The sequence below is a fragment of the Paenibacillus solanacearum genome (assembly GCF_910593845.1).
In the GTDB taxonomy this organism is placed as follows: Bacteria; Bacillota; Bacilli; order Paenibacillales; family NBRC-103111; genus Paenibacillus_G; species Paenibacillus_G solanacearum.
This window is the reverse complement of sequence record NZ_CAJVAS010000007.1, coordinates 1-115,343: the sequence shown is the minus strand read 5'-3', so window position 1 is coordinate 115,343 and position 115,343 is coordinate 1. Positions and strand designations below refer to the sequence as shown.

The 115,343-nt window shown below is 55.9% G+C and carries 101 protein-coding genes and 1 riboswitch (1 of these 102 running past the window's edge); of the genes, 81 read left to right on the top strand and 20 right to left on the bottom strand.

All coding sequences use genetic code 11. The features are described 5' to 3' along the window. The 6 genes from KXG62_RS10635 to KXG62_RS10610 form a co-directional block, all read left to right on the top strand. Positions 1–428, top strand: partial view of a C40 family peptidase gene (locus KXG62_RS10635; protein WP_218091931.1) — the 3' end only. 502 nt of this gene lie to the left of the window's left edge; only the last 428 of its 930 coding nucleotides appear in the window; its start codon lies off the left edge, out of view; it ends in the stop codon at positions 426–428. 36 nt (positions 429–464) lie between these two features. Further along, a complete protein-coding gene (locus KXG62_RS10630; RefSeq protein WP_218091930.1) occupies positions 465–1,514 on the top strand; it encodes a serine hydrolase domain-containing protein in 1,050 nt (349 codons plus the stop codon). A gap of 41 nt (positions 1,515–1,555) precedes the next feature. Next, on the top strand, positions 1,556–2,515 hold the full coding sequence (locus tag KXG62_RS10625; RefSeq protein WP_218091929.1) for a carbohydrate ABC transporter permease: 960 nt from the start codon (positions 1,556–1,558) through the stop codon (positions 2,513–2,515). Between the two features lie 19 nt (positions 2,516–2,534). Next, positions 2,535–3,356: a carbohydrate ABC transporter permease gene (locus tag KXG62_RS10620; protein ID WP_218091928.1), complete on the top strand. Its 822-nt coding sequence runs from the start codon at positions 2,535–2,537 to the stop codon at positions 3,354–3,356. Next, positions 3,356–4,123, top strand: coding sequence for an HAD family hydrolase (locus KXG62_RS10615; protein WP_218091927.1), 768 nt, complete (start codon positions 3,356–3,358; stop codon positions 4,121–4,123). Before KXG62_RS10620 ends, KXG62_RS10615 begins: the two co-directional genes overlap by 1 nt. Before the next feature lie 90 nt (positions 4,124–4,213). Further along, positions 4,214–4,813, top strand: a complete 600-nt coding sequence (locus KXG62_RS10610) for a L,D-transpeptidase family protein (RefSeq protein ID WP_218091926.1) — start codon at positions 4,214–4,216, stop codon at positions 4,811–4,813. Here KXG62_RS10610 and KXG62_RS10605 read toward each other — a convergent pair. Further along, entirely contained in the window at positions 4,802–6,643 is a 1,842-nt protein-coding gene (locus KXG62_RS10605) for a right-handed parallel beta-helix repeat-containing protein (protein ID WP_218091925.1), read from the bottom strand. The genes KXG62_RS10610 and KXG62_RS10605 overlap by 12 nt on opposite strands. 304 nt (positions 6,644–6,947) lie before the next feature. Here KXG62_RS10605 and pepF point away from each other — a divergent pair, with 304 nt between their 5' ends. Continuing rightward, positions 6,948–8,735, top strand: coding sequence for an oligoendopeptidase F (gene pepF / locus KXG62_RS10600; protein WP_218091924.1), 1,788 nt, complete (start codon positions 6,948–6,950; stop codon positions 8,733–8,735). A gap of 133 nt (positions 8,736–8,868) precedes the next feature. Here pepF and KXG62_RS10595 read toward each other — a convergent pair whose 3' ends face one another. Beyond that, on the bottom strand, positions 8,869–9,123 hold the full coding sequence (locus tag KXG62_RS10595; RefSeq protein ID WP_218091923.1) for a hypothetical protein: 255 nt from the start codon (positions 9,121–9,123) through the stop codon (positions 8,869–8,871). Between the two features lie 214 nt (positions 9,124–9,337). Between KXG62_RS10595 and KXG62_RS10590 the strand changes: the two genes are divergently transcribed. From KXG62_RS10590 to rpmG, 6 genes are all read left to right on the top strand, one after another. Beyond that, the gene (locus tag KXG62_RS10590) at positions 9,338–10,075 is read left to right on the top strand and encodes a Cof-type HAD-IIB family hydrolase (RefSeq protein ID WP_246627386.1); all 738 of its coding nucleotides are present in this window, start codon (positions 9,338–9,340) and stop codon (positions 10,073–10,075) included. A 129-nt stretch (positions 10,076–10,204) separates the two neighbouring features. After that, positions 10,205–10,594, top strand: a complete 390-nt coding sequence (locus KXG62_RS10585; protein ID WP_218091922.1) for a MerR family transcriptional regulator — start codon at positions 10,205–10,207, stop codon at positions 10,592–10,594. Continuing rightward, positions 10,581–10,901, top strand: a complete 321-nt coding sequence (locus KXG62_RS10580) for a thioredoxin family protein (protein WP_218091921.1) — start codon at positions 10,581–10,583, stop codon at positions 10,899–10,901. The genes KXG62_RS10585 and KXG62_RS10580 overlap by 14 nt, the downstream gene beginning before the upstream one ends. Positions 10,902–11,158: 257 nt before the next feature. Beyond that, positions 11,159–11,338: a hypothetical protein gene (locus tag KXG62_RS10575; protein WP_218091920.1), complete on the top strand. Its 180-nt coding sequence runs from the start codon at positions 11,159–11,161 to the stop codon at positions 11,336–11,338. Positions 11,339–11,707: 369 nt separating this feature from the next. Further along, entirely contained in the window at positions 11,708–12,919 is a 1,212-nt protein-coding gene (locus KXG62_RS10570; protein WP_218091919.1) for a GTP-binding protein, read from the top strand. A gap of 42 nt (positions 12,920–12,961) precedes the next feature. Further along, positions 12,962–13,111, top strand: a complete 150-nt coding sequence (rpmG, locus tag KXG62_RS10565) for a 50S ribosomal protein L33 (protein WP_218091918.1) — start codon at positions 12,962–12,964, stop codon at positions 13,109–13,111. 537 nt (positions 13,112–13,648) lie between these two features. On the opposite strand, the gene KXG62_RS10560 is transcribed toward rpmG, so the two are convergent. Together KXG62_RS10560 and KXG62_RS10555 are read right to left on the bottom strand one after the other, a co-directional pair. Then, entirely contained in the window at positions 13,649–14,584 is a 936-nt protein-coding gene (locus tag KXG62_RS10560; protein WP_218091917.1) for an alpha-amylase family protein, read from the bottom strand. A 234-nt stretch (positions 14,585–14,818) separates the two neighbouring features. Further along, positions 14,819–15,691 (bottom strand): AraC family transcriptional regulator, encoded by an 873-nt coding sequence (locus KXG62_RS10555; RefSeq protein ID WP_218091916.1) that lies wholly within the window; start codon positions 15,689–15,691, stop codon positions 14,819–14,821. A 124-nt stretch (positions 15,692–15,815) separates the two neighbouring features. Between KXG62_RS10555 and KXG62_RS10550 the strand changes: the two genes are divergently transcribed. The 4 genes from KXG62_RS10550 (at position 15,816) to KXG62_RS10535 (ending at position 23,245) form a co-directional block, all read left to right on the top strand. Next, positions 15,816–18,506, top strand: coding sequence for an alpha-L-rhamnosidase (locus KXG62_RS10550; RefSeq protein ID WP_218091915.1), 2,691 nt, complete (start codon positions 15,816–15,818; stop codon positions 18,504–18,506). Positions 18,507–18,822: 316 nt separating this feature from the next. Next, on the top strand, positions 18,823–19,677 hold the full coding sequence (locus KXG62_RS10545; RefSeq protein WP_218091914.1) for a helix-turn-helix domain-containing protein: 855 nt from the start codon (positions 18,823–18,825) through the stop codon (positions 19,675–19,677). 18 nt (positions 19,678–19,695) lie between these two features. Further along, entirely contained in the window at positions 19,696–21,900 is a 2,205-nt protein-coding gene (locus KXG62_RS10540) for a glycosyl hydrolase family 95 catalytic domain-containing protein (protein ID WP_218091913.1), read from the top strand. A 73-nt stretch (positions 21,901–21,973) separates the two neighbouring features. Then, complete coding sequence (locus KXG62_RS10535; protein WP_218091912.1) at positions 21,974–23,245, top strand: endo-alpha-N-acetylgalactosaminidase family protein; 1,272 nt, start codon at positions 21,974–21,976, stop codon at positions 23,243–23,245. A gap of 9 nt (positions 23,246–23,254) precedes the next feature. Here the strand turns inward: KXG62_RS10535 and KXG62_RS10530 are convergent, their stop codons facing one another. Then, positions 23,255–24,583 (bottom strand): alginate lyase family protein, encoded by a 1,329-nt coding sequence (locus tag KXG62_RS10530; protein ID WP_218091911.1) that lies wholly within the window; start codon positions 24,581–24,583, stop codon positions 23,255–23,257. A 156-nt stretch (positions 24,584–24,739) separates the two neighbouring features. Here KXG62_RS10530 and KXG62_RS10525 point away from each other — a divergent pair, with 156 nt between their 5' ends. From KXG62_RS10525 to KXG62_RS10510, 4 genes are all read left to right on the top strand, one after another. Beyond that, the gene (locus tag KXG62_RS10525) at positions 24,740–25,759 is read left to right on the top strand and encodes a glycoside hydrolase family protein (RefSeq protein WP_218091910.1); all 1,020 of its coding nucleotides are present in this window, start codon (positions 24,740–24,742) and stop codon (positions 25,757–25,759) included. A gap of 381 nt (positions 25,760–26,140) precedes the next feature. Beyond that, on the top strand, positions 26,141–28,441 hold the full coding sequence (locus KXG62_RS10520) for an ABC transporter ATP-binding protein (RefSeq protein WP_218091909.1): 2,301 nt from the start codon (positions 26,141–26,143) through the stop codon (positions 28,439–28,441). Further along, entirely contained in the window at positions 28,438–29,040 is a 603-nt protein-coding gene (locus KXG62_RS10515) for a DUF1854 domain-containing protein (RefSeq protein ID WP_218091908.1), read from the top strand. The genes KXG62_RS10520 and KXG62_RS10515 overlap by 4 nt, the downstream gene beginning before the upstream one ends. Positions 29,041–29,077: 37 nt before the next feature. Further along, a complete protein-coding gene (locus KXG62_RS10510) occupies positions 29,078–31,297 on the top strand; it encodes an ABC transporter ATP-binding protein (protein WP_218091907.1) in 2,220 nt (739 codons plus the stop codon). Positions 31,298–31,439: 142 nt separating this feature from the next. On the opposite strand, the gene KXG62_RS10505 is transcribed toward KXG62_RS10510, so the two are convergent. Then, positions 31,440–32,420, bottom strand: a complete 981-nt coding sequence (locus tag KXG62_RS10505; RefSeq protein ID WP_218091906.1) for a Gfo/Idh/MocA family protein — start codon at positions 32,418–32,420, stop codon at positions 31,440–31,442. A 135-nt stretch (positions 32,421–32,555) separates the two neighbouring features. After that, positions 32,556–32,638, top strand: a riboswitch (cyclic di-GMP riboswitch). An 86-nt stretch (positions 32,639–32,724) separates the two neighbouring features. Here KXG62_RS10505 and KXG62_RS10500 point away from each other — a divergent pair. The 6 genes from KXG62_RS10500 to KXG62_RS10475 all read left to right on the top strand — a co-directional run bounded on the left by KXG62_RS10500 (position 32,725) and on the right by KXG62_RS10475 (position 40,873). Beyond that, on the top strand, positions 32,725–33,087 hold the full coding sequence (locus KXG62_RS10500) for a response regulator (RefSeq protein WP_218091905.1): 363 nt from the start codon (positions 32,725–32,727) through the stop codon (positions 33,085–33,087). Between the two features lie 145 nt (positions 33,088–33,232). Continuing rightward, the gene (locus KXG62_RS10495; protein ID WP_218091904.1) at positions 33,233–33,922 is read left to right on the top strand and encodes a metal-dependent hydrolase; all 690 of its coding nucleotides are present in this window, start codon (positions 33,233–33,235) and stop codon (positions 33,920–33,922) included. A gap of 27 nt (positions 33,923–33,949) precedes the next feature. Next, positions 33,950–34,396 (top strand): GNAT family N-acetyltransferase, encoded by a 447-nt coding sequence (locus tag KXG62_RS10490; RefSeq protein WP_218091903.1) that lies wholly within the window; start codon positions 33,950–33,952, stop codon positions 34,394–34,396. Positions 34,397–34,733: 337 nt separating this feature from the next. Continuing rightward, positions 34,734–37,097, top strand: coding sequence for an RNA polymerase recycling motor HelD (gene helD, locus KXG62_RS10485; RefSeq protein WP_218091902.1), 2,364 nt, complete (start codon positions 34,734–34,736; stop codon positions 37,095–37,097). A 255-nt stretch (positions 37,098–37,352) separates the two neighbouring features. Beyond that, positions 37,353–39,119, top strand: coding sequence for an ABC transporter ATP-binding protein (locus KXG62_RS10480; RefSeq protein ID WP_246627385.1), 1,767 nt, complete (start codon positions 37,353–37,355; stop codon positions 39,117–39,119). Continuing rightward, positions 39,116–40,873, top strand: coding sequence for an ABC transporter ATP-binding protein (locus tag KXG62_RS10475; RefSeq protein WP_218091900.1), 1,758 nt, complete (start codon positions 39,116–39,118; stop codon positions 40,871–40,873). The genes KXG62_RS10480 and KXG62_RS10475 overlap by 4 nt, the downstream gene beginning before the upstream one ends. Before the next feature lie 114 nt (positions 40,874–40,987). Here KXG62_RS10475 and KXG62_RS10470 read toward each other — a convergent pair whose 3' ends face one another. Then, complete coding sequence (locus KXG62_RS10470) at positions 40,988–42,535, bottom strand: sulfatase-like hydrolase/transferase (protein ID WP_218091899.1); 1,548 nt, start codon at positions 42,533–42,535, stop codon at positions 40,988–40,990. A gap of 218 nt (positions 42,536–42,753) precedes the next feature. On the opposite strand from KXG62_RS10470, the gene KXG62_RS10465 reads away from it, so the two are divergent. The 5 genes from KXG62_RS10465 to KXG62_RS10445 all read left to right on the top strand — a co-directional run bounded on the left by KXG62_RS10465 (position 42,754) and on the right by KXG62_RS10445 (position 49,958). Continuing rightward, on the top strand, positions 42,754–43,968 hold the full coding sequence (locus KXG62_RS10465) for a DUF2087 domain-containing protein (protein ID WP_218092028.1): 1,215 nt from the start codon (positions 42,754–42,756) through the stop codon (positions 43,966–43,968). Between the two features lie 168 nt (positions 43,969–44,136). Further along, a complete protein-coding gene (locus KXG62_RS10460; protein ID WP_218092027.1) occupies positions 44,137–44,829 on the top strand; it encodes an FHA domain-containing protein in 693 nt (230 codons plus the stop codon). Between the two features lie 27 nt (positions 44,830–44,856). Continuing rightward, on the top strand, positions 44,857–46,158 hold the full coding sequence (gene murA, locus KXG62_RS10455) for a UDP-N-acetylglucosamine 1-carboxyvinyltransferase (RefSeq protein WP_218091898.1): 1,302 nt from the start codon (positions 44,857–44,859) through the stop codon (positions 46,156–46,158). A gap of 213 nt (positions 46,159–46,371) precedes the next feature. Further along, a complete protein-coding gene (locus KXG62_RS10450; protein WP_218091897.1) occupies positions 46,372–48,777 on the top strand; it encodes an alpha-L-rhamnosidase-related protein in 2,406 nt (801 codons plus the stop codon). Then, positions 48,774–49,958: a glycosyl hydrolase gene (locus tag KXG62_RS10445; protein WP_218091896.1), complete on the top strand. Its 1,185-nt coding sequence runs from the start codon at positions 48,774–48,776 to the stop codon at positions 49,956–49,958. The genes KXG62_RS10450 and KXG62_RS10445 overlap by 4 nt, the downstream gene beginning before the upstream one ends. A gap of 121 nt (positions 49,959–50,079) precedes the next feature. On the opposite strand, the gene KXG62_RS10440 is transcribed toward KXG62_RS10445, so the two are convergent. Further along, positions 50,080–50,976 (bottom strand): AraC family transcriptional regulator, encoded by an 897-nt coding sequence (locus KXG62_RS10440; RefSeq protein ID WP_246627394.1) that lies wholly within the window; start codon positions 50,974–50,976, stop codon positions 50,080–50,082. 235 nt (positions 50,977–51,211) lie between these two features. Between KXG62_RS10440 and KXG62_RS10435 the strand changes: the two genes are divergently transcribed. The 8 genes from KXG62_RS10435 (at position 51,212) to KXG62_RS10400 (ending at position 59,523) form a co-directional block, all read left to right on the top strand. Next, positions 51,212–52,537 (top strand): ABC transporter substrate-binding protein, encoded by a 1,326-nt coding sequence (locus tag KXG62_RS10435; protein ID WP_218091894.1) that lies wholly within the window; start codon positions 51,212–51,214, stop codon positions 52,535–52,537. A 37-nt stretch (positions 52,538–52,574) separates the two neighbouring features. After that, positions 52,575–53,654: an amidohydrolase family protein gene (locus KXG62_RS10430; protein WP_218091893.1), complete on the top strand. Its 1,080-nt coding sequence runs from the start codon at positions 52,575–52,577 to the stop codon at positions 53,652–53,654. Continuing rightward, positions 53,651–54,007, top strand: a complete 357-nt coding sequence (locus KXG62_RS10425) for a Rieske (2Fe-2S) protein (RefSeq protein WP_218091892.1) — start codon at positions 53,651–53,653, stop codon at positions 54,005–54,007. Before KXG62_RS10430 ends, KXG62_RS10425 begins: the two co-directional genes overlap by 4 nt. Before the next feature lie 200 nt (positions 54,008–54,207). Then, positions 54,208–56,904 (top strand): discoidin domain-containing protein, encoded by a 2,697-nt coding sequence (locus KXG62_RS10420; RefSeq protein ID WP_218091891.1) that lies wholly within the window; start codon positions 54,208–54,210, stop codon positions 56,902–56,904. 210 nt (positions 56,905–57,114) lie between these two features. Next, positions 57,115–57,591 (top strand): nucleoside-diphosphate kinase, encoded by a 477-nt coding sequence (gene ndk / locus KXG62_RS10415; RefSeq protein ID WP_218091890.1) that lies wholly within the window; start codon positions 57,115–57,117, stop codon positions 57,589–57,591. A gap of 221 nt (positions 57,592–57,812) precedes the next feature. Next, positions 57,813–58,010 carry a helix-turn-helix transcriptional regulator gene (locus tag KXG62_RS10410; RefSeq protein WP_218091889.1) on the top strand — a complete coding sequence of 66 codons (198 nt, stop codon included), beginning with the start codon at positions 57,813–57,815 and terminating at the stop codon, positions 58,008–58,010. Positions 58,011–58,014: 4 nt separating this feature from the next. Further along, entirely contained in the window at positions 58,015–58,314 is a 300-nt protein-coding gene (locus KXG62_RS10405; protein WP_218091888.1) for a hypothetical protein, read from the top strand. A 93-nt stretch (positions 58,315–58,407) separates the two neighbouring features. Next, on the top strand, positions 58,408–59,523 hold the full coding sequence (locus tag KXG62_RS10400) for an aminopeptidase (protein ID WP_218091887.1): 1,116 nt from the start codon (positions 58,408–58,410) through the stop codon (positions 59,521–59,523). A gap of 17 nt (positions 59,524–59,540) precedes the next feature. Here KXG62_RS10400 and KXG62_RS10395 read toward each other — a convergent pair whose 3' ends face one another. Continuing rightward, the gene (locus KXG62_RS10395) at positions 59,541–60,398 is read right to left on the bottom strand and encodes an AraC family transcriptional regulator (RefSeq protein ID WP_218091886.1); all 858 of its coding nucleotides are present in this window, start codon (positions 60,396–60,398) and stop codon (positions 59,541–59,543) included. Positions 60,399–60,542: 144 nt separating this feature from the next. On the opposite strand from KXG62_RS10395, the gene KXG62_RS10390 reads away from it, so the two are divergent. The 4 genes from KXG62_RS10390 (at position 60,543) to KXG62_RS10375 (ending at position 63,879) form a co-directional block, all read left to right on the top strand. Further along, on the top strand, positions 60,543–61,829 hold the full coding sequence (locus KXG62_RS10390) for a Gfo/Idh/MocA family protein (RefSeq protein WP_218091885.1): 1,287 nt from the start codon (positions 60,543–60,545) through the stop codon (positions 61,827–61,829). 193 nt (positions 61,830–62,022) lie between these two features. Continuing rightward, a complete protein-coding gene (locus KXG62_RS10385; protein WP_218091884.1) occupies positions 62,023–63,093 on the top strand; it encodes an AbrB family transcriptional regulator in 1,071 nt (356 codons plus the stop codon). A 216-nt stretch (positions 63,094–63,309) separates the two neighbouring features. Further along, complete coding sequence (locus tag KXG62_RS10380; protein WP_218091883.1) at positions 63,310–63,510, top strand: cold-shock protein; 201 nt, start codon at positions 63,310–63,312, stop codon at positions 63,508–63,510. Positions 63,511–63,648: 138 nt separating this feature from the next. Beyond that, positions 63,649–63,879 (top strand): cold-shock protein, encoded by a 231-nt coding sequence (locus tag KXG62_RS10375; protein WP_218091882.1) that lies wholly within the window; start codon positions 63,649–63,651, stop codon positions 63,877–63,879. Between the two features lie 47 nt (positions 63,880–63,926). On the opposite strand, the gene KXG62_RS10370 is transcribed toward KXG62_RS10375, so the two are convergent. Both KXG62_RS10370 and KXG62_RS10365 read right to left on the bottom strand, forming a co-directional pair. After that, positions 63,927–64,862 (bottom strand): MraY family glycosyltransferase, encoded by a 936-nt coding sequence (locus KXG62_RS10370; RefSeq protein ID WP_218091881.1) that lies wholly within the window; start codon positions 64,860–64,862, stop codon positions 63,927–63,929. 151 nt (positions 64,863–65,013) lie between these two features. Beyond that, entirely contained in the window at positions 65,014–65,862 is an 849-nt protein-coding gene (locus KXG62_RS10365; RefSeq protein ID WP_218091880.1) for a helix-turn-helix domain-containing protein, read from the bottom strand. 182 nt (positions 65,863–66,044) lie between these two features. On the opposite strand from KXG62_RS10365, the gene KXG62_RS10360 reads away from it, so the two are divergent. Continuing rightward, positions 66,045–67,547 carry a tagaturonate epimerase family protein gene (locus KXG62_RS10360; protein WP_218091879.1) on the top strand — a complete coding sequence of 501 codons (1,503 nt, stop codon included), beginning with the start codon at positions 66,045–66,047 and terminating at the stop codon, positions 67,545–67,547. Between the two features lie 81 nt (positions 67,548–67,628). Continuing rightward, entirely contained in the window at positions 67,629–69,041 is a 1,413-nt protein-coding gene (uxaC, locus tag KXG62_RS10355; RefSeq protein ID WP_218091878.1) for a glucuronate isomerase, read from the top strand. 59 nt (positions 69,042–69,100) lie between these two features. On the opposite strand, the gene KXG62_RS10350 is transcribed toward uxaC, so the two are convergent. Beyond that, positions 69,101–69,436 carry a hypothetical protein gene (locus tag KXG62_RS10350; RefSeq protein ID WP_218091877.1) on the bottom strand — a complete coding sequence of 112 codons (336 nt, stop codon included), beginning with the start codon at positions 69,434–69,436 and terminating at the stop codon, positions 69,101–69,103. Positions 69,437–69,545: 109 nt separating this feature from the next. After that, positions 69,546–70,115, bottom strand: coding sequence for a class I SAM-dependent methyltransferase (locus KXG62_RS10345; protein ID WP_218091876.1), 570 nt, complete (start codon positions 70,113–70,115; stop codon positions 69,546–69,548). Positions 70,116–70,473: 358 nt separating this feature from the next. Here KXG62_RS10345 and KXG62_RS10340 point away from each other — a divergent pair, with 358 nt between their 5' ends. The 10 genes from KXG62_RS10340 (at position 70,474) to chrA (ending at position 82,188) form a co-directional block, all read left to right on the top strand. Next, entirely contained in the window at positions 70,474–71,514 is a 1,041-nt protein-coding gene (locus tag KXG62_RS10340; protein WP_246627384.1) for a metallophosphoesterase family protein, read from the top strand. Continuing rightward, positions 71,511–72,095, top strand: a complete 585-nt coding sequence (locus KXG62_RS10335) for a hypothetical protein (RefSeq protein WP_218091875.1) — start codon at positions 71,511–71,513, stop codon at positions 72,093–72,095. Before KXG62_RS10340 ends, KXG62_RS10335 begins: the two co-directional genes overlap by 4 nt. A gap of 49 nt (positions 72,096–72,144) precedes the next feature. Next, complete coding sequence (locus KXG62_RS10330) at positions 72,145–72,600, top strand: hypothetical protein (protein WP_246627383.1); 456 nt, start codon at positions 72,145–72,147, stop codon at positions 72,598–72,600. Between the two features lie 10 nt (positions 72,601–72,610). Continuing rightward, positions 72,611–74,020, top strand: coding sequence for a hypothetical protein (locus KXG62_RS10325; RefSeq protein ID WP_218091874.1), 1,410 nt, complete (start codon positions 72,611–72,613; stop codon positions 74,018–74,020). Beyond that, entirely contained in the window at positions 74,017–74,451 is a 435-nt protein-coding gene (locus KXG62_RS10320; RefSeq protein ID WP_218091873.1) for a hypothetical protein, read from the top strand. Before KXG62_RS10325 ends, KXG62_RS10320 begins: the two co-directional genes overlap by 4 nt. Before the next feature lie 535 nt (positions 74,452–74,986). Continuing rightward, positions 74,987–76,660 (top strand): efflux RND transporter periplasmic adaptor subunit, encoded by a 1,674-nt coding sequence (locus KXG62_RS10315; protein ID WP_246627382.1) that lies wholly within the window; start codon positions 74,987–74,989, stop codon positions 76,658–76,660. Positions 76,661–76,684: 24 nt separating this feature from the next. Continuing rightward, positions 76,685–77,404: an ABC transporter ATP-binding protein gene (locus KXG62_RS10310; protein WP_281426721.1), complete on the top strand. Its 720-nt coding sequence runs from the start codon at positions 76,685–76,687 to the stop codon at positions 77,402–77,404. Next, complete coding sequence (locus tag KXG62_RS10305; RefSeq protein ID WP_218091871.1) at positions 77,401–78,579, top strand: ABC transporter permease; 1,179 nt, start codon at positions 77,401–77,403, stop codon at positions 78,577–78,579. The genes KXG62_RS10310 and KXG62_RS10305 overlap by 4 nt, the downstream gene beginning before the upstream one ends. A 45-nt stretch (positions 78,580–78,624) precedes the next feature. Beyond that, positions 78,625–80,865: a hypothetical protein gene (locus KXG62_RS10300; protein ID WP_218091870.1), complete on the top strand. Its 2,241-nt coding sequence runs from the start codon at positions 78,625–78,627 to the stop codon at positions 80,863–80,865. Between the two features lie 135 nt (positions 80,866–81,000). Then, on the top strand, positions 81,001–82,188 hold the full coding sequence (gene chrA / locus KXG62_RS10295; RefSeq protein ID WP_218091869.1) for a chromate efflux transporter: 1,188 nt from the start codon (positions 81,001–81,003) through the stop codon (positions 82,186–82,188). On the opposite strand, the gene KXG62_RS10290 is transcribed toward chrA, so the two are convergent. Continuing rightward, positions 82,185–82,376, bottom strand: a complete 192-nt coding sequence (locus tag KXG62_RS10290) for a hypothetical protein (RefSeq protein ID WP_218091868.1) — start codon at positions 82,374–82,376, stop codon at positions 82,185–82,187. The genes chrA and KXG62_RS10290 overlap by 4 nt on opposite strands. A gap of 241 nt (positions 82,377–82,617) precedes the next feature. Here KXG62_RS10290 and KXG62_RS10285 point away from each other — a divergent pair, with 241 nt between their 5' ends. The 11 genes from KXG62_RS10285 (at position 82,618) to KXG62_RS10235 (ending at position 96,199) form a co-directional block, all read left to right on the top strand. Further along, positions 82,618–84,180, top strand: a complete 1,563-nt coding sequence (locus KXG62_RS10285; RefSeq protein ID WP_218091867.1) for a DUF3889 domain-containing protein — start codon at positions 82,618–82,620, stop codon at positions 84,178–84,180. 180 nt (positions 84,181–84,360) lie between these two features. Next, positions 84,361–84,546, top strand: a complete 186-nt coding sequence (locus tag KXG62_RS10280; RefSeq protein WP_218091866.1) for a hypothetical protein — start codon at positions 84,361–84,363, stop codon at positions 84,544–84,546. Between the two features lie 315 nt (positions 84,547–84,861). Then, positions 84,862–86,319, top strand: coding sequence for a discoidin domain-containing protein (locus tag KXG62_RS10275; RefSeq protein ID WP_218091865.1), 1,458 nt, complete (start codon positions 84,862–84,864; stop codon positions 86,317–86,319). Positions 86,320–86,460: 141 nt separating this feature from the next. Continuing rightward, a complete protein-coding gene (locus KXG62_RS10270) occupies positions 86,461–87,867 on the top strand; it encodes an extracellular solute-binding protein (RefSeq protein WP_218091864.1) in 1,407 nt (468 codons plus the stop codon). Between the two features lie 181 nt (positions 87,868–88,048). Beyond that, positions 88,049–89,383, top strand: coding sequence for an ABC transporter substrate-binding protein (locus KXG62_RS10265; protein WP_218091863.1), 1,335 nt, complete (start codon positions 88,049–88,051; stop codon positions 89,381–89,383). 27 nt (positions 89,384–89,410) lie between these two features. Then, a complete protein-coding gene (locus tag KXG62_RS10260) occupies positions 89,411–90,463 on the top strand; it encodes an SGNH/GDSL hydrolase family protein (protein WP_218091862.1) in 1,053 nt (350 codons plus the stop codon). A gap of 1 nt (position 90,464) precedes the next feature. Continuing rightward, positions 90,465–92,501, top strand: coding sequence for a heparinase II/III domain-containing protein (locus KXG62_RS10255; RefSeq protein ID WP_218091861.1), 2,037 nt, complete (start codon positions 90,465–90,467; stop codon positions 92,499–92,501). A 5-nt stretch (positions 92,502–92,506) separates the two neighbouring features. After that, the gene (locus KXG62_RS10250; RefSeq protein ID WP_218091860.1) at positions 92,507–94,063 is read left to right on the top strand and encodes a right-handed parallel beta-helix repeat-containing protein; all 1,557 of its coding nucleotides are present in this window, start codon (positions 92,507–92,509) and stop codon (positions 94,061–94,063) included. A 185-nt stretch (positions 94,064–94,248) separates the two neighbouring features. After that, positions 94,249–94,848: a DUF2087 domain-containing protein gene (locus KXG62_RS10245; RefSeq protein ID WP_218092023.1), complete on the top strand. Its 600-nt coding sequence runs from the start codon at positions 94,249–94,251 to the stop codon at positions 94,846–94,848. Continuing rightward, positions 94,849–95,652 carry an inositol monophosphatase family protein gene (locus KXG62_RS10240; RefSeq protein WP_218091859.1) on the top strand — a complete coding sequence of 268 codons (804 nt, stop codon included), beginning with the start codon at positions 94,849–94,851 and terminating at the stop codon, positions 95,650–95,652. Between the two features lie 70 nt (positions 95,653–95,722). Beyond that, positions 95,723–96,199, top strand: coding sequence for an NUDIX domain-containing protein (locus tag KXG62_RS10235; RefSeq protein ID WP_218091858.1), 477 nt, complete (start codon positions 95,723–95,725; stop codon positions 96,197–96,199). A gap of 121 nt (positions 96,200–96,320) precedes the next feature. Here KXG62_RS10235 and KXG62_RS10230 read toward each other — a convergent pair whose 3' ends face one another. The 3 genes from KXG62_RS10230 to KXG62_RS10220 all read right to left on the bottom strand — a co-directional run bounded on the left by KXG62_RS10230 (position 96,321) and on the right by KXG62_RS10220 (position 97,700). Beyond that, complete coding sequence (locus tag KXG62_RS10230) at positions 96,321–96,785, bottom strand: type II toxin-antitoxin system VapC family toxin (RefSeq protein ID WP_218091857.1); 465 nt, start codon at positions 96,783–96,785, stop codon at positions 96,321–96,323. After that, positions 96,782–97,111, bottom strand: a complete 330-nt coding sequence (locus KXG62_RS10225; RefSeq protein WP_218091856.1) for a hypothetical protein — start codon at positions 97,109–97,111, stop codon at positions 96,782–96,784. The genes KXG62_RS10230 and KXG62_RS10225 overlap by 4 nt, the downstream gene beginning before the upstream one ends. Before the next feature lie 328 nt (positions 97,112–97,439). After that, positions 97,440–97,700, bottom strand: a complete 261-nt coding sequence (locus KXG62_RS10220) for a hypothetical protein (protein WP_218091855.1) — start codon at positions 97,698–97,700, stop codon at positions 97,440–97,442. A gap of 211 nt (positions 97,701–97,911) precedes the next feature. Here KXG62_RS10220 and KXG62_RS10215 point away from each other — a divergent pair, with 211 nt between their 5' ends. From KXG62_RS10215 to KXG62_RS10185, 7 genes are all read left to right on the top strand, one after another. Then, positions 97,912–98,610: a response regulator transcription factor gene (locus KXG62_RS10215; RefSeq protein WP_218091854.1), complete on the top strand. Its 699-nt coding sequence runs from the start codon at positions 97,912–97,914 to the stop codon at positions 98,608–98,610. Then, positions 98,607–100,085: a sensor histidine kinase gene (locus KXG62_RS10210; protein ID WP_343223456.1), complete on the top strand. Its 1,479-nt coding sequence runs from the start codon at positions 98,607–98,609 to the stop codon at positions 100,083–100,085. Before KXG62_RS10215 ends, KXG62_RS10210 begins: the two co-directional genes overlap by 4 nt. Beyond that, positions 100,082–101,149 carry a rod shape-determining protein gene (gene mreB, locus KXG62_RS10205; protein WP_218091853.1) on the top strand — a complete coding sequence of 356 codons (1,068 nt, stop codon included), beginning with the start codon at positions 100,082–100,084 and terminating at the stop codon, positions 101,147–101,149. The genes KXG62_RS10210 and mreB overlap by 4 nt, the downstream gene beginning before the upstream one ends. A 118-nt stretch (positions 101,150–101,267) precedes the next feature. After that, entirely contained in the window at positions 101,268–101,957 is a 690-nt protein-coding gene (locus tag KXG62_RS10200) for an aspartate/glutamate racemase family protein (protein WP_218091852.1), read from the top strand. 155 nt (positions 101,958–102,112) lie between these two features. Beyond that, the gene (gene yidD, locus KXG62_RS10195) at positions 102,113–102,325 is read left to right on the top strand and encodes a membrane protein insertion efficiency factor YidD (protein ID WP_425517341.1); all 213 of its coding nucleotides are present in this window, start codon (positions 102,113–102,115) and stop codon (positions 102,323–102,325) included. A gap of 467 nt (positions 102,326–102,792) precedes the next feature. After that, positions 102,793–104,796 carry a methionine--tRNA ligase gene (gene metG / locus KXG62_RS10190; protein ID WP_218091851.1) on the top strand — a complete coding sequence of 668 codons (2,004 nt, stop codon included), beginning with the start codon at positions 102,793–102,795 and terminating at the stop codon, positions 104,794–104,796. Positions 104,797–104,850: 54 nt separating this feature from the next. Further along, positions 104,851–105,924: a Gfo/Idh/MocA family protein gene (locus KXG62_RS10185; protein ID WP_218091850.1), complete on the top strand. Its 1,074-nt coding sequence runs from the start codon at positions 104,851–104,853 to the stop codon at positions 105,922–105,924. Positions 105,925–106,066: 142 nt separating this feature from the next. On the opposite strand, the gene KXG62_RS10180 is transcribed toward KXG62_RS10185, so the two are convergent. Beyond that, complete coding sequence (locus KXG62_RS10180) at positions 106,067–106,936, bottom strand: alpha/beta fold hydrolase (protein ID WP_218091849.1); 870 nt, start codon at positions 106,934–106,936, stop codon at positions 106,067–106,069. 152 nt (positions 106,937–107,088) lie between these two features. On the opposite strand from KXG62_RS10180, the gene KXG62_RS10175 reads away from it, so the two are divergent. Continuing rightward, positions 107,089–107,808: a MerR family DNA-binding transcriptional regulator gene (locus tag KXG62_RS10175; protein ID WP_218091848.1), complete on the top strand. Its 720-nt coding sequence runs from the start codon at positions 107,089–107,091 to the stop codon at positions 107,806–107,808. Between the two features lie 90 nt (positions 107,809–107,898). Here the strand turns inward: KXG62_RS10175 and cysK are convergent, their stop codons facing one another. Then, a complete protein-coding gene (cysK, locus tag KXG62_RS10170; protein WP_218091847.1) occupies positions 107,899–108,828 on the bottom strand; it encodes a cysteine synthase A in 930 nt (309 codons plus the stop codon). A 191-nt stretch (positions 108,829–109,019) separates the two neighbouring features. Between cysK and KXG62_RS10165 the strand changes: the two genes are divergently transcribed. From KXG62_RS10165 to KXG62_RS10150, 4 genes are read left to right on the top strand one after another with little or no spacing between them, the layout of a single operon-like run. After that, entirely contained in the window at positions 109,020–109,991 is a 972-nt protein-coding gene (locus KXG62_RS10165; protein ID WP_218091846.1) for a metal ABC transporter substrate-binding protein, read from the top strand. Positions 109,992–110,023: 32 nt separating this feature from the next. After that, on the top strand, positions 110,024–110,806 hold the full coding sequence (locus KXG62_RS10160; RefSeq protein WP_218091845.1) for a metal ABC transporter ATP-binding protein: 783 nt from the start codon (positions 110,024–110,026) through the stop codon (positions 110,804–110,806). Between the two features lie 53 nt (positions 110,807–110,859). Beyond that, a complete protein-coding gene (locus KXG62_RS10155) occupies positions 110,860–111,663 on the top strand; it encodes a metal ABC transporter permease (RefSeq protein WP_218091844.1) in 804 nt (267 codons plus the stop codon). Between the two features lie 29 nt (positions 111,664–111,692). Continuing rightward, positions 111,693–112,403, top strand: coding sequence for a cytochrome c biogenesis CcdA family protein (locus tag KXG62_RS10150; RefSeq protein WP_246627381.1), 711 nt, complete (start codon positions 111,693–111,695; stop codon positions 112,401–112,403). A gap of 12 nt (positions 112,404–112,415) precedes the next feature. On the opposite strand, the gene splB is transcribed toward KXG62_RS10150, so the two are convergent. Continuing rightward, positions 112,416–113,462, bottom strand: coding sequence for a spore photoproduct lyase (gene splB / locus KXG62_RS10145; RefSeq protein ID WP_218092020.1), 1,047 nt, complete (start codon positions 113,460–113,462; stop codon positions 112,416–112,418). A 187-nt stretch (positions 113,463–113,649) separates the two neighbouring features. Between splB and mntR the strand changes: the two genes are divergently transcribed. Together mntR and KXG62_RS10135 are read left to right on the top strand one after the other, a co-directional pair. Further along, positions 113,650–114,072, top strand: coding sequence for a transcriptional regulator MntR (gene mntR, locus KXG62_RS10140; RefSeq protein ID WP_218091842.1), 423 nt, complete (start codon positions 113,650–113,652; stop codon positions 114,070–114,072). Between the two features lie 148 nt (positions 114,073–114,220). Further along, complete coding sequence (locus tag KXG62_RS10135; RefSeq protein WP_218091841.1) at positions 114,221–115,192, top strand: patatin-like phospholipase family protein; 972 nt, start codon at positions 114,221–114,223, stop codon at positions 115,190–115,192. The last annotated feature ends 151 nt before the right edge of the window (positions 115,193–115,343 follow it).

The following is a 115,343-nucleotide window of genomic DNA, read 5'->3' as shown; positions in this document are numbered from 1 at the left end:
TGCGGATCGCGGGTGGCGCCGGCAGCGAGCCAGCGGCTGCAGATCACCTTCATCCCGGATTTCGCATCGTCGATCAGGCGATGACGTTCCTGGGGCTGCCCTACTTATGGGGAGGCCTGTCGGCCTTCGGCTACGACTGCTCGGGATTTGCCTACAGCATGTACAAGTCGCAAGGGATTCAGATTTCGCGGGACGCATCCGATCAAGCCCGCGAAGGTCGGGAGATCGGCAACGATTCGCTGGAACCTGGAGATTTGCTCTTTTTCGCGCATGACCAAGGTAAGGGAAAAGTTCACCATGTCGGCATCTACGCCGGCGGAAACCGGATGCTGCATTCGCCAGATTCGAAAGGCGCGGTGGAGCTCGTCGAACTCAGCGGGTTCCGGCTTGCTGAAGAGCTCTGCTCGAGCAGACGATACTGGGGATAACGAGGCATCAATGCAATCGATAAGGGGATAACACGCATGTACCGCTTTGACGTTATGGTTGACGAATGGGTTCATGAGCATAAAATACCCGGTGGCGTGCTCAGCGTCACCGTGGCCAACCGCTTGCAATTTCAAAAAGCGTACGGTTCGTATTCCGACGGACTGGTGAACGTTCCTATCGGTCTGGATACCATATTCGACCTTGCGTCTTTGACCAAAGTCGTATCCACGCTTCCTGCCATGCTGGTGTTAGTCGCCCAGGGGAAGCTGAAGCTGGATGATCCGGTGAGCACTTATATTGCCGAATTCGCGCACCCGGACATTACGGTAAAACACTTGCTAATGCATACGTCAGGCCTGCGCGCCGATCTACCATACAAAAACCGCGCCGCCCAAGGGCGCAACGTTTTATCCGAAGTGCTGCAGCAGGAATCGGTTGCGCCGCCGGGAACGGAGGTCACGTACAGCGACCTTGGCATGATATTGGCCGGCGAGATCATCGCGCGGGTATCCGGCGAGCCGCTTGACCGCTTCGTGCGGCGCACCGTCTTCGAGCCGCTTGGCATGACGGGGGTCGGCTTCAACCCCGACGCAAGCCTCAAGCCGCGAATCGCCGCAACGGAGCTTGTGGACGGCGTCTACGTGCACGGGAAAGTGCATGACGAGAAATGCCTGCATCTCGGCGGCGTTTCCGGCAGCGCCGGCCTGTTCGGCACAGCGGAGGACTTGGCCCGGTACGCGCAGTTTTGGCTGCACCCGGAGAAGGCGGCGATCCTTCCGCCCGAGCTGCTTCGCACGTGCGTGCAGCAGCCGTTCCGGAGCCGGGGTATCGGCTGGGAAGTGCTGCACGATGAGAACAGCGTTCCCGCCAGCTGCGGCGCCACCTGGTCCAAGGGCAGCTTCGGGCATACCGGATTTACCGGCACAAGCCTGTGGATCGACCCGGTCCGCGAGCTCTCGGTCGTATTTTTAACGAATGCCGTACATTTCGGCCGCAACAATCCGGTTCGACATCTGCGCCGCACGCTGCATGATGAAATTGCCGCCGCGCTCTTCCCGATCAAGGATGAAGCGCAAAGTCCTTAATTACTTCTTTACGTGAATACAGCAAAACAAAGGAGCAGCATATGACGGCTATCGATCGCGCCAAGGAACACGCACCGAAACCGAAACCAGCGAAAAAGAAACGATCTGCGAGGCATCTGGTCCACCTGTTTTTGCTTCCGTCGCTTCTGTTTTATGTCGGTTTCATGGTTTACCCGATCTTTCAAGCGCTGCTGAACAGCTTCTTCTCCTGGAAGGGGCTCGTGCGCGGGGACTTCATCGGGCTGCAAAACTTTATTCGACTGTTTACCGAATCGCCCTTCAAAGAAACGTTCACCAGAGCACTGGGGCACAATGTAGTATACTTCATCGGCACAATGGTGTTCAAGCTCGTGATCGCATTCGCTTTGGCGATGATCATCCACAGCAAGATCAAGGGGAAAGAACTGTTCAAGGCGCTCTTTTTCCTGCCGAAGCTGCTGTCCGTCATCGTGGTCGGTTACTTGTTCAGCTTGATTTTGAACCCGTCTTACGGGGCGCTTAACCAAATTTTGACCGTGATCGGCCTGGAGAGCTGGGCCAGACCTTGGCTCGGGGATCCGAAGACCGCGCTGAATACGATCATTCTCGTTAACAGCTGGTATGGCTTCGGCTTCGCGATGCTGATCTTTCTTGTCGGCTTGCAGGCGATTTCGAACGAAATTTACGAGGCGGCCCGAATTGACGGAGCGTCGGGCTTGAGGATGGTATTCAAGATCACGATCCCGCTGGCGATGCCGTCCATCATGATCATGACCATTCTGACCTTTATCGGGGCGTTCGAAACGTTTGAGCTTATTTTTGCGATGCAGGGCTCGTCCGGTTCGCCGTATTTTTCAACCGACGTACTGGGACTTTACTTTTACCGTTTAGCCTTCGGTTCCGTAAGCGGAGGAGATTCGATCGGTCTGGGTTCGGCGCTGGCCGTCGTCTTGCTTATCTTGATCTCAGGAGCTACGGCGATCTCGATGTTCTTCTTTAAACGCAAGGAAGTCGAGCACTAACAAAATTTGGAGGTTAGACATGGCTCTGCGACTGCAGCAATCATTAAAATACATCATCCTGTCCTTTTTCGCATTGGTGTCGATCTATCCTATCTTTCTGATGATCGCCTCCTCGTTCAAGTCGAAGCAAGAAATTACGACGAAGCCGCTCGCGCTGCCAACCCGGTTTTCACTTGAAAACTACGTGACGGTCTGGAAAGAAATCCACTTTGCGGACAATTTCATGAACAGCGTATTCGTCAGCGTCGTCTCGGTGCTGCTCATCCTGCTCGTATCGTCGATGGCTGCGTTTTACTTGTCTCGCTATTCGTTCCGCTGGAACGGTGCGCTGCTGTTCTTCTTCATGCTCGGTCTCATGCTGCCGATGAAGCTGGCCATCTCGCCGCTCTACATGATGATGCTGAAGCTGCACTTGCTCGACACGTACGCCTCGCTCATTATCGTGTACGTTGCCGGACATATCTCGTTCGCGGTGTTCGTCTTCTACGGGTTTTTCAGCACGCTGCCGAAAGACCTCGATCAAAGCGCGCGGATCGACGGCTGTAACGACTTTCAAGTGTATTACAAAATCGTGCTGCCGCTGATGCGTCCGGCGCTGGCCACCGTCAGTATCGTCGATTTGATCGGGATATGGAACGACTTTTTCTACCCGCTTATCTTTATCAAGAGCGCCGAATTAAACACGATTCCGCTCGGCATGCTGACGCTGTTCGGCGAGCACGATACGGATTGGAACTTGCTGTTCTGCGGCTTGACGCTGTCATCGCTTCCGATGATTATCGCATTCTTGCTCGCATCCAAACAACTTATTGAAGGTATGACGTCAGGAGCGGTGAAGTAATGAAACGATGGATAACGTTTGATCTGGACGGCACGCTGATGCAAAATCCTTTCGGCAAGTGGATCTTCCCCGAAGTGGAGGCGCTCGTCTGCGCCGGGCTGAGCGAGCCTTACGAGGTGCGGAAGGCGCTCGTCCGCGAGCATGAAGCCCGCATGGACCGCAATGAAACCGTCGCCGCGTACGATTGGGACGAGATGCTTCGGCAGCTGCTCGGACAGCTGAACCTGAAGCTCGAGATCGATATCGAGCAGCTCGTGCTCAAGCATTCGATCCAGCCGAAAATTTATTTGCTCGAAGACTCGATTTTGGCGACGCTTGAGAAGCTGAAGAGCAAAGGATATTCGCTGGCGGTGGCGACCAACGGCTTCTACAAATACCAGTACCCGGTCATGAAAGAGCTGGGACTGGCCGAATGGTTCGACGAGATCATTACGCCGGAGAAGGTCGGCTGCGGCAAGCCGAATATCGGGATGGTACGCGAGCTGCTGCAAACGGGCGAATTGGTGGCGCATGTCGGCGACCGGCTCGACCACGACGTTTATTTGGCCAACCGGCTCGGCGTTCCGTCCATGTTCATTTACCGTGATCTGCCGGAAGCGCTGCGGAAGCTTCCGATCGAGCAGCGCTCGGCCGATCCGGAATTTATCGCGATCTGCGAGAATAAATTAAAAGTGGAGAACCCATCGCTTACGGCGGTTCCGCTTCCCCCGGACTACGTAGCCACGCACGTGCTGTATCGTCTGGAAGAGCTGCTTGAATGCGTATGACAAGCCACCTCCATCGCATCGTCCCGTGACGGTGCTGTGGGGGTGGTTTCTGCGTGTGCTGCACCAATAACGAAGTACAGGAGGAGCATCATGAAGAACACAAGCGACACGTCGCCGCTTTGTCGGCAGTTAATTACTGTGGAGACCGAGAGCCCGACATCGATCCATGCGGTGCTGACGGTATACCACAACGACGGCGCAGGATGGGTGCAGACGATGGAGAGCATTCCGGCCGTGATTGGAAAGCATGGCATCGATGCCCGCAAAGCGGAAGGCGACCGCAAGACGCCCCAGGGGCTGTACGATGTAGGTGAAGCGTTCGGAACGGCGCCCGCGCCGGATGGCACCAAGCTTCCATACCGGATCGCGACAGAGCATGATTACTGGGTCGACGATCCCGAGTCCGACGACTACAACCGCTGGGTGCATTACGAAGGAAACCCGTCCGAACGGTGGAAGTCGTTCGAGCGGCTGACCGATCCGCTCTACACCCACGCGGTCGTCATCAAGTATAACGAGGATCCTGTCGTCAAAGGCAAAGGAAGCGCGATCTTCCTGCACCGCTGGAAAAGCGGAGATACGCCGACCTTAGGCTGCGTCGCCGTCGCTTATGAGGATCTCGTCCGCCTGCTCGGCGTCCTCGATCCTGCGAAGCATCCGAAAATCAATATGACCGTATCAGGACAATAAGTCTTCCGAGCTTGTCACAGGCGAGGGTGACAGATCGTTCAGAGCGCCCGATACCGCGTCGCATCTCAAGTCGTTCCCATAGCGGACGACTTTTTCGTTTGTCGCATGAATGTTCAGGCCGTAACGAGGCCTTGCTTTTCCCGTATCGGTGCGGACCACGTTATGGAGGATGCGCAGGTCCGAGCCGTTGCCTGTCAGCATGATGCCGCCGTATACGTTGTTTCCGGTTTGGCCGGCATTCGTAATTTTATTGTGTTCGATGGTCAGCATCTTGCAAGCGCCGCTTACATTGAACCCGTAGAACGTAACGTCCCGAACGATATTGCCGCTGAATACCGTGCTGCTGCAGTCGGCGACAATGAATCCGTTCTTGCTGCTTGTGTCGATGATATTATCGGAAATAATGGCGTTGCGGCATGCCTTGACATTGACGGCGTGTCCGCCCGTCTTGTGGATAATATTGCCGCTAATCAACATTTTATGAATGTTCTCTGACGCTTGCCCTTCGATGTAAATGCCGGTGTTGCTGGCCGTATGGATCACATTGTCGGCGATCATGATGCTGCTGGCCGGCTGCGTCGGCTGGACGGCCCCGTTCGCGTCCTTCGTTGATTCGGAGCCCGGGGCAGGCATCGTGACAAAGATGCCGCCGCTGACGTTGTTCATGACATTGCCCGAGATGACGGAATTCGTCCATTTGAACGGACGGATCGCCCAGTAGGAAGAATAGTCGAACGTGTTGCCTGTGACGATGATCCGGTCGTAGAAGCCGTTGTACGACGATCCGTGCGCGCCGATGCCGCAAGGCCACGGCACCATGCCTGGGGTGGCGCTGTTGCCGAAATAACAATGCTGAACCGTAATGTCGCGCGTTGTCGTATGATCTTTGGAATAGCCGACGAACCCGGCCTGCGTCGCCGTTTCGATCTGAATCGCCTCGGAGTAATATTTGGAGCCGTCGTGGGCGAAGCCGAGGAACGAGCAGCGGTCGAACATGACGTTCTTCATCGCGGTCAGCTCGACGGCGTGCCCTGACGGAACGTCCTTGATTGTCACGTTGCGCAGCGTAACGCCTTCGGCATGCGCGAACGCCATACCGCTTGCGATATGGGGAAATTGCAGCGCGTTGCCGTTCAGAATGCCGCCTTCGATCGTAATATTGCCGTTGCCCTCGTAACCATTGAACACATCGGACGTGCGGTAATTGCGAAATACATTGTTGCCATGGCTGCGCAGCAGCTCAGTCTTCGGCTCCATGACGACGCTCGTGTTTTTGACCAGAAACAGCTCCTGCGTCAGCTTGTACATCCCGGAAGGAATCGTGACAATCGTATAAGGGCGGTTGACACCCTCGTTCAGCGCGGCCTGAATGGCAGCCGTATCGTCATGTATGCCGTCACCGGCGGCGCCGAACCAGGCAGCGGAGACGATGTTACCTTCGACGACACGCTTCAGCCTTGCCCCGGAGGCGGTTGCAATGATGGTGCCTGTATTGTCCGCAGACGTCAGGTCGTTCGGGTCAAAGAGGAAGAAGCCTTCGCGCTTGGCATCGGTGATATAGTACAAATCGGAATGCAAGGGACGAGATTCCGCCCGCAGCGCCGCAATCGTGGTGCTGACGGCATGAGGCCTCGGATTCGGGAGACCGGGCTCATCCGGCGGCCCGTAAACGCTGCTGCTCACCGATTGGCCGTACACGGCCGCGGAGACAGCCATGCTGGCCAGCCCTACGGTTCCGAGCGATGCGATCAGCTTGCGGCGGCTCATTCGCCTATCATTCGCGAGCGGCTCCTGGTGATTCGGATCATGATCATGAAACGGCTTGCCCATAGGAATCACTCCTTCACATTGGTTAAGCTTGTGATCCTGCCGTACTGCGTTTTGGCGTCTCGGCAGGTGTTGGACTGCGTGCTCATGTTTGTATGTATCACATTTGTGCTTGAAAACGCTTGTAATTGCACAAATAAGTTTATTATCTGCTGTGTGCGATGTCAATCCTCGTTACGGTAAACTTAGGAATACTTCGGTAAACGAGAATTCGTGGAAAATAAAGGGTTTCCGGAGCGATCCGCGAATATCATAAGAATGGGATTTGCGAAGCTATATCAATTTAAGAGAAGGAAGTGTTCCTCCAATGAGCGATCAACTGCAGCGATCGGATGTCTCGGCGCACGAGAAATGGGATTTAACGCATATTTATGCGGATATGTCACAATGGGAGGAAGACTATGAGCGCGCGCAAGCGTTAAGCCGGGAGGCTGCGGCTTTTCAGGATAACATTCACGATGCCGAGGGATTGCTTGCTTATTTGAAGCTGGATGAGCAATTATCGTTCGTTTACGAGAAGCTGTTCGTCTACGCCTCGCTCAAGCAGGACGAAGACACGCGGGTCACCGAAGCGCAGGCGTACCTCGACAAAGCGCGGAGCCTGGGCGTGACGATCAAGTCCGCCACGTCGTTTTTTCGCCCGTTTCTGCTGAATATGGAGAAGGAGACGCTCGACCGGTACATCGCGGAAGAGCAGGGGCTCGATTACTTCAAGAAAGATTTGTACGAAGAATTTAAATATAAACCGCATGTGCTGAGCAAGGAAAAGGAAGAGGTGCTCTCGCAGCTCGGCGAGGTGATCTCCGTCCCCAAAACGGTATTCGGCATGATCAACAACGCGGACATTCAATTCGGCGAAGTAACCGACGAGAACGGCAATAAAACGACGCTGACCCGCGGCATGTATTCCCGCATCCTGGAGAGCCATAATCGGGAGCGCCGCGCGGAAGCGTTCAAAGCGTATTACAAGCCTTATGTCGGATTGAAAAATACGATTGCCTCCACGCTCGGCGCCTCTGCGAAAAACAATGTGCTGTTCTCGAAAATGCGCAATTACGAATCGCCTTTGCAGCGCTCGTTGTTTGCGGACAACGTGCCGGTGTCAGTCTACGAGAACTTGATCCAGACGACGCGCGATCATCTGGGTCCGATGTACCGTTATGTCGATTACCGCCAAAAAAGGCTGGGGCTGGACGAACTGCGCGTCTATGATTTGAGCGTGCCGCTTGTCGAGGATTTCGAGCTGGAGAAGCCGTACGACGAGGCTTACGAGACGATGCTCGCCGGGCTTGCGCCGCTCGGCGACGAGTACATCAACGGCTTGAAGCAGGCGCGAACCTCAGGCTGGATCGATGTCCGGGAGACGCAGGGAAAGCGGTCCGGAGCATACTGCTGGGGGCCGTACGGTACGCATCCGTACGTGCTGCTTAACCATAACAACACGCTCGACAGCATGTTCACGCTTGCTCACGAAATGGGCCATGCGATGCACTCGTATTTATCCGACGCCCATCAGCCGCGCATTTCGGCGCAGTATACGATTTTCGTCGCCGAGGTGGCGAGCACGGTCAACGAAGTGCTGCTCATCCACTATTTATTGAACCATTCGACGGATGCGAAGCTGAAGCGGTATTTGGTCAACCATTTTATCGATACGATCAAAGGCACCTTTTTCACCCAGGTCATGTTCGCGGAATTCGAGAAGATCGTCCACGAGAAAGCGATGCGAGGCGAAGCGCTTACCGCGGATTCGTTCAGCGAGACGTATGAGTCGCTGTTCCGCACTTACAACGGCGAGCAGGTCGTCCTCGATCCCGAATTGAAATACGGCTGGTCGCGCATCCCGCATTTTTACAACGCCTTTTACGTATACAAATACGCAACCGGCATCGCGTCCGCCATCAGCATTGCCACGCGGATATTGGACGGAGATCAGGAAACGGTCCAATCGTACTTAACGTTCCTGAAGAGCGGCGGGTCGGAGTATCCGCTGGAGCTGCTTCGCCGCACGGGCGTCGATCTATTGACGCCGGAGCCCATTACGGGTCTCCTGTCCTTGTTCGACCGCCTCGTTGGCGAGCTGGAATCGACGTAAGTCCCCGATTCCGCGCAAGCGGCATGCGGATACGGTTATCCATACAAAGCCCCGGTCGCACTTCACGCGATCGGGGCTCATTTGGATTGTATTCTCGGGAAGAAGGAAGGGTCCCATTCGATTCGGCATGCGTTTATTCCGCCTGCAGCTTTTCGGGGACCGGAACCGGGAACGAAGCGGCGCACGCCGGGCAGAATGCCAGATGAACGCACTGGCGCTGCATTACGTCGCCAGAGAGGTTGTCCATCCCATCGTCGATCGCCCGGTAAGGGGCGTAAGGCCCGTAATAATCGCTCAGCTTGCCTTGGTCGTCGGCCGGTTGAAGGCACGTGGGGCAGCTGTACGAGAGCGATTCCATTCCGTTACATACTTCGCACATCAAAGTCATCGGCGAACACCTCGCTGGTCAACGTTCCAAAAACCGCCGAAACGGCGTCGCTGTGATTATTCCCCGAATCGCCGATCCGTATGACGAAGAAAACGATTGACTGAACTGCCTTGTTTTGTCAATATGTAAGAGCAGGAAGCGGGAGGAGTCCCCTTCTTCGAGAAATAGATACATATAAAAACAAGCCGATGCGGATCGGAACGGAGGATGAAACGTGACTTATAAACTGATTGCTCTGGACATGGACGGAACGCTGCTTAACCCGAACAAGGAAATCTCGGAACAAAACCGGCTGTGGATTGCGCGCGCCATCGAATCGGGCGTTCGCGTGACGCTGGCGACCGGCAGGCCGATTTCGGATGCGTCCGCCTTCGCCCAGGATTTGCAGCTGGACACCCCGCTGGTCATCAATAACGGCAGCGAGGTATGGAGCTTGCCGGACAAGCTTCTGGCCCGGCATATTCTCGACTCGCATCTCGTTTCGCGGATATTGACCGAAGTTCTCCCCGCTTATGCCGATCAAGTCAATTTTTGGTCCCATACTGTGGAAGGGCGCGTCAACAAAACGAATTTGCCGGAAGACGTGCATTCGCTCCGCTGGCTGCAGCTCGGCCTCAGCAGCAAAAATATCGGCCTGCTGCAAGAAATCCGCAGCGAGCTGGAAACGTGGAATGCGTTTGAGATCAGCAATTCCGCAGTCACGAACATCGAATTGAACGCGCCGGGCATCAATAAAGCGAGCGGCCTGCGGGAAGTATGCGGCATCCTCGGCATCCAGATGTCCGAAGTCATTGCGGTCGGAGACAGCCTGAACGATGTGCCGATGATCCGGGAGGCAGGCCTTGGCGTGGCGATGGGGAACGCTCAGGAGTCGGTGAAGGCGATCGCCGATGTCGTGGCGCTGACGAACGCCGAAGACGGCGTGGCGCGTATTATTGAGGCGCATATTTAACGCATACGATGCAGTAAATTACCGTTTCGCCCCTTGATCGGCGTGAGACGGTCTTTTTTTGTATTGACCCTCACATTAATGTCATGGTTTATAATGAGGCTACGCTGCCGACGGAAGGAGACGCAATGTATGAAAATCGGGGAGCTTTCGAAACGGACCGGCGTAAGCATTCGTTCGCTGCGCTATTACGAGGAGCAGCATCTGCTTGTGCCTTCCCGCGAAGATAACGGATACCGCGAATATTCCCCGCTTGCGGTTGAGCAGGTGCGCACCATTCAGTTTTATTTGAGCCTTGGTTTGTCCACCGCGCAAATTGCTTCGTTCCTGCACTGTGTCATCAAAAACGAAGAAGCGTTTTGCGAAGAGGTGCTGCCGGTGTACCGGGAGAAGCTTGAGGAAATCAATGAACAAATCCGGCTGCTGCAGCGCATTCAGTCGAATCTGGAAGAACGGATTCAGTACATTGTGCGCGAACGGCAAGCGAATCAGGAAGGGGAGAAAACGCATGATCGTACTTGATGACCGTACGTTTGGCGACGGCATTCGCAAACAGGGGGTAACGCTCGTCGACTTCGGGTCCGTCCATTGCCCGCCTTGCCGCGTGCTGCTGCCTATGCTGGAAGAGCTGGAGCGAACCATGGGAGATCAGGTGGCCTTTGCCAAGGTCGACTGCGACGATTCGCCCGGAAGCGCCGCCAGCTACGGCGTGATGTCCATGCCGACCGTCATCTTGTTCCACGACGGGGAGCCGATGGAGAAGCTGGTCGGCCTGCGTCCGAAAAACGTTTATGAGAACGTCATTGCGAAATATGTGAAGGCGACATAATTTTGGTCTTCAATCGATACTCCCTCAGGGGAGTATTTTTGTTTGCGGTCTGAAACATTTGTCCGCGCCGCTGCGTTTAAGAGGTGTCAGGAAATAGTTGTATTTACGGAAAAGAGGGAGCTCTTGTGAATTTTCTGAACAAAATGAACGTCTCCCTCCCCAAAATGAACATTACCTGCGAATAGTGTAGCAGACGAAAGAAACATTCGAAGCGGCACCGATACGTTACAATGAAGTTAGCGATTAGGAGGGATTTAATGAAAGCGGCATCTATAACCAAGTCGGATATTGACCGGCTGCTGCGGGAGATGAGTCGCGCAGGCCGGGAAATTACGGCAATGGGACAATCATTCAAGGAAATCGATTCGTCATTGCGGCGGCTGACATCCCAAATCAATCAACTAGATAACCGGTATCAGCAAATATCAGCCAATTAAGCAAGAAGCGCAGCTTCCCCTACCGGAGCTGCGTTTTTTCGTGCGGCTTGCCCAGATTGCGTTTTTTTCCAGCAGGCGCAGTACGTCCGAAAGAAGATGAGGCTGTGCACGCCTGCCTAAAAAAAGGCGCAGAATATAGAACCTTATGCGCGTTCCTTGACCGGCCCGCTGCACAAACGGGGCCAACGGCGAAGAGACATCGCTATGGTTTCAACGGCGTGCATGATTCAATGGCTTGACAACGGCAAAGGGAGCCGGTATATTGTTAATAGTAATAATTACGTATAAAGGATTGGGATGGGGCCGAACCGAGAGTTCGGTTTTTAAATGAATTATAATCGTAAGAATTACGTATTGGGGGAAATGGTAATGAACACGAGTAAACTTCCCGTTACCGTCTTGAGCGGTTATTTGGGAGCCGGCAAAACGACGCTGCTTCATCATGTACTGCATAACCGTCAGGGGCTCAAAGTCGCCGTCATCGTCAACGATTTGAGCGAAATCAACATCGACGCCGAACTCGTAAGGTCGGGCGGTGGTCTCTCCCGAACGGAAGAGAAGCTGGTGGAAATGTCGAACGGCTGCATTTGCTGCACGCTTCGCGAGGATTTGCTCAAAGAAGTGGAGCGGCTAGCGAGCGAAAATCGTTTCGATTACATATTGATCGAATCGACCGGCGTTGGAGAGCCGCTGCCGGTTGCACAGACGTTCAGCTACAAGGACGAGGAGCAGGGGATCGACCTGTCCGCGTTTTGCCGTCTCGATTGCATGGTCACCGTCGTGGATGCATACCGGTTCTGGCATGACTACGCTTCGGGCGAAAGCCTGCTTGACCGTCAGGAAGCGGCGCATGAGGAGGACACGCGAGACGTTGTCGATTTGCTGATCAGCCAGATCGAGTTTTGCGACGTTCTCGTCTTGAACAAGTGCGATAAGGTCGAAGAAGAGGAGCTTCGCGAGCTGGAGCAGGTGCTTCGCACGCTGCAGCCGAGAGCCAAACTGGTTCGCGCCGAATTCGGGAAAATCGATCCGCACCTGATTTTGAATACGGGCGCTTTCAATTTTGAAGAAGCGAGCGCTTCGGCCGGATGGATTCAGGAGTTGAATCAAGAGCATCATACGCCGGAAACCGACGAGTATGGGATCTCTTCCTTCGTCTACGAGCGGCAGAGACCGTTTCATACGGAACGGCTGACCTTGTGGATGGAGGCATGGCCGGAGGAAATCGTGCGGGCGAAAGGGCTGGTATGGCTCGCATCGAGAAATGAGATGGCGCAAAGCTTAAGTCAAGCGGGACCGTCGATCCGCTTCGGACCGGCCGGTCTATGGACGGCGGCGTTACCCGAGGCCGAGAGGACGCAGCTCATACAGGACGATCCCGAGCTGGCCGCCCGTTGGCATCCGGTATTCGGGGACCGAACCAATCAGATCGTATTCATCGGCATCGACCTGAAGCCGCAGCTTATCGCCGAATCGCTCGACCGGTGTCTGCTGACCGAAGAAGAGATGAGCGGGGATTGGAGCGGACTGCAGGATGAGCTGCCGAATGCGAATCTTGAGCAGCAGGAACTGTTTGCCTGAATCGTTTCGAATGGAAACCGCGAATGGGAAGGAGGGACAGCGATGCGTGTGATCGCAACTTTGGCGTGCACGGAATGCGGGGACCGCAATTATACGACGACCAAGAACAAGAAGACGAACCCCGGCCGGCTGGAGCTGCGCAAATTTTGCCCGCGGCTGAACAAATATACGCTGCACCGGGAGACGAGATAAGCATAGGTGGTGCAGTCTGCGGCTTGACGCAGAAGAGGTCGTTTAAGCGTCAATAGTGATGAGAAATATTGGCGGATAAAGTGAAAGCTAAATTGTATGAATAAAACAGTCATGATATGATTTAGGATAGAAAAAAGAGCCGGATGGCCGTCCGACTCCCTGCACAATACCTTGGGCGGGAAACCTCCTAAGCAATCAGAGAAAGTAATCCGCACCGTGGCGCTAACCTGGGCGGATTATTTTCGTTTGTGCAAGTAAGTGAGCAAGGCCGGCAAGAACATGCCGAGCATAATCATTTCCGTTAACGAAAATTGCATTCGCATCCCCACCGCTCTGGAGGTGATACTTTCCAACCCAAGTCTGTTATACCAAAACGTGCTAGAGTTGAATAGACTTGGTTGATTTCTTATGAACTTAAGGTGCTCAAGAAGTGCCAGAGATTGGAGGAGCGTCTGCTTACAGGCGCTCTGCCAATCTCTTTTTTTTGGAGGCTTACCGCGACTAATGGCGCTTGCAAGATGATGACGGGACCTGAAGCTATCTCCCGATCTGCAGCCAGCTGTCCCATTCGTGAACGGCCGTGCCCTTGTAGGAAGCATGGCCGGCGAACGCTTCATGTACTTTGCCGAGCTCCGCGCTCATGGACGCAGTTCCTTTCGCATGGAAGCTGCCGCCCGGCTCCCCGCTGTCTACGGTATCCACCGCGATCAATACGGGAACGCCGGCCCGATCCGCTTCGGCGAGCTCGTTCTGAACCGAATCGATAATGTCTTTGGCGTTGTCGATGTATGCCATCAGCGTCACCTGCTCGACCATGCGCATGAGCCGGTCCGAGAGCGTCGTCATGCCGCCATAGCCGTCGCGTACGCGGTAGGTTTCAAGCCAGACCGGCATGTCGATGCCGACGGTCAGGTCGGTGTCACTCTTCACTTCCTGCACAAATCCGCTCACCGTGTCGGTCCACAAGCCGATCATCGCATCCGACTGCTGCTTCCACTGCGGCATCACGTACGGCTCCACATCCAGATGGATGCCGTCGAACTGTTCTTCCGCCCGGGCGCCCACATTGTACTGCTTCACCCAATAGATGAAATCGTACATTTTGTCGTTGTGTTCGGGGAGCACCCAGCCGGGCGCGCCATTCAGCGCGTGCACCTTTATCCCACGGGCATGCGCTTCACTGATGAATTCCTTGTAATACGTTGCCGAGAAATCCGGGTCGATGAACAAATACAGACGATTGACGCCTTTCTCCGTCAACTGACGCAGCGTATTTCCTTTGTCCGCGATGACGTACGGATTCCACATCCATGTGCTGACGACCGACTGCTGCTCCTCCGCTGCCGCAATGGCAGGCGATCCGCCTATGCCGGGAAGCGGGGAGCATGCCAGCGCTTGTCCCGCGACGACGAGCGCCAGCACCATCGCCCCGAGCCGCCGCCAGGCTCTTTTTTCCGTTTGATTCTTGTTCACTGATCTTCTCCTTCTGTCCAAGTTGTCGTTCGGACAACATGCGTCCACCTACATGCTTCGAGGTAAAATCAGGAAATGAGTGGGGCGGCCGGTAATGTTCAAAATGATGGATAACGTTTCCAGCGCCGTCGGCGGGATTAGGCGGTGAGGACTGCAAGCCGCCGCGCCTTTCTTTTTCCTGCAATGGGCGACCATGCCCTTAGCGCGACCATTCATCCGCGAAACCGGCGGAGTTCAGCTATGCCGGAATTCCCGGGGCGTCATTCCCGTTTTTCTTTTGAACAGCGCATAGAAATGCTTCATATCCTTGAAGCCCGCACGTTCGGCTACGGCATGCACCTTCCAGTCGGTCGACCGGAGCAGCTCGCAGCAGCGCTGCACCCGGAGGGTCTGCATGTAGTCGGAATAGGTTTGTCCGGTCGCTCTCAGGAACAGCCGCTGAAACTGCCTCGCGCCTACGTTCAGTTGTGCGGCCGCTTCCTCCAGTAGAGGCGGCGTTTCCGCGTGATGCTCAAGCCAGGACAGCACTTCGTCGATAGGTGTCTCCCCGGCCGCCGCTTCCTCCAGTTCCTCCGCATAGACGGCTCTGGCGAACGCGACGAGCAGCTGGGTAATGCAGGTCACAATCATGGTGCGGCGCGCTTCCTTACGGAGGGAATATTCCATAAGCAGACGGCTCATCAGCGCGTGGATTTCGCCGCTTTGCTCTCTGGCGTGAAGCCAGCGCCGCTCCTGCCGGAGACGCCGGAACACGGACAGTCCTTCATCGGGGACAAAGCCCGCCTGGCTCTCGGCGATCCGATCCAGCATCTCCGGCGCGAAGATACAGTTGTAGACGATCAGCCGGCTCCGGGCATCGGCATGCGCAGGGCGAAAGACATGGGATACGCCGACCGGGATAAAAAACCAGTCGCCCTGCCTGACCGGCAGCGTCTGCTCGCCGATGTACTGATAACCGCCGCCTTCGGCCACGTAACAGAGCTCCATGAAATCGTGGCCGTGCTCGAGCAGCGAGAACGATTCGACGGCGCGATTGACAAATACCGGAAAATCCGGCTCGAAATACGACTTGCCCTTTAATGTTCGCGTGCTTTTTCGTATCGTCATGTCATATGCGCTCCTTGTCGTTGTAATGTCATTATAGGCCTATATAAATGTCGGGAACAACCTGTAAATTTCGCGGACATTCATAATACAATGAAGGAAATTGTAGCCTGAGGTGATACGAAGTATGGAACTGCAAGTCGTTCGATTGAAATGCGAGTACAAGAGCAATCCGCTCGGTCTGGATGTGCGCGCGCCGAGGTTCGGCTGGCATATCGAAGCGAGACGGAGAAACACGAATCAAAGCGCATACCGGATCCAGGTGTCCAAAGAAGATCCGGACTTCAGCACGCTTGCGTGGGACACGGGAGCAGTACAGTCCGATCGGTCCGTTCATGTCGCATACGAAGGAGCGGAGCTGGAGCCGCGTACCCGTTACTATTACCGGGTGCGCGTGTGGGACGATCAGGGGATCGGCTCAGAATGGAGCGCGCCGGCCTATTGGGAAACCGGGCTGATGGATCCGTCCGCATGGACGGCGGAATGGATTTCTGCTTCCCGCCAAACGGCGGAGAATGAGGAGGACAAGTCACCGGAGCAGCCGGCCGACTATGTCAGAACGACCTTCACCCCCGCAAGGAAAGTTCGTTCCGCCCGCCTGTATGCGACCGCTCTCGGATTGTACACGGCGTATGTGAACGGCCGCCGCGTCAGCGACGATCTGTTCACGCCGGGATGGACAAGCTACAATAAGCGGCTGCAGTATCAGACGTACGACGTTACCGGTCTGCTCGCGGAAGGGGACAATGTTGTCGGAGCCGCACTGGCCGACGGCTGGTACAAAGGCAACTTGGCCTGGAAGGGCGCGCGGAATCTGTACGGCGACCGGCGCGCTTTGCTGATGCAGCTGCATGTGAAGTATGAGGACGGAACCGAGCAGGTGTGGTCTACGGACCGGTCGTGGCGCGTATCGTCGGCCGGACCGATTCGGATGGCGGAGCTGTATCACGGAGAACAGTATGACGCGACGATGGAAATGACCGGCTGGAATGCGCCGGGTTACGACGTCACCCGCTGGGAGCCGGCGGAAGCGCTGGATCTGCCGAAAGAGCACTTGATTGCCCAGGAGAACGATCCGACACGGGTGGTGGAGGATATTCAGCCGATCGCGCTCATTCGCACGCCGAAGGGCGAGACGGTGATCGATATGGGGCAAAATTTGGTCGGCTGGGTCCGGTTCACGATCCATGCGGACGCGGGCCGCCGGATCGTGCTGGAGCACGCGGAAGTGCTCGACAAGGAAGGCAACTTCTACACCGCCAATTTACGTTCCGCCAAGCAGCGGATCGAATATATTTGCAAGGGCGGCGGAGCGGAGACGTACGAGCCGCACTTCACGTTCCAGGGCTTCCGTTACGTGAAGGTGGAAGGCTGGAACGGCGAGCCGGACCTGAGCTGCTTCACGGCCAGAGTGATTCATACCGATATGGAGCGCACCGGATCATTCGAATGCTCGGACCCGCTGATCAATCAGCTGCAGCATAACATTCTGTGGGGGCAAAAAGGCAACTTCCTCGACATCCCGACCGATTGCCCGCAGCGGGACGAACGGCTGGGCTGGACCGGCGATGCGCAGGTGTTCATCCGGACGGCGGCATTCAATATGAATGTTGCGTCGTTTTTCACAAAATGGCTTCGGGACTTGAAGGCCGACCAGCAAGCGGACGGAGCGGTGCCGCACGTCATACCGGATGCGCTTCCTCCCGAGCATACACACAGCTCGGCGGCATGGGGCGACGCCGCCGTCATCTGCCCGTGGACCGTATATTTATGCTATGGCGATACGCGCATACTGGAGGAACAGTACGACAGCATGAAAGCCTGGGTTGAATATATGCGTCGTCAGGGCGATAACGAGTATTTACGCAATACGGGCTTTCACTACGGGGATTGGCTCGGTCTGGATGCCAAAGAGGGCAGCTACCGTGGAGCCACGCCGAACGACTACATCGCCACCGCGTTTTACGCCTACTCGACCGAGCTGCTTGCGAAGACGGCTGAAATTATTGGCCATACCGACGATGCGGAGCAGTACCGGCTGCTGTACCGCCGCATTGTCGAGGCGTTCAACCGTGAATTCGTTACGCCTGCGGGACGGTTGGCCGCTCCGACCCAGACGGCGTATGTGCTCGCACTTATGTTCGGCCTTGTGGAAGGCGATGTGAAGCGCCGCGTCGCCGGTACGCTTGCCGCCATGGTCCGGCAAAACAAAGACCGGTTGACGACCGGCTTCGTAGGCACCCCGTACTTGTGTCACGCGCTTTCGCAGAACGGCTATCATGAGACGGCGGTCAAGCTCGTGCTGCAGAAGGAATATCCTTCGTGGCTCTATTCGGTGCTCAAAGGCGCGACGACGATGTGGGAGCATTGGGACGGCATCAAGCCGGACGGCTCCTTCTGGAGTACGGCGATGAATTCGTACAACCATTACGCTTACGGTTCGATCGGCGACTGGATGTACCAGGTGCTGGCCGGCCTCGACACGGATCGCGAAACGCCCGGTTACAAGCATCTTCAGATTCGCCCGCAGACCGGCGAAGGATTCGAATGGGTACGCGCCACGCTGAACACGATGTACGGGACGGCTGCATCGGGCTGGAGTAAACAGCCGGACGGACGGCTGTCGGTGGAGATCACGGTGCCGCCGAATACGACCGCTTCGGTGGAACTGCCCCAAGCGCTCCTTGCGGACGTGCAGGAGAGCGGCCGCGAGCTGGCAGCCGCAGAAGGCATCCTTTCCCGAGAGCAGGCAGAAGGCCATGTGCGTCTGTCGCTCGGATCGGGGACGTATACATTCGCATATCCTATCGTCGGATAACGACGGCAAGCTCCCGGACCTTTTGGTCCGGGGGCATTTTTTAATTCACATAGCAAAGCATGCTGCGTCGTTAGCCGAGGCTCGTCTCGTGGCGGCGATCCCGGCAGCCTATAGCAAAAAAACGACATGTGATCATAAAAAAACGCAATTACGTTCGCGACGAAACCGGATAAGATGGATAGAGGACTATGTGTGCCATCAGGCGCCGAACCGGAACGAAATCAAGCGGCTGCACGTCATCGGGTGAGCAGATGTCGGGCGGAACACGTTTTCAATCACCGGTATGGAGACTATTCGATAACAGGGGGTCGCACGGATGAGAGGCATTCGTTTTCACGAAACCAATGTGTTCAGAGATGCGCAGCTGCGAGCCGGTTGGATCGGCAAGCTGGAAGGCCCCGGAGCGTGTGAAGTCGCTCCCTGCGACGGGGAAATGTTGTTGATCGTCGCCCACAAAGGGAAGGGCACCGTGGCATACGGCGGCAAGCTGCAGCCGCTTCTTGCGGGCTGCTACTTCCTGGCGCTGCCCGGCAACCCGTTACCCTACCATATCGCGCTGCCGGTTGACGGCTCGGTCATGGCTTGCAGTTTCACATTGCAGGACAGGGAGCTGGAGTCGATCATCCGCGGCATTCCGGTTACAGGAACATGCGGCTCCGCCGATTTGAACGCCCTGGAGCATTGGATGCGCGTCGCCCAGCAGGAACAGGACGGCCCGCACCCGCTCACGTGCTACCGGATCGACTCGGGGATGAAGGCGACGCTATTGTCGCTCGCCCATACCGCCTGGGGCGGCGAAGCGGCGGAACGGGACGTGACGACTGAGCAGAAGGAGAAGAAGCAGCGCGTTTCGTTTCCGATGGCGGACTATATTCGCAAGCATTACTCGGATAAAGTGACGCTTGGCGCTATGGCCAAGCAGTTCGGGTTTCACCCGCATTATATTATCAAGATGTTCAACCAGCGCATCGGTATGAGTCCGATTCAATATTTGCAGGAAATTCGCCTGCTGAAGGCGAAGGAATTTTTGGAGCAGACGAATATGACGGTGACCGAAATCAGCGAAAGCGTCGGACTGACAACGTCATATTTTTCAAGGCTGTTTCACGAACGCCAGGGGGAATCTCCGTCGCAGTACCGCAAGCGGAAATACGGCGTCAAAACGTCATAATCAGATCAAGGAGTCGCTATGATAACGGATAACATCGACTGGAGCTCGTTTTTGGGACGGCACGACATGACTTGGGTCGTCAAGCCGGTCACATGGGATGAAGGCGCTTTTCTCGGCAACGGGCAGTTGGGCGCCATGGTGTATGCCGAGGAGCATCGCGCCAAGCGCAATGTGCTCCGCTTCGTTCTCGGGCATACGGACGTGACGGCGAGCAGAACGTCGGGCAGCGGATTTCCTCCGCGTGTGCCGATCGGGGAGCTCGACCTGGAGCTTGCCGGCCAGCTGTACCAGCCGACAACGATGCGGCTGGACCTGTGGAACGCGGAGCTTCGCGCGGACATGACGACGACGGTCGGCCAAGCGTCGCTCCGCGCTTTTGTACACAGCACGAGGCCGGTGCTTTGCGTGGAGCTTATGGTGACGGAGGAGGAAACCGATGCCGCGCTGCGCTGGTATGCAAACCCCGAAGTCGATCCGGTGCTGAAAAATGCGGATGGATTCAACTTGAACCAGTACATTCCCGAGACGGCCGTCGAGAAGTGGGAGGCGGAAGGCGTATGCTTCGGCGTGCAGCGGTATCCGAACGGTGAAGGCTGCGTCACGGCATGGAAGGACGTATCCGAGTCGCCGCTGCGCCGCAGGCTGCTGCTTACCGTAAGAAACGGGACGGGCGAGGCGGAGCTGCAGCAGGCGCGAGAAGATTTGACGGCGGCTGCGTCGCTGTCCTGGCCGGAGCTTGTCCAAGCCCACCGCGCCTGGTGGCATGCCTACTACCCGCAAAGCTTCGTTTCCTTGCCGGATACGAGGCTTGAAGGATTTTACTGGATCCAGATGTATAAGCTGGCTTCGGCCACCCGCGCGAATGGGAACATCATCGACAATCAAGGGCCATGGCTCGCGCCGACGCCTTGGGCGGGCGTCTGGTTCAATATGAACGTGCAGATGAGCTATTCGCCGGTATATACTTCCGGGCGGCTGTCGATCGGCGAATCGCTGGTGCGGGGGTTCCGGGAGCAGATGCCGAATCTGATCGGCAACGTGCCTGAAGCGTACCGTCATAATTCCGCTGGGCTTGGGCGAAGCAGCAGCTACGATCTGCGGGCCAAAGTAAGCGACGAAACCGGCAACCTGACGTGGGTGTGCCACAACTTGTGGCGGCATTACCGTCATACGATGGATGAGGAAATGCTTCGCGAGCTGCTGTATCCGCTGCTGCGCCGGAGCGTGAACTTTTATCTGCATATCTTGGAGGAGGGCGAAGACGGCAAGCTCCACCTGCCGCCGTCCGTATCGCCGGAGTACGGCTCCTTCAAGCAGCTGACCGTGCCCGACTGCCATTACGATTTGGCGCTCTTGGCCTGGGGCTGCCGCACACTTCTTCTCCTGTGCGATCGACTGGAAGCGGAGGACGAGCTCCGTCCGAAATGGCAGGATGTGCTGGATCGCTTGACCCCGCTGCCGACTGATCCGGAAGAAGGCTTTCTTCTGGGACGAGGGCAGCGGCTCGAATTCGGTCATCGCCACTTCAGCCATCTGCAGGCCGTGTTCCCGCTCCATCTCGTCAGCGGGGAGACGGACGAAGAGCGGGCGCTCATTCTTCGTACGCTGCGGCATTGGATCGGGCGAGAAGGCGATCTTCGCGGCTTCAGCTTTACGAGTGCCGCTTCCGTAGCCGCTGCGATCGGCCTCGGGGACGAAGCGCTGCAATACATTCGCACGATGCTGCATTTGTTCAAGCCCAATACGATGTACAAGGAAGCGGGACCGGTCATCGAATCGCCGCTGGCCGGCGCGGAGTCGATACACGACCTGCTGCTGCAAAGCTGGGGCGAGGGCATTCGCGTGTTCCCTGCTGTGCCTTCGGAGTGGAAGGATGCCGTCTTCCACGATTTGCGGGCCGAGGGCGGCTTTGCCGTCAGCGCGAGACGGGAGCGGGGCCGGACGGTGTGGATTCGGGTCCGCAGCTTGGCCGGAGAGCCTTGCCATCTTCGAACGGACTGGGCGCCGGACGCGCCGGTTGCGTGCAGCAAGCCGGACGCTTGCCGGAAGGACGGCAGCGGCTGGATTACGATCGAGCTGCAGAGGGGCGAAGAGGCTGTATTGTACCCGGAGGACGCTTCGCCGCCGGAATGTGTCGTGCAGCCGCTGCCGGCCGAGCCGCATCTGTGCGGTTATTTCGGAGGGCATAAGCCGTGGAAGCTGTACGGGCTGCCGAACCGCTGACACGGGAATGAGTCGATGAGTTTAGCCGATGAATATATCCGTTCAATAATATAGGAAAGAAGGCGTACCGCCGATGCTGTCTTTTCAACACCGCTACCATCAGACGCTGACGATGAAAATGACGATGTGCGAAAAAGGCGGCCAGCTGCGGCTGACCTGCGAGCAGGCGCTGGAGGTCATACGCAGGCTGGACCGGCTGACGCGCGGAATACCGAAAATCATCTACTTGGTCGGCTGGCAGTATGACGGCCACGATACAGGGTATCCGGCGATGGATGTCGTCAACCCGCGTATTCGGCGCGAGGAGGATGCCACCGCCCTGGACAGCCTGAAGTGGCTGATGTCTGAAGCGTTCCAATACCGCACCGCGGTCAGCCTGCATATCAACATGCTCGATGCGCAGGAAGACAGCCCCATGTGGGATGAATACGTGAATCGGGATTTGCTCGCCAGAAACCCCGACGGCAGCCTGCGTAAATACAAGTGGGGCTATCCGATCAGCTATACAAGGGAGTGGAGCGCAGGCTTCGCGCAGCGGCGGATTGACCGTCTGACCGATATGCTGCCGCTCGCCCGCGCCGGTACGATTCATATCGACGCGTTCCATCAATATATACCCGGCTTCGGGGAAGAGGCGATCAGCCCATATCACGGCATTACGACGGACGAGGAGATCGAGACGCAGCGCAGCATCATCCGCTATTGGATGGACAAGGGCGTGGATGTCACATCCGAATTCGACGGCCGGTACCGGAAAGACCCGCTGATCGGCCTGCAGCCGTTCGCTTGGCATTTCGGCCAGCTTGATCCGATGCAGGTACCGGCATCGGTCTATGTCGGCGGAGAAGGCGGGGATGCACGTTTTGGGGTCAGCATGCTCGGACAAGGCTTGATCAAGAAAGACCCGGAGAAGCTGAAGGGTTTTTTACAGCAATTTTGCACGACGGCGCTGCCGTGGTATTTCCTTAACCGGCTGGAGCGATTGCAGGATAAAGACGGTGAGGTCACCTTCTCGAATGGGGTGACAAGCGGAAAGGAGGGCGATCGGCTCTGGATTCGCCAGGCGGGAAGATGGCTGCGGCGGGGCGGCGATGTATTCGTACCGGCGCTGTGGCTGGAGCGCAGCCATCCGGAAATGATCGCATTCAGCGAAGAGGGATACAGCGGGCTGGAATGGGAGCTGCCGCCGGACTGGCCGGAAGAGGGGGCGGTCGAAGCGTATCGGATCGGCATCGACGGATTGACTCCGTTCGGGCCGCCCATACCGGTGCGGCAGCGCACCGTAACCTTGACGCTCGGCAAAGGCGAAGCCTTCTCGATCGTGCCGCAAGGCGTAAAGCCCTAACCATGGCGGTTAGGGCGCGGCCTTCGGCGGCTGGGGCGCAATCAGGTTGACGCGGGAGCTCGCTTTGGCCGAGCCGAGCGTTTTGTCCGCCGCCTCGGCCATGCTGCGGTCGCCGTAGATGATGGCGGCTTCGCGCAGATAGGCGGCGAAATCAGCCTCGTTCTCCGCTTTGATTTGCGCATGGGGCCAAGGCTTGCCGTTGAAATAAGGAACAAGATAATCGAAAGCCTTCTTAATGCTTTTGCCGTCGGCCGTCTCGTACTTCCACAGATCGAAGCCGGTCTTCTGACCATAAAGCGCGAGCATCGAGAATGCCTCCAGATTGAACACCGGGTAGTGAAACGAACGCGTCCGCTTCATCTCTTCCGGCTGCCCGCCGTCCTTGTCGATTTGCGAGGCAATGCGTTTCGGGACCGATTCCTTCAAGTAGGCGGCGGCGCCTTCGCGGTCGCCGCTGTGCAGCATGAGCCCTGTCAAGATGGCGTCATACCATGTGCTGTGGTTGTTGGCCGTTTTTTTCTCCTGCAGGGCGAGCGGGTTTTCCTTAAGCCACTTGACGTATTGGGATAACCAGCCGCGGTAGCCTTCGGCGTCCTGCTTCGACCAGCCGGTCGAGCCTTCCAGCAAGGCGGCGGCATCGGATGTTGTCAGGAAATGCCGCGAATCGAGCACGCCCTCCTTGCGTCCGTCGGCCCGGCCTGGTACGCTCTGCCCGAAGTTCATATTCGGATTCATCTTCGTGGCGGCGTCGAGGAACCAGGCGCGCAGCAGCTTGCCAGCCTGGACGGCGTACGGCTCCTGTCCGGTCAAATAATAAGCGAGCGCGAGCGTTTCGACCGTTCCGGCCATTTTGCCGAAGCGGACGGCATCGTACTTGTCGCTGTCGCGCTCCGGGTTCGTTTGCCCGTCCTTCTGGATATACGGCCTGCCGTCCGCTTTGGAAGGGTCCGGCCACCAATACGGAGCCATACTCATATAATCGTGCTTGTCGCCGCTTGGCGGCACGGATGTTTTGGCGGTCACGGTAAAAGGCCCCGCTTTCAGCGCTGCATCCGCCTCTCGTTTGAGCTGGTCCAGCGCGGCTTTGTACTCGGCTGACTGGCCGGCAGCGACCTTGGCGCGAATGACGCTCAGCACGGCGCCGTTCATCACATACGTGGCCGGCGGGGCTGCCGATATGGCAGCCGGCTGCGGGGGAGACTCCGGCTTGGCCGTTTCCGACGCAGGAGGCGACGCTGCCGGCGTTCCGGCTTGCTTCGTGCCGCCGCTGCAGCCGGACAGAGCGGCTGCGAGCAGCGCCGATTGAATAATGAAGTATGCTTTGGCATGCAGATTCAAAGGCGGTTCCTCCGTTTGCAATTCTTTGATATAGTTTGATTATAGACTTGCCGGATGGAAGAGAACATAGCTTAAATCGTTGTTTCCTTGTCGTATCCTCATATGTTGATTGCTGCGAGAATCCAAGAAACGATGGAACAGGAGAGTTGTTATCAGATGAAATGGAACATACAACCCGCCCCGAAGAATGGCGGATTCCGCATGGAAGGCTACTGGGTATGGTGCGGCTCGGTCGTTCGCGGAGAAGACGGAAAGTACCATATGTTCGCCTCCCGTTGGCCCAAGCATTACCCGATGCACCCGGGGTGGCTGTTCGCTTCGGAAATCGTAAGGGCCGTTTCGGATACGCCGGAGGGGCCGTACGCTTTTCAGGAAGTGGTGCTGCCGGCCCGGGGCGCCGAATACTGGGACGGGCGCAGTACGCATAATCCGCATATTACGAAACATAACGGGACGTATGTCCTGTTCTATATGGGTTCCACACACCCGCTGCCCGACCCGGACCCGAAGAGTTTCCAAGGATTGCACGACCCGGTGACCATCGTCGCCCGGGCGAACAAGCGGATCGGCGTCGCCACCGCTCCGAGCGTATTCGGGCCTTGGACGCGCCTTGATGCGCCGGTCCTGTCGACCCGCCCCGGTTGTTTCGACAGCTTCCTTACGTCGAATCCGGCGCCTAGCGTGGCCGAGGACGGTTCGGTGCTGCTCATCTACAAGGCGCGCAAATACGAAGACAATGTGCATGGGCAAATGACGATCGGCGCTGCGGCGGCCGACCATTATTTGGGACCGTACCGGGTGCTCCAGGAGGAGCCCGTATTCCCGCCGGAGCGGTTCCATCTGGAAGACCCATTCATCTGGCGGACGAAGAACGGCTATGAGATGATCGCCAAAGACATGGACGGCAACATTTGCGGAGAGAAATACGGCGGAATTCACGCCCGTTCCGCGGACGGGCTGAAGTGGGACGTATCGGAGGAGCCGCACGCTTATTCCCGCAGCATTGCGTGGGACGACGGCACGACGACCACGCTCGGCAATATGGAAAGACCGTTCCTGCTGTTCGGTGAAGACGGCGAGCCGACGCATTTATTCGCTGCCGTGTCGGACGGAACGAAAGGATTTTCCGACGCCAAAAACACATGGAACATGGTGTTTCCGCTGAAGGAAACTTAACGTACATTCGCGTTATTCGTATAATTAAAGAGAGAAAGAAGACGAAACACGTCATCTTTCTCTCTTTCCATTTTTTGGAATGTGAGACTTGCGCCGCATATGGAATCGGTTCATTTTCCGTCTTGTGCGAGAACGAATGTTCCTATATACTGTGAGTGGGATATTAAAGATGGGACGGGATTCCAATTTGCTCGCCGGCTGAGGTCCGTTACGACGATTGGCAAAACGGTTGCAATTACGGGGCATTCGAAGGGGAATCAGAGCAATTTGCGGTTTTCTTCCGTTTTTTCAATCATTCTTTACCTTTTCAGATATCGAGTTAATCATTATTATTGGTAATGGGCAAGGAAAAATCCCAATTTCTTACTAAATGGAGCGAAAATGAAAACGTTGCCAACGGAAGTGGAAGCGGTAGTGCGGCAAAACGGACTTGATCCGGAAAGGCTGCTCTACTGGATGGTTTGCGATCGGAGCATGGACGGCGGCTTCATGGACACGTATGTGCTGCTCGAGCCGGAAGCGCTCGTCATTGTGTCCAGCGGACAGCTGCCGTCGCAGGAGAAAAATTACAGAGGCTTCTTCGTGCCGAAAAAGGAGCAAAAGCCTGTCTCCCCGGCTCCGGAGGGGCCGTGGTCGAAGGAGACGATCCTGCTTAGTGATCTGGAAGCGGTCTCGGTTGTTAATCTAGTCGCTTCCGGGATGATCGTGATCAAGGAGAAGAAGGGCGAGCGGACCGTTGCGGCTTTTACGAACGGCCATATGGCACGGGCGGCGAAGCTGGCATCCGCGTTCAAGAAGCTGAAGAACCGCGAAGCGCTGGATCCGCAAGAGCTGGACGAATCGCAGGAAACTGCATCCTGTCCCAAGTGCGGCATGATCTACCCGGAGAAAGGGCGGCAAATATGCCCGAAGTGTCTCAAGAAGCATGCCATTTTCCTCCGGCTGCTTTCGTTCTCGGGCACTTACAAAACGTCGATCTTTTTCATCGTATTGTTCATGCTGCTCAACTCGGCGACCGGGCTGGTCATCCCGTACTTGCAAGGAACTGTGCTGTTCGATCAGGCGCTCGGCGGAAAAGGATCGTTTGCCGGTCAGATCGGGCTCGTCATCTTGCTCATCATTGCATTCCGTACGCTGTCGTTGTTGTTCGGCGTGCTGTTCGGGGTTATGATCGCGAAGCTGGCGGCCAACGTATCCTTCGACTTGAAGACAAGCGTATTTTCCGCGATGCAGCGGCTGTCGCTTCACTTTTTTCAACGAAAGCAGACGGGACAGCTGATGACGCGGGTGAACAACGATGCGACGGAACTGCAATATTTTTTCGTCGACGGCATGTCCTATTTTATTGTGAACGCGATGAACATTATCGGCATCACGGCCATCCTGCTCGTCATGGATTGGAAGCTGACGCTGCTCTGTTTCCTGCCGATGCCGCTCGTCTTCTTTATCGTCCGGAACGTATTCCCGCGCTTGTGGCGGCTTTCCTGGCGAAGGCACAGGAAGGTCGTGGCGCTCAATTCCATCATCAGCGACACGATGCGCGGGACGCGGGTCGTCAAGTCGTTCGGCAAGGAGCAGGACGAAATCGCGCGGTTTCACAAAGCGAACGTCTCGTTCTCCGAATCGGAGCAGACGGTGAACAAACTGGGCGGCACCGTATTCCCGGTGCTGAACCTGCTGACCCAAACGGGCGGGCTGCTGATCTGGGCTTTCGGTGGGTGGATGGTCATGAAGGGTCAATTTTCGTTCGGACAGGTGATGACGTTTGTCGGCTACATGCACATGCTGTACGGCCCGATCCAGTTCATGAACAATATCGTCAACTGGTGGTCGCGCTGCATGTCGGCCGCGCAGCGTATATTCGAAATACAGGATGCAGTGCCGGATGTGGCGGAGAAAGCCGACGCGGTGCACCTGGAGACGCTCCGAGGCGAAATTTGCGTATCGAACGTCGTCTTCGGCTACGAGCCGAACAAGGCGATACTGAAGGGCGTATCCATGGAGGCGATGCCGGGTCAAATGATCGGCGTTGTGGGTCATTCGGGTGCGGGGAAATCGACGCTCGTCAATCTGATCTCCCGCTTGTATGACGTGACCGAAGGCGAGATCCGCATCGACGGCATCAACGTCAAAGATTTGACGACGGCGACGCTGCGGAAAAATATCGGCATCGTATCTCAGGATGTGTACGTTTTTTCCGGCAGTATAGCCGAAAATATCGCCTACGCCAATCCCGACTGCACGATCGACGACATTATTTACGCGGCCAAGATCGCCAACGCCCACGATTACATCGAGAAGCTCCCGGACGGCTACGACACGATCGTCGGGACGGGCGGCCATAATTTATCCGGCGGTGAGAAGCAGCGGCTGTCGATCGCAAGGGCGATTCTGCATAATCCGAAAATATTGATTCTCGACGAGGCGACCGCTTCGCTGGATACGGAGACGGAGTTGCAAATTCAAGACGCGCTCGATTCGCTCATCAAGGGACGAACGACGATCGCCATCGCGCACCGGCTGTCTACGCTTCGCAATGCCGACTATCTCGTGGTCATGGACCAGGGGAAAGTGATCGAGGCGGGGACGCATGACGAGCTGATGAGCAGGGAAGGCGAATACTGCAAGCTCGTGAAAAAACACGACGAAGCGCTCAAAATGAAGGAGGGAATCATCGCATGACGACGGTGGTCTCGGAAACGGAAAATGCCCCAGAGAAGCAATCGCTGCCGGAAGGAGCTGCGAAGCGCGGAGATGGTGGAGGGGATAACGAAGCGTCGGACCTTGCGGGCGCGGCCCAAATCCGCTATTTGACGCCGGAGAACGCAAGCTTCGCCGTTACGAAGGGGCGTATGCTGAATGTGACGGTCGACGGCGTGCAGACTGATTCGGTCTATGTGCACTGTTCGTTTCCCCATACGAACAAACGTATATATTTGTCCATCCGGACGTTCGAGAATAAGGAGATTGGCATGATCCGGTCGCTGGACGAATTTCCGCCGGACGCAGCCGAGCTGCTGGAGGAGCAGGTGCGGATCCGGTATTTCGCACCGGAAATTACGAAGGTGATCAAGATCAAGGACGAATTCGGTTACTCCTATTGGGAAACGGAAACAACCTCGGGCCTATGCCGGTTTACGGTAAGAAGCGGGGGGAGCAACGCGAAGCTGGTCACGGAGAGCCGGCTGCTGATTACGGATGTGGACGGCAACCGGTTTGTCATTCCCGACCTGGAAAAGCTGAGCGACAAGGAATACCGTATGGTCGAGATGTGCATGTAGAGGGCAGGCCAGTACACGGAAGAAAGCGGAGGTTTCGATGAACTTACAATATACGCTTGCCGAGCGCGATTTGCTAGCGGCCCGGCAGGCCGTCGGAGAGCCTGTCGAATACTGCGTGCCAGCCGATCTGACGCTGGGCGGCTGGAGAACGCAGGGCTATTTGGTCGTCGGACGCGACAAATGGGCTTGTATCGAGCAGGGCGAGACGGTGGACAGCGGTATGATCGGGGAGGCGCGCGAGTACAAGGTCATCCCGCTCATCGGCAATGCCGTGCTGGAAGCGACGGAGAACGGATCGAAGCGGATCGTCGCCAGAGCGACGATGCAGCATGCCGCCCGCTACGGCTACATCGCCAAAATATTGAACGATAAAGCCGAGAACAGCCCGGTGAAAATTTACAACAACGAAGAGGAGGCGATCTGTCCCAAGTGCGGCGGCCCGTATATTTCGGGTACGCGCGTGTGTCCGAAATGCATGAACAAGGCGGCGGCTTTGAAGCGGCTGGTGGCTGTCTCCAAGGCGCATTGGCCTAAGCTGGGGCTCGGCGTGGCCGTGCTGCTCGTCTCTGCCGGCCTTGCGCTGATCGGTCCGTATTTCCAGAAGGTGATGGTCAACTCGGCGCTGCAGCCGCCGGAAGGGCAAAGTCCCAGCGTGGATATGTTCTTCTTCGCGCTCGGCGGCATGCTGTCCGTTCTGCTGTTCGGCGAGCTGCTCGGCATCGCCAGAGGCCGGATTATGGCTGGCGTCAGCTCGTCCATCGCGGCCGATTTGCGCCAAATGGTGTACGACAAGCTGCAGCAGCTGTCGCTCGGATTTTTGACGTCGCAGCGCGCCGGTGACATGATGAACCGTATCTCGTCGGATACGGAGCGCATTCGCCAGCTTATTCAGGAGCTGTGCACGACCGCGATTTTTCAAATGATCGTGCTTGTGTCTGCGGCGAGCCTGCTGTTTCATGCGGATTGGCGCCTTGCCTGCGTCGTCCTGCTACCGGCCCCGATCGTTGCCTATTTGCACGTGTACATATGGAAGCATGTGCTGTGGAAGCTGTTCCACCTGCAATGGCGCGTGTATGACAAAGCAAGCTCGTTTTTGCACGATGTGCTGAGCGGGATTCGCGTCGTGAAGGCATTCGGCAAGGAGGAGCGGGAAATCAGACGGTTTATTCAATACAACCGTAGTTTTGCCGACGCTTCGATCAAGAGCGAGAAGCTGTTCAGCATTTTATCGCCGGTTACGAACTATTTGATCCAAATGGGGCAATATTTCGTGCTTCTGATCGGATGCAACCTGATCATCGGCAAACAAATGACGCTGGGGGAGCTCGTCCAGTTTACGATGTACGCTTCAATGATATTCGGGCCGATCGCGTGGCTCATGTTCATGCCGAGATGGGTGGCTAACGCCGTCATTTCCATCGACCGCGTCTTTTCCGTCATCGATGAGCAGCCGGAGGTGTACGATAAGCAGCAATCCAGGAATCATGCGATTCAAGGCGCAATATCGTTCCGCGATGTCACGTTCGGCTACAAGTCGTATGAACCGGTGCTCAAAAAAATCGATTTCGATGTGAAGCAGGGTGAGATGATCGGGCTCGTCGGCCATTCCGGTTCGGGGAAATCGACGCTGACCAATCTCGTATCGCGCTTGTACGACGTAACGGAAGGGAGCATCCAGATCGACGGCATCGATATCCGGGATATTAAGCAGGATGAACTGCGGTCGCAAATCGGCGTCGTGCTGCAGGAGACGTTTCTGTTCAACGGGACGATCGCCGACAATATCCGTTACTCCAAGCCGGACGCGACGCTGGAGGAGATCATCGAGGCTGCGAAGATCGCGAACGCCCACGACTTCATTATCCGATGCGCGGACGGCTACGATACGAAGCTGGAAGAGAACGGGAACAACATTTCCGGCGGCGAGCGGCAGCGGCTGGCCATCGCCAGAGCGGTGCTGAACAATCCGCGCATTCTCATTCTGGACGAAGCGACGGCTTCGCTCGATATCGAGACGGAGACGGCGATTCAGGAGGCACTGAAGCGGGTAACCCGCAACCGGACGACGCTCGCCATCGCCCACCGTCTTACGACGCTGCGCAACGCCGACAGGCTGGTCGTGCTGGATAAAGGGCGGCTGGCGGAAATCGGAAGCCATCAGGAGCTTATGGAGCGGAAAGGGATTTATTACAAGCTTGTAACGGCGCAGCGCGGCATGGCCAAACCGAAAGCCGGGCAAGCGGAAGTCGTTGGTTAAGCTGTAGACAGTAAAAAAAGCTGCCGGGATTCGAACTGCTCCGCCCATCGTAGGTTATGTCAAGCGATGGGGGCACTTCATCCCGGCAGCTTTTTTCATTGGGAGCGGACGAAGCTCGAGCCTGGCCGCTCCGTCTGGCTATTTACAAGGTGCTGCCGCCTGCCAAGGCGTCCATGACGCGGCTGGTGCGCATGGCCGTATCGCCGGTGCTCGGGCAGCGGCCTTGGCCGAGCAGCTCGTTAACAATCGACTGAATGAGCGGCTGCTGAATATGGGCCGGATTCTCGATCGCGCATTCCTCCTCGCCCTGATCGCGGATGAGGCGCAGCGGCGTCTCCCCGAAGGTCGAGAAGACGATCCGGCCCTGGCTGCCGACGATTTCGTTGCGGTCCATGCGGGAGCCCGCCGAGAAGCACCAGGTTCCCATTCCGTGCGCGCCGGAAGCGAACGCATAGCTGCCGGTCACGATATCTTCCGCCTCATACAGTCCGGCTTGATTCGAGGCCGTGCCCTGTGCTTGAACGATCGGGCCGAGCAAGTAATCGAGCACATCCAGCGTATGGCTGGCCAGATCGTAGAAATAGCCGCCGCCGGACAGCTCCGGCTTAATCCGCCACGCGGTGGAGGCTCCGGTCAAGTCCTGGGCGCTCGGCTTTGCCAGATGCGTCGTAATGACCGAGCGGACCTCTCCGATCGCGCCGTCGTCGAGCCACTGCTTCACCTTGAGGAATCTCGGCAGCGCGCGCCGGTAATACGCGATGAAGAGCGGAACGCCCGCCTCGCGGCACGCTGCGATCATGTCCTCGCATTCGGCGGCGTTCATCGCCATCGGCTTCTCTACGTATACCGGTTTGCCGGCTTTGGCTGCATCGATCGCATATTGCTTGTGGAACGCCGGCGGCGTAGCCACATACACGGCGTCGACCTCGGGATCGGCGATCAGCGCCTCCGCCCGGTCATACCACTTCGGTACGCCGTGCCGCTTGGCGTAATCTTCCGCCAGACGTCCGTCCCGGCGCATGACGGCGACAAGCTGCGAGCCCTCGGCCTTCTGGAAAGCGGGGCCGCTTTTCACCTCCGTTACGTTTCCGCATCCGATAATCCCCCATCTGATTTCCTTCATCTCGATCATCCTCCCGCCATGATTAACGCATAACCACATTATACCAGTAATAGGCAGCGGTGAACGGGTAAATCTATCATTTTGCTTGTATTTTCTTGAAGGGATGCTATAATACAACTGGAAAATACTTTTGTCGGTACATAAGAGCAAACTTGGTGAAAGCCAAGGACGCAAAGCTAAAGGGACTAATGTGTAAACAATGTCAGCCAGCTGCCGAAGGACATGAGGATATATTAGATATCAGTGGCCTCCCTTTTGCATCTGGGGGGCTTTTCTACGTTTGATTGGGGGGAGCCCGGAACACGTGAAAAAAATATTAATCGTCGACGATTCGTTGTTTATGAGAATGATGCTGAAAAACGTGATCCAAGAGCTCGGATACGAAACCGTTGCCGAGGGAAGTAACGGCCTGGAAGCGCTGACATTATACGAACGGCATAAGCCGGATTTGGTAACGCTGGACATCACGATGCCGGAGATGGACGGTATAACCGCCCTGGGCAAGCTTCGTACGATGGACCCCTCCGCAAAAATCATTATGGTGTCGGCCATGGGGCAGCAGGCGCTGCTCATTCAGGCTGTGAACATGGGCGCCAGCGATTTTATCGTGAAGCCCTTCAATAAAGAGCGGGTGATGGAGGCATTCCGCAAAGCGTTCGCCGGATGACCACCCGGTTCGCGTGCGGTGAAGAACGGCCTGCTTCGACGGAGGCGGCGACTTTTTGAGTTTGATGCGCCGGGATAGTACAATGGGAAGAGACAGGCTTGCACAAACACGTATCGCGCTAATCTTGGAAAGCGAGGGATTGGGATTGGAAATTGGGTATCACGGACATTCCTGTGTGCAATTGACTCACGGCGGGCATTCGCTGATTATCGACCCGTTCATATCCGGGAACGGGCTGGCGGTGACGAGACCGGAAGAGATTAAGGTCGACTACGTGTTGCTGACGCACGGGCATACGGATCATACGCTCGACGCCGTTCCGATTGCGAAGAACAATGACGCGACCATCGTTGCGATTCATGAGCTGGCTACGTATATGAGCTGGCAGGGGGCCAAGGCACTCGGCATGAATCTCGGGGGCAAAGTATCGCTCGGATTTGCCGAAGTGCAAATGATTCAGGCGTTCCATTCCTCCAGCGTCATTGTTGACAACGAAGGACAGATCATTTATGCCGGTATGCCGGCGGGCTTTATTATCAAGTGGGACGGTATGACGCTTCTGCACAGCGGCGATACGGCTTTGTTCTCGGACATGAAGATGATCGGCGAGCGAAACCGGATTGACCTTGCCTTCCTGCCGATCGGCGATTTGTTTACGATGGGGCCGGAAGACGCGGTAACCGCCGCCGAATGGTTCGGCGCGAAAAAAGTCGTGCCGCTGCACTTCAATACATTCCCTCCGATCGCGCAGGACGGCGAGCAGTTCATTAGCAAGCTGGCGGAAAAAGGTATCGGCGGCCGGTCGCTGTCCCCTGGCGAAAAGATGACGCTATAATCGACGATAAAGGAGCTGCTTCATGGAATGGAAATCATCAAGGTGAAGACGGACGAGCAGCTGAAGGAAGCATTATCTGTCCGCATCGAGGTGTTCGTCGAGGAACAGAACGTTCCCCGGGATCTCGAGATGGACGAGTTCGACATTTCGCCGCAGGCGTGCCGGCATTTTATCGTACGCAACGAGCACGGAGAGACGATCGCCGCCGCGCGCTGGCGCATGTATGACGAACAGACCGCGAAGCTGCAGCGGATTGCGGTGCGGCAGCCGTATCGCGGCCATGGGATCGGGCGTATAATCATCGATGCGATGGAGGCGGATATCCGGGAAGCGAAGGTGCCGGCCGTCATATTGGACGGGCAGACGCAGGCGGAAGCCTTTTACCGGAAGCTCGGCTATGAAACAATCTCGAGCGAGCCGTTCCTCGATGCCGGTATATGGCATGTGCGAATGCGGAAGCGGTTGGAATCATAAGGAAACGGGGGAGGACTTCCTCCGTTTTTTGTGGTTTCACGCTTTCAGAAGAAATAAAAAAAGCTTCCGATCGAAGCCTGATGGGGAAGACATACATATGTGGAAGGGGACAGCTGTTCTTTAAAGATCGGGAAATGAATGAAACCTCCGGTTCAAACATAAAAAAAAGCCCCGTTGATTTCGGCAGCTTCCGGTGGTACAATAGGTTTTGGTGTCTGCATCGACATGAAGTGAATCGTGCAGTTTCATCCTAAAATAATTATAGCACCAATTACCCTCATTGTCAAACGTGAAATTCGGTCTGGAATTTTCACACCATTTGGAGAGGAGCGATAGGATGAGCATTACGGAACAAGATTGGAAAGCAGAACAGGAACGGGTGCATTCGGTTACCGGGAAAATCCAAGCGCGCATCGAGCGGCTGGAAAGCGAGATCGGCGCTTCGAAGGCGGAAGTCGTCGATATCCGCAAACATTTTTGGGATGAAGTGACGGTGAACTTAAGCACGGCGGAAGACATCACCGAAACGTACTTCAGCATGAAACAGCAGGTCGAAGTGCTGTCCGAACGGGAGCGAAGCTACCGCCATGCTGCCGAAACGCTGCGCAAGCTGAGACGGCTGGCCGTATCGCCGTATTTCGGCCGAATCGATTTTGCCGAAGCCGGCAGCAGGCAGGCGGAACAAATCTATTTGGGCATCGCTTCGTTTGCCGATGAAGACGGCGAAACGTATCTGATCTACGACTGGCGCGCGCCGATCTCCAGTCTTTATTACGATTATCCGCCGGGACCGGCCGCCTATGCGACGCCGCATGGCGAAATCGCGGGCGAGTTGATGCTGAAGCGGCAGTACGCAGTCCAATCGGGCGAGCTGAAGCTCATGTTCGACACCGGCGTGACGATTGGCGACGAGCTGCTCAAGCAGGTGCTCAGCCGCAGCTCCGATTCGCAAATGCGGACGATTGTGGCAACGATCCAGAAGGAGCAGAACCGGATCATCCGCAACGACCGCAGCCGCATGCTGATCGTGCAGGGCGCCGCGGGGAGCGGGAAGACGTCGGCTGCTTTGCAGCGGGTCGCTTATTTGCTCTATAAGCATAGAGAGCACCTGAAGGCCGATCAGATGGTGCTGTTCTCGCCGAACCCGCTGTTCAACAGCTATGTGGCTACCGTGCTTCCGGAGCTGGGCGAAGAAAATATGCAGCAGACGACGTTCCAGGAATATTTGGAGCATCGTCTCGGCAAACAGTTTCAGGTCGAAGATCCGTTCTCACAGCTGGAATCGCTGCTTACCGGAGCGGACGATCCGCAGCATGCAGTGCGCGTGAGCGGGATCCGGTACAAATCGTCTGCCAGCTATCTGCAGGCGATCCGCGCGTACAAGGAGCGGCTGGAGCGCGAAGGAATGCGGTTCAAGTCGATCCGCTTCCGCGGGGAAGACATCGTGTCTGCGGAACAACTGCGGGAACGGTTCTACGCTTACGACCCGTCGATTCGGCTGACGAACCGCATCGTGCTCATGCAGGAATGGCTGCTGGAGCAAATCGCGGAATTCGAGGAAGCGGAATGGCAGAAGCATTGGGTGGAAGACGAGATCGAGCTGCTGAGCAACGAAGATTATCAACGGGCTTACAGCAAGCTGCGCCGAAGCAAACGGGGGAAAAGCTTTACGTTCGACGATTTCGACAAGGAACGGGAGCTGCTTGCCCGCATGGTGGTAAGCGAGAAGCTCAAGCCGGTTCGCCAGCGCATCAAAAGACTCCGGTATGTCGACGTAACGGGCTTGTACCGGAATTTGTTCGAAGAGCCGGAGCGCATCGCGAAGCTGCTTGCGGATGCCCCGCTTCCGGAGGCATGGCCGCTTGTGTGCAAGCAGACGCTGGAGCGTCTGGACCGCTCCGAGCTTCCTTATGAGGATGCGACGCCGTATTTGTATTTGCGGGAGCTGCTGCTCGGCTTCGAGACGAATACAGCCGTTCGTCACGTGCTGGTCGACGAAGCGCAGGATTATTCCCCGTTCCAGCTCGAATTTTTGAAGCGGCTGTTCCCGCAGGCGAGAATGACCGCACTCGGCGATTTGAATCAGTCGATCTACGCGCATGCTTCCGTCATGCATGACATGGACCCGCTGACAGAGCTCTATGGGGCTGATCAGACCGAAGTGATCCGCTTGACGCGCAGCTACCGGTCGACGGAGCCGATCGTCCGGTTCACCCGCGGCATGGTGCCGGGCGGCGACGCCATCGAGCCGTTCAACCGGAGCGGAGAGAAGCCGGTACTGACGCTGACCGGAAGCCGGGATGAATTGCATGACGCGATCGTTCGGGATATCGAGGCGCTGTACGCCGAAGGCTACGAGTCGGTAGCGCTTATATGCAAAACTGCGGGCGAGAGCGAGGAAGCGTACGAGGCGCTGAAAGATAGGCTGCCGCTGGGCCTCATCACGAAAAGCTCGCCGTCGTTCGAGAAAGGGACGCTCGTCATTCCGGCGTACCTCGCCAAAGGCGTTGAATTCGACGCCGTTGTGATTTACAACGCATCCGGCGAGCAATACCGGACGGAGGACGTGCGTAAGCTGTTTTATACCGCTTGCACGCGGGCGATGCACACGCTGCGCCTGTACTCGCTCGGAGAACCGACTCCGTTCATTACGTCAGTGAGCGAAGATACGTACGAGACGACGGCGGCGGTCCGTGGATGAGCTCGGCCGGCCATGCATTGATATCCAGACCTCCGGGCTGCTATATGCGGCTTCGGAGGTTTTTCACAAGACCGGGATTGCCTTCCAGTGTCACGGATTAAGCCGATATCAAGGGCGTGAATGACGTCCCGTTAACGAGCATGCGGCGATGAAATTCGCTTGCGTTCGAGGGAAGGAACATCGATAATAGATCCATATTCTTTTCAAAATTATGGATATTTTACTTTTATGGTTCATGACAGGGGGATCGGTACCGTGAGCGAGACCGGGCAAAAAAGAAAAATACCGATTCGCGAATATGTCGATTTGCTGAAGCGATACTTGAAGACGCAGCGCCGCGGCATCGTCGCGCTTGCCGTATTGCTGCTGGTCGGCATCGGAATGCAGCTTGTCAATCCGCAAATTATTCGCTATTTCATCGACACGGCGCAATCGCAGGAGAGCACGTCGCCGCTCCTGTACGCCGCAGGCTTGTTCATCGGCGTGACACTGCTGCAGCAGGTCGTCTCTGTGATCGCCGCATACATAGGCGAAAATATCGGCTGGATCGCCACCAACCAGCTGCGCGGGGATGTGGCGGCTCATTGCATGAAGCTCGATATGGGGTTTCACAAGTCGCAAACGTCCGGCGTCATCATCGAGCGGGTGGACGGCGACATTAACAATTTGGCCAACTTTTTCTCCAACTTCGTCATTACGCTGCTCAGCAACCTGCTGCTGGTCGCCGGCATGCTGGTACTGTTGTTCCGGGAAAATTGGCTGATCGGCACAGGCATGCTGCTGTTCGTCATCTTCGCGATGTACGCCATCCAGTACGTACGCCAGTTTGCCGTCCCGCATTGGGGGAAGCTCAGGCAAATCAGCGCGGCGTTCTACGGTTTTCTCGGCGAGCATCTGGAAGGAACGGAGGATACGCGGGCCAACGGGGCCACCGGATATGTGATGCACCGGTTCCACCGGCTGCTGCGCGAGTGGCTGCCGCTGCGGATGCGGGCATTTTTCGGATGGGCTTCGATGTGGATTACGACGCTGCTCGTGTTTGCGATCGGGAACGCGGTCGCCATAGCGATCAGCTATTATTTGTGGCATAAGGGCTTAATCACGATCGGAACGGTTTATATGATCTTTTATTACACGGAGCTGATGGCCAAACCGATAGAGAAAATACGCACCCAGATGGAGGATTTGCAAAAAGCGGACGCCAGCATCGTGCGGGTGCGCGAACTGCTGCAGACGGAATCGGAGATCAAGGACGGTCCGGGCGTACCGATTCCGGCAGGCGCGCTGCCGGTTCAGTTTGAAGGCGTACGCTTCGCGTATGACGACGCCCGCTCCACACTGGAGCAGATCAGCTTCCGTCTCGAGCCGGGACAGGTGCTTGGCCTTCTGGGGCGCACCGGCAGCGGCAAGACGACGCTGGCCCGGCTGCTGCTTCGCTTTTACGATCCGCAGGAGGGCAGCATCCGGCTCGGCGGCACGGAGCTGCACGAGGCAAAACTGCATGAGTTGCGCAGCCGTGTCGGCATGGTGACGCAGAACATCGAGATCTTTCAAGGGACGGTGCGCGACAACCTGACGTTTTTCGACGACTCGATTGGCGATGAGCGGATTATGCAGGTGCTGTCGGAGCTGGGACTGGAGACTTGGGTCGACTCGCTGCCGAACGGACTGGGGACGATGCTGGAATCTGGGGGCGGCGGGTTGTCCGCGGGCGAAGCGCAGTTGCTGTCGTTCGCCAGAGTGTTTTTATCCGACCCGGGTCTTGTTATTCTAGACGAAGCGTCCTCGCGTCTTGATCCGGCGACGGAGCAGCGCATCGAGCTGGCGATCAGCCGGCTGCTGCACAACCGGACCTGTATCATTATTGCGCATCGGCTTGCTACGATTCAGCGAGCGGATTGCATTCTGATACTCGACAACGGACGGATCGCCGAGTATGGGGAACGAACTCGCCTTGGTGCGGACGCCGACTCCCGTTACAGCCAAATGCTTCGGCTCGGAATGGAGGAAATGCTGGTATGACGACATTTTCTTTCTTATGGAAGCTGACCTGTTACCGGGCCGGACGCTACTGGCTGAACGTGTTCGCTTGGACGCTCATTTATTTGGCGCCGATCTTGCCCGGACTGTTCACGAAGCAGTTCTTCGATCTGCTGACCGGGCATTCGGCTTACGGACTCGGCGTCGGCGCGCTGGTCGCGCTGCTGATCGGTGCTGCGATCGCGCGTTCGGTGCTGATCTTGTTCGGGTTCGTGACCGACGTCCAGTTCCGATTTCGCATCGGCGGACTGCTGCGGCGGAACATGCTGAATCACGTGCTCAAGGAGCCCGGCGCCAAAGCGATCCCGTATTCGCCCGGGGAAGCGATCTCCTCGTTCCGCGACGACGTCGACCAGGTCGAGGAAACGGTCAGCTGGTCGGTGGATGCCTTCGGCATGACGATCTTCGCCGCCGTTTCCTGCTTCATTCTCGTGGGGATCAACGCGCAGCTGACGCTGTGGGTGTTCCTGCCGCTCGTCATCGTCGTGACGGTCGCGCAGCTGTCTACGACGCTGCTGCAAAAATACCGCGCCGCCAGCCGAGAGGCGACAAGCCAAGTGACCGGGGCGATCAGCGAGATGTTCAGCACCGTGCAGTCGATCCAGGTCGCCGGGGCGGAAGACCGGGTCATCGGCCGGTTCAAGGCATTAAACGACCAGCGGCGGGAAGCGATGCTGAAAGACAAGCTGATCAATTCGGTGCTCGACTCCATCTTCTCGAACGCGGTCAACATCGGCACCGGACTTATTCTCCTGCTCGCTGCCCAATCGATGCGTGACGGCAGCTTCACGGTAGGCGACTTCGCCTTATTCGTTTATTACTTGACCTTTGTAACGCAATTCATTCAAAATTTCGGGAAATTTCTGACCTATTTCAAACAATCCACCGTCGCGAAAGACCGGCTGCAGCAGCTGCTGCAAGGCGCTTCTCCCGAGAAGCTGACAGCGTATCATCCGCTGCATTTGCGCGGGGAGCTGCCAGAGCCGGAGGCAGCCGCCGCGGGCGGGGACGTGCGGCTCGAACGGCTCGAAGCGCGCGGATTGACATATCGCTATCCGGAAACGGGCCGCGGCGTAGAGGGTGTCAATCTGGAGCTGCCGCGAGGCTCGTTCACCGTCGTGACCGGCCGCGTCGGCTCCGGCAAGACGACGCTGGTGCGCGCGCTGCTCGGGCTGCTCCCGATGCAAGCGGGAGACATCCGTTGGAACGGCGAGCGCGTAGGCGCGCCCGGCGATTTCTTCATCCCGCCGCGCAGCGCCTACACGCCGCAAATTCCGCGGCTGTACAGCGACACGATGGCGAATAACATCCTGCTCGGGCTGCCCGCCGAGCAAGACCGGCTCACGCAGGCGATTCGCGCCGCCGTGCTCGAGACCGATCTCGAACGGCTGCCGCAAGGGCTGGAGACGGTGATTGGCCCGCGCGGCGTCAAGCTGTCCGGCGGTCAGGCGCAGCGAACAGCCGCGGCCCGCATGTTCGTTCGCGAGGCGGAACTGCTCGTATTCGACGACTTGTCCAGCGCGCTGGACGTCGACACCGAGCGCAGGCTGTGGGAGCGGCTCGAGGAACAGCGGCAGGGCACGACGTGCCTGGTCGTTTCCCACCGCAAGGCGGCGCTCGCCCGAGCCGACCGGATCGTCGTGCTGAAGAACGGGCGCGTCGACGCGGTCGGCAAGCTGGAGGAGCTGCTGGATTCAAGCGAGGAGCTGCGCAGCCTGTGGTACCGCGAGGATTAGCGGGAGGCCCGATGACGATTTCCCGGGCAAGCGCACAGCTCGACAGCCTTCAACAAAAAACGATCATGACGGCATCGCTGCCGCATGATCGTTTTTTTGTTGGCTGGCGCCGCTTCAGTTGCCCGACGATTTATCGGTAACGGGCACTTTGACGACTTGCGATTGTCCGAGAACGGTTTGATTCGAATCGAGCACCTTCACCTGGATATCCAGACTTCCGGGTTTCGAGATCGATTCCTTCGGGAGCGAGACGACGAGCGTGCTTTCGCTCTGCCACTGGGTTTCCAGTGGCTTTCCGTTCACGAACACGGTGCTGGCTTGTCCGAACCGCCCGCCGCTGATGTTGAGCAGCGTTTTGCCGAGCGCGCCTCCGCGAACGGGGACGGGCACCGCAGCCGGGGTAATTTTATCGATACGCGGGTCGCCGTAGCCAAGTATGTATTCCGGTTCCGGGATCGGCGGCGCGCTGCGTTCGGCCTCCAGGATATGCGTCTGCCGCGCTTCGTACTCGTCCGCGAGCCGTTTGTCGATCTTCATCGCTTCATAGTGATCCTCCGGCGGGATGACCGGCATTTGCTGCGACAGCCGATACAAGTAATCTGTATACTCGCTGCCCTGGAGCCCTGCGGTATGTAATATATAAGGACTGAGGAATGAAGGGCTTAGATGCAGCCCCTCCTTTGTTTCGAGCGGCAAATAGTTGTTCCATAAGAGCACGGGCACATGATACATTTTTTCCAAAAACTGCGGGTCGTCTTCTCCGGTGATGTACTTCGTATCCTCGTACACGTAATACTGCTCGAGTGAAGGCAGATGATCGCCGAAAAATACGATGATCGTCGGTTCCTTCGACTGGTTGAAGTACGTTACCAGCTCTTGCAGCATCCGGTCAGCGCCAGACATGCCCTGAGCATACGTCTCGACAAGGCCGATCGTCGTATCCGATACGTCACCCTGCACGGCGATCGTATTGCGGTCGAATTTTCCCGGCCAATAATGATAATGATTTTCCATCGTGTCCGCGTAGATGAAATCCGGCCCTTCGCTGCGCCGGCTTTCTTCAATGATACGCTTCGCTACGGAATGGTCTCCCAAATAAGGTCCGACATAATCGTCCGGGTTAAAAAATTCCTCGCTTATAAAGCGCGAAAACCCGAGGTGCTTGTACACCTGGGACGAATTGGCGTACCAGTGTTCGACCGGACTGATCACCGTTGTGCGGTAGCCCTGTCCAGCGAGCAGGCTTGCGAGCGAGGCCGTCGGCTGGTGAATATATTTCTCGTACACGATCGCCCATTCGCGGAAGAAGCGCATGGAATGACCGGTCAGCACTTCAAACTCGACGTTGGCCGTGCCTCCTCCGAACTGGGGAGAAAGCATAGTGCCATGCGTATACTGCTCTTGCAAGGAATGGAAGAACGGCGCGGGATCGCGGCTGAACTTCAGTCCGGGCAACCGGGTGATGTCCCAGAACGATTCGCTGAGCACGACGATAATGTTCGGCTGCCGCTTGTTCAGCTCCTCTTCCTTCCAGACGGGCGGTTTCGGGACGACGACAGGCAGCGTCGGTTCGGTCAACAGCAATACGAATTCGGATGATTGCAACGTCAGCAGGACCATCGCCAGGACGATTGCCCCTATGAAGCGAATAAGCTGCGGCATAGTAACTCTCCTGTAGGTGAAAGCGTTTAATCGTACTCCTGTATTATATCACTCATACCATGGTTGTCCACTTTAACGGCATCAGGGCAAGGTGCGCGGTACCACTAGCTTGACCGGGGGTGGCCGGCGTATCATTGCGTACGGTGAACGTTTGACATGCAATAAACGTCAAAATAAACTATCTATATATATTCGGATGAATGGTGGGATTGTTTGAGATGCATGAGCAGCATACCGATCTGTTATTTTCCGCAACGATGGAGGAGCTGAAGCGCGGATACGGCTGGAACGGAGAGATTGGCCGGTACGTTTGTCTCGTCTGCGGTTTGGAGACCGAGCAGGGGATCATCTATGCCGCGCCGGATGGCACAGGCTACCGCGATGCCGAGAAGCGGATGAAGGACCATATTGCGGACGAGCACGGATCGATGTTCGACTACTTGCTGACGCTGGATAAGAAAAAGACCGGACTTTCCGAGCTCCAGCGACAGCTGCTGCAGCTGTTCCACGAAGGCGTCAGCGATGCGGACATCGTGCGGCGGACCGGGGCGGGGAGCGCATCGACGATTCGCAACCACCGCTTTGTCCTGCGCGAGAAGGAGAAGCAGGCGAAGCTGTTCCTCGCGCTTATGGAGCTGCTTCAGGAGAAGGCGGATGCGGAGACGGATCGCGCGGCTAAGAGCAAACCGGGGAAGGGACAGCCGCAGCTTCGCGAGGCGCTTCCCGGTCATGCGCCGGCGGAAGCGCCGGACGAGCCACTGCGGCAGTGGCCGAGCAAGGAGAGCAAGCGCAAGGAAATTACCGAATCGCTGCAGCGCCGGTTTGAGCGCGGCACCGTCTATACGGAGCCGGAAGTCAACGCGATCCTGGAGCGGGCGTGGCCGGATTATGCCGTGCTGCGCCGGTACATGGTCGAATACGGTTACTTGCAGCGTGAGGATGACGGAAGCGCGTATTGGCTTCCGGATGAAGGCGGGGCAAGTAGCCTAGCCGGCGCGGAACGCCTGAACGACCTGGGCGGTATGGATCAGGGGGATGAAGCGATCGGACCCGACCCAGGCAAAGAGCGGCGCAAAGCGCTGGTCGCTGCGTATGAGGAGAAAGAAAAGGCCGGCGGCGTCTTTCTGCTTCGCAATAAACGCAACGGCAAAATCGGCGTCGGCTCTCATCCGAATATCGAAGGCGCCGTGAACCGCATCAAGTTCGAGCTGTCCATCGGGCGGCACCGTGATGCATCGCTGCAGCACGACTGGAACGCCGACGGGGAAGCGGGCTTTGAATTCGAAGTGCTGGAGAAGCTGGATGGCCCGGCCAGCGGCATGCCGGAAGGACGGAAGACGCTGGCGCGCATGGAGGAGGCTTGGCTGGAGAAGCTGCAGCCTTACGGCGAGAGAGGATATAACGGAACGGCCGACAACAAGCAAAAACTGTGACTTCTCCCGATGTAGCCGACGGTAAAATTGTTACTGTCTTATAAGGGAGATGTTACTGTCATGCTATTTACCTGCATACTGAAAATGCGATATGATGAAGGTATTGGATTCATTTTCTAAAAAGTACAGCTTCTGAGGGGCTGCTAACCGGTTGCGGAGGGAAAGAAACTGGAAACATTCGCTTGTCTTTATGTAATCCGGGGTGAACCGTTCCGTCCGGGCACTTGCCTGAATTTATCGGCGGACGAAACCGTAGTCGGCCGTGCATCGAATCGCTTTTCGCCGGACTTCGCTTTTACGAACGCTTGGGTATCGCGGAAGCATATTGTGATCCGCAAGGAAGACGAGAAGGCGGTGCTGTACGACCTTGGGAGCACGCACGGCACGGAAATCAACGGTGTCCGGGTGCTGCCGAACACGCCTTATCCGCTGCAATCGTTCGATATCATCAAGATGGCCAAAGGGATGACGGTGCTGCATTTCTCCTACATCTTCGCCGATCAGACGCTGGAATTCGAGCCGCTGAGCATTACGCAGCGGCTGACGATTCCGGAAGAGCCGATCAAGATCCATTGGGAGAAGCGCGAATGTCTGGTGGACGGCAAGCGGATCGCAATGTCGGAGAAGGAATTCCTGTTGATTCAACTGCTCTACGATCGCGCCAACCGGCTTGTGACTAACGAGGAAATCAAGCACACGGTGTGGCCGGAGCGCACAATGGGAGCGGACGGCATGCCGGATGTGAGCATGGACGAGCTGAATGCGCTAGTTTACCGAATTCGCAGAAAATATGGTAAGGACACGTTTGTCATAAGCGCGGTCCGAGGCAGCGGGTATGTGCTGGAGATGGACTCCAAATAGCGAACTTCCGAAAGTAGGTACGATTGCATGCGATATATACAAGTGGAAACGGCTGGAGCGCTTCATGGCTCCGTTCGCATTCCCGGCTCGAAGAACTCCTCGCTCGCTCTGCTTGCCGCAGCCTGTCTTGCCGATGACGTGGTAACGCTGGAAGGCATCCCCGCCATTGACGATGTCAAGGTGGTCTCGCGAATCGCGCAAGACATCGGCCTGGAGCTGCATCGAATGGAGAACGGCAATATCGTCCTCGATCCGCGGTGGATACATAGCGCCGTTATCGATCCGGGGAAAGCGGCGGCTTACCGGGCGTCGTATTATTTTGCCGGAGCGCTGCTCGCCAAATTCGGCCGGGTCACGATCGGGTTCCCGGGCGGAGACGATTTCTCCTCCAGACCGATCGACCAGCACGTCAAGGCGTTTCAGGCGATGGGCGCGAAGGTGGAGTTTCACGAAGATTATTATGTGGTAGAAGCGGCGGAGCTGCGGGGCTCCGATATTTATTTCGATACGATTACGTCGGGTGCGACGATCAACAGCATGCTCGCGGCGTGCCGGGCCAAAGGCCGGACGAACCTGTATAACGCGGCCGTCGATCCGGAGGTCGTCGACACGGCGACGCTGCTCAACCGGCTTGGCGCCCGCATATACGGCGCCGGAACGGACCGGATTCGCATCGAGGGCGTGCCGTACTTGAACGGCGGAGATCACGCGGTCATTCCGGACCGGCTGATCGCCGGAACGTTCCTGATGGCGGCCGGCATGAACGGCGGCCAGGTGACGGTGCAGGACGTCATTCCCGAGCATCTCGGCTCCTGCCTTGCCAAGCTGAAAGAAGTTGGACTCGGGATCGAAGCCGGCGAGAGCAGCATTACCGCTTACGGACTTGGTGCCATCAAAGCGACGCGTATTCGCACAGCGATGTATCCCGGCTTCGCGACCGATCTGCAGCAGCCGATGACAGCTCTGCTGACGCAAGCCAAGGGCAAGAGCATAGTGACCGATCGCGTGTTTCCGAACCGGTTCAACCATGTGCCGCAGCTGCGCAGGATGGGGGCGGACGTGGAAGTGCGCAAGGAGACAGCCTTCATTCGCGGCGGACGTCCGCTTGTCGGCGAATGGGTGCATGCGACGGATGTGCGCGCCGGGTTTTGCCTGCTGCTTGCCGGCCTCGCGGCCGAAGGCGTCACCCGCATCACTGGGGTGGAGCATTTGGAACGCGGCTTTGACGATGTGATCGAAAGCTTCCGTTCGCTTGGGGCGAACCTTTCGATGATGAAGCAAGAAACGGAACCGAACGGCCGTCCGGCGATCGGAATGAATGGATTTTAATAGCAAATGGCGTTTTGCCGCACTCTCCTTTGCGAGGGTGCGGTTTTTTTGTTGCATCGGGGTGCTGAGCCCTATTACAGACAAGCAGTTTATGTCCCGTGATTGAAAGGAACGATGCCCAGATCGCCCTATAAAGATGAGCAGATACCACAATATCGCATGGATCATTCCGGGCTATAATGGGGAACGAAAATAGCAAAAGGAGGATTTGTATTGGAGGAATCGAGAAGATGGGACGGCAAGTGGATCTGGACGGACGGTGCAGGAAGGCAGGCCGCTTTACATGAGTGCGAGACAGTGCTTTTTCGCAGAAGCTTTCACGTTCCGGAACGGACGAAATGTCGACTGGTGTTCGATGTGTCGGCTGATAGCCGATATAAGCTGTACTTCAATGGAAAGCTGGTTGGTAACGGGCCGTGCAAGGGGGATGGCAATACATTTTATTACGAGACGTATGACCTAACTGAAAGTTTGCGTTCTGGCACGAACGTCTTGGCCGTGCAGGTCGTGCATTACCCTGTCATCGGGGCAAATATCGCCGCGGAATCGATTTGGCGCTCGCCGTTAGGCGCTTTTTATTTAGAAGGCATGTTGACTGCAATGGACGGCGAAGTGCTTGCACTGCTGCACAGCGATCAACGTTGGCGGGTGAAGAAGGAAGTCTCCGTACGTTTCGTACATGAAACATGGATGTCGTCCAAATGGCTGGCAGGTGTGGAGAAGGTCGATGGGACGCTGTTTCCTCACGGTTGGAACCAGGTAGGCTATGACGATCGAGACTGGCATGATGCTGAGCTTGTTATGGAGCCTATCAACAGCTTCGGCCTGCTGACCCCTTGGCAATTGACCAAGCGGCCCATACCCATGCTAGAATCAAGGGAACGAACGTTCTATAAAGTAGTCCGTGAAGAAGCGGTTCCGGGCATTTCCGCTGCGGAGAGTGCGTTTTTATTTTGCAGCCGAAGTCCAGCGGCTTTGCAAATTCCACCGGGCAGCCGGTATATGATTGAGCTTGACGCAGGCCTGCTGACCACAGGGTATATCAAGCTCGCGCTAACCGGAGGTCGAGGAAGCGTCATACGCATTCAACCGTCGGAATGCTACGAGCTGCCGCCACAGAACGGCCGCAGAATGAAAGAGAGACGCGACGATCCATCGGGAGGGAAGCGGCTGCTCGGTGATACGGACGAGTACGTCGTTTCCGGACGATTTCTACCAGGCGGGGAGGAGAAGGAACGGTACGAACCATTCTGGTGGAAGACGTTTCGATTCGTCCGACTGGAAATCCATACGGGAGAACAGCCGTTGTGGCTCCACTCGTTTCATTATGTTGAAACCGCGTATCCGCTGCGCGTCGCCGCGGCATTTGAATGCTCGGACGCTTCGCTCACCCCCCTATGGGAGGTAAGCCTTCATACGCTGCGTCATTGTATGCACGAAACGTACGAGGACTGCCCGTACTATGAGCAGCTTCAATATACAATGGATACGATGCTGCAGTGTCTGTACACGTATTATGTTAGCGCCGATGACCGTCTGGCACGCAAGGCTATTTTTGATTTTCACAGTTCCCTGCTGCCCACGGGCATGCTGAGAAGCCGTTATCCTGCCAACCGGACCCAGATTATCCCGGGATTTTCCTTGTACTGGATTTATATGCTGCACGATCATTTCCGTTTTTTCGCCGACTTGGAATTTGTCAAACGATTTAGGCCGACCGTGGAAGCCGTATTGGATTGGTTCGAGCGGAGAAGAGACAAGGACGGCCTCGTCGGTCCTTCTCCCGAGGGATATTGGTCGTTCGTAGACTGGACCCAGGAGTGGCGTGCGCAGCATGGCGTCCCGGCAGGCGGGAAGCCCGTTCCGCTAACCGTATACAATCTGATGTATGGCGCCGCCTTGAAGCAGGCGGCTGATTTGTTCGAAGCAACGGGCAGAAGCGACGCGTCGTATGAATTTCGATGCCGTGCCGATTCCGTCCTGGAAGCGGTTAAGCGCCACTGCTGGTCGGAGCAGCGGCAGTTGTACCGGGATGCTCCGGACACGGAGCAGTTCAGTCAGCATGCGCAGTTGTGGGCCATTATGGCCGAAGCGCCAGGACAAGGTGCGGAATTGCTGCAGCGGTGTCTTGAGGATAAGACCCTGATCCAGGCGTCATACGCCATGAGCTTCTTCCTGTTTCGCGCCATGTCTCGTCTCGAGCGATATGATAGCGCTTACCCTCTTTGGGATACGTGGAAGCAAATGCTGGCGCTCGGCCTCACGACGTGGATGGAAGATCCGGTAAGCCAACGAAGCGATTGCCATGCTTGGGGAGCCGTTCCACTTTACGAATTTCCGGCCGAAATATTGGGGGTCAAGCCGGCGCTGCCCGGATACGAGACGATCCTTGTCGAGCCGCGATGCGGTCCGCTCCGCTCGGCAAGCGGCAAAGTCCCTACGGTCAAAGGAGAAGTGACTGTTAGCTGGCATATCGACGATGGGCTATTTCGCATTCAGGTCGACGGGCCGTCAGAGGTTCCGCTCATCGTCAGGCTGCCGGACCGGTCGGAAGCAAGGTTCGCATCCTCGAGGAAGGTCAACACCGAATGCCCCTGGAAGGAGCAGCCTAAACCATGACCGGAAGCAAGTTGTCCAAGCGGTTAGTATTGTGGATATGTACTGTGGTTTGCCTCACCATTGTAGTTATTGTTTTTTTGCTTTTGCAAAATGCAAAGACGCCTGCTCATGTAATGATTAAAGGAAGGATGATACAGCTCGTGGAAACGATCGGCAACGCATGGGGAGCAGCTGCAGCGCGGCACGCCTCGAGAAACCCGGAAGGAATTGACGCAGAGGCTTCTACCGGAAAAACCGGGGAGGCTAATAAACGGTCAGAGGAAGCCCTAGCGGTATTGGACTATGTTCAGTCCATGAGCGGTAAAAAAATTTTGTCCGGCCAAAGCGACGAAAGAGGTGCCTCTAACGGTCAGACCACATTGGCTTATGTAGAAAAGGTTACGGGGAAATCTCCCGCCATTCTCGGGCTGGATGTAGGGATGTATGATGCCAGACACAGCACAGCTTACTTCCGGAAGCTGAACAATGTCATCAAGGACGCCAAAGCATACTGGGATCAAAACGGTATTGTCAGTCTCCAGTGGCACTGGTCTAATCCTTTGCTGGCGCAAGCCTCCTATGAGAACACGAAGGCGCCGTTTAACTTGGAAAAGGCTCTGTCTCCGGGTACGGCGGAATATAAAGCAATAATGCAGGATCTCGAGGTTATCGCCGAGGCGCTCGGCAAGTTACAATCAGCGAGGGTGCCTGTGCTGTGGCGTCCGTTGCATGAAGCCGACGGCCAATGGTTTTGGTGGGGAAAAGGAACTCCCGAACAATACAAGCAGCTCTGGATATATATTCATAACTACTTGAGTAAAGAAAAAGGTCTGAACAACCTGATCTGGATCTACAGTGCCTCCCTTAAGCTGAACGATGCGTGGTATCCGGGCGATGCGTATGTAGATATCGTCGGTACGGATTTGTATTACAAGAACGACACACCGAACGATATTTATTCCAAAGCCAAGTACGACGGTTTGGTAAAGCTTGGCGGAGGAAGGCCGGTGGCGCTGACCGAGAATGGGGTCATACCTGATCCGCAGAAGCTGCTGGACAAGGGATTTTTATGGAGCTGGTTTCTCACCTGGCACACCACATATCTGAAGGATAATAACACGGATGATGATTTGAGAAGATTTTACCATCACGATCTAGTCATTACGAGAGAGGAACTGCCGTCTTTTTCAAGGAAGCGATGAGCGATTAGCCGGCTCCGGAGCATGACGATACGAATGCCGCATTTGCTGGTCGGGCGGCGCCGAGAATGGGGTTGGGCTAGACAGGACTGGGACGGCCGAACCATTGTCCCGTCCAACAACATTACGGAGTACCGGCGAGCTGATTGGATTGCCCGTTACGGTACTGCTTCGGCGTGACGCCGGTATGATCTTTGAACAGCTTGTGGAAAAACTTCATGTCCTGATAGCCGCAGGCGTAGGCGATATATTCGATCGTATAGTCGCTCGTTTGCAGCATTTGGCAGCAGCTCTCGATCCGACAGTTTTGCAAATATTGAACAAAAGTGCGACCCACTCCTTTTTTGAACATGCGCTGAAATTGGCTTATGCTCAAGCCGCTGCGCGTAGACAAGTCGGAGAGAGATAAGGATTGGCTGCAGTTTTGTTTGATGTAATTCAAGATTTCGTCAAGGGCGACTAGCTCGTGGTTTTTCTCCTCCTCCGGCAGCAGCGTGGAGAACAGACAGCGTTGAAGGGTGCTCATCAATTGTACGAACAAGCCGCGCAGCATGGTTAAATAGCCGATATTCCTGACGTTGTACTCAATGTACATCCGTTCCAGCATCTTGTATATTTCCCCGTTCTTGTCGTAATAATGGCTCCAGACGGGTACTTGACTGCTGCCGGAGTGAAGCGTCCGGCTAAAGGCCGGGTCGAGCGCAAGCAACGGCCCAAGGTCGAATAGCAGTTCATGGGGAAACACGCAATTGTACACAATCAGCGTAGCGTCCTTGCTGGCCGAAGCCGGACGGAAAATATGCCGGTTGCCTATCGGTAGCACGAACAGGTCGCCTCGCTTGACCGGAATAATCTCTTCATTGATGTAATGAAACCCGGAACCTTCCGCGCAATAGGTGATTTCAATAAAGTCGTGGGCATGTATTGGGAAAAAAAACGTTTCCTTCACGCGGCTCATGAAGAGAAGCTGACCGGGTTGAATGATTTTTTCGCGCTTCAGCATATGAACATGTGGCTGCATCGACAAAGGGTCACCTCCATTTGAGTATGATTTTACACCTATATGGATGGCTAGATCAACCTATATTAAAGCGCTTTCGTTTCCTTATAATGAGGTGGAAGCCGTTGAGGATAGCTCAGTGATGAGGGGGGATTCCGGCGATGGATTAAGTGAAGGGCCAGACTTGGCCTGAGTGGGAAGACCGGGGGGCAACCCGATGGCTAAAACGCCATGATGACGAAAAAGGAGATGACACATGAAAAAGTTATCTGGAAAGGCAAGCCTGTTCATATTGACGGCTGTTGCGCTCACGTTGGCCGGGGGGTGCAGCAAGCAGGAAAACGGAACGGAGACGAAGGCCGGTACCGCAGATTTGCGCGACCAAAACATTCGGCTCGATATTTATTCGTCGAGCACGTATCCGAAAGACCGTTTCGACGAAAGGTACGGCAAGAAGTTCCGCGAGAAGTTTCCGAACTGGACGATCAACTACATTCCGAAGACGAAGGACGTGTCGATGGATACGCTGATCGCCTCCGGTCAGAAGGTCGATCTCGTATGGGATTCGATCGGCCTGTATCCAGACACGATCATGAAGTATAATTTGCAGTTTGACATGAGCGATTTGATCGCTAAAAGAAAAATCGACCTGAACCGGTTCGAGCCGACGATGGTCGATGCGATGAAAAAAATGTCCGGGGGCGGTATGTACGGACTACCGGTCAACGACAGCACGCTCGTGTTATATTACAACAAAGATATATTCAATAAATTCGGCGTTGCCTACCCAAAAGACGGCATGACTTGGGACGAAGTCATCCCGCTGGCGAGCAAGATGACACGAGTGGAGGGAGGCGTTCCGTATCTCGGATTTGCGTCGTCGGTGACCCATATGGTGAGAACGAACCAGTTGTCACTGTCGGCAATCGATCAGGCTACGGGGCGCTCAGCAATGAATAATGACGGGTGGAAAAAGTTTTTCCAGACGATTTTCGTCGATCCGGCCCAGAGTACCGCTTACAAGGATTGGTACAAAGCCAATCCCGCCAATGCAACGCCGGGCACAACTTCGTATATCAAAGATCAGCAGGTGGCCATGTTCGCCTATTTGCTTGGTTTTGACAATGCGGATATTAATCGGATGAACTGGGATATTGTCAGTATGCCGACGTTTAAAGACAAACCGGGCATAGGCGTGCAGACGTATCCGACATACTGGGGGGTCACCTCGACAAGCGCCAACAAGGAAGCCGCCATGCAGGTCATCGAATATTTGGTGTCGGACGAATTCCAGCTGTACGCTTCAAAGCTCGGGCAGTTGACGGTGCTAAAAAACGAGAGCGTGCGTAGTGCCATCGGGCAAGATTTGACCGATCCGGGAGCGAAGGGAAAGAACGTGAAGGCGATCTACTACAACAAGCCTGCGCCGATCCCGTATGTATCGGCTTATTCGCAGGAGGTGTCCAACATTTTGACCCGCAGGGTATCCGACGTGGTGCTGGAAAAGACCGATCTAAACAGCTATCTTCGGGAGTCGGATGAGCTCGGCAACAAAAAAATCGATGAATTAAGCAAAAAATAATCGGGAAACCGCTTAGAATTACATAGGAGGAGCCAACATGGAGAAAAACGTTATTGTAGACATAGACGTTCATCAAGCGCCTGCAACCCGGGATGTACTGCTCCCGTTTTTGCCGAAAACATGGCATAGCGAATGGAAGATGATGGGTGTGCTTCCCCCACATTACTATTCAGCAATCGGGGGCTTCCGCAAAGATGCGAAACCTGAGAGCGGAGTGCACGGCAGCGATGTCGAGCTTATGAGGAAGCAACTGCTGGACGAGAACGGTATCGACTACGCGATACTGACATCGGATGCGATCAACATTTCCTTATATTATAATCCGGATTACGCCAACGCCGTCGCTTCCGCGTATAACGAATGGACAGCAGCCTGCTGGCTTAAGCAAGACAGCCGGTTCAAAGGCTCGATCTTGATCAACAACAGCGATATACCGGCGGCGATCAAGGAAATCGAACGGTGGGGCGATCACCCCGATATGGTGCAGATTGTCATGCCGAGCGCATCCCGGACATTATACGGTCAACGCATCTTTCATCCGTTATATGAGACGGCGGAAAAATACGGCTTGCCCATTGCGATTCATCCGACCGCCGAAGGAAGAGGAACTGCGCCCGAACCGACCAATGCCGGTTATCCGACGCGATATATGGAGTGGCATGCGGGCTTAAGCGTCAGTTATATTTCGCACTTGATCAGCCTTGTCTGCGAAGGCGTATTCGAGAAGTTTCCAGGTTTCAAATTTATCGGGATGGAGGGAGGCATCTCCTGGCTGCCGAATGTGATGTGGACGCTAGACAACCATTATAAAGCGCTCCGTTCTACGGTGCCTTGGCTCAGAAAATATCCATCGGAATATATTATCGAGCAATTTTTTGTAACGACGCAGCCGCTTGAAGAACCGGAGAAAAAAGAGTATTTCGCTACCATTTTGGAAATGATCCATGCCGAGCAGACGCTGCTGTATTCATCCGATTATCCGCACTGGGATTTTGATGCTCCGAAAACCGTCGAGTTATGCTTGCCCAGACATCTGCGCAAGGCGGTTATGGGAGAGACGGCGCTGAAACTGTACGGCTTGAAACGACCGACAGGCAAGGAGGCGCCGACTACATGAGCGGAACCAAGCATTTCGTGGCGGCTTTGAACGACTTGGAGACATCTGGCAAGGTATTGTTCACCGTGGATGGGAACGAGTATGGGGCCTTTTATGTCGAGCAAGGCGTGCATATTTACCGAAGCGTTTGTCCGCACCGCGGTGTAAGCGTATGCAGAGGCTTGGTCGGAGGAACGAACCTGCCTTCCAATGTGTACGAATACGAGTATGGTAGAGAGCAGCAAATATTGCGCTGCCCGCTTCATGCTTGGGAATTTGATTTGTTGACCGGGCAATTTCTGCTGGATCCGAAGGTTAAGTTGAAGAAATACGAAGCTGTCATTGAAGAAGGCAACGTATTTGTCATCCTTTGAGTCCGATCCCATGCAGCGCAAAGTTCCGGTGAATATAACAACATGTCATTACATTAAGACTTCACTGAATCCCCTTTGAAGGTGGAGATGATGAAATGTGGTTGAGAACAAAATTATTAGGGTCATGGCTCGTTATTGCGCTGTTAGCCTCATTGCTGCCTGTATCCAACGATTCGGCTTCAGCGGGAGGCGTGGCTCCGTTGAATAGTGAGCTCGAACGAATGGTCGGCGCCGCTTCGAATACGGCGAACGGGCAGTCAGCTTCGGGAGACCCGCTCCCGGTCAATCTTGCACTCGGCCAGCCTGTATCCAAAAGCTCGGATATTGCCATCGCGCGAGCGGAAATGACGGTGGATGGAGAACCGGAAACGTATTGGCAGCCGCATTCGACGGACCGGGCTGACGATGGAATGGTCTGGTTAAGCGTTGATTTGGGTTCAGCCCATCTGGTGGATGAGGTGGCGTATCAAGTCCGAACGGGGAATGTCTTCAGCAGCAAGGCGCTGTATTCATCCGACGGCATGAATTGGCAGGATGCGGTGACCAAAACGGTCAACGCGAATTTATCGGGGAAAACCGAGACGATTCATTTTGCCGCCGTATCCACTCGGTATATCAAGCTGGAGATCTACTTGCCGAACTCGCTGTTCCAAATGAACGAGCTTTCCGTGGCTTATACGAACTGGACGCCGCCTCCCTCCGTATTATCCAGCGTATATATCACCAATGCGGCTGGTGGGAAGGCCGGATTTTACGATACGGTTACTTTAAGCAAGGGAGACGCTCATCCACTACGTCTTGGCGGAGTAATGACAAGCGGGGAGCCGGCCGATCTTGGCGCAGCTGTTACAGAATGGGTAAGCAGCGCTCCTCTCGTAGCGGCTGTGCAGCCGAGTGGTAATGTCACTGCGCTGCGGGAAGGTGTAGCGAAGATTACAGGTCGAGCCACCTTGAATCAGGTCAGCAAGGAAGCCAGCGTATGGTTCGATGTGTACGATCCCGGTATCTTGCTGGTAGAAACGAGTCTGGAGCACCCCACTTTGAGGCAGGATATAGGGTATCCGGCTTTGCTGCAAATAGGGGGATTATATCCCAGCATAAGAATGCTGCCGCATAAGGCAGGCCAGGCGGAAGCTTCTATCGTGAATCTCGATACGGGAGCTGCTGTGACGCAATTGCTAACGGCATCATTGCAGCCTGGAATGGAGCAGATGCTTACATTCCCCGGGACGATTTCAAGCAATGGGCAATATAAAATCGTTATTGAGCTTCAGCTAGGCGACAAAACGGTATATGATGCTTTTTACTTTACCGTACATGACACTGCGGCGATCGGAACGAATCAAAGTCAAATCGCGTACCAGCGGCAGGACGGAACAATGGCATACGTTCCCGATTATAAGGGGAACCGAATTATCGATTTTTCGGGCGCGGGCTATATGGGCGGTGGCGTTAAGCTTCCCGATGTGCAGGCACGAATTGCGCTTGAGCCGCAAACGGGGAGCGGTGACGATACGGCACGTATTCAGGCCGCGATCGATGAAGTGTCGGCGATGCCGCTTAATGCGGAAGGCTTTCGCGGCGCCGTGCTGCTCAAGAAAGGGACGTATCGTCTCGGTGGGACTTTAACTATTCGTTCCAGCGGAGTCGTGCTACGCGGTGAAGGTCAGGACGAGAACGGAACGATCTTGTACGCCACCGGCGCTTCCCGGCGCAACATGCTCGAGATCGGAGGAACAGCGCTGCAATTGTTGACGGGGACAGCTTCGGCAGTATCCGACTTGTACGTCCCTTCCGGAGCGAAAGTGATCCGTGTCGAGAATGCCTCAGCGTTCCAACCGGGGGATTCCGTCAAAATTCAGCGCAGCGGCAATTCCCGCTGGATTCATGAAATCGATATGGATACGATCTATGACGAGCTGGTGGAAACGACGCAGTGGACGCCGTTCTCCATTGATTTCGACCGGATTGTCACCCAAGTGAACGGGAACGAAATTACGCTGGACGCGCCGATTGCCAATTCCATTGAGCGAAAATGGGGCGGAGGACAAATTGTAAAATATGCGGACCCGGGGCGGATCGAACAGGTCGGCGTGGAAAACATGCGGGTGGACACCGAATTTAACCGGAATGTGACGAGCACGATCACCTACGAAGGCCAGACCTTGACGTATTATGCGGATGAAAATCACGCCGTAAGCTTCGCCATATTCAATCATGTGAAAAATGCGTGGATGCGCGAGATAACGGGATTCCATCTTGAGCATGCGCTGGCCCATGCGAATCGCGGCTCCAAATGGATTACCGTGCAGGACAGCCAGTCGCTTGATATGGTAAGCCTTCTTGTCGGAGCACGGAGATATCCGTTTAAAATGACCGGGGAGTTGGCTTTAATGCAAAGAAATTATAGCGAAACGGCGCGGCATGCTTTCGTTGTCGATAACCGTGTACCAGGACCGAATGTGTTTCTGGACAGTGAATCGCAAATCGATTTTCTACCGAGCGAACCGCATCACCGTTGGTCCGTCGGCGGGTTGTACGATAATGTCAATGGGAAGATTCATATTCGCGATCGGGGTTGGAACGGCGGCGGGCACGGATGGTCGGGAGCGAATTATGTCACCTGGAATACGGTGGGAGAATTGTCTTCCCAACAGCCGCCGACCGCACAAAATTACGCGATTGGTCATGTAGGACAAAAAGTCGGAGGATTTTTACCGAACTTCTATGATCAGCGGCCGCGGGAAGACGCGTATTGGGATCATCTGAACAGCCATGTGACGCCACGGAGCCTGTATCATCAGCAACTTGAGGAACGGTTGGATATGCAGGCCGTGCAAAACACGTTTCGCTCCCCGGTCGGCGGAGGAAGTTTGGACGTGCCGGTTGTGCCGTAATGTAAGTACTGCCTGCCAGAACAGAGGCGTATTCTAGTATAACGGTTGATCAGGATGAAAGCCTGGTCGCCGTTTTTTTCAGTCCGCCGTTCGCGCAGCCGGCCAGCGTACCGGATGAGACAACTTATGGAAAAGACAGGAAATGGGCATACTGATATGCTGTAGACGATCTTACACCAGAAGAATGCTTGGATGGGAGCGTATTAGCGTATGGAAAAAACATATTTGATGGTGAAGCCGGACGGCGTTCGGCGCCAGTTGGTCGGCAAGCTCGTGCAGCGTTTCGAGGACAAAGGGTTCCAGCTCATCGCCGCGAAAATGTTCCGCATGACGCGGGAGCAAGCGGAGTATCATTACGAGGAGCATAAAGACAAGCCGTTCTTCGGAGAACTGGTCGAATTCATTACGTCCGGTTCCGTCTTCGGGATGGTGTGGCAGGGGGAGAACATCGTGGCGCTTTCCCGCGCGATGATGGGCAAGACGAATCCGCTTGATGCCGCGCCGGGCACGATTCGCGGCGATTATGCGCTGAATACCGGCAACAACATCATTCATGGCTCCGATTCACCGCAGAGCGCCGAACGGGAAATTTCCAACTTCTTCCGTCCGGAGGAGCTGGCAGCGGGCGATTACCCGGTTCGCATGCCGGGAAGTCTTGCCAATGACAAAGTCATTCCGGTCCAATAGACCCGGGATGATTTTTTTATTTGATCTGTTCCAAAGTTTTATACAGCGTCTTGTTATATCAACAATGAGGATAACGTCATCATTAGAGTTTATTGTATGCAAATAGTCGTGCTTCCTTATCACATCGATGTAAAGCTTGCTTGACATTATTGCAAGTACCGTTTATGTTAAATGTAAAGTAAGCTTTACATTATCGGTTGGAGAGTTGAAGGAGGAAAGGAATGAACAACCGCATTAAAGAAATGAGGGCACGGAGAAACTGGACTCAGGAGCAGCTGTCGGAAATGATCGGCGTTTCCAGGCAAACAGTCATTTCCATCGAGTCGGGGAGGTACAATCCTTCATTGGAGCTGGCCTTCAAGATCGCTAAAGCGTTCGGGAGCACGATCGAAGAGCTTTTCATTTTCGAAGGGGAGTGAGCGAATGGTTACTGATTTTTGGGCATGGTTCGGATTGTTGGGCGGAGCGCTGATGGGTCTTCTCGGATGGTGGGGAGGCAGACGCGCCATCCGGGGGATGCGAGGACTCGACGAACGATATGTACGCGCATGGGAACGCGCCCGGGCGAAGAGCTGGATCTGCACCTTGTTTGTGATTTATGCACTATTTATCGCGTTGTTTCTCGGCATGCCGCTGAATGCGGCGGTGATCCTCGGTATCATGCTGGCAGCTCATTTGGTCGGTTGGGCGCTGCTCGGTATGCATTATTTGCTTCGCAGCTAGGCAGATACGGCGCGGCAAATTTGAACTTTAAGCGAAAATTGGGTACATTGGAAAGTGGTTATTCCATGATTCCGTCCAAAGGAGAGAGATAATATGCGAGACCCGAGGCTTGAACAGTTTGCGCATAATTTGGTGAGGTATTCCGTCGACCTGCAGCCGGGAGAAAATGTTTTGATCGAAATGATCGGACTTCGCGACCATGAATTAACCAAGTGTTTAATCGAAGAGGTTTACGCAGCCGGCGGCCATCCTTTCATCGAATTCCGCGATCCTTCGGTGACGCGCGCTTTGATGCTTGGCGGGACGAAGGAACTGTTTCAGCGGATGGCGGACATCGAGCTGAACCGGATGAAACAAATGGACGCCTATCTTGCGGTTCGCAGCGGCGAGAACATTACCGAGACGTCCGACGTACCGGATGAGCAGATGAAGCTGTACATAACGAACTACCAGCGCCCGGTCATCGATCAGCGCGTCAATCATACGAAGTGGTGCATCATGCGTTATCCGAACGGATCGATGGCGCAGCTCGCCAATACGAGCACCGAAGCGTTCGAAGATTTTTATTTCCAGGTGTGCAATCTTGATTACAGTAAAATGTCGAAGGCGATGGATGCGCTCGTCGCGCTCATGGAACGGACGGACAAAGTGCGCCTCGTCGGCCCAGGCACCGATTTGAGCTTTTCCATCAAAGGCATCCCCGCGATCAAATGCGCAGGGAAGAACAATATTCCGGACGGCGAAGTATTCACGGCCCCGGTCAAAGACTCCGTGAACGGCGTAATCGCCTATAACGCGCCGACGATCTACAACGGCTTCTCGTTCGAGAACATCGTGCTGCGCTTCGAAAACGGCCAAATCGTCGAAGCGACCGGCAACGACACGACAAGACTGAACAACATTTTGGACACGGACGAAGGATCGCGCTTCATCGGCGAGTTTGCGATCGGCGTCAATCCATACATCAAGAAGCCGATGAAAGATATTTTGTTCGACGAGAAGATCGACGGCAGTATCCATTTTACGCCGGGCAATGCATATACCGACGCCGATAACGGCAACCGCTCCTCCGTGCACTGGGACATGGTGCTCATTCAGCGCCCGGAGTACGGTGGCGGTGAGATTTATTTCGACGGCGTGCTGATTCGCAAGGACGGCAAATTCGTCATTCCGGAGCTCGAAGAGCTGAATCCGGAAAACTTGATTTAAAGAGGCAGGAGGCGGCGTCAAGCGCCGAACGTTTTGCGGTATTGCAGCGGCGACATGCCGCTGACGGATTTGAAGACGCGGCCGAAATGCGTGCCGCTGTCGAACCCGACCCGCTCGGCGATGCCCGATACGGGCAATTGCGTCGATTGCAGCAGTTTTTGCGCCTCGTGCACCCGCAGCCGCTGAATGTATTCGATCAGCGTAAAGCCCGTCGCTTCCTTGAAGATGCGGCACAAATAATACGGGCTGATATGAAAATGCTCGGAGATCCCTTTGAGCGACAGCGGCTCGGGGTAATGCTCGTTAATATGCTTCACCATATCGGAAACTTTGCGGTGCAGCGTCGTCGGGTGGTCGGCGCGCTCCAGTCCATGTTCCGCCGATAGTTTGGACACATAACGGTACAACCATAACAAGAGCTCGGTCATCAGCAGCTTTATGCAGCCCTCGGACCCGGGCTCTTTGTTGTCTTGTTCGGCGAGCATCGCGGCGATCAACTGCTGTACGTATGCCTGGTCGCGGCCCTCCGGACGGATGACGGGGCTTACGCCGAACGCGGTCAGCACGTCGACATCGATTTCGGCCAGCATTTGCGAGAGCCAAGACGGCTTGAAGTTAATCAGCACCCGTTCGTGCTGAGGGCTGAACGCCTCGGTCGTCTTGTGAAGCACCATCGGCTCGATCAGTACAAGCTCGCCTTCGCGGACGAGGTAAGAGCGGTCCTTTATGAAATAATAACGGTTTCCCGCTTTCATATAGTAAATTTCATACGAATCATGCGCATGGTTTTGCGGCATGTTGAAGCTGCCGGAACGCGATGCATGCTCAAGCAAGTACGGTTTTTTTGATGAACGGGACGGTTCAGCAGGAGTCATACGGGCGAGCGCCTCCTCCAAGAAAATGAGAAATGAGGACAATATTTGTTGAAAAAATGAAAATGAAAGCAAATTAAGTGCTGTTTGCATGTAAATATTGCGCTATACTCCAACTATATCATATTCCCGAGGAGGATCAATAGGATGGCGAACCGAAAAACATATGCTTTGATTGGTACAGGGGGACGAGCTCAGTTTTTTTATAAAGCGTTGGTCAGCACGTTCAAGGAGACTTCACGCCTCGTCGCGTTTTGCGATGTCAACCAGACACGGATGGATTATGCGAACAAGGTGATCGGAGAGCTTGGCGCCGAGCCGGTGCCTACCTACAAGGCGCATGAATTCGACCGCATGATCGAGGAAATCAAGCCGGATACGGTTATCGTCACCACGGTAGACCGGACGCATCATCAATATATTATCCGCGCCATGCAGCTCGGCTGCGATGTCATTACGGAGAAGCCGATGACCGTTGACGAAGAGAAATGCCAAGCGATTCTCGATGCCGTCAAAGAAACGGGTCAAAACCTGCGGGTGACGTTCAACTACCGCTATTCCCCGCACAATACGAAAATCCGCGAGCTGATCATGGACGGCACGATCGGCGACGTGCATTCGGTTCATTTCGAATGGCTGCTGAACACAAAGCATGGCGCGGACTATTTCCGCCGTTGGCACCGCGACAAGCGCAACAGCGGAGGGCTGCTCGTACACAAATCGACGCATCATTTCGATCTGGTGAACTTTTGGCTTGGCACGCAGCCGAAAACCGTCTTCGCCCTTGGTGATCTGATGTTCTACGGCCGGGAAAACGCGGAGAAGCGCGGCGTAACGGAGTTTTATTCCCGCGCGTACGGGAGCAAAGCCGCGGAGAACGATCATTTTGCGCTTCATATGGACAAAAGCTCGAATCTGAAGGCGATGTATTTGGATGCCGAGCATGAGGACGGCTACTTCCGCGATCAAAGCGTATTCGGCGACGGTATCAACATCGAGGATACGATGGGCGTCATGGTCCGGTACGAGAATAAGGCGATGCTGACGTACAATCTGTACGCCTATGCGCCGTGGGAAGGCTTCCGCGTAGCGTTTAACGGCACGAAGGGCCGCATTGAGATGGACGTCATTGAAGCCTCGTACGTCAATTCGGGCGGCGACCAGGCGCTGGAAGGGGCTGTCAAAGGCAAGAAGATTCTTGTTCATCCGATTTTCGAGCCGCCTTACGAGGTGAAGGTGGAGGAGCAAAAAGGCGGACACGGCGGCGGCGACCCGGTGCTGCTGAACGACTTGTTCGGCACGCCGGATTACGATCGCTTTAACCGCGCTGCCTCGCATGTGGATGGCGCGATGTCCATCCTGACCGGCATCGCCGGCAACCGCTCGATTCGCACAGGCTTGCCGGTGCAAGTGGGCGATCTCGTCCGCTTCTAGTCATGCAGCGGAGTGCGGATGAGGCCGGCTCGCAGCAGGGGACGCGCCTCGTTTGGCGCCAGCAGCACAACGATAACCGATAGTTAAAAGGTTGACAAATACCGGTTCAAAGCTATCCTTAAAAAGGGAAGACTTGAACCGGTATTTTTGTATTCATCTCAAATGTAGGGAACGGAAAAGAGGTTTGGACATCATGGGAAAGCTATTGGAGACGATCATCGTCACCTTCGTAGGAGGAATATTGTTCAGCCTGCTGCATATGCCGCTGAGCTGGATGCTTGGTCCGCTGACAGCCGTGCTGCTGTGGCAGGGCTTCACGAAGCGGACGCTGACATGGCCCGTCGGCTTGCGCAACGCCGGGCTCGTGCTGCTCGGCTACAGCATGGGGCTTGCATTCACGGCGGAGAGCGCAAGCCAAATCGTGACGCAGCTGCCGTACATGCTGGCGGCTACCGTGCTGACCGTCGCATTCAGCGTGCTGAGCGCGTTTGCGATTTCCAGCCGCTCGGGGATCAGCTTGTCGAGCGGCATCATCGGCAGCATCCCGGGCGGCCTGTCGCAGATGGTTGTGCTGAGCGAGGAGATCGAGAACACCGACCACACCGTCGTTGCGTTCATGCAGACGATCCGGCTGCTGAGCGTCATCTTCGTCGTGCCGTTCTTCGCGGTGCACGGGCTCGCCGGCGGCGCCGCGAACGGGACGGCTCCAACGCCGCCGGCGGGAGCCGCTGCTGCGGCCGCTCCTGTCGCATGGGGGGCGGCCCTTCTGATCGCGGCGCTCGTATTGGCCGCGGCCTGGCTCGCCGTCCGGCTGAAGCTGCCGACGCCGTGGTTCCTCGGTCCGATTATCGTTGCGGCTGTCCTTACCGTTGGCGGCTGGGCGCCGCCGCATTTGCCGACGCCGTTCATCCTCGCGGCGCAATGGAGCCTCGGTATTTTTCTGGGCCTCGGCATCAAGTTCAGCGCGCTCGCCGGTTGGCGGAAGCTGCTGCCGTATTCGCTCGCCGGCGGCGTGGCGCTCGTCGCCTTCTCGCTGCTGATGTCGTTCGGCTTCAGCCTCATTCTGCCGATTTCCGTCGTTACCGCTTTTCTCAGCACGGCGCCCGGCGGCATGACGGAGATGGGCGTTACGGCCTCGGCCGTCCACGCGGATATATCGATGGTTGTCGCTTATCAGATGTTTCGCATTCTTTTCATCTTGTTTATCGTGCCGTATTTGCTGCGCTGGGGCTTGAAGGGCCGACGCGCGCCGGGGAGCAGCTGACCGGGGCTGGAGAACAACGAATTGGGAAAATTCGTTGTTCTTTCCGCTTGCCTTATGGAGCAAGATGTGGTATTCTGTAATAGTCATATCTAGGAGACCTGATTCACATGTTGTAAAGGGTTATCATTTGAATGATGGAACCTTTTACAATATGTGAATTTTTTATTTGCTAACCAAATAAAAAAACATGTTAAATACAATTTTGGAGGTAATTCCATGCAAACAGGTACAGTAAAATGGTTTAACGCAGAAAAAGGTTTCGGCTTTATCGAAGTTGAAGGCGGCAAAGACGTATTCGTTCACTTCAGCGCGATCACAGGCGATGGCTTCAAATCGCTTGACGAAGGTCAACGCGTTCAATTCGACGTAGTTCAAGGCAACCGCGGACCACAAGCAGAAAACGTTGTAAAGCTGTAATTATGACAAATGAAAAGCTGCCCTTAACGAGCTTAAGGGCAGCTTTTTATTATATAAGGAAAAATTTCTGGCTTACGAAGCGGGTTTGCCATGCAAACCTTCAGGTTTTACTGCTTTGAATCAAAGGAGGGGGAACGCATGAATTTTCGGAAAAAATCGGCGGAGGAGCTTCCTCAGGAAAACACCGCAATATGGTACTGCCAAACGGAAGGATGCAAAGGCTGGATGCGCGACAATTTCGCTTTTGAGCAAGCGCCGGTTTGCTGGCAATGCCATGCGCCGATGGTCCGCGGCATGAGGATGCTGCCGCTGCTCGTCAACACGAACCCCGACCAGAAAACGCTGAAGAAAGGCACACAAATTTCGTAATGAAGATATGTAAGAAGAAATGAGGCCGTGTACTACGTGTACACGGTCTATACGTTTAGGAGGAGCAAAATAATCGACGTGAGTCCGAAGCACGTGTTGATCAAGCATAGAAACAACACGACTTGTTTCGGGCTTAGCCCGGTGCGCAGCAGCCGGTAATGCGCCTGGCTTGCATCCGCTTGGTAGATCGGCTTTCCGTTCAGCATCCGTTTGACCACGACGAACAAATTGTCAAAGATCGGTACGCCGAGCGCCAAAATTGGGATGAGCAGCGACAGCACCGTCGCCTGCTTGAACGCGCCGTCGAGCGCGATGACGCCGAGCAGGAATCCGAACAGCGTCGCTCCCGCATCGCCCATGAATACTTTGGCCGGCGGCTTGTTGTATCGCAAATACGCAAGCGCGGCTCCGACAAGAATGATCGCCATCATGGCCGACTCGGACTGCCCTTTGGTCGCCGCCACGATGAACAGCGTGACCGCGGCAATCGCCGACAATCCCCCCGCCAATCCGTCCATGCCGTCGGAGAAATTGATAACGGTGGTTACACCGAAGATCCACGTGACAGTCAGGAAAAATTGCAGCCATACTGGGAGCAAAATATCTTGCCCTGTGAACGGATTGTTAAATCCGTAAAAGACGATGCCCGAATAGTACACGATCACAGCAGCCGACAGCTGTACCACAAACTTCGGGAGCGCGGGGAACTCCTTGCCGTGCGTCTTGTACCAATCGTCAATCGTGCCGATGGCGAGAATGAGCAGGGCCCCGCCCAGAAGGCCAAGCGATTGCTTCCAGTCATCCTTGATAAATGCGAGATTCGTACAGACGATCCCTGCGAAGATGGCGAAGCCAGCAGTTAAAGGAATCGGCTCGCGGTGCAGCTTCCGTTCGACATCCTGCTTAGGCTTGTCCACAAAATCGATGCGAAACGCCAATTTTCGCAACGGAGGTATAAGGAAGAGCACAATTAGAAACGACATCAAAAATGCGGCGAAATAAGTAATAACAATCCCTCCATATAGTGCCCCATGAATTGGAAATACGCTACTCAAAGTATATCACAGGCGCACAGCGATTCAAGATAGGCCGGCAAGATATCAGCGTTCCGTCAGTATAGACGAAAGTTTGTGCTTAACGGTTCAATTTGCGGTATTCCAACGGCGTCAGCCGCGCCAGTTTCTTGAACATCCGGCCGAAATGGGCGATATTCTCGAAGCCGACGGCATCTGCAATTTCGATAATTTTCATGTTCGTTTCCTTCAAGAGCCGCTGCGCTTCCTTAATTCGAGTCGTGTTGACATATTCGACGAAGGTGAAGCCGGTGACTTCGCGGAATGCGCGGCTCAAGTAAAACGGACTCATGTAGAACCGCTCCGACAGCCCGGCGAGGGTAAGCGGCTCGTGGAAGCTGTCATTAATATGGCGCACCACTTCCGAGATTTTTTTGTGCATCGGGCTTCGATGCTCGAACGATACCGTTTCCTGCTTTTCCGAGCAGCGCCCGGCGAACAGCAGCAGCTCCATTAGCAGCAGCTTGACGTACGTCTCGTAGCCTGTCGCTTTTTCCTTCAGCTCCTGGGTCATTCGCTTAAGGATGTGCTGTACGAACAGCTGGTCCTGCAGCTTCAACCGGAACACGTGAGACGGATGCTGGAAAGCCGCGAACAGCGCAGGTGTATACAAGGGATGATCACTGCCGAGAAACCGGTCGCTGAAGTTGATCACGACCCGCTCATGACCGGGTTCGCCGACGTCCGACGTTTTGTGCAGATCCAGCTTGTTGATGAATACGAGATCGCCCGGCGAGATCAAATAGGAGCGATCTTTAATAAAATAGGTTCGCTGACCGGATATCAAATAGTATACCTCGTACGTGCCGTGAAAATGATTCGTCCGTTCGAACGGCTCCGTCCGTTTGACATGCTGTATATAAAAATCGTCTTCCTCCGCGCCGTAATTCAGTTCTATCGTTTCGCTCATTCGTAAGCCTCCTCGCGGATGATCCGAAATAGGTATCACACCCCTCCATAATAACAGATCGCGGTTCCGCTTTACAGCAAAATATGCATAGGTAATATAAAATAGAGCAAGATCGGTAGAGAAACTAAACTATTATTGCGATATGATGAAAGAGGTGATAATAAACTTAGGAGGTTTCACTCATGGGTAAGTTCCAACCGATCGCAGAAGCATTAATCGCAGGCACGCTTTCGAATGCAAACGGCAGCGGTGTGAAAGTATATGAACAATCATTGGAGACGTCCGGCGAGACGAAGCTCGTCATGATCAAAGATTTGGACAGCCATGTCAAATATATCGCAGCCGCAGGTCAAGGCCCGCTATACGACGCGCTGCACGGCGAAGTACAGGACGGCGTAAAATTGTGTCCGCTTTCACACGAGAACCGTCTCGTATTGAACCAATACTTCGACTATACGGTGCCGCGCGCGTTCGGCACGCAGATCGCCACGATCGGTCTGGGCGACCGTCTGGGCATTGCGTCCCCGGGTCATATTCGCACGGTCAAAGGCCGTAACGTTCGGCCGATTTTGGCGCAGCAAAGCATTCGCGAGCTGAACCTGACCGGCCGCGACTACAAGCAGGTCGTTGACGCTGCTTGCTACGCCGCGTTTCAGGAAGGATACAAAGACGGCTTCGGTGCGGACGGCGACCACTTGAAGGTGGAGGCCGATATCGAGATGGCGCTGGGCCTTGGCTTTACGATGCTGACGCTCGATTGCTCGGAGAAAATTGACAACAGCGTGGAAGGTACGACTGCGGCAGAGCAAGAAGCCAAATATGCGAAGCTTCCGGAATCCGTCCGCAGCCACTACGAGTCCCGTTACTTGAACCAGGCATTCCCGGTCGCTGGCGCGTCGATTGCTTTCGACCGCGAGACGCTGATCAAAAACGTGCTGATCTATGCCGCCGCGATCGATTTCATGGAGCATATTTACGTCACTTACATCAAAAACGCAGCGCGTGAGGTCGACTTCGAAATCTCGATCGACGAGACGATGACGCCGACCGCGCCGGAATCGCATTTCTTCGTAGCCAAAGAACTGTACAACCGCGGCTTGACCATTTACAGCATGGCGCCCCGTTTCTGCGGTGAATTCCAGAAGGGCATTGACTATATCGGCGATATCGCCCAGTTCGAGAAGGAGCTTGTCATCCATGCGGGCATTGCCGACGATTTCGGCTACAAGCTGAGCATTCACTCGGGCAGCGACAAGTTCAGCGTGTTCCCGATCATCGGCAAGTATACGAAGGGCCGCTTCCATGTGAAAACGGCCGGCACCAATTGGCTGGAAGCCGTCCGCACCGTGGCGAAGGTGAACCCGTCCCTGTACCGCAGCATGCATCAATACGCGCTGGAGCACTTCGAAGAAGCGACCGCTTACTACCATGTGACGACCGACCTGAGCCAAATTGCGCCGCTCGATCAGGTGGCCGACGCCGATTTGGCGGATACGTACATGAACGAGAACAACGCGCGCCAGCTCATCCATATTACGTACGGCATTTTACTGCAGGCGAAGGACGCGCAAGGAAATTCGCTGTTCAAGGACGCGTTTTTCCGCACGCTCAGCGAGCAGGAGGAAGCGTATGCGCAGTCGCTGATTTCGCATATCGGCAAACATTTGGACTTGCTCGGCAAGTAACCGCGCAGGGAGCCTCGCGGGTGGGGAATACAAGCGATAAAAGGCCTGTATGCCGATAAATGAAAAAGGAAGGTGCCTTCGATGAAAAAGTTTCTGGACGACAACTTTTTGCTTAAAAACAAGACGGCGGAGAAGCTGTATCACGAATACGCGAAGCAGATGCCGATTATCGACTATCACTGCCATTTGAGCCCGCAGGAAATTTATGAGAACAAGCGGTTCAAGAACATTACCGAAGCGTGGCTGTACGGCGATCATTACAAGTGGCGCGCGATGAGAGCGAACGGCGCGGAAGAGAAGTACGTGACCGGAGGCGACGGCGCGAGCGATTACGACCGTTTTCTCGCCTGGGCGAAGACGGTGCCGATGACGATTGGCAATCCGCTGTATCATTGGTCCCATCTGGAGCTGCAGCGTTTCTTCGGCGTATACGATTTGATCAACGAGAAGAATGCGCCTGCCATCTGGGAGAATGTCAATGCGCAGCTGAGCGGCGAAGGGTTCGCCGCGCGCGATCTGATCACGAAATCGGGCGTTAAGGTCGTCTGCACGACGGATGATCCGACTGACACGCTCGAATACCATATCAAGATCAAGGAAATCGAAGGCTTCGACTGCAAGGTGCTGCCTTCGTTCCGTCCGGACAAAGGACTCGAGATCAACCGGGCGACGTTCCTGCCATGGGTGGAGAAGCTCGGGGAAGTGGCTGGCGGCACAATAAGCGGATACGATGATTTGCTGGCGGCTTTGGAATCGCGCGTGCGGTTTTTCCATTCCGTCGGCGGACGGGTATCCGACCATGCCCTCGATTATGTAGCCTATGCGGAAACGACCAAAGAGGCCGCCGCTGCGATTTTTGCCAAAGCGCTGAAAGGCGAAGCGGTAAGCCTCGAAGAAGAAAAACAATACAAAACGTATACGCTGACGTTCCTCGGCAAGCTGTATGCCGAGCTCGGCTGGGCGATGCAGTTCCATATCAACGCGCATCGCAACAACAACACGCGGATGTTCGGCAAGCTCGGACCGGACACCGGCTACGATTCGATCAACGACAGCTTGATCGCGCAGCCGCTCGTTCGTCTGCTGGACGCGCTTGACGCCGAAGACGCGCTGCCGAAGACGATTTTGTACTCGCTCAACCCGAAAGACAATTACGTGCTCGGTACGATTATCGGCAGTTATCAAGGCGGCGGCGTTGCGGGTAAAATCCAGTTCGGTTCCGCCTGGTGGTTTAACGATACGCTTGACGGCATGCTGGATCAGATGAAGGCGCTGGCCAATCTTGGACTTCTCAGCCGTTTCGTCGGCATGCTGACCGATTCCCGAAGCTTCTTGTCCTATACGAGACATGAATATTTCCGCAGATTGTTGTGCAATCTGATCGGCGAATGGGTCGAGAACGGCGAAGCTCCGGACGATATGGAGCTGCTGGGGGGAATCGTTCAAGCGGTCTCGTACAATAACGCCAAAGATTATTTCGATTTCGGTTTGTAAGCTTCAATGATCAAGAAGACCCGCCTGGTATGAACCGGAAGCGGGTCTTTTTGCATTTTTTATTTCTTTTTTTGTCCGATTTTTGGACCGTTTCGTTGAGCGTTTCGTTGGCCGCGGCTCTGTCCGCCGTGATGGTGTCCATGGTGCCCGTCACTATGATGTCCTGACGAGGGTCCGTGATGGCCGCCGCCCGGGTAGTGGCCGGGATAGCCGTGATGATGATTGTGATGACCCGGAGCGTAGCCGGGATAGCCCGGATAATAAGGACCATGATGATAATGCGGATAATATGGATAAGGATAGTACGGGTAGTACGGATAGTACGGATAGTGATAATAAGGCGGGTAACGGTATCCGGAAGGATACTGGTATGAACGGGTTTCTTCCTTGCGCATGATCGTTCTCCCTTTCAGCTCATCGTTGTACGGTACCGATACAACAGACTATGCGCTGTGCCGAAGCCGGGATACTTATCCAGGCAAAATAGGCAGCGGGAGGGTATTGCTATCGTTTGCGGCAGACATATACAAACGCGGGCGGAATATTCATCGGAACGAAATGAATCTCTTGGATGTCAAATCGGTCGGATAGCTGCTTCTTCATTTGCTTCGAATATTGAAAAGCGATAAACAGCCCGTCTTTTTTCAAATTCTGGTGAATTTGATTCATCAGGACGTCGCGGAGCTCTTGAGGAAAGTTGAAGAAAGGCAGCCCGCTCAATATGCAGTCAAGCGATTCGATTCCTTCCTTCTGAAGGACGGCGTCCAGCTGGCTCGCTTCTCCGTAACAGGGGAACTCCGGATAACGCGCAGCAATTTGCGTTTGAAGGTGGGCTTCCTTTTCGAACAACAACACCTTCGTTCCAGGCTTTCTCGCTTGCTGAATATATCGGGTTAGCGCGCCGGTGCCGCAGCCGAGCTCGGCCACGTTCTGGACGTGGTCCCAGGGAACGGATTGAACCATCTTTTTGCATAAATACGAGGAGCTTGGGGTAACGCTTCCAATTTGTTTGGGAGAGCTAAGAAACTTGTATAGGAACAGAAACTTCTCTTGAATGGTCGTGTTCAGATCCATGCATATTCTCCTAACGCTTCTAATTTTCGCAGTTATGTTCATCATATCATAGATTTTAAATATTTCCTAAAAAAAACCACACACAGGAAAAAAACGGTTGTATATGCGGCGCAGGAGACCGATTCGATCCGGAAACGCCGGCAATCGCCGGGTCGAGAGCATGTCGCTTGTCATATAATTCGCAGCGAATCGCGGATTTTTGTACCCATGACCTGTGCGGAACCGGCGGTTGCGGGCGGCGGATCGCTCCTGCGCAATTTCCATTGGCAGAAGCGCTTACATTTGCTAGACTTGCAGAAGAGACGATAGAAAAATAAGTTAATTATGGAATATTCCAATCCGCTGGGAGGAAGCAAGGATGAACCGGGAAGGATGCGTTCGCCGGAAAAAAACAGGAAAGGCCATCTGCGTGACGCTTGCCGTATGGATGCTCGCTACCGGGTGCGCAAGCGCACCGCCGAACGGGGGAGGGAAGGCCGTAGCGCCTGAGACAGCGCGCGCGGGGACTGTCCTGCCCGGAGCGGGCGCAGACAAACAGGCTGCGGAGGAGAAGCCATTCCGTTTCGTAGTCATGGGCGACAGCCGGGGTTCTTCGAACGGAACGAACGAGAAGACGATGCGCGCGCTGCTGGACAACGTCAAGGCATTATCGCCGCCGGCGAGCTTCCTGCTCTTTACCGGAGATCAAGTCTCCGGCGGTTCGGACGTCGCCGGACAGTTGGATCACTGGAAACGTATCGTCGACGATTATATGCCCATGACGAACGTGTATCCGACGCTCGGCAATCATGAACATAACGAGAAGCTGTTTACCGAAGCGTTCCCGACGCTGCCGAAGGAGCAACTTCCGGGATTCGGGAAAACGGTCTATTCGTTCGATTACGAGAATGCAAGATTCATTACGCTCAATTCCGACCGCAGAAATGCAGCGAAGGCTTATGCGATCGACGGGGAGCAGCTTGCCTGGCTCGAACAGCAGTTGAAGACGGCGGAGAAACGGCATATCTTCGTGCAGTTCCATGTACCGGCGTACCCGATCGGAGCGCATCTCGGCGATTCGCTGGATAAGGACCCGGCTTCGCGCGACGCGCTGTGGTCGCTGTTCGACCGTTATCGGGTGACGGCTGTACTGGTCGGTCACGAGCATAACTACAACAGGCGAGAAATCGACAGCGCTTTCGACGGCAGCGGATATCGTTATGAGAACAAGATCTATCAAGTGACGATCGGCGGAGCCGGCGCGCCGCTCACATCTGCGGGCAAAGAAACGAAGCAGGTCGTTGTCGGCCCGAAAGCGAGCTATCATTACATGGTTGTGGACGTGAAAGGGCGGCAGGCGATTCATCGGGTGTATGATTTACAAGGGAACGAGATCGACTCGTTCACGGTGGAGCGATGAGCGGACAGGGTGCGAGGAAGGACAAAGTTTTCTATAAGGATGTAGCGGCGGCGCAAGGGGTGATGGCGGTATTGTTTTTGCTGCTCGTTCCGCTCGTCAACATGTTCGGACCCGGCTACCAGCGTACGGCGTCGATGCTGCACGGGTTGGGAGCGTCCTTGACGCTGCTGCTGTCGACGTATGCGATGCACGCTTATTACGGGTATGCCAGGGGCAGCGGCACGGCCAAGAAAAAGCTGCAGCAGCGATTGCTGCTGACGAATGTGCTGACGCTTGGCACCATTGTCACGGCGAATTGGCTGTATGCCGGCTATCAGGCGCCCGACGGAGCTTCGGAATGGCTGAAGCTCCACGCTCCCGCCGGTCACTGGGTGCTGATGGAATATAAAGAGTTCGTCGCGTTGATGGCGTTTCCGTTCGGCACGGCGGCCAGTGTGCTGCTGTGGCGCATGCCGGAAGATGCGGGAGGAGAGGCGGCGGTTATCCGCTATATCGTCGGCATGCTGCTTACGCTGCTGTGGTTTTGTTTGTTGGTCGGTTTTGCGTTCGGCATCATGCTGGCCAAATGGAAGATGGTATAGATGGAAGATGGTAAAGAGGATCGACGATTCACAGAGGAGGAATGAAGTATTGAAGCTCTGGGAAAGGAACCGGCGGAGCAGGCCCGCTGAACCGGAAGCGGCAGGCGCTGCGGGAGAAGCAGGAGGCTTGCGAAGGAGCCGCGATCATAGGGGGAGGCTGCGCCGCTCCGGGGAAGCGGTGGCCGCGCTGCTGTCGCTTGTATTCGCCATGGCGGCGCTGACCGGCGCGCATTGGTGGAGCGCAGCCGACCCCGGCCGGGCGAATATGACGCTGCTGCGCTTCAGCTCCTGGCTGCCGAATGGGCTGCGCATCGGCCCATATGGCGGCAAAGAGCTGATTGCGCTGGTCGTGTGGCTCGGCAGTTGGGCGCTCATGGTGCTGCTGTTCGGGCGGCGGCGTGTTGCGCTGAAGCCGTGGGCGTACGTTTTTGCAGCCTGCGTGTTTATACTATTGCTGCTCTTGTGGCCTCCGGTGTATCACCGGATTTACGGCTGGCCTGCGTAAGGGGGACGACATGACGAATAAATATGCAATGACCATGCTGTTGTCGCTGCTTATCGTCGTTATGGCGGCGACGCTAGGGTGGTCTAGACCGCCGATTCAAGGCATCGTGGAACGGGAAGCGTCCGCAGATCCTCTGTGGACAGCCGGCTACATCGGCGGGCCGGCCAGCGGCGATTTGTCCGAGCTGCTCGAACGGCTGCCGCAGCTGTCTCTGGTGGCTGGACCGGCGCCGGCTGCCGCCGCAGATCGCATGGGGAAGCCATGGCCGCGCCATTATTTTCCCGTGCCGGCCGCCGGCGGAGCCGCGTCGGATGACGCGGCGCGGTTCCCGCATATCCCGGAAGACCAGCTTCCGGGATACGGCCGCAGCGCCTACTTCGTCGATTTCGGCGCAGCGCGCTTCTGGTTCATGAATGCGGCGAGGCTCGCTTCGGAACCCGAGGCGCAGCTTGAATGGCTGAAACGGACGGCCGCAGCCGATTCACGGGCGCACCGGATCGTGCTGCTCGCCAGTGAGCCGGCGCAGCCGGAAGTTTGGCAGGGGCTAGCGGACAGCGGCGTCGATCTGGTGCTGATCGGCCCGCGCCTGTACGTGCCCGAGTCTGCGGTAACGGAGCGGCCAGCGACTGGTTACCGCAGCTCCGCCCGCCGCGGTTGGGCGGAGTGGACCGTGAGCGGGGGCGATTCGCCGCCCCTGCTCACGATCGAAGGCCGCGGCAGCCGCCTCGCGGCCGCGGTGTACGGCGAAGCCGGCCGACAGGCGGGCCGGCTGGCGCTTGACGCCGCCGGGCTGCGCCATACGGCGGCGGTGCAGGAGCGGGCGCCGGTAGCCATCGGCGCCACGTGGCACTACCGCGCGGGCAGCGCTGAGGTGCGCGCCGCGATCCCGCCGCAGCTCGACCCTGCGGGCGAGCGGCCGATCGAGGGGCGATTCACGCTGCCGCCCAGCGATTGGCGCAGTCCGGCGTATGACGACGCGGACTGGACATGGGGTTCCGCGCCGTTCGGGCGTACGCGAAGCGGCGCGGAGCGCAGCGGCATTCGCACGGCGCTGCCCGCCACGCCGGCATCGCCGGCGTATTACTTCCGCAAGACGTTCGTCTTGGAGGAAGATCCGGCAGCATATACCGATTGGCAGCTTCATGTTGCGTTCGAAGACGGCTTTATCGCATATATCAACGGCACGGAAGTAGCGCGGGATTCGATTCGCGAAGGATTGGTCGACTACCGTTCTCTCGCTTCGCCCCATGAGCATGCGGGCTTCGAATCGTTCTCGCTGAACGGCCACAAGGACGTGCTGGTTCAAGGCGTCAATACGATCGCAGTGCAAGTGCATGGAAGTCACCCGGATTCGCCGGAATTCCGGTTCGACGCCAGCTTGTCCGGCGCAATCACGTTGAAGGGGGAAGCGGCGCCATGAAGAACGTTCCGATGAAGGTCCAGAAGAGCTTCCGGAAGAGCGTCATGGAGACGAAGCAGGGGATTATTGCGCAGATCAAGCGGCTGCTGACCCCGGCAGGGATCGTCGCGGTGCTCCTTCTGTCCGCTTGCTCCGCATCAGGCTCGTCCGAGTCCGGCGACCCCGGACTGATGGTCAAGCTGTCGTTCAGCCCGAATCATGTCATGGTGGATAACGGAAATGATTTTGTATGGAAGGGCGTCAGCGTGGAGTTAAACGGAACATACCGTTATGCGGCCGAAGTATTGCCGAGGGGAGCGAGCAGCATACCGTTCAGCGAATTTCGGGACGAGGCAGGCAATGCGTTCGAACGGCGGCTGAGCGTGCCGCACCGGATGACGCTGCGGGTGAAGGAAGGGTTCGGCGGAAAGCCGGGGACGTGGCAATGGTAAGAGGCATTCTTACGTTTGCTTTTCTGCGTCCCTCGTTGTCAATTAACGAAGCGGTTAGGCACAATCGCCAGTAAACCGTGTCGTCGTCTCATATAACACGCATACGGAGACTTCGCCAGTAGAAGCCGGGTGCCCTAGACGTGCATCCGGCCTTATCGTTTATCTCCATTACGTATGCTGTCTGAGCAAGCTTCGAAACTCGCCATCCGCCTCCCCGATCCCTTCCTCTGGCGCCTAGCCGTTCACGCCTTTCTTTCGGCCCTTCGCCGCTGCGGTATTTTTTCGGCCCCGGGATCATCTCTTGTACGATGTTTCGTTTAGGCTGTTCCGTTTTTTCATGCGGCATTGTCGGTTCGCGCATCCGTTTTTTGCACCGTTCCACGGCGATACGGAACGGTTTGTCGCCATGCCAGCGAAATGATTAACGACGTGAAACTTTCAGCAAGCTTTAAGTTTCATTTCATCTACGTTTCACAAAAGGCATGTATCCTTAAGAAGCCATTAACAGATTGTCATGTCGGGAGGTACGTCGCCAGTGAATAAAAAAAAGACCGCAATTATACTTATCGCTGCATTGATCGCCGCAGGGGGAGGTACTACGGTTTATTACATGCAGAATTCGAAAAATACGAAAAAAGCAGCAAGCAACGTACAACAGACGACAGTGAAAGTAACGAAGGGGAATATTCGCTCCACCATTACCGGTACTTCCCAACTGGAAGCGCAGCAGGTGCAAATGATCGTGCCGCCGAAGGAAGGCATCATCAAGGCGATCAATCTTAGCCGGAATCAGACCGTGAAGGAAGGCGACCTGCTGCTGGAGCTCTCGGACTCCACGCTTACCGAAAAGCTCGATACGGCAAGGCAGACGCTGAACCAGTATCAGACGGATCTTCAAGATTTATTATCCCAGCAAAGCTCGCTCAGGACGGTCGCGCCGCAGAGCGGAAAATTGATTTTGTCCACGAATATTAGTGAAGGCGCGTCTGTATCGAAAACGACGAAGGTTGCCACGATTGCCGACCCGAGCGTACTGCTCGTTACGCTGCCGTTCATTCAGGAAGAGGCGGCGCAAATCAAGGCGGGCGATACGATCGAGTTGACCGTCGACGGCTTCTTGCTCAACAAGACGGGGACCGTGGAATCGGTATCGGTAGGGAGCAAATCCGATGCCAAGGGGAACAGGCTGGCCGATGTCAATGTTCGCGTGGACAATGACGGTACAATGGACGCCGAGCTTATGGTGCAGGGCAGCATTACGGCAAACGGGCTCAAGATTCAGTCCACCGGCAAGGCGAAGCTTCAATATAAAACGACGACGACGGTGTTCGCGAACGCAAGCGGGACGATCAACAAGCTCGAAATCAAGGAAAACCGCGATGTGCAGGCCGGCGAGCTGATCGGAACGATCGTGAACGACAGCTTGTCCAAGGACATTACGAACAAAAAGCAGCAAATTGAACAGCAGACCAAATCGATCCAAGATATGGAAGAACAGGTTCAGAATTTGAAGGTATATGCTCCGTTTGACGGCGTATTCTCCACCGACTTCGCCGATCCGAAGAAGAACGTGCTCACCTCTTATCCGGTCGGAACGACGATCAAGAGCGATGTCAAGCTGGGTGCGGTAGCCAGTTTGGACACGCTGCAGCTGCCGATCAGTGTTGACGAGCTGGATTTGACGAAGATCAAGGTTGGGCAAAAGGCGGAAATTCGCGTCGACGCGATATCCGGTAAAACATACCAGGGCGAGGTTACGCAAGTATCTACCGTCGGCACGACCTCCAACGGCGTCAGCTCATACACGGTTGTGCTCAGCTTGAAAAGCAGCCCCGAGCTGAAATACGGCATGACGGCCAGCGCAGACATTATCATCGAAGACAAGCGCGGCGTGCTCCAGCTTCCAACACAAGCCGTACAGACAAGATCCGGTAAACGAACGGTGACGATCAAGAAAGAAGACGGCACGACGGAGCAGAAGGAAGTCAAAGTCGGTTCCAATAACAGTACGATGGTGGAGATCACCGAGGGATTGAGCGAAGGCGATCAGGTTGTCATTCAAGGGACATCCAGACAGTCCAATCTGACCCAGCAGCAGGCGGATCAAATGCGTCAGCAGTTCCAGCAGGGACGAGGCGGCGCAAGCGGTGGCGGCGGTGGCGGAGGAGTAATGATGTTCCCCGCCGGCGGTGGCGGCGGAAACCGATAATGCCGGAGAAGGGGGAACTCGGTTATGAGCTTGATGGAGCTTAAAAATATCGTGAAAAGTTTCAAGCGCGGCTCGGAAGAGCTGCAAATATTGAAGGGGATCAACCTCACCGTCGAGCAAGGCGAATTTATCGCAATCGTAGGGCCCAGCGGCTCCGGCAAGTCGACGCTGATGAATACGATCGGTCTGCTCGACGTGCCTACCTCCGGCTCTTACATACTCGATGGCGTGGCGACGGAGAAGCTGCGGGATGATCAGATGGCGGAAGTGCGCAACCGAAAAATCGGTTTTATATTCCAGCAGTTTAATTTGCTGCCGAGATTGACCGCGATTGAAAATGTGGAGCTGCCGATGATCTATGCCGGCATGTCGAAGAAGGAACGCCGGGAGCGCGGCATGCTGACGCTGGAAAATCTCGGTATGGGTAAACGGTCCCATCACCGCCCGAGCGAGCTGTCCGGGGGACAGCAGCAGCGTGTCGCCATCGCCAGGGCACTTGCGATCGGACCGGCGATTCTGCTCGCCGACGAACCGACCGGCGCGCTGGACTCATCGACAGGCAAAGAAGTGCTCGAGCTGATGATCCAGTTGAACGCATCGGGCAACACGATCATCTTGATTACGCACGATCTGCACATTGCCGATCATGCGAAGCGGGTTGTGACGATCCGTGACGGCCTTATCATCGGAGACAAGCGGAATGACACCGTACCGTCGGCTGATTTGACGGAGGTGCACGCATGAGAGCGTCTGAATTAATGAGCATGGCGCTCAAAACGGTGACGGGCAACTGGATGAGGACGTTGCTCACCATGCTCGGCGTCATTATCGGGGTCGCCTCCGTCGTCACGCTGGTGTCGATCGGACGGGGCACTTCCGCTCAAATCGAGAAGCAATACGAAAATCTTGGCACGAACTTGCTGACGGTCAACATCCTCGGCCAAGGGAGAGCTACCCAACTGGATTACGATGAAGTGATGGAAATCGAACAGCTGCCGGAGTTCAATTACATCGCGCCGGCCGTCACCTCTTCGAGCAACGTGAAGTATGACCGGACGCAGGAGTCGTATTCGATTATCGGGACGAATGACCGCTACGCCTCCATTACGAAAAATCAGGTGGCGTCAGGAAGATTTTTGTCCGAATCCGATCTCAGCTTCCGCACGAATGTCGCTGTTCTCGGAAGCACCGTCGTAACGGAACTGTTCGGTCAGACGGACCCGATTGACAAGAAAGTAAATATTAAAGGTTTTGAGTACACGGTCATCGGCACGCTGAAAGCAAAAGGCAGCAGCGGCATGGGCGGCGGGTCGGTCGACGAAGCGATCATCGTCCCGTTGCCGACAGCACAGCGCCAGCTCGGCATGGGCAACATCCGCACGACGTATATCGAAGCGTCGAGCAAGGACCAGATTACACAAGCGCAAACGACATTCACCAGCTATTTGACTTATAAATTCAAAAGCAGCAACGGGTTCCGTATCTTGAATCAGGACTCGCTGGTGGAAGCGCGAAAAGAAGCTTCCAGCACATTGACAGGCCAGCTCGTCGCCGTCGCCTGCATCTCGCTTCTTGTAGGCGGCATCGGCATCATGAACATTATGCTGGTTACGGTGACGGAACGGACCAGAGAGATCGGAATACGGAAGTCGATCGGCGCCAAACGGAGAAATATATTGATGCAGTTTCTGGTGGAGGCCGTCGTAATCAGCGGGCTCGGCGGATTAATCGGGCTCATGCTCGGTATCGGACTTTCGCTGGCATGGCCGCATTTCAACGCGAAGCAGCTTACCGTCATCTCGTGGGATATTAGTTTTTACGCCTTTCTGTTCTCGGTGGGCGTAGGCATCATATTCGGCCTTTATCCGGCCAACAAGGCTTCCAAGCTGCGTCCGATCGACGCGCTGCGCACGGATTGAACCCATATGCAAGCACGAGAGGACATACTTAAGGAGGTACTCCCATTGAATCTGGAACCAATGAAACGCACACATAACCGAAAGAAATATCCGGCCATTGCCCTTGTGTTCACTTTACTGTGCATGCTCGCGTACAATTTTGCTCCCGGCGTGACGTATGCCGGCAAGGAGGGCGTGTTCCTGAACGGCTCCGCCTACTTTACGCTGGAGGAAGTTGCCTTGTCCAAAGGAACGGACAGCCAGTCGATGCAGTTCCGCGTTATGCTGAATAACGACAGCGACGCGGCGCTGGACTTCAACAGCTACGGCGTGAAGGTATTGACGACCGACGGCCGAAGCTACTACGCGAGCCTCAGCGAGAAGGCGGATGCCATCGTCCAGCCGGGCGCCGCGAAGTCTTATGCTTTTATCGCGAAGCTGGCCCCGGGACTCACTTCGGATGAACTGATGGTCGACTTCTTCGACCGCAGCCGCGGGAATGCGGATATCGGTGCGCTGTCGGTGCAAAAGGCAATATCGTTTCAGCAAAACGACCATCAATTCGTGTTCAACTTGTCCGATGCCGACACAACCTACACGGGCAATACGTTCGTAGCCGTGCAGGCGGTGAAAGGATTCGTCATTCCTAGCGATAATCAGTGGAAAGTAACGCTGCAGACCAAAGTGAAGGTGTCGGGAACGGACAACAACTGGAACCCGTCCAACCTGAACTATGCGCTCAATGTAGGCGGCGGCAAAACATTCCCGTTGAAAGCTTCGACGGTGGAAAGCTCACAGGCGGACGGAGCGATTACGACCGATCTGCTGCTTACGGCGACTTTGGAAACGCAGCCTGAGCTGGATAAACTTACGCTGGATATGAACAAGAATGACGCCTCGGTCACGAACCTTGGCAAAATCGCGCTCGGATCGATGTTCCAGTACGTAAAACTCGGCGAAAAAGGGCTGTTTGACAGCATCGGCAAGCAGGGCGTCTCGATTGCCGTCACGAAAGCGGAGGAAATCAACCAGTCCGGCAAACGTCAAGCGCTCGTTACTGCAGTGCTGCACAACGAAGGCAAACGGACGATCGCCAATCCGGTGCTGACGGGCATACTCGTCGCCAAGGAGCAGGCCATCGCGCTGTCTACGGAAACCGTGGTAGATAAAGATAAATATACGGTGGCGGGCAATACCGCAACGTATCAGTTTATCGTGGAGCTGCCGGATGAGGTGGTATCCGGCACGTACGAGTTTTTCGTATCGGAGTCGAAGTCGGCGCAATCGTCGAATTCGTCTTCCGGATCGGGGACGACGGGTACCGGCTCGAGCACGAGTACGGGGACGTCTTCCGGCAGCTCGAGCTCCAGCTCCAGCACCAGTTCGAACACGAGCTCCAACTCCAGCTCGAACAGCAGTACCCAGTCGAACACGACGACAACGGCGAGCGGCGTTCCGGTCATTGCCGTCGATCTGGACGCAGGACTTACGGCCGGCAGCGGTCTCGCATCGGCGGGTGATTACGAAATCGGCCAGCTGATGTCGTTTACGCCGGGCAATACGACCATCGATTCGAATCTGGAAGTATCGCTGGTGGAATTGACTTCGCATACGAACGCGCAGAACGGCTACCAAACGGTAGTGGCCAAGTTCAAATTCCTGAACAACAGCACCAAGACGCTGGATCTGCCGAATTTCGCCACGGAGCTGCAGGATGCGGCAGGCACTTCCTATCCCGGCGCGAGACAGACAACGGTGCTGCAGCAGCTTATCCCGCAGTCGGCGTACGTATATAGCTATTCTTATTTGATGCCGCCATCGGCGAAAGGCACGTTCAAGCTGAGCATTATGGAGGAAACGAGCTCGAACAAGCTGAAGCTGCCGATTGCAGCCTACCAGGTTGCCGTCCATTCGGCGGATGAGGATACGCCTCTGATGTCGGGTAAAGTATCGCTTTATCCATACACTGTCAACATCATGAACTGGGACTTGGCGACTTACTATTCAGGCGGCAAATATTCGTATAAGCTGCGGATGAACCTGGACATTGCCAAAGACCCGAAAGTGCTTGTAGACGATTCGTTCTCTACACTGGAGTTCGAGCTTGTCGATAAGGATAACCGGGTGCTCGGAGGCATGACCCAAACGCTTCAAGGCACGAACAAGCTGGTGAACGGGATCCAGACGTTCGACTTCACAGATATCAAGTCGGATCAGTTCAGCTACCCGATCACCGTGAACGTATACGAAACGATGCAGACGGCAACAGGAACGGCCAAGCGCCTTGTGACCAAGCTGCAGCAATAATGGCATAACCGATAAGAGCGGGATCAAACGATGCCCGCTCTTATTTTTTTATGCAAATCGCGGGTCAACCCGTTTACTTCCAGGGCATGTCGTGGTACGTTCGTTTTTATGTAAGAGATTCGGGGGTGCAATGGAATGAATCCTAAGCCAGCTGGGAAAAAGTGGAGCGCACTGTCGGAGCTGTTCACCGTATCGGCAAAGCTGGGTCTCACCTCATTCGGCGGGCCGGTCGCTCATCTGGGCTATTTTCACGAGGAATATGTCGTCCGCCGCCGCTGGCTCGGCGAACGGGATTACGCGGATCTTGTGGCGCTGTGCCAATTTCTCCCCGGACCGTCGAGCAGCCAGGTCGGGATCGGGGTCGGCTTGCTTCGCGCAGGTTTACTGGGGGGCGTGACGGCATGGCTCGGCTTTACGCTGCCCTCCGTTGTGGCGTTGGTTGTTTTTGCTTATTTGATTCAGGGCTGGGGCATCGCAGAGGCCGGCTGGGTACACGGCTTGAAGCTGGTAGCGGTCGCTATCGTCGCGCAGGCTGTATGGGGGATGAGTCAGAAGCTTGCGGCAGGGCCGTCCCGGGGGGCGATCGCTCTAGGAACGGCGGCTGCTGCGCTGCTCTGGCAAACGGCGTTCAGCCAAGCGCTGCTCATCGCGCTCGCCGGTATGATCGGCGTCGTACTGTATAAGAACCGCAGCGAGGCGCCGGTCGCAGCGCCGCCGGTAACGGTCAGCCCATCGATCGCTATCGCCTGTCTTGCGTTGTTCGCGCTGCTGCTGGCCGGGCTGCCGCTCGCTGTACAGTGGGGAGCGCCCGAAGGGATTCGGCTATTCGACAGCTTTTACCGTTCCGGTTCGCTCGTTTTCGGAGGAGGGCACGTCGTGCTTCCGCTGCTTGAGCGGGAAGTCGTGCCGGCTGGCTGGGTGACGAAGGAGCAGTTTTTGGCAGGGTATGGCGCCGCGCAAGCGGTCCCGGGACCGCTCTTTACGTTTGCGGCTTATTTGGGTGCGGTCGCCGGAGGCTTGACCGGCGCATTGATCGCCACGGCGGCGATTTTTTTGCCGGCGTTTCTGCTCGTTGTCGGTGCACTCCCGTTTTGGAGCGCCTGGAGGGGCAATCCGCGCATCCAGGGGGCATTAATCGGCGTGAATGCAGCCGTAGTCGGCATTTTGCTTGCCGCTTTGTATCAGCCGATATGGGTCGGCGCCGTATCGCGGCCGGTCGATGTTGCGCTTGTGCTGCTGATGTACGGCATGTTGACGCTATGGAAACTTCCGCCCTGGGTCGTCGTGCTTGTCGGAGCGGCAGGCGGCGCGCTGGCCGGTTAAGATTTCTTTTTGCGCAGAAGCGCTCCGATCGCACCGATGATTTCGGAGAAGATGATGATGACGGACAAGGCTGCCAGACAATAAGGCACAATGATCGGGATTGCCCGCAGGTCCGTCATGTGCACCCATTTCAGGAAGAGCGGGTACAGCAGCAGAAGGATCACAAACACCGTTATTTTCCATTTCATGAGGTCCATCCCCTTACGCTCGCAGCAGCGCAGGCAGGTTCCGTGCTCGCCTTGCTTGCTGCGTCATGCCGTCATTATATCAAATATCCGCTGCGGATATCGATCCGCTGTTCATCGGTCTTCGTTTGGCGCCGCCTAACGCACCCTCTGCTTCGCGCAGAGGGTATTTTTTTTCATAGCGAGAGCCTTTCGAGGAAAAAATAGCCGCGTACCGCATCTTCGAAAGGAGGATTTTATTCTGATGAAAATGTTGCGGCCCGTCATTTGGGCGCTATTATGCACGATGCTGCTTGGCGGCTTTGGCGCGCCGGCGCATGCCGGTTCCGAGCCGGAGGCGCTGAAAGCGGCCTTTATTCGGGACGGCGATCTTTGGGTGAAGCAGGGCGAAGAGGAGCGGAGGCTGACGAACGAAGGCCGGGCATCCAGTCCGAAATGGTCGCATGACGGCGAATTTATCGCGTATACGGAAGGGGAGGACGAGCAGCGGGAGCTGCGAATATATTCGCTCCGTGCGAATCAGCCGCTTTCCGTGTACCGCGGCGCGGGCTATCATTACGAATGGGCGCCGGACCGGAACACGATTGCCTTTCAGATCGATCGGGTGCTGAACACGTCCGACATTCGAATAGACGCTGCAGAGCCTTTTGTCAACGTTTCACTGGGCGTCGGCAACTTCTCCTGGCTTCCCGACGGCAGCGGCTTTCTCGTCTCCGCGGACGCGCAGCTGCTTCCAACCGGCTGGACCGGGGTGAAGCTGTACAAAGTTCCTGCCGACGCGAAGCTCGACCGGAAACGAATGAAGCTGCTCTTTTCGCTCCCACCGGAGAACGACGATTTTTTTGCGGTGTCGACGAGCAGGTTCAAATGGTCGTCCGACCGCAAATGGATCGCCTTCATCGCCGAACCGACCGCTTCGTGGTCGGCCGACAGCAACACGCTCTGCCTGCTGTCATCCGACGCTCGCGTCTTTCATACGGCCGGACATATGCTGCGCAACGAGCAGTGGTTCAAGTGGGCTCCCAAACGCAGTGAGCTCGCTTATATCGAAGGAGAGGGACGTATCGCGACTCAGAACAAACGGCTGCGAATCAAGGTGCTGCCGTCGTTTCTTCCGCAAAGCTATACGCCCAAAGGCTCGGTCGACCGCGGCTTGACTTGGGTGGACGACCGTACGATTGTCGTCTCCCGCTCGGCCGAGAGCGAGTGGAACAACGATCCGAAGCTGCGGCCGCTGCCTTCGCTGTACCGGGTCGATACGTCGGTCAAGAGTGCGGCCGGCCAGGCGCAAAGCCAGGTGAAGCTGACATCGCCTCCCGTGAATACGGGCGATTTCGACCCGCAATATTTGCCCGGCGCCGGGCGGCTCACGTGGGTCCGATCGGACCGGCAGCACGGAGAAGTATGGACAGCCCGTGCGGACGGTTCCGAAGCGAAGCGTTACATTGCCCGGATCGGCGGCGGCGACGGGTACTATGAATCGTGGAGCTGGGAATCGGTGCTCGCCTGGTACGAACCGGCCATCCATACGCGGCGTACGGCGGCGGGCATTGCGGAGGGAGCGGTGCCCGATTATGCGAAGTGGGGGCGCCTGGCCGTGAAAGAAACGGCTGACCGGTATAAGGGCGCCAAAATTAAGGATTATCGCTATATCGGGCGCCGCAAACCAGGGACCGGCATCACGGAAGAGCAGTTCAAGCTGTGGCTTGCGCAAGATAACCGCGAATTCGGTGTATTCGTCCATATTCGTTTTGAAACATCGACAGAGAAGGTCATTTCGGTGAAGTTTCGCGAATCGGCACATTGATGCGCTTCGCTGCGGATGACTGTATCCTCATGGCTGCGCCATTGCGATACAGTCATACCGGGCGGAGGTCAGGCTTCCGCCGCAGAGCCGAAGCGCTCGGCGTGCGGGGGAACGCCTTAAACCCGGTCATCGCTTCGAACCCTATAGTAGAGGTCAAATGCAGTTGCGGAGGGAAATGGGATGCGGTTCGTCACCAAAACGAGGCTGGATTATTTGAGATCATTGATCGAATCGATAGGCAGCGGCCCGAAAGAGCGCGAGGCGCTGCATCTGCTGGAGTCGATTGCGAGGGATATTGAGGAAAATTACGCGGAAATCGAACGGCCGATCCGTCTGGATAGACGCAGCTTTAATGAAGACCGATAACACGCAGGCACAAACTGCCTCCGAATGAAATACATTAATTTCCAATAAAAAGTGGCGAGGATCCGGCATGTCAGATTTTCGGTAAGTACGTTAAGCTTATTGATGTAAGCGCTTTTTCGAATTGTATCTTTTCGCTGGAGAAGGGAGGGCGGCGCTGCCGATCTATGATTGGAATGCTGCTATAAGCTGCAAACAGGGTTGCGAGGAGGCGTTATTGCGAAGCAAACTTGAAGACCGCCATTGGCCGATCTCCGATGTCCGCGATGGGATGAGGCACGGTTCGGCATGGCCCGAACCCAACGAGGGAGGATATCCATGATTAGAAAAGGATCGTTTGCGATTGTACTTATGCTGCTGTTCAGTTTCATCGCCATGCCGCTCTGGCACGTCGCGCCGGCGGCGTATGCGGCGACGAAGACGGTTCCGGCAGGGGATCTGGCCACGCTGCGAAGCTACTTGTCCAGTGCGCAGCCGGGCGATATTATCGAAGTTTCGGGGACGTTTACGGTGTCGAACGGGACGATCGCCACGAGCGTTAACGGGACCGCCGGCAATTACATCACGATCCGCGGCACGGGCAGCGGAGCCACGTTTAACTTCACCGCCTCCGCAGGGAACGCCGCTTTTCATGTCAAACACCATTATTACAAGCTGGAAAACCTCACGATCAACTCCAATTCGCAATCGAACAAAGGGCTGCTCATCGAAGCGTCTCACGGTTATGTAACGAACGTTACGGTCAAAAACACGCTGGCCGAAGGGTTTAAAATCCGCAAGAACGCCCAATATTGGCTGTTCAGCGACAGCACGGCGCAAAACACCGGGCAAAGCGGGAAATTCGGCGAAGGCTTCTATGTCGGCGACGCCGACCAAAACTGGACGACGGCTCCGAATCCGGATCAAAGCGGCTACATCACGTTCCTGCGCTGCAGCGCCATTCAAACGAAAAACGACGGCTTCGACTTTAAGGAAGGCACCCACCACATTAAAGTTGTAAGCAGTACGGTCGATTTTCAAAATACGGTGCCGGAATCGACGGTCGGCAACAACGGACTGTTCATGCGTGCGAACAATGTCCAGGTTATCGATACGACCGTCAAGAATAATGCGGGGACAGGCCAGGCGTTCCGCACAAGCAAAATAACGGCGTCCGACGGCATTGCATACGGAAGCAATCTGGAGTTTAAGGGCGTAACGGGGAACAATTTGGCGGGAGCCATGATCTATACGAATTATACCTCGAACAAACTGTTTACCGATTACACGATGACCGGCGTCTCCGGAGGTTTATACGCTTCGGGCTCCAATACGGCGACTTCCTCGAGCCCTTCTTCGTTCACGGAAATGACATGGAGCGGCGAAGGCGGCTCGGTGTACGCCACATCGGTCAACCTGGTGCTGAACAAATCGGCCTCCGCGTCCACAGAGTGGAGCGCTACATATGCCGCGGCCAAAGCGGTGGACGGCTCGACGGGCACGAGATGGGCCTCGGCATCGGGAACGAGCGGCGGGCAATGGCTGCGCATCGATTTCGGATCGAACCAGACCTACGGTAAAGTCGTCATCAAGGAAACGTCGTTCCCCAATATTACGTCGTTCAAGCTCCAGTCTTCGAATGACGGGACGACGTTTACCGATATCACGAGCGGCACGACCATCGGCGCATCGAAGACGATTACGTTTTCGCCGGTAGCATCGCGGTACATTCGCCTGTATGTCAATTCGGCTTCCGATGAAGCGAATGTGAATGAATTCGAAGTGTATTCCAATTAATTCGTTCCTGCTGGGCCGACGAGGCATTCCGCCGTCGTCGGCTTTTGGTGTTAACGCTTATGTCTTGTAGAGTCGGCTTGTTTCCGATATGCTTAAGATTACAAACAGGATGACCTGAATGCGAGGTGCAACGATTTCCGTATGGAAAAGAAACGGGGCCGCAAACATTTTCGCGAGCGGCTGGAAGAAATGATACATACGCTTAGAGAAGACATTATATCCGGCAAATTGGCGATCGATACGTATTTGCCGTCGGAGAGCGACCTGGAAAGCCGGTTTCAGCTCAGCAACAGCTCCGTCCGCAAAGGGCTGGAGGTTCTGGTGCAGGAAAGCTTGATCGTGAAAATTCCCCGGGTCGGCAACCGGGTAACGAGCCCGGCGCCCGAGCAAGTAACGACGATCCGATTCGGATACCAGAACAATGCCGGCAACCAGATCGGCATGGACGAGCTGCTGGAGCAATTTCATAAGCGGTACCCGCACGTGCAAGTGCAGCCGCTGGAACTGCCGACGAGCCGTTACGGGCACGCAATCATGGAATATATGGAAGCGGAAATGCTCGATGTCGTCATGATCAACAACAATAACTTCGAAGATTTCGTGGAGAACGACAGCACGTCGCTGCTTGAGCCGCTGCCCGTCCTGGATGAATATTATCCGTTTTTGACGGAGCCATTCCGGTCGGGCGGCGAGACGCTGGTGCAGCCGTTCATTTTTTCGCCGGTCATCTTATGCTACAACCGCGACCACTTTCGGGAGATGAAGGTGCCGGAGCCGGACAGCAGCTGGACCTGGATGGAGCTGTTCCGGCAGGCCAGCAAGCTGGCGGTCAAGAACGAGCGGTTCGGATTTTATTTTCATTTGCCGTCTAGAAACCGCTGGCCCGTATTTATGCTGCAAACCGGCGACTCCTTCGCCCCGGGGACCGACGGCAAATACGTCATGTGCGGGACGAAGCTGGTCGACGGGCTGGAAATGTGCCGGGAGCTGATCACGCAAACGGATATATTCCCGATGGTGCTGTCGGAGAGCAACGCCGATGTGGAGGCGCTGTTTTTGGAAGGAAAAGTATCGGTCATTATGACGACGTATTTTTTCCTCAACGAGCTGAGGAAGGCGAAGCCGTCATTCGATGTGGCTCCGCTGCCCGGATTTGTCAATTCCAACACGCTGCTTGTGATCAGCGGACTGGCCGTGAACAGCAAGTCGCGGCACAAGGAAGCGTCGCACCTGCTCGTGCAGTTTTTGGCCTCGTACGAAACGCAGCTGCATATTCGCCGGACGACGCTCAACATTCCAGCGCATCGTCTCGTGTCCGAGTGGCAGGGCGAAGAGCAAATATACCGTCCGTCCCGCTTTTTCATGTATCGTGAAATTATTCCGACGTTCCGCCTTATCCAGGACCTCGGGCTGCAAAACCGGCAGCTCAAAGATATTCAACGCGAAGTGCTGCTCTATATTTCCGGCTTTTTGGAAAGCGACGCCTTTTGCAAAAACGTGGAGACCGTGCTGAACAAAAAAAGAACGGCACCGGCGGTCCTCAGCTAAATAAGCGTCAAACCAGCGGCGATACGCTTCCGGCAGGAGCGATCGTCTTTTTGGTGCAGTCCTCTTACTTACCCCGTTACTGACTCGTAAAATATCGAAATTCATATTGACTACGCTTTCAAGCGTGGGTTATAGTTATTTATGAGTTAGATACGAGTCAATAAAGAGGGGATGATTTACAATGAAACTCAACAAATGGTCTGCCGTCGTATCGGTTATGCTGCTCGCCTCATCGCTCGCCGCGTGCAGCGGCGGCGGAAAATCACCCGGCAGTCCGCAGGGCAGCGCCGCAGACAAAGGCGGCGACGCGGCAAAGAAAGTCAGCGAGACTCCTGCGGAATTAACATTCTACGTAACGGTCAACGGCTGGACGGATCAGAAGTTCATGGAATCGTACGGCGACATGATCAAGAAAAAGTTCCCCAACTATACGCTGAAGTTTATTCCGCAGGAAGGACCGCAAACGCTTCCAAGCATGATTACGGCTGGACAAAATATTGATATTATGATCAGCTCGATCGGGTTGACTTCCAATTTCCTGCTCGCCTACGACATGCAGTACGACATCACTGAGCTGACCAAAAAATACAATTACGACTTGTCGAGGCTGGAGCCGTCGACGATCGAAATTCAGAAGCAGCTGGCCGGCGGCGGCATGTACGGATTGCCCGTCAACACGACTTCGGCAGCGCTGTTCTACAACAAAAGCTTGTTCGATAAATTCGGCGTGCCTTACCCGAAGGAAGGGATGACGTGGGACGAAACCTATGAGCTGGCGAAGCAGCTTACCCGCAGCGATGGGGGGCAGTCGTACAAAGGCTTGACGATGTCGGTGCAGCATCTGATGCTGCTCAACCAGCTGTCCGCGCCTCACATCGACGACAAGTCGTATAAGGCGATGTTCACGTCGGATAACTTCAAGCAGGCGTTCGACAACCTGGCCCGCTTCTATAAAATTTCCGGCAACGGGCTCGTGGGCAACAAATACAGCCAGGCCAGCCAGCTCGATCCTTTCTACAAAGAGCAGAATGTCGCCATGTACGCATCTTTGAGCACGACGGCCAATACGCTCAAAGATACGATGAACTGGGATATGGTCCAGCTGCCGGTATTTAAAGACAAACCGGGCGTCGGCCCGCAGTCGTATCCGAACTACTTCTATATATCCAAAGGCAGCAAAAATAAAGACGCGGCATTCCAGGTGCTTGCGTACATTACATCGGATGAGTTCCAGGAGTTTACCGTCAAGAGCGGCAACTCGTCCATCCTGAAGGACGGCAGCAAGATGGCCGCAAGCTTTGGCGCGGGTCAGCCGTATTTGAAAGGGAAAAACATCAAATCGTATCTTCCCGCCAAATTCGCGGCGCCGACGGTTAAGACGCAGTATCAAGCGATTGCGGATAAAGAAATGCTCGCCGCCTTGGTCGAAGTCGCCGGAGGCAAAGATGTGAATACGGCGCTGCGCGAAGCTGCGGAACGGGCGGATAAAGCGATTGCCGCGGAGCAGAAAAAATAAATAAAACGGATCGGTGGAGGGGTAACCATGATTGTAAACAATGTACTGTTTCATAACGTTTCGGAGCTGGAGCGCCGGGAGCATCTTCCGGGACTTCGGCTGCAGCGCTTCCCGAAAGCGGTGCGCGAAGGGCTCGGAGATAAAGGAAGGACGAGGGCGGTACAGTCCAATAACTGCGAAATCCGGTTCGCGACGGATGCCCGGACCGTCCGGGTCACGCTGTCCTCCGTGGAATCCGGCGGCAAGCTTTGGGTGTTCAAGGGCGATTTCTTCCATTCGGCGCACCAACTGCAGGCCGGGGCGATGCAAACGATCACGCTGGAAAAACCGGAACGGTTCGCGGAGGTAGCTCCCGAGCGCCTGCATAATCGGGCATTCAGCCCGAACGTGTGGCGCATTTTCTTCGAACGGTTCGGCGCCGTCTTCCATGATATCGATGCATTCGGCCATGAGGTCCGGCCCCCGGCAGCGTCGGAGCTGCCGAAGCTGAAGTTTGTCGCTTACGGCTCTTCCATCACGCAGGGAGCGGGCGCTGTCAGCCACTACAACGGCTACGTGCAGCAGGCTGCCCGCAGGCTCGAAGCCGACGTGCTGAATTTGGGCCTCAGCGGCTCCTGCCTGTGCGAGCAGGCAGTGGCCGACCATATCGCTTCGCGGGGCGACTGGGATTTCGCTTTTCTCGAAATCGGCGTTAATATGCGCTCGGTGTTCACGGTGGAACAGTTCGAAATCCGGGCTTCCTATTTGCTGGACCAGGTGATTGCGCTCAATCCTTCCAAGCCGGTGTTTTTGACGACGATTTACCCGAATCGCGCCACCTACTTCAATGAATCGAAGCACGCGCTTACCGATCACGAGAAACGTTATAACGATGTGCTGCGCAATTACGCGGCGGCCAAAGCGCATCCGCAGCTGCATCTGGTGGAGGGAGCGGATATTTTGACCGATTTCACGGCGCTGACCAGCGATTTGATCCATCCGTCCGATTACGGGCACATGCTGATGGGAGAGCGACTGGCCGGGATTATGCGGCCTATAGCCGAACAACTGAGAGCACAACGCGAACAAGGGGAGCTATAGGATGAACATTCGACATAAAGTTGCCCGTTATTCCTGGGCGCAAGAAAGCTTGAAGCGGCTTCAAGCGGAGCTGGAGCCGGTGATGGCGGAACAGGCGCGCATTCCGGAGGAGCCGGGAGGCTGGTGGCATCAATACGTTTGTCCCGAGCACCATACGGAGCTATTGTTTGACGACAAAGAGGACGATGCGCAGCAATACCGCTGCCCGAAGGGCTGCACGCTGACGGGCGAGCCTTATCGCGGCGCTTGGCTCGTCATGAAGCATCAGTCGCTGGTGCGGCTTGCGCTGCAAGCGGCGGCTGTCTACGCAGGTACGGGGGAGGCGCGGTATGCCGACTGGAGCGCGAGCGTGCTGCATCGCTACGCGCAGCAGTATCCGAGCTATCCGGTTCATCCCGATGCCGAGCCGTGGATGCTGAAAGGACGCGCGTTCCATCAGGCGCTGACGGAAGCGATCTGGGCGACGACGTTCATTCGCGCCTATCTGCTGCTTGCGGATCACGGGCATAGCCCGGACAACGGAGACGGCTCGTTACCGACGTTCTTCCAGCTGCTGGAGGACAATATGCGCAGCGCCCGGAAGGTGCTCGTCGTCGACCGGCAAAGCCCGCAGAGCAACTACACCGCATGGCTCAATGCCGCGCTGGCAAGCATTTATGCGGCGACCGGCGACCAGGAGCGCATGGCTGAGCTGGTTCGGGACGGTGAAGCAGGCTTTATTCGTCACTTGACGATCGGTGTCAAAGCGGATCAGCTGGAGTATGAGGGAACGCTGTATTACCATATTTTCGTGCTGAGGGCTTACTGGATTACGGCGGAAATGGCGCTTCGGCAGGGCATCGACCTTGCCGAAGCGCAAGGCGCGCAAGGGCAATCGCTTCGCGGCATGCTGGATGCGGCGGCGCTGCTTGCGGACGACAGCGGCTTTTTGCCGGCGCTTCATGACGGGCCTTACCGGCGGGGGCCGTATGCCCGCGAAATCGTCGAAGTGTATGAAGCGGGCATGAGCCGGTTCGGCTGCCAGGCGTACGAGCGGGTGCTGTCCGAAGCGTACCGGCAGCTGAACGGTGCGCCGGAGCGGACAGGGCTGGAACCTTTACTCTACGGCGATGGCGAATGGAGCGAGGCAAGCGCAAGGCCGGCCCGTTCATCCGTCCTGTTCCAGGAGTCGGGCATTGCCGTCGGCAGAGGGAAGGACGGTCTGGCGTTCTGCGCCGACTTCGGCTCGCACGGAGGCTCGCACGGGCACTACGACAAGCTGCATCTGTCGCTGGAGTACGGCGGTGTGCAGGTGGCGCCGGATATGGGTATGGTGCCTTACGGCTCGGCGATGCGCAAGCAATGGTATGCCGCGACGGCGAGCCACAACACCGTCCTGGTCGGCGGCTTGTCGCAGCTTGCGCATGAAGGGGAGTGCGTCCGGTTCGAAGAGACGGACAGCTCGACCTATTGCCGGATGCGGAGCGCCGGAGCTTATGAGGGCTGCGAGATGAACCGGCATTTGCTGCTTGCGGACGGAATGCTGTTCGACTGGTTCCAAGTGAAGCTGATGGAGGCGAATACGATCGATTGGTGGATGCACAGCCGCCAGCTCGAACCGCAAGAGGGTACACAGTGGACGAAGGCGGAAGGTCCTTTAAGCGACAGCGGACCGTATGGCTACGTCCGTGTCCATTCAGCGTATAACGGCGAGGCTGGCGAGCCGTGCCATACGCGGATGAGCGGCGAAGCGGGCGGGGCTGTCGCGTTGTCGACACTTGTGTTTCCTTCTTCGCAACTGCGGCTTGCCCATGTCCCCGGCACGGCGGAGGACCCGGCGTTGCCGTACGCCGGATTGCTGCACCGGCAAACGGGAATGCATGCCGATTTTGTAACGGTATATGCAGCCGGTTCGCAGCCGGCTGATCTGATCTGGCTCGGGCAGGACGCGGCAGGCAAGCAGGCGGTTCAAGTGAACGCCGGCGGCGCGTCCCGGGTATATACGCTCCATTCCGATTCGGACGGCGGGGCATTGTCCGTCGCCGTGATGCCGAGGTGAATCGTTTGACGACATTCCGTAAGCTATTGGCCGCTTCCTTGCTGCTTGTCGCCGGCGGCTGTCAGGCCGCAGCTCCCGCTGCCCCGCTGCCTGCGGCGGCAACGGCTGCGCAGCGGACCGACTCGGCTGCCGATGCGTCCGGCACGACAGTCGCCAAGGCGGACCTGAAGCCGGCCATGCCGCTGTCGTCGGTCGGAGCGGGTCTTGTGAACCCGGATGGGACGGAGCATAAGCTGCCGGAGCCGAATCCGGTCAAGGGCAAGACGCTCAACGTCGTCGATTTCGGCGCCGACCCGGCGGACGACGGCAAGGACGACCGTCCGGCCATTGCGCGTGCGCTGGAAGCGGCGCGTCCGGGCGACGAAGTGTACTTCCCCAAAGGGGTGTACGCGCTAAAAAGCGTCGATTCGGTCAACCGCGCCGCCCACCTGATCATGAAGAACGGGGTGAATGTGCGCGGACAAGGCCGGGACGACGTTGTGCTGGTGTCGGACTTCGACAACCGGGCGCAGCCGGGAGGAGCCAGTCTGCTCACGCACAGCAATTCCGCCGTCATCGATATGACGGGTCGCAGCGGCATCGTTATCTCCGATTTGACGATCAGCTCTTCGTGGCAAGGGGCGTTCCCGACGGACCACAAGAAGAACAACGAGCAGCGGGGCGGGCCCAAATCAGGCATTTACATCGACAAATCCGCCTCGGGACCGGCGCCGTCGAGCATTTGGATCAAGCGGTTGGCGATCGAAAAGTTCGAGCGCACCGGCGTCCGCATCAGCAAGGCGCAGGATGTCGTCGTAGACGACTGCATCTTCCGCAAGGCGACGGATATGGGCGGTGGCGGCGCCGGTTACGGCGTTACGTTCATCGGCACGCCGAAGTTCGGAGCCAAGGGCCCCGTCGCGGACGCGAGCTACAACGTCGTGCAGAACAGCAAGTTCGACGGCACCGTCTCGCTGCGCCACGGCGCCTTGCTCGGTTATGCCGCGCACCATAATACGGTGCGGAACAATACGTTTGACCGAACCCGGCTCGATTCGATCGATTTGCACGGCGACGGGGAGTCGTATAACGAAATATACGGCAATGAGGTGTACGGCACGCAAAAAGGAGCTGGCGTCGGCGCGGGCAACACCGGCGGAACGCCGCCCAACAATCATAGCGCAGCCGGGCCGAACAACCATATCCACCATAACGTCATTCGCAATGCAATGGACGGCATCGTCGTCATCATGGGCACGCCGAACACGCTGATCGAGCAGAACGAGATCATATCGGGTTCCGGAGAGCCGGACGCGGTTCCGATGCGCAGCGGGATTACGATCAAGCATGCCATTGGCACGACCGTGCGGGACAACGTCATCCGCAACGAGACGAAAGAGAAGTCTGTCGGCATTTGGCTCGTTCATGATAGCGGTGACCCGAGCAATAACGGGCTGGGCGCCGGCGATCCGCAGAATACCCGAATTACCGGAAATACGCTGGCCGGCCACACGGAAGCGATCAAGCAGGAGGCGGGAAGCGGTACGGTCGCCGAGAACAATACGGTGAGCGGTAAACCATAGCACGAAGATAAAAATGCAGGAAAACACGGAATGTGTTTTTCCTGCATTTTTATCTGATACGGGCAGCTGCGGAACGGATCGCAATAACGGCAGCTTTTCGATTGACATCAGTTTTTAATTAGAATAATATCTAATTAGATTAATATCGAATGTTATAAATGGACAGGAGGCTTAAGACATCTATGATTCAGCTCGATAAAATGGTTCAGTACCATAAGGCCATGGCCGACCCGACCCGAATTCGCATGCTTCGATTGCTCTCCGGCGGAGAGCTGAGCGGCCAAGAGCTTGCGGACCGGCTGAAGCTTTCTCCCGCCACGGTCACCCACCATGCGATGAAGCTGAGGGAAGCCGCGCTGCTGCAGGAACGACGGGACAAAAATACGATTTATTTCAAGCTGAACCGTTATTTTCTGGAGCAAAACGCAAAGGCGTCGGTTGCTTTTTTATTCGAGGCGCAGCCGGAGGAAAAAGAGGAGCTGGCCGTGGAGAACGAGAAATTAAAGGCGTCGGTGCTAAAAAACTTTTTTACGAAGGATGGCCGTCTGAAGCATCTTCCGGCGCAGTACAAGAAAAAGCTGATCGTGCTGGGACGAATGATTTCCGGGCTGGAGCAGGGGAAAAAGTACGCCGAAGCGGAACTGAACGAATTCATTAAGAAGTTTCACGACGATTATGCCACGATTCGGCGGGAATGGATTATGCATCATTTCATGTATCGGGAGCATGAGGTCTACGAGCTGAACCCGGAGTCGATGTGGACCAGGTGGGAGGATGTCAAGTAAATGCAGTCCGTCATAAGCAGGGCAAGAGAGGTCGCGGTGGAAGCGGCCACGGTCGCCGGACAGCTGGCGAAGCAATATTTTGAGAAGGAAAAAGAAATTATGAGCAAAGGAGACGATGGCGATCTGGTGACCGAGGTCGATCTGCTCGCCGAACGGGAAATATTGAGCCGAATTACGGCGAGCTTTCCCGATCATCAAATCCGCAGCGAAGAGACCGGCTGGTCCGGGGTGGAAGGCGACTGGCTCTGGCTGGTCGATCCGCTCGACGGGACGAACAATTACGCGATCGGCCTCCCTGTATACGGCGTGTCCATTACGCTGCTTTACCGGAAGCACCCGGTGCTCGGCGTCATCTACGATTCCCATTTGGGACATGTGTATGTCGCGGAACAAGGCAAGGGTGCGTTCATGAATGGCCGGCCGCTTGAAGCGCGTCCCGGCGCAGGTGCGGCGAAGATCACGACGGGATGGATTCAGGGACATCAGGTGCAAAAAGACGCCAAGGCTATGCGCCTCAAGCATGGGCTGGACGCCAAATGCAAGCGGGTGCTGCGCCTATGGGCGCCCGCACTGCTCTGGTGCATGCTGGCTCGGGGCGATCTGGACGGCATTGTCCTGTACAATTCGGAAGGCGACGATTTGTACGCGGGCATTTTGATGGCCAAGGAAGCGGGGGCGGCCGTCGTCGATTTTGAAGGGAACCCGTTCGAGGGGATGAACCCGGAGCCTTATATTGTCGCCTGCCACCCGGACCGGTTGGAGCAAATGCTGGAAATGGTGCGCACGGCATTGGAAGGGCAATAAGACGAATCTGCTGAACAATGCATTCGATTCTCCATATTATGGTATAATCGCTGCAGGGAGGCGAGAATCGATGCCATATCACATACGGGTGAGAGCATGCGCGCTCATCATCGAGCACGATGCCGTGCTGCTCATTGAATTTAAGGACGAGAACGGGATACATTACAACTTGCCGGCCGGCGGAGCCGAACCGGGAGAGTCGGTGACGGAGGCTGTGATTCGCGAAGCGAAGGAAGAGGCTTCCGTCGATATTGAAGTCGGGCCGATTGCCCTTGTGTATGAATACGCGCCGCATTTCAATCATGGAGAGTACGGGGATACGCACAGCCTGAGCATGATGTTCGACTGCCGCATCAAGGATGGATCGCGTCCGCGCATGCCGGAGCGGCCCGATGAGAATCAGTGCGGCGTCAAGTGGGTGCCGCTGCGGCAGTTGCACGAGATTGTGCTGTACCCGAACATAACAAGCCAGATTGTGGCGTATGCCGCGAACCGTTCCAGGACGCTGGAGCTTATCGAGGAGCATCGGCTCGAGCGAATCCGCTAACTTGGCCCAAGTAGAACTGAATTCTTCCGGAAATAGAAAATAGTAATAGAAAAAGGACCTCGGCGTCCGCTGTAAAATACAGTGGCGCTTGAGGTCCTTCGTGCGTCAATTGAGTTATTTTCTACCATACGCTTGGGATCACTTTGATTTCCCGGTCCAGCTTCGCGAGGAAGCCGTAGTTCGGATTGAACGTAAAGATGCGCTTCATCTGGTACGTCAGCATGACGACGGCGATCAGCGCCTCACTGAGCGAGAACTGATAGTTCGGGAATTCGAGGATGAGCCGCTTCGCTTCCTGCTCGAGCTCCGGCCGTCCGGAAATGACGGTGAGCACCCCTTGCTGTACCGCCTTGTCCATCGTGTTCAGGAAAAACTGCGCATCCGCATAATCAAAATGATTGCGCAGCCACTGATGCGTTTCGAACAGCACATGGTTGGTCGTGACGAGGCGCCGGTCCATATCGTCCAGATCGAAGAACAGCGATCTGGCCTTCAAGTAGTACGGATCCTCCGGATTCATGAACGCCGTCAGTGCCGATTGCTCCAAAAAGATCGCCTGCGGGTAGTTCACTTCGGTATCGCTCATAGTCCGGACTCCTCCCCTCGAAACGTTTCGCTGCGCTTGACGAGCGCGTCCAGCTGCAGCAGCGGATTTTTTTCTTTCTGCTCCATCGTTGCCTGCACCATCATTTCATGGGATCGCCCTGCAAAATATTGTTCAAGAATATAATGGACCACCGAAGACACGGTCGTGTGCTCTGCTTCTGCCATTTGCTTGCATTTGTCATAAATGTCGGCTTCCAGCTCGACATTCTCCGATTCGTAGATCGGCTCGCCGGACGAGATCAGCTGGGATGCGGCGGATTTCCATCTCCTCAGCTGGCCCTGTACGAAATGCCTGGAATTGTTCACGGACGTCACACCCTTCAACACAACATGGTTCAGCGCCTGGACCGGCCAGGGACACCTTCCTATACCATTCGACACAAAACCGAAATTTGGTAGGGTTTTATGTCGGTTTGCGGACGATTCATGAAATGATCATACTTATTTAACCTTTCGGATACGGAATGCCCACAGGATGATCATCATTTTACGGTAGATTGGTGTTGTAAGGTCATTACCGAACCACAACGGAGAGGAGAATGAAGATGTCTATGAGAAAATGGTACACAGGCATGATGTTATCGGGGGTATTGTTCGCCGGATTGCTCGCAGGTTGCTCCAGCGGGGAGGGGATTCAGGACGCTCCGGCCGGCACGACACCGTCGGGCAGCGGCAGCACCCCGTCTTCGGATATGACTTCACCCGGAGGTTCCAGCTCCGGATCAAGCGGCAGCACAAGCGGCGGAGCGGGGGCCGGCTCAGGCTCGTCCTCGACAAGCGGAGGCAGCACTTCCGGTTCATCGTCCGGTTCCACCAGCCCGGGGGCATCCGGTTCAACAGCTCCGGGAGGCTCCAGCTCCGGCAGTACGGGGGCCGGCGCCGACAGTTCCTCCAAGACGCCTGCCACGTCTTCGAGCGGGGGAACGGGCGCAGGCGCGGGTGCTGCAACCAGTCCAGGCGCAACGAACTAACGCATACACGGGGAAGCTGCTTTCTTTTTCCAACGCGGAAAAAGGAAATAGCTTCCTTTTTCGTGTTTCCCCCCGCAAACGGGCGGGTAATGGAGAAGACTATAGTACTCCCATTTGTAAAAGGAGCGTTAATCGATGAATCCTTGGAAAGTGCTCGTCGCCGACGATGACCCGAACGTGCGGGAGATCATCCGGCTTTATTTTGAAAAACAGCATATTCAAATGATCGAAGCCCAGGACGGCGAAGAAGCGCTGGAGCTGGCCGAGAAGGAATCCCCCGATATTATTATTCTCGACGTCATGATGCCGAAGATGGACGGGTATGAGGCGTGCCGGGAAATATTGAAACGGTTCGATATTCCGATCATGATGCTGACGGCCAAAGGCGACGAATTTGATCGCGTGCTCGGTCTTGAGCTCGGCGCGGATGATTATGTCACGAAGCCGTTCAGTCCGAGGGAGCTTGTCGCCCGGATCAAGGCGATCTTCCGGCGCATGCAGAAGGGTCGTACCGGAACCGATCAGGACGCGCAGCAAATTTACGAATTTGACGGGCTCTCGATCATCCCGGATCGGCGAGAAGTGCTCGCCGGGGAGGAGAAGATCATACTGCGCCCCAAGGAGTTCGACCTGTTGACGCACATGGCCAAGTCCCCCGGCACGGTGTATACGCGGGAGCAGCTGCTGGAGCAAGTATGGGGCTATGACTTTATAGGCGATATCCGCACGGTCGACGTTCATGTGAAGAAGGTGCGCGAGAAGCTGAACCCGCTCGGGAACGATTGCATTCATACCGTGTGGGGCGTCGGATACAAATTTGAGGTACAGCAATGATTTTCGGTACGCATCGGAGCATATTTCGCCGTCTGCTGTTCAGTTACATGAGCACGGTGCTGCTCGGGCTTTGCCTTGCCGGGCTTCTCATGTCGCATTGGACAAAGGATTACATCGTGCATTCGAAGCAGGAGGAGCTGCTGCGCAAAGCGAAGCGGATCAATCTTTCTATTCAGAACGTGGCGCCCGGCGGGGAAGGGCTGAAGGAACTGCTGCTGTTCTACGACCAATCGTTCGATAACCGGATCTGGATCTTCGACCGGCAGGGCACAATCGTCGCGACGTCCAGCAAGGACGAGGTGTCCGTCGGAAAATCCGTCGATGCGTCGATCGTTCGCAAAGTGACCCAGGGCGACGATGCCGTCCTCAATCTGCAGTTCGAAGGATTGAAGGAGCAGATGCTGTCGGTGGTGGTGCCCTGGGGAAAAGACAACCAGGTATACGGCGGCATTGTGCTGCACGCGCCGGTTATCGGAATGAACGAAACGATCAATAACATTCGTGAGACGATCCTATGGGTCACGCTGTTCGGGCTTGTTTTCTCCGTGGCGACCGCTTCTTATTTGTCATGGTCGATCTCCAGGCCCTTGCGGCAAATCGACCGGGCGGCAAACCGCATCGGCATGGGCGATTATGGAGGGCGCATCGATATCCCGTCGAAGGACGAAATCGGCGATCTCGCCGCGACGATCAACCAGATGGCGGAGAAGCTGGAACGGATCGATCTGGAGAAGCGCAAGCTGGAACAAATCCGGCAGCATTTTTTGGCCAACATCTCTCACGAGCTGCGGACGCCGCTTACGGCGATGCAGGGCTTTCTCGAAGCGCTGCAGGACGATCTGATCGACGATACGGCCAAGCCCCGATACTACGACATCATTTATAAAGAAACGCTGCATATGAGCCGGCTTGTCGACGATATTATGGATTTGATCAAGCTGGAGAACGACGAAATCGCGCTGCACCCGAGCCCCGTTAACGTTGACCGGCTCATCCGCCATGTCGTCTTTACGCTGCAGCCGGAAGCGGCCGACAAGCTGACCGAAATCGAGCTGCAGGTGGACGAGTCGCTGCCGTACGCGTATGCGGACCCGGACCGGCTGGAGCAAATTTTGCGGAATCTGGTCAAGAACGCCGTGAAATTTACGGAAAACGGCTTGATTACGGTCAAAGCGTGGAGCAGCGATGACAACTTGCATTTCTCCGTTTCGGATACCGGGATCGGCATTTCCGAAGACGATAAGGAATTGATTTGGGAGCGGTTTTTCAAGGTCGACCGGGGACGATCGAAGAAAAACTCCGGCACCGGGCTCGGTCTGGCCATTGTCCGCGAGCTGGTCGAGCTGCATGGCGGCGAAATCACGGTCGACAGCGAGATCGGGAAAGGCACGAGCTTCGAGGTGCGGCTGCCGCTGCAGCATGTTTCTGCCATCGCACCCGGCGAGTACAACCATGAAGGAGGCAACAAACAATGATAAAACGATGGGATGCGCTGTATGGCATCGATCTGGGCACGTCGAACACGGTCATTTACCAGCAGGGGAAAGGGATCGTGCTGCGCGAGCCGTCCGTCGTGGCGGTTCGTCTGGATTCCGGCGAGATTCAAGCGGTCGGCGAAGAAGCGCAGGCGATGATCGGACGGACGCCTGGCAGTATCGATGTGATCTATCCGCTCAAGGACGGCGTCATTGCCAATTTCGACGTGACTTCGGCGATGCTGCAATATTTTATTAAAAAAATTCAGGGGCGCACGCCTTGGTTCCGGAGCTCACAGGTGTACATCTCCGTTCCGTGCGGGATCACGAACGTGCAGAAGCGGGCGGTTGAAGAGACGGTGGTACATAAAGGCGCCAAGAAGGCCGTAGCGGTCGAAGAGCCGCTGGCGGCGGCGATCGGCGCGGGTCTGCCGGTGGACGAGCCGGTCGGCTCGCTTGTGCTCGATATCGGCGGAGGCACAAGCCAGGTTGCGGTGCTGTCGCTGGGCGGCATCGTCGTCAGCCACACAGTGCGCCGTGCGGGCATGTCCATCGATACGGATATCGCCGATTACGTGAAGCGTACGTATAACCTCGCGATCGGCGAGCGGACGGCCGAAGAAATCAAGAAGCGGATCGGCACAGCGATTGCGCCGGAAGGCGATGCGCCTTTCATCGACATTAAAGGCAGAGATTTGATCAGCGGCTTGCCGCGGTCTCTGACGCTGTCCTCGGCGGAAATATTCCGCCTGCTGGACGATTTCTTATGGACCATCATCGAAGCGATCCGTTCCACGCTTGAACAGTGTCCGCCGGAGCTGGCCGGCGATGTCGTGGAGCACGGCATCCTGCTGTGCGGCGGCGGGTCGATGCTGCGCGGGCTGGACGATCGCATTCGCCTGGAGACCGGTGTGCCGGTCCATCTCGCCGAGCATCCGCTGGACTGCACGGCGCTCGGCGCGGGGCGGATGCTCGATTACCGCGCCGGACGATCGTCCAGCGACCGGTTCCCTTATGGCGGATCGTCGCCGGCGGGCTCCGACTCGGTGGAAGCGGCGCAGTAGGTGGCGCGAGACGGGCGGCATATATCCCTGAAGGGGCGACCCGCGGCGAAGGCGTTGCATTCGGGCCTGCGGTAAGGCATCATAAGATGAACGCTTACGAGAATGGAGCTGAACCGCAATGAACGCAACGCAAGCCGTTCGCATCGGCTGCCTGCATGCGCATCATTCCAATATTCCTTACGTGGAGGAAGCGCTGGCGTCCGAGCGCATGGAGCGACTGCATTTTGTCGATCCCGGACTGATTCACCGGCTGACCGGAGGCGAAACGGGAATCGCGGAGGCCGCCGCGAAAGTGAAAGAGCAGCTTGCCTGGATCAAGGGCAGCGGTGTGGATGCGATCCTCGTGACGTGTACGAATTACATCGCGCTGCTGGATACGATCCCGGCCGAGACGGGGCTTGCCGGCGGCAGTGTCCCCGTCGTTCCGATCGATGAACCGTGGTTTGACGAGGTGCTGGAGCAAGGCGGCGAAGCGGTGCTTGCATTTACCAATGCGGCGACCGTGGAAGGGACGATGGGGCGGCTGCGGAAGTATGCGGCTGCCCGAGGCGTACCGCTGAAAGCGGAAGCGGCGGTAGCCGGCCATTGCTTCCCGCTGCTGCTGCAGGGCCGCGCGGAGGCTTACCACGAAGAGGTGGAGACATTTCTTCGTGATTTGGTCCGGAATCGCTCGGGGAATGTCGTCGTGACGCAGCTTTCGATGACGGAGGCCGCTCGGCGGGCGGAGAAATCGCTCGGCGTCGAGCTGATTCAGCCGGTACGCGCGCTGCAGCGCAAGCTCAGGCGGATCTTCGCCGGAATGCCATAACAGATATGAAAAAAAAGAAGACTCGCTGCCGGGCTGAGGAGACTGGCGAGCGGGTCTTTTTCGGCGAAGACCGCCGCCCGTCCGGTTGACATTCGGTCCGCATCTTGGCATGATGAAGCCAAGGAAGCAAGACTGGGGGAAGGGACGGTGGGTGGATGATCAAGCAAGTGCTTAAGGGCGGCGTGATTTTTTACCGCAAAGTGATCTCGCCGCTGAAACCGCCGACCTGCCGGTTTTACCCGACGTGTTCCGCTTATGCGCTCGAGGCGCTGGAGCGGCACGGGGCGGCGCGCGGCTCCTGGCTCGCCGTGAAGCGGATTTGCAAGTGCCATCCGTTTCATCCGGGCGGCGTAGATCCTGTGCCTTGACACGTCAAGTCATATTCGATATATTGTGCATAACATCCTGTGAACGGATAAGTACTTCGTCCGCTGATGCGGGTCGGCCGGTGTGCCGATTTTCGTGGCGGCCTGTGAGCCATACAGAGAGCCGGGAAGCTGAGAACCGGTTGGCGAACGCGAAGGAAGATGGTCCCGGAGGATATGAGGGTGAGCGGCAGCCAGCCATGGAGCGGACATGATCCGGCATGGTACTGGCGGTAAGCCTTCGTCGCCATTCCGGCGTTAACGGAAGGTCGGAGATCGCCGGCAACGGGCATCGGAGCAATACGATGTCGCCTGTGCCCGCGCCATGTCCGGCTGCTGAGCCCCGGCGGCACCGGTCATATACCGTTATTGCGCTGCCAGATGGGGGAACTTGGGTGGTACCGCGTGAGCACAGCTCTCGTCCCAAAGGGATGAGGGCTTTTTTGTATTTTCCGAAGGAGGAACATGTCATGACAGAAACCAAAAAAAGCTTTTACATTACGACGCCGATTTATTACCCGAGCGACAAGCTGCACATCGGCCATGCGTACAGTACGGTGGCGGGCGATGTGACGGCCCGGTATAAGCGGCTGCGCGGATACGACGTCATGTACTTGACGGGAACCGACGAGCACGGGCAAAAGATCGAGCGCAAAGCGCAGGAGGCGGGTAAGACGCCGCAGCAGTTCGTCGACGATATCGTCGCGGGGATCAAGGATTTATGGGCTAAGCTGGACATCAGCTACGACGACTTTATCCGTACGACGGAGCCGCGGCATAAGCAGGCGGTCGAACAAATCTTCAACCAGCTGAAGGCGCAGGACGATATTTATCTCGGCCACTATGAAGGCTGGTACTGCACGCCTTGCGAGTCGTTCTTCCTCGAGAGCAAGCTGGTGGACGGCAACTGTCCGGACTGCGGCCGTCCGGTGGAATGGGTGAAGGAGGAGAGCTACTTCTTCCGTCTGAGCAAATACGCAGACAGGCTCATTCAGTTTTACGAGGAGCACCCGGACTTCATACAGCCGGAATCGCGACGCAACGAGATGATCAACAACTTCATCAAGCCGGGGCTGGAAGACATGGCCGTCTCGCGGTCGACCTACGACTGGGGCATCAAAGTGCCGGGCGACCCGAAACATGTCATCTACGTCTGGATCGACGCGCTCTCGAACTACATCACCGCGCTCGGCTACGGCAGCGGAGACGATGCCAAATACCGCAAGTATTGGCCGGCCGACGTCCATCTGATGAGCAAGGAGATCGTTCGCTTCCATACGATCATTTGGCCTTCCATGCTGATGGCGCTCGGCTTGCCGCTGCCGAAGAAGGTGTTCAGCCACGGCTGGCTGCTCATGAAAGACGGCAAAATGTCCAAGTCCAAGGGCAACGTCGTCGACCCGGTCGTCCTGATCGACCGTTACGGACTCGATGCGCTGCGCTATTACTTGATGCGCGAAGTGCCATTCGGTTCGGATGGAACGTTCACGCCGGAAAGCTTCGTGGAACGAATCAACTTTGACCTGGCCAACGATCTCGGCAACTTGCTCAGCCGTACCGTCGTCATGATCGACAAGTATTTCGGCGGTACTGTGCAGCCGTATATCGAGGGAGCAACGGAATTCGACGCTGCGCTGCTGGAGACGATCCGCACCTCCGCGGCAAAAGTCGAAGAAGCGATGGAGAAGCTGGAGTTTTCCGTGGCGCTCGCCTCGATTTGGCAAATGATCAGCCGCACGAACAAATATATCGACGAGACGCAGCCTTGGGCGCTGGTGAAAGACGAAGCGAAGCGTCCGGTGCTCGGCTCCGTGCTCTACTGCCTGGCGGAATCGCTGCGTATCGCTTCGGTGCTGCTGCAGCCGTTCATGACCGAGACGCCGAAGAAGATGTGGCGGCAGCTCGGCATCGAAGCCGGCGCGCTGACCGGCTGGGATACGGTGCATGCCTTCGGCACGCTGCCTGCCGGCACGCGCGTGGAGAAAGGCGAAGTGATGTACCCGCGGCTGGAGGCGGACAAGGAGATTGCCTATATCGCCGCTTCGATGGGCGGGGGCGCAATGCAGACGGAGGAAGCGCCGGCCCAGCCGGAAGCTGCGAAGGCATCCGCTCCGCAACCCGCAGCGGAGTCGGCCGAGGCGGAAGGAGCCGTCGAAATCTCAATCGACGATTTCTTCAAGGTGGAGCTTCGCGTCGCGCAGGTTATCGCGGCCGAGCCGGTGAAGAAAGCCGACAAACTGCTCAAGCTGCAGCTCGATCTCGGCTATGAGCAGCGCCAGGTCGTCTCGGGCATTGCCAAATATTATACGCCGGAGCAAATGGTAGGCCGCAAAGTGATTTGCGTGACGAACCTGAAGCCCGTCAAACTGCGCGGCGAGCTGTCGCAGGGGATGATTTTGGCCGCTTCGCAAGGAGATCAGCTCACTTTGGCTACAGTTTCTGATGAAATTCCTAACGGATCTGTGGTAAAATAAGGTTTGTTCACGTTAACAATTTGAATAACCGATATGGGGAGGCTGCTCAAACTCATGCAGACAAGCGACGGAATGAATTATGCGCCGCAGGGGAAACCGAATCCGGTCGTAAAATCGGGCGAATTTGCTTTTGCCGCGGTGGCACTGGACCACGGCCATATTTACGGAATGTGCAACGGGCTCATCGAAGCCGGCGCCGATTTGGTTGCCGTATACGATCCGGACCCGAACAAGGTGGAAGCCTTCGTCAAAAGGTTTCCTCAGGCGAAGCCTGCTGCATCCGTAGAGGAAATTTTGCAGGACCCGAATATTAAGCTCGTTGCCGCGGCAGCCGTTCCATCAGAGCGCGGACCGCTTGGCATCCGTGTCATGGAAGCCGGCAAAGACTATTTTACGGACAAGACGCCGTTCACCCGGTTGGAGCAGCTCGAAGCGGCTCGTGAAACGGTGAAGAAAACCGGCAGAAAGTACATGGTCTATTACAGCGAGCGGCTTCATGTCGAGAGCGCGATGTTCGCGGGCGAGCTGGTCCAGCAGGGCGCTATCGGACGCGTTGTTCAAGTGATGGGCTGGGGACCGCACCGCTTGAATGCGCCGTCCCGTCCGGAATGGTTTTTCCAGCATGAGAAATACGGCGGCATCTTGTGCGACATCGGCAGCCACCAGATCGAACAGTTTCTTTATTATACCGGCGCCAAGGACGCGACCGTCACCAGCGCGCGCATTGCTAATTACAACAACAAGGATCATCCCGAGCTTGAAGACTTCGGCGATGCGACGCTGATCGGGGACAACGGGGCGACGTTCTACTTCCGCGTCGACTGGCTGACGCCTGACGGTCTCAGCACGTGGGGCGACGGACGGACGATCATCCTCGGCACCGACGGCTACATCGAGCTGCGCAAATATACGGATATCGCTCGCGAGAAGCAAGGCGATCACGTCTATTTGGTCAATCACGAGGGCGAGAAGCATTTTGCGGTCAAAGGGCAGGTCGGGTTTCCGTTCTTCGGCCAACTGATTCTCGACTGCATCCACCGTACGGAAAACGCGATGACGCAAGAACATGCGTTCAAAGCGGCCGAGCTGTGCCTGAAGGCGCAGCAGCAAGCGGTTCGCGTGGAATAACAAGCGGGAAGGAGCTAAGCTCCGACCTCCCGGCAAGCCTTGTTTCCTGTCGATAACGACGGGGACAAGGCTTTTCTTGCCGAATGACGGAACTCGCCGCATGCTTTTCGGCTGTCCGCTCGTCATTGGAGAAGCCGCGCCGTTACAGCAAACGCGCGATCAGCCAAGGCTTGATCAAGGGAAGTACGGCAGCCGGCTGCATCGCTTTCGTATGATCCATCTCGGCGCCCATAAGCAGCTCCACGTCCCAGCCGCAGCCCCGCAGCGTTTGTTCATTTTGGCGCAATCTTCCGGCGATATCCACAGTAACGCTTCCGAAGTTGGGGCCGTATACGATCGTGTCCTGCTCACCGGTGAAAGTTAGCCTTGGCATCGCAAGCTTCTCCTGAATCGAAGTATCGTCAAACTCCGTGAGATGCTGATACAGGGTGTGAAATTGTTTCGCCACATCGGGATCGATCGTTACCTGGATGCGATCCCAGTCTACGGTCTCGGGACCGACCGATTCATTGCTTTTCGATTCGCTGCGGTGCAGATGAAGCAGCGCCTGTTCATACGTTTTTTCAGTGACGGTTAGCATTTCCTTGTAAGGTCCCTCATAGGGCGGATAGCCGCCCATGATGAGGCTTTCCAGCCGGTCCGTACGGAGCGCCAACTGCAGCCCGGCGAGTGCAAGCCAGGAATAACCGTAGTAACTGAAAACGCCGACCTGCATTTCATCGGCGATGCGCAGCAAATCTTGGGCGATGCTGCCCGGCGTCAGCATATCCGGCAGCGGATGCGCCATAAGATGCCCTTCATAGTCGAAGTACAGCACTTGAAAACGGTCGGACAGCCCCTTGACGAAATGCGCCCCTGATTCGGGATCGACGCCCCATGCTTTCAGTTGTTCCGCTTCTTTGCCGTATACCGATTTTTTGAACGTTGGAAGCATAACGACTTTGCCGTCAGGGTTGCCGGTGAGCCCGACTTCCAAGGCGGACCCGTCATGCAGCGTTACGATTTTAATCAATACACTCACTCCTTATCGGTTTATACTATAATCGTACAACATTCATGCAATCTTCCGGTTTCTCCCGTCGGGATGCCGATCGTGCCTGCGAATGGCAGCGTACAAGTGAACGAAGCACTTGAAGGTTTTACTTTAATACGAGAGGTGTATCGATGGAGCCGACGTATTCGCCCGCACAGATGGCCGGTGCCATGAACGTAAGCACGACTACATTAAAACGTTATGAAGAGCAGGGATTGATTCCCGACGTTCCGCGAACGTCCGGGGGCCACAGGTATTTTTTGCCGGTACATGCGCAAGCCTTTGCCGCCATTCGTTCAATGTTGAAGGGATACGACATACCCGTCGTGTATGAAGCGATGAGAAGCATCAAAGACGGACAGATCGTAACGGCGCTCTGGCTTGTGAATAACCAGCTGTATCGGCTGCAAATGGAGAAGCATCGGGTGGAAGACGTGCTGTCGATTCTCCGTCATGCGGGTGATTCGATAATCCGAGACACAACGGCGGCTGATCGGATGACCATCGGGAAAGCGGCGGAGATCGCCGGAGTGAACGCCTCCGCCATCCGGCACTGGGAAAAAGAAGGGTTGATTCGCTCTGAACGAGACGAGGAAAGCGGCTACCGTCTGTTCACCGTATCGGAATTGAGAAAAATAATGGTTATCAGCAGCCTGAGAAAAACAGTGTATTACATTGAAAACATGAAAGAACTTTTGCATGAGCTGGAGCTGCACCGCTTTTCTAAGCTGGACCTGTCGTTCCAGCTTGCCCTGCAAAATATAAACCGGCAGCTGGCTGAGAAATATAAAGGCATTGCCGAGCTTATGAAGTATATCGAAATTCTCCGTAGCGGGGGACCTTTGGAATAACAAACGACAACGGGCACCGGTTCGCATGGAGCGATCCGGTGCCCGTTGTCGTCAGGCGATGCGATGTAGAGCGGCCGATGTCTCAGGCTGTTACAGGTACAGTCCGGTCGATAAATACCGTTCGCCCGTATCCGGTAGCAGCACGACGATCGTCTTGCCTTTGTTTGCCGGCCGCCGAGCGATCTGCGCGGCGGCATAAGCGGCGGCGCCGGAGGAGATGCCGGCGAGCAGCCCCTCGGTGCGGGCCAGCATTCGCGCAGCCTCAAATGCATCTTCGGCTGATATTTGCATGATCTCATCGACAACCGATCGGTTGAATGTCTGCGGGACAAAACCGGCGCCGAGCCCTTGAAGCTTATGCGGCCCGGGTTTGCCGCCCGAGAGCACCGGGGAATCGGACGGCTCGATCGCGATAATCTGCACATCGGGCTTGCGTTCCTTGAGCACTTCGCCGACGCCGCTGATCGTTCCCCCAGTCCCTACGCCTCCGACAAAGATATCGACAGCCCCTCCGGTGTCTCTCCATATTTCTTCGGCCGTCGTCCGGCGGTGAATTTCCGGGTTCGCGGGATTGTTGAACTGCTGCGGGATGAACGCATTCGGAATTTCCGCAGCCAGCTGCTCCGCCTTCTCGATCGCGCCACGCATGCCTTCTGCGCCCGGCGTGAGCACCAGCTCCGCACCGAGCGCAGACAACAGGTTTCTTCGCTCGACGCTGAACGTATCCGGCAGCGTAATGATCAATCGGTAGCCCAGCGCAGCGGCGACGAAGGCGAGGGCGATGCCCGTATTGCCGCTCGTCGGCTCGATAATGACGGTATCCTTCGTTATGAGTCCGTTGGCTTCGGCGTCCTTGATCATGGCGTAGCCGATCCGGTCTTTCACGCTGCCAGCGGGATTGAAATATTCCAGTTTCGCAATCAAGTTCGTTTGCAGCCCGTATTGTTGGCTGAAGGAGCCCAGCTCCAGCATAGGCGTATTGCCGATCAATTCGGTCAAATTTTTCGCAATGCCCGGCATGTTACCATCCTCCAAATAAATAATCCCCTATCTGCATAGTAGGGTATATTAAACTTAACACGAAAAAAATTATTTGTAAAATTTCCGATAAAGCGCCCGAAATCGATTGACAACCTTTGAAGCGGGACGTATAATCGTGCTTGTTAATAAAAATTACGATTAATGTTGCGTTTGAAAAGGAGCGTTATTTGATGTCTATTGCTTTTTCTCGAAAAATGATTTTGCCGTTTATTGCCGTACTGCTGCTTTCCTTCTTTATATCCGCCTGCGGAGGCCGTTCCCAGGCGACGCTTGTTTCCGGTAAAATCAACATTGTAGCCAGCTTTTATCCGCTTTACGATTTTACCCGTAATATCGGCGGGGAGCATGTGAATGTCATTAACTTTGTCCCAGCCGGCGTGGAGCCGCATGATTGGTCTCCAAAAAGCCGCGATATGACAAACTTGAACGGCGCAGAGCTATTCGTTTATTTGGGCGCCGGATTCGAAGGCTGGGTGGACGATACGCTGAAAAGCATGCCGAAGGATGCGAAGACGGCCGTGCTCGAAGCAAGCAAGGGGATTGTGTTGCTGCCGGCCGGCGAACATGACGATCATGACCACGGCCACGAGGACAAGGGCAAGAAAGACAGCCATGAATCCGAATACGATCCGCATGTATGGCTCAGCCCGGCGAACGCGAAGCAGATCGCTTTGAACATTAAGGATGCGTTAGTTAAGGTCGATGGCGCCCATCAGGCGGATTACGAGGCAAACTACAAGAAATACGCGGAGCAGCTCGATCAACTCGACGCCAAGTACAAAGCGGAGCTGTCCAAGACGCCGAAAAAAGAAATCGTCGTCACGCATCAGTCGTTCGGTTATTTGGCCAAACAATACGGGTTGACGCAAAAAGCGATCATGGGCTTGTCCCCGGACGCTGAACCGACGTCCAAAGATATGAAGGATATCTTGCAGTTCATCAAGAACAATCAGGTCAAATTCATATTTTTCGAGGAGCTCGTGTCCGATAAGCTGGCCAAAACGCTGGCCAAAGACGCAGGCGTCGAGACGCTCGTTCTCAGTCCGGTAGAAGGACTGACGTCAGAACAAGAGAAACAAGGGGCCAATTATATTACGCTGATGAACAACAATTTGAATAATTTAATAAAAGCATTACAATAGGAATGAGACCTTTGTGTTAGGAGCATCGACATATGCGCAATTCCGAATCTCTCGGATGTCATCGGCAAATCGTCTCGATCGATGACGTCTTTTTTTCTTATGAGCATAAAACAATAATCAGCGGCCTGAACTTTTCGATCCTTGAGCGCGATTTCGTCGGGCTGATCGGCTCGAACGGAGCAGGGAAGACGACGCTGCTCAAAATGATCGTCGGCCTGCTGAAGCCGAGCCGCGGGGAAATCCGCTTGTTCGGCGAACCGATGGGCCAGTTCCGCGACTGGGAACGCATCGGCTACGTTCCGCAGAAGAACGCGCTGAACCCGCTGTTTCCCGCCACCGTGCGGGAGGTGGTCAACTCCGGTCTGTTCGGCAAGAAGAACATGTTCCGGCGGCTGTCCAAGGCCGAGCTGCGGAAGGCGGACGACGCTCTTAGCGCCATGCGGATCGAAGACTTGGCCGACCGGCGCATCGGGCAGCTGTCCGGCGGGCAGCAGCAGCGTGTATTCCTCGCCAGAGCGCTGATCAACCATCCGGAGCTGCTCATCCTGGACGAGCCTACGGTAGGAATCGATGCGGAATCGCAGGACAGCTTCTTCCAGATGATCCGCCATATGCATCAGCATCATCATATTACGTTCATCATGGTGTCCCATGATATGGACATGATGAAATCGTATCTCGGCGAACAGCCGCTGCAGAAGAGCGGCGGTCTTTCGTTCTACGTCAAGCATACGCATGCGCCGGAAAACTGCAGCGAGACGGATCTGACCCACTCGATGCAGCAGCAGCTCGAGACGATCGAGATTTTACCTTAAGCGGCGCATACGCCGACGTACGGAGGCAGGGACAGAATAGGAGAGAATAGGCTTTGGACATCTTTACGGAATATTTTTTTCAGCGGGCGCTGATCGGCGGCCTGCTGATTGGCTTTATCGCTCCGCTGATGGGCGTTTTTTTGGTGCTGCGGCGCTTGTCCATGATCGGAGACACGCTGGCCCACGTATCCATCGCAGGCGTGGCGCTCGGATTTCTAATTAACGTATACCCCGTGGGCGTAGGGCTCGTGTTCGCTCTGCTTGCGTCATTCGCCATCGAGAAGCTGCGCAAGGCGTACAAAACATATGCCGAGCTGTCGATTGCGATCATTATGTCGGGGGGCGTGGCGCTCGCGACGTTTTTGTTCACAATCGGCAAAGGGTTCAACATCAACGTCATGAGCTATTTTTTCGGCAGCATCTATACGCTCGACAACACGGATTTGTGGGTTGTCGCCGGCGTGTCGGTCATCGTGTCGGTCGCGGTGTTTGTGAACTATAAGGAGATGTTTTTGCTCTTCTTCGACGAGGATGCGGCCGGGGTGAGCGGACTGCCGCTGCGCTTCTACAACATCCTAATCACGATGCTTACGGCGCTCGTCATCAGCGTAGCGATCAAGATCGTCGGCGCGCTGCTCGTTTCATCGCTGCTTACGATTCCCGTCGCTTGCAGCCTGCTCGTGGCGCGAAGCTTCAAGCACTCGATCTTCTGGGCTATTCTGTTCTCGGAACTGGCCGTCGTGATGGGCCTCGTTTCGGCGGGCGTATGGGACCTGGCCCCGGGAGCGACCGTCGTGCTTGTACTCATTGCGCTGTTGATCGGCATATTATTTGTAAAAAGAGGCTTGCGGCATTAAGATGGTACGTAAGGAGGAGGAACGAAACCGTGGAAATAAACGTCTGGATCGCTTTATGGGCAGGCTTCGTCTCATTCATATCGCCTTGCTGTTTGCCGCTGTACCCTTCGTATTTGTCCTACATTACCGGCGTTTCCGTCAGCAAGCTGAAGGATGAGCAGTCTGCCAAGGAAGTCCGCTTCAAGCTGGTCACCCATACGCTCGCATTCATTGTCGGCTTTTCGATAATATTTTACAGCTTGGGGCTTGGCGCAAGCGTGCTGGCCAATCTGTTCGTCGACTACCGCGACCTGCTGAGACAAATTTCCGCGATTTTGATTTTCGCGATGGGACTGTTTTTGCTCGGCATATTTCAGCCGCAATGGTTGATGAAGGAACGCAAGCTGCAGCTTAAATTCAAGCCGGCCGGCTACTTCGGCTCGGTACTGATCGGCATCGGCTTTGCCGCGGGCTGGTCGCCCTGCATCGGTCCCATCTTGTCGGCGATGCTGATGCTGGCTACCACGCAGCCGGATGCCTGGCTGCCGCTCATCTCGGCTTATTCGCTTGGCTTTGCCGTACCGTTTTTCGTGCTCGCTTTTTTCATCGGCTCGACGAAGTGGATTTTACGTTATTCTTCAGCCATGATGAAAATCGGCGGGGGACTGATGCTGATCATCGCCGTGCTCTTGTACACGGATCAGATGACTAGAATTACAATCTGGCTGCAAAGCATAACCCCCGCCTGGATGTTAGTGTAGCCTTAAAGGCATTCAGGTGAAATATTCGATCTGTGCCTCGGGGAAATGTTCGAAAATGCGCTCGGTAATAAATTCTCTCAACGCCTGCGCTTGCTCGTCCGGGTATACATATTTGCCTTGACCGTATTTACCCCACTTGTATTTCCGCTTCGCTTCGTCCATTTCGAGCTTTGATTTGGGGTAGCGCTGCTCGATAATATTTTTCGCCGTTTTCGTAAAGCGGTGCTGAATCAATTCAAATGTCAAATCGGAGACGGCTTCCAGCGGGAGCGTCTCTTTTAATTTGGTGAGCAGTTCCGCATAGCCCGCCTCCCAGCCCTCGTGCCAAATGATCGGCGCGATAATGAAGCCAAGCGGGTATCCGGCGCGAGCCACCTTGCCCGCGGCCTCGATGCGCTCGTAGAAGCTTGACGTAGCCGGCTCGAAGTTTTTGATGACGTAGTCCGCATTGACGCTGAAACGAAATCGCGTATGCCGGTTATGCTTCGCATCGAGCAGCGGTTCCACATGATGAAATTTGGTGACGAGCCGAAGCCGTCCGAGCGGCTGCTGCCCCATAAATTCGATGTACTCCTTGAGCGAGCCGCTGATGTGCTCCAGGCCGACCGGGTCGGACGTACAGGCCGCTTCGAAGCGGGTGATTTCCGGCGCCCGTTCCTCGATATATCGCTCCGCCTGCTGCAAAATATCGCCGGTATTCACATACACTCTAACGTAAGGCTTTTTTCCCAGGGTCGTCTGGAGGTAACAATAATGGCAGTGCGCCATGCAGCCGGTCGCTATCGGGATGGCATATTCGGCAGACGGCTTGGACTGGTCGAACTTCAGCGTTTTGCGGATACCGACGACAAGCGTTCTTTTGGCGATGCGGTATTTCTCCAGCTCGGTTTCCCCGGGCAAATCCGTTATCCGGTTATGCGACGTGGTCATGCGGATCGGGAGCCCTTGCTGCTTAGCCCATTTGTGAATGTTTTGACCTTTCGGATATTCCAGCGCATCCGGTTCAAAATAGACAAGTTCCGGTACGAAGACGCTCGTATCGCGGGCTGGGGGAGCCATTAAACCCGTAGTGGTCACAACCTGTTTCCTCCCTGCATCTTATATACCGTTCCGTGGCACGAACAGCCGCAAGACTTGCTTCCGAGGTTGCGGCTGTGATATAGTAAATTGCGTTTAACGCAACATAGTTTGCGTCATGTACGGGCAGGACAGTCATGGAAATCAAGGAAGTGCAGGAGGTACGCGGATGGCAACGCCAAGCATGGAAGACTACTTGGAGCGAATCTATAAACTGATCGACGAAAAAGGCTATGCGCGCGTTTCCGACATCGCCGAAGGGCTTGAGGTTCATCCGTCGTCTGTGACGAAGATGATTCAGAAGCTGGATAAGGATAACTATCTCATTTATGAGAAATACCGCGGACTCGTGTTGACGACCAAAGGGCAAAAGGTTGGCAAGCGGCTCGTTATACGGCATCAGCTGCTGGAACAATTTTTGACGGTCATCGGGGTATCCGATGAGAATATATATAAGGACGTAGAGGGCATCGAGCATCATCTCAGCTCCGATTCCATCACATGCATCGAGACGCTGGTCGAATATTTCAAGCGCGATGCGAGCCGGATCGACGATCTGATGCAACTGAAGAAAGAACTGGAAGAATCATAAAAGACAAGGATGGAACGACGGCTTCGCGAGGAGCCGTTGTTTTTTTATTGTCTTGAAGTCCGGACGTTCCATCGCTTAGGGACATATGTACAATCCGTTCCGTCATACAACTCTAGTAGAGTTTATAACGGGGGCGGGGATCGTATCGGTGAAAATCAACGCGGTATTTGAGGGCGGAGGAGTCAAAGGCATTGCGCTGGTCGGCGCGGTATCGGCCGTGGAGCAGCTGGGCATCGATTTTCATCAGGTGGCCGGGACATCGTCGGGAGCGATTGTGGCTTCGCTTGTGGCGGCCGGGTACCGCGGGGATGAATTGAGAGGCGTACTCGAAGCGGCGCCGTTTCATTCGTTCTTGCAGCGCGCGCCGATATTCAACACCAAGCTGATCGGTCCGCTCGCCCGGCTGTTCGTAAAGAAAGGACTTTACTCCGGGGAAGCGCTGGAGCACTGGATATACCGGCTGCTGCTGGCTAAAGGCATACGCACCTTCGGCGATTTGGCCAAAGATCAGCTGCGCATCATCGCGTCGGACATTTCCGGCAGGAAGCTGCTCGTGCTCCCTGACGACATCGCCCAATACGGCATCGATCCGCATCGGTTTCTGGTTGCCAAAGCGGTACGGATGAGCACGAGCATCCCGTATTTTTTCGACCCGGTCATCATTCGCAAGCCATCGCATTTGAAGCAGCCCGGCAGCCCGTTTGCCCATCAGTTCGTTTATATTGTGGACGGCGGCTTGCTGAGCAACTTTCCGTTATGGCTATTCGATTCGTCTGACACGCCGCCGCTGGATCAAATGGTGCCGACGATCGGATTCCAGCTTGTCGGCCGCGGCAACGGCAGGCCGAATATCATTAACGGCCCCGTGAGTATGATGCATGCCTTGTTCTCTACCATGCTCGACGCGCACGACGAACGATACATCCAGGAATCGAACCGTTTTCGGACGGTCAAAATTCCGACGCTTGGCATCAGCAACACCGACTTCGACTTGACCGAAGAGCAGGGACGCGCACTGTATGAATCGGGTAAAACCGCAACACAAGCCTTTTTTGCCAAATGGAAGCTGACCGACTACAAGCAAAAATATTTGGAGTATGTCAAGCCGCGCTCGAAATGATCAAGCCGGTTTCCGCCAGAATCAACTATACAAAAAACATTCATGAGCCTACCGCTCACAACCCTGTGATGAAAATGTTTACTACGAGCAATAGCACAACGTCTGAATCTAATGCAAACTGTCCATCCTTGTAATGGAGGGACAGAAGAAA

What these genes read in the sequence shown, in the direction of transcription:
- KXG62_RS10630 (WP_218091930.1), top strand. Translation starts at nt 465, where the DNA reads ATGTACCGCTTTGACGTTATGGTTGACGAATGGGTTCATGAGCATAAA.
- KXG62_RS10625 (WP_218091929.1), top strand. Translation starts at nt 1,556, where the DNA reads ATGACGGCTATCGATCGCGCCAAGGAACACGCACCGAAACCGAAACCA.
- KXG62_RS10620 (WP_218091928.1), top strand. Translation starts at nt 2,535, where the DNA reads ATGGCTCTGCGACTGCAGCAATCATTAAAATACATCATCCTGTCCTTT.
- KXG62_RS10615 (WP_218091927.1), top strand. Translation starts at nt 3,356, where the DNA reads ATGAAACGATGGATAACGTTTGATCTGGACGGCACGCTGATGCAAAAT.
- KXG62_RS10610 (WP_218091926.1), top strand. Translation starts at nt 4,214, where the DNA reads ATGAAGAACACAAGCGACACGTCGCCGCTTTGTCGGCAGTTAATTACT.
- KXG62_RS10605 (WP_218091925.1), bottom strand. Translation starts at nt 6,643, where the DNA reads ATGGGCAAGCCGTTTCATGATCATGATCCGAATCACCAGGAGCCGCTC.
- pepF (WP_218091924.1), top strand. Translation starts at nt 6,948, where the DNA reads ATGAGCGATCAACTGCAGCGATCGGATGTCTCGGCGCACGAGAAATGG.
- KXG62_RS10595 (WP_218091923.1), bottom strand. Translation starts at nt 9,123, where the DNA reads ATGACTTTGATGTGCGAAGTATGTAACGGAATGGAATCGCTCTCGTAC.
- KXG62_RS10585 (WP_218091922.1), top strand. Translation starts at nt 10,205, where the DNA reads ATGAAAATCGGGGAGCTTTCGAAACGGACCGGCGTAAGCATTCGTTCG.
- KXG62_RS10580 (WP_218091921.1), top strand. Translation starts at nt 10,581, where the DNA reads ATGATCGTACTTGATGACCGTACGTTTGGCGACGGCATTCGCAAACAG.
- KXG62_RS10575 (WP_218091920.1), top strand. Translation starts at nt 11,159, where the DNA reads ATGAAAGCGGCATCTATAACCAAGTCGGATATTGACCGGCTGCTGCGG.
- KXG62_RS10570 (WP_218091919.1), top strand. Translation starts at nt 11,708, where the DNA reads ATGAACACGAGTAAACTTCCCGTTACCGTCTTGAGCGGTTATTTGGGA.
- rpmG (WP_218091918.1), top strand. Translation starts at nt 12,962, where the DNA reads ATGCGTGTGATCGCAACTTTGGCGTGCACGGAATGCGGGGACCGCAAT.
- KXG62_RS10555 (WP_218091916.1), bottom strand. Translation starts at nt 15,691, where the DNA reads ATGACGATACGAAAAAGCACGCGAACATTAAAGGGCAAGTCGTATTTC.
- KXG62_RS10550 (WP_218091915.1), top strand. Translation starts at nt 15,816, where the DNA reads ATGGAACTGCAAGTCGTTCGATTGAAATGCGAGTACAAGAGCAATCCG.
- KXG62_RS10545 (WP_218091914.1), top strand. Translation starts at nt 18,823, where the DNA reads ATGAGAGGCATTCGTTTTCACGAAACCAATGTGTTCAGAGATGCGCAG.
- KXG62_RS10540 (WP_218091913.1), top strand. Translation starts at nt 19,696, where the DNA reads ATGATAACGGATAACATCGACTGGAGCTCGTTTTTGGGACGGCACGAC.
- KXG62_RS10535 (WP_218091912.1), top strand. Translation starts at nt 21,974, where the DNA reads ATGCTGTCTTTTCAACACCGCTACCATCAGACGCTGACGATGAAAATG.
- KXG62_RS10525 (WP_218091910.1), top strand. Translation starts at nt 24,740, where the DNA reads ATGAAATGGAACATACAACCCGCCCCGAAGAATGGCGGATTCCGCATG.
- KXG62_RS10520 (WP_218091909.1), top strand. Translation starts at nt 26,141, where the DNA reads ATGAAAACGTTGCCAACGGAAGTGGAAGCGGTAGTGCGGCAAAACGGA.
- KXG62_RS10515 (WP_218091908.1), top strand. Translation starts at nt 28,438, where the DNA reads ATGACGACGGTGGTCTCGGAAACGGAAAATGCCCCAGAGAAGCAATCG.
- KXG62_RS10510 (WP_218091907.1), top strand. Translation starts at nt 29,078, where the DNA reads ATGAACTTACAATATACGCTTGCCGAGCGCGATTTGCTAGCGGCCCGG.
- KXG62_RS10505 (WP_218091906.1), bottom strand. Translation starts at nt 32,420, where the DNA reads ATGAAGGAAATCAGATGGGGGATTATCGGATGCGGAAACGTAACGGAG.
- KXG62_RS10490 (WP_218091903.1), top strand. Translation starts at nt 33,950, where the DNA reads ATGGAAATCATCAAGGTGAAGACGGACGAGCAGCTGAAGGAAGCATTA.
- helD (WP_218091902.1), top strand. Translation starts at nt 34,734, where the DNA reads ATGAGCATTACGGAACAAGATTGGAAAGCAGAACAGGAACGGGTGCAT.
- KXG62_RS10475 (WP_218091900.1), top strand. Translation starts at nt 39,116, where the DNA reads ATGACGACATTTTCTTTCTTATGGAAGCTGACCTGTTACCGGGCCGGA.
- KXG62_RS10470 (WP_218091899.1), bottom strand. Translation starts at nt 42,535, where the DNA reads ATGCCGCAGCTTATTCGCTTCATAGGGGCAATCGTCCTGGCGATGGTC.
- KXG62_RS10465 (WP_218092028.1), top strand. Translation starts at nt 42,754, where the DNA reads ATGCATGAGCAGCATACCGATCTGTTATTTTCCGCAACGATGGAGGAG.
- murA (WP_218091898.1), top strand. Translation starts at nt 44,857, where the DNA reads ATGCGATATATACAAGTGGAAACGGCTGGAGCGCTTCATGGCTCCGTT.
- KXG62_RS10445 (WP_218091896.1), top strand. Translation starts at nt 48,774, where the DNA reads ATGACCGGAAGCAAGTTGTCCAAGCGGTTAGTATTGTGGATATGTACT.
- KXG62_RS10440 (WP_246627394.1), bottom strand. Translation starts at nt 50,976, where the DNA reads ATGCAGCCACATGTTCATATGCTGAAGCGCGAAAAAATCATTCAACCC.
- KXG62_RS10435 (WP_218091894.1), top strand. Translation starts at nt 51,212, where the DNA reads ATGAAAAAGTTATCTGGAAAGGCAAGCCTGTTCATATTGACGGCTGTT.
- KXG62_RS10430 (WP_218091893.1), top strand. Translation starts at nt 52,575, where the DNA reads ATGGAGAAAAACGTTATTGTAGACATAGACGTTCATCAAGCGCCTGCA.
- KXG62_RS10425 (WP_218091892.1), top strand. Translation starts at nt 53,651, where the DNA reads ATGAGCGGAACCAAGCATTTCGTGGCGGCTTTGAACGACTTGGAGACA.
- ndk (WP_218091890.1), top strand. Translation starts at nt 57,115, where the DNA reads ATGGAAAAAACATATTTGATGGTGAAGCCGGACGGCGTTCGGCGCCAG.
- KXG62_RS10410 (WP_218091889.1), top strand. Translation starts at nt 57,813, where the DNA reads ATGAACAACCGCATTAAAGAAATGAGGGCACGGAGAAACTGGACTCAG.
- KXG62_RS10405 (WP_218091888.1), top strand. Translation starts at nt 58,015, where the DNA reads ATGGTTACTGATTTTTGGGCATGGTTCGGATTGTTGGGCGGAGCGCTG.
- KXG62_RS10400 (WP_218091887.1), top strand. Translation starts at nt 58,408, where the DNA reads ATGCGAGACCCGAGGCTTGAACAGTTTGCGCATAATTTGGTGAGGTAT.
- KXG62_RS10395 (WP_218091886.1), bottom strand. Translation starts at nt 60,398, where the DNA reads ATGACTCCTGCTGAACCGTCCCGTTCATCAAAAAAACCGTACTTGCTT.
- KXG62_RS10390 (WP_218091885.1), top strand. Translation starts at nt 60,543, where the DNA reads ATGGCGAACCGAAAAACATATGCTTTGATTGGTACAGGGGGACGAGCT.
- KXG62_RS10385 (WP_218091884.1), top strand. Translation starts at nt 62,023, where the DNA reads ATGGGAAAGCTATTGGAGACGATCATCGTCACCTTCGTAGGAGGAATA.
- KXG62_RS10380 (WP_218091883.1), top strand. Translation starts at nt 63,310, where the DNA reads ATGCAAACAGGTACAGTAAAATGGTTTAACGCAGAAAAAGGTTTCGGC.
- KXG62_RS10375 (WP_218091882.1), top strand. Translation starts at nt 63,649, where the DNA reads ATGAATTTTCGGAAAAAATCGGCGGAGGAGCTTCCTCAGGAAAACACC.
- KXG62_RS10370 (WP_218091881.1), bottom strand. Translation starts at nt 64,862, where the DNA reads ATGTCGTTTCTAATTGTGCTCTTCCTTATACCTCCGTTGCGAAAATTG.
- KXG62_RS10365 (WP_218091880.1), bottom strand. Translation starts at nt 65,862, where the DNA reads ATGAGCGAAACGATAGAACTGAATTACGGCGCGGAGGAAGACGATTTT.
- KXG62_RS10360 (WP_218091879.1), top strand. Translation starts at nt 66,045, where the DNA reads ATGGGTAAGTTCCAACCGATCGCAGAAGCATTAATCGCAGGCACGCTT.
- uxaC (WP_218091878.1), top strand. Translation starts at nt 67,629, where the DNA reads ATGAAAAAGTTTCTGGACGACAACTTTTTGCTTAAAAACAAGACGGCG.
- KXG62_RS10350 (WP_218091877.1), bottom strand. Translation starts at nt 69,436, where the DNA reads ATGCGCAAGGAAGAAACCCGTTCATACCAGTATCCTTCCGGATACCGT.
- KXG62_RS10345 (WP_218091876.1), bottom strand. Translation starts at nt 70,115, where the DNA reads ATGGATCTGAACACGACCATTCAAGAGAAGTTTCTGTTCCTATACAAG.
- KXG62_RS10340 (WP_246627384.1), top strand. Translation starts at nt 70,474, where the DNA reads ATGAACCGGGAAGGATGCGTTCGCCGGAAAAAAACAGGAAAGGCCATC.
- KXG62_RS10335 (WP_218091875.1), top strand. Translation starts at nt 71,511, where the DNA reads ATGAGCGGACAGGGTGCGAGGAAGGACAAAGTTTTCTATAAGGATGTA.
- KXG62_RS10325 (WP_218091874.1), top strand. Translation starts at nt 72,611, where the DNA reads ATGACGAATAAATATGCAATGACCATGCTGTTGTCGCTGCTTATCGTC.
- KXG62_RS10320 (WP_218091873.1), top strand. Translation starts at nt 74,017, where the DNA reads ATGAAGAACGTTCCGATGAAGGTCCAGAAGAGCTTCCGGAAGAGCGTC.
- KXG62_RS10310 (WP_281426721.1), top strand. Translation starts at nt 76,685, where the DNA reads ATGAGCTTGATGGAGCTTAAAAATATCGTGAAAAGTTTCAAGCGCGGC.
- KXG62_RS10305 (WP_218091871.1), top strand. Translation starts at nt 77,401, where the DNA reads ATGAGAGCGTCTGAATTAATGAGCATGGCGCTCAAAACGGTGACGGGC.
- chrA (WP_218091869.1), top strand. Translation starts at nt 81,001, where the DNA reads ATGAATCCTAAGCCAGCTGGGAAAAAGTGGAGCGCACTGTCGGAGCTG.
- KXG62_RS10290 (WP_218091868.1), bottom strand. Translation starts at nt 82,376, where the DNA reads ATGAAATGGAAAATAACGGTGTTTGTGATCCTTCTGCTGCTGTACCCG.
- KXG62_RS10285 (WP_218091867.1), top strand. Translation starts at nt 82,618, where the DNA reads ATGAAAATGTTGCGGCCCGTCATTTGGGCGCTATTATGCACGATGCTG.
- KXG62_RS10280 (WP_218091866.1), top strand. Translation starts at nt 84,361, where the DNA reads ATGCGGTTCGTCACCAAAACGAGGCTGGATTATTTGAGATCATTGATC.
- KXG62_RS10275 (WP_218091865.1), top strand. Translation starts at nt 84,862, where the DNA reads ATGATTAGAAAAGGATCGTTTGCGATTGTACTTATGCTGCTGTTCAGT.
- KXG62_RS10270 (WP_218091864.1), top strand. Translation starts at nt 86,461, where the DNA reads ATGGAAAAGAAACGGGGCCGCAAACATTTTCGCGAGCGGCTGGAAGAA.
- KXG62_RS10265 (WP_218091863.1), top strand. Translation starts at nt 88,049, where the DNA reads ATGAAACTCAACAAATGGTCTGCCGTCGTATCGGTTATGCTGCTCGCC.
- KXG62_RS10260 (WP_218091862.1), top strand. Translation starts at nt 89,411, where the DNA reads ATGATTGTAAACAATGTACTGTTTCATAACGTTTCGGAGCTGGAGCGC.
- KXG62_RS10255 (WP_218091861.1), top strand. Translation starts at nt 90,465, where the DNA reads ATGAACATTCGACATAAAGTTGCCCGTTATTCCTGGGCGCAAGAAAGC.
- KXG62_RS10240 (WP_218091859.1), top strand. Translation starts at nt 94,849, where the DNA reads ATGCAGTCCGTCATAAGCAGGGCAAGAGAGGTCGCGGTGGAAGCGGCC.
- KXG62_RS10235 (WP_218091858.1), top strand. Translation starts at nt 95,723, where the DNA reads ATGCCATATCACATACGGGTGAGAGCATGCGCGCTCATCATCGAGCAC.
- KXG62_RS10230 (WP_218091857.1), bottom strand. Translation starts at nt 96,785, where the DNA reads ATGAGCGATACCGAAGTGAACTACCCGCAGGCGATCTTTTTGGAGCAA.
- KXG62_RS10215 (WP_218091854.1), top strand. Translation starts at nt 97,912, where the DNA reads ATGAATCCTTGGAAAGTGCTCGTCGCCGACGATGACCCGAACGTGCGG.
- KXG62_RS10210 (WP_343223456.1), top strand. Translation starts at nt 98,607, where the DNA reads ATGATTTTCGGTACGCATCGGAGCATATTTCGCCGTCTGCTGTTCAGT.
- mreB (WP_218091853.1), top strand. Translation starts at nt 100,082, where the DNA reads ATGATAAAACGATGGGATGCGCTGTATGGCATCGATCTGGGCACGTCG.
- KXG62_RS10200 (WP_218091852.1), top strand. Translation starts at nt 101,268, where the DNA reads ATGAACGCAACGCAAGCCGTTCGCATCGGCTGCCTGCATGCGCATCAT.
- yidD (WP_425517341.1), top strand. Translation starts at nt 102,113, where the DNA reads ATGATCAAGCAAGTGCTTAAGGGCGGCGTGATTTTTTACCGCAAAGTG.
- metG (WP_218091851.1), top strand. Translation starts at nt 102,793, where the DNA reads ATGACAGAAACCAAAAAAAGCTTTTACATTACGACGCCGATTTATTAC.
- KXG62_RS10185 (WP_218091850.1), top strand. Translation starts at nt 104,851, where the DNA reads ATGCAGACAAGCGACGGAATGAATTATGCGCCGCAGGGGAAACCGAAT.
- KXG62_RS10175 (WP_218091848.1), top strand. Translation starts at nt 107,089, where the DNA reads ATGGAGCCGACGTATTCGCCCGCACAGATGGCCGGTGCCATGAACGTA.
- cysK (WP_218091847.1), bottom strand. Translation starts at nt 108,828, where the DNA reads ATGCCGGGCATTGCGAAAAATTTGACCGAATTGATCGGCAATACGCCT.
- KXG62_RS10165 (WP_218091846.1), top strand. Translation starts at nt 109,020, where the DNA reads ATGTCTATTGCTTTTTCTCGAAAAATGATTTTGCCGTTTATTGCCGTA.
- KXG62_RS10160 (WP_218091845.1), top strand. Translation starts at nt 110,024, where the DNA reads ATGCGCAATTCCGAATCTCTCGGATGTCATCGGCAAATCGTCTCGATC.
- splB (WP_218092020.1), bottom strand. Translation starts at nt 113,462, where the DNA reads ATGGCTCCCCCAGCCCGCGATACGAGCGTCTTCGTACCGGAACTTGTC.
- mntR (WP_218091842.1), top strand. Translation starts at nt 113,650, where the DNA reads ATGGCAACGCCAAGCATGGAAGACTACTTGGAGCGAATCTATAAACTG.